101 protein-coding genes, 1 other RNA gene and 3 pseudogenes (2 of these 105 running past the window's edge) are annotated in these 115,343 nt (G+C 38.4%); 45 read left to right on the top strand and 60 right to left on the bottom strand.

The window, feature by feature from the left end; genetic code table 11:
• The 9 genes from rbsR to xseB form a co-directional block, all read right to left on the bottom strand.
• Positions 1-47, bottom strand: the 5' end (the start) of a protein-coding gene (gene rbsR, locus PMI_RS00420; protein WP_012367471.1) for a ribose operon transcriptional repressor RbsR. Its footprint begins 961 nt before the window's first position; only the first 47 of its 1,008 coding nucleotides appear in the window; its start codon is at positions 45-47; its stop codon lies beyond the left edge, outside the window.
• Positions 48-51: 4 nt separating this feature from the next.
• Positions 52-978, bottom strand: a complete 927-nt coding sequence (gene rbsK / locus PMI_RS00425) for a ribokinase (RefSeq protein ID WP_004245126.1) — start codon at positions 976-978, stop codon at positions 52-54.
• Positions 979-1,054: 76 nt separating this feature from the next.
• Positions 1,055-1,945, bottom strand: a complete 891-nt coding sequence (gene rbsB / locus PMI_RS00430; protein WP_004247214.1) for a ribose ABC transporter substrate-binding protein RbsB — start codon at positions 1,943-1,945, stop codon at positions 1,055-1,057.
• Between the two features lie 39 nt (positions 1,946-1,984).
• Positions 1,985-2,950: a ribose ABC transporter permease gene (gene rbsC / locus PMI_RS00435; RefSeq protein ID WP_004245124.1), complete on the bottom strand. Its 966-nt coding sequence runs from the start codon at positions 2,948-2,950 to the stop codon at positions 1,985-1,987.
• Between the two features lies 1 nt (position 2,951).
• The gene (rbsA, locus tag PMI_RS00440; protein ID WP_012367472.1) at positions 2,952-4,460 is read right to left on the bottom strand and encodes a ribose ABC transporter ATP-binding protein RbsA; all 1,509 of its coding nucleotides are present in this window, start codon (positions 4,458-4,460) and stop codon (positions 2,952-2,954) included.
• A gap of 7 nt (positions 4,461-4,467) precedes the next feature.
• On the bottom strand, positions 4,468-4,887 hold the full coding sequence (gene rbsD, locus PMI_RS00445; protein ID WP_004245122.1) for a D-ribose pyranase: 420 nt from the start codon (positions 4,885-4,887) through the stop codon (positions 4,468-4,470).
• Between the two features lie 340 nt (positions 4,888-5,227).
• A complete protein-coding gene (gene dxs / locus PMI_RS00450; protein ID WP_012367473.1) occupies positions 5,228-7,102 on the bottom strand; it encodes a 1-deoxy-D-xylulose-5-phosphate synthase in 1,875 nt (624 codons plus the stop codon).
• A gap of 66 nt (positions 7,103-7,168) precedes the next feature.
• Positions 7,169-8,092, bottom strand: a complete 924-nt coding sequence (gene ispA / locus PMI_RS00455; protein WP_004245120.1) for a (2E,6E)-farnesyl diphosphate synthase — start codon at positions 8,090-8,092, stop codon at positions 7,169-7,171.
• Positions 8,093-8,356, bottom strand: a complete 264-nt coding sequence (xseB, locus tag PMI_RS00460) for an exodeoxyribonuclease VII small subunit (RefSeq protein ID WP_004247215.1) — start codon at positions 8,354-8,356, stop codon at positions 8,093-8,095. It lies immediately after the preceding gene.
• A gap of 199 nt (positions 8,357-8,555) precedes the next feature.
• On the opposite strand from xseB, the gene thiI reads away from it, so the two are divergent.
• Positions 8,556-10,007, top strand: coding sequence for a tRNA uracil 4-sulfurtransferase ThiI (thiI, locus tag PMI_RS00465; protein WP_004245118.1), 1,452 nt, complete (start codon positions 8,556-8,558; stop codon positions 10,005-10,007).
• 107 nt (positions 10,008-10,114) lie between these two features.
• Here the strand turns inward: thiI and PMI_RS00470 are convergent.
• The 4 genes and pseudogenes from PMI_RS00470 to panE all read right to left on the bottom strand — a co-directional run bounded on the left by PMI_RS00470 (position 10,115) and on the right by panE (position 12,758).
• Positions 10,115-10,494: pseudogene (locus PMI_RS00470) on the bottom strand (type II toxin-antitoxin system YafO family toxin).
• 5 nt (positions 10,495-10,499) lie between these two features.
• Entirely contained in the window at positions 10,500-11,081 is a 582-nt protein-coding gene (locus tag PMI_RS00475) for a hypothetical protein (protein ID WP_004245114.1), read from the bottom strand.
• 170 nt (positions 11,082-11,251) lie between these two features.
• A complete protein-coding gene (yajL, locus tag PMI_RS00480) occupies positions 11,252-11,869 on the bottom strand; it encodes a protein deglycase YajL (protein WP_004252560.1) in 618 nt (205 codons plus the stop codon).
• Positions 11,838-12,758 carry a 2-dehydropantoate 2-reductase gene (gene panE / locus PMI_RS00485; RefSeq protein WP_004247218.1) on the bottom strand — a complete coding sequence of 307 codons (921 nt, stop codon included), beginning with the start codon at positions 12,756-12,758 and terminating at the stop codon, positions 11,838-11,840. Before panE ends, yajL begins: the two co-directional genes overlap by 32 nt.
• A gap of 256 nt (positions 12,759-13,014) precedes the next feature.
• Here panE and PMI_RS00490 point away from each other — a divergent pair, with 256 nt between their 5' ends.
• Positions 13,015-13,506: a YajQ family cyclic di-GMP-binding protein gene (locus PMI_RS00490; protein WP_004245110.1), complete on the top strand. Its 492-nt coding sequence runs from the start codon at positions 13,015-13,017 to the stop codon at positions 13,504-13,506.
• 62 nt (positions 13,507-13,568) lie between these two features.
• Here PMI_RS00490 and PMI_RS00495 read toward each other — a convergent pair whose 3' ends face one another.
• The 7 genes from PMI_RS00495 to PMI_RS00525 form a co-directional block, all read right to left on the bottom strand.
• Entirely contained in the window at positions 13,569-14,939 is a 1,371-nt protein-coding gene (locus PMI_RS00495; RefSeq protein WP_012367477.1) for an MFS transporter, read from the bottom strand.
• Positions 14,940-15,112: 173 nt separating this feature from the next.
• A complete protein-coding gene (gene cyoE, locus PMI_RS00500) occupies positions 15,113-15,997 on the bottom strand; it encodes a heme o synthase (RefSeq protein ID WP_004247221.1) in 885 nt (294 codons plus the stop codon).
• An 11-nt stretch (positions 15,998-16,008) separates the two neighbouring features.
• On the bottom strand, positions 16,009-16,341 hold the full coding sequence (locus PMI_RS00505) for a cytochrome o ubiquinol oxidase subunit IV (RefSeq protein WP_004245105.1): 333 nt from the start codon (positions 16,339-16,341) through the stop codon (positions 16,009-16,011).
• The gene (locus PMI_RS00510) at positions 16,341-16,952 is read right to left on the bottom strand and encodes a cytochrome o ubiquinol oxidase subunit III (protein ID WP_004245104.1); all 612 of its coding nucleotides are present in this window, start codon (positions 16,950-16,952) and stop codon (positions 16,341-16,343) included. The genes PMI_RS00505 and PMI_RS00510 overlap by 1 nt, the downstream gene beginning before the upstream one ends.
• Positions 16,952-18,934, bottom strand: a complete 1,983-nt coding sequence (gene cyoB, locus PMI_RS00515; RefSeq protein WP_012367478.1) for a cytochrome o ubiquinol oxidase subunit I — start codon at positions 18,932-18,934, stop codon at positions 16,952-16,954. The genes PMI_RS00510 and cyoB overlap by 1 nt, the downstream gene beginning before the upstream one ends.
• A gap of 4 nt (positions 18,935-18,938) precedes the next feature.
• Positions 18,939-19,889: a cytochrome o ubiquinol oxidase subunit II gene (gene cyoA / locus PMI_RS00520; RefSeq protein WP_004245101.1), complete on the bottom strand. Its 951-nt coding sequence runs from the start codon at positions 19,887-19,889 to the stop codon at positions 18,939-18,941.
• A gap of 496 nt (positions 19,890-20,385) precedes the next feature.
• Positions 20,386-21,147: a nucleoside-specific channel-forming Tsx family protein gene (locus PMI_RS00525; RefSeq protein WP_004247224.1), complete on the bottom strand. Its 762-nt coding sequence runs from the start codon at positions 21,145-21,147 to the stop codon at positions 20,386-20,388.
• Positions 21,148-21,502: 355 nt separating this feature from the next.
• Between PMI_RS00525 and dbpA the strand changes: the two genes are divergently transcribed.
• Positions 21,503-22,876: an ATP-dependent RNA helicase DbpA gene (dbpA, locus tag PMI_RS00530; RefSeq protein ID WP_012367479.1), complete on the top strand. Its 1,374-nt coding sequence runs from the start codon at positions 21,503-21,505 to the stop codon at positions 22,874-22,876.
• A gap of 99 nt (positions 22,877-22,975) precedes the next feature.
• On the opposite strand, the gene ampG is transcribed toward dbpA, so the two are convergent.
• The gene (gene ampG / locus PMI_RS00535; protein ID WP_004245096.1) at positions 22,976-24,496 is read right to left on the bottom strand and encodes a muropeptide MFS transporter AmpG; all 1,521 of its coding nucleotides are present in this window, start codon (positions 24,494-24,496) and stop codon (positions 22,976-22,978) included.
• A gap of 57 nt (positions 24,497-24,553) precedes the next feature.
• Entirely contained in the window at positions 24,554-25,132 is a 579-nt protein-coding gene (locus tag PMI_RS00540; protein ID WP_012367480.1) for a lipoprotein, read from the bottom strand.
• Positions 25,133-25,462: 330 nt separating this feature from the next.
• On the opposite strand from PMI_RS00540, the gene bolA reads away from it, so the two are divergent.
• From bolA to PMI_RS00585, 9 genes are all read left to right on the top strand, one after another.
• A complete protein-coding gene (gene bolA / locus PMI_RS00545) occupies positions 25,463-25,777 on the top strand; it encodes a transcriptional regulator BolA (protein WP_004245090.1) in 315 nt (104 codons plus the stop codon).
• A gap of 322 nt (positions 25,778-26,099) precedes the next feature.
• Positions 26,100-27,404, top strand: coding sequence for a trigger factor (gene tig / locus PMI_RS00550; RefSeq protein WP_004245089.1), 1,305 nt, complete (start codon positions 26,100-26,102; stop codon positions 27,402-27,404).
• Positions 27,405-27,660: 256 nt separating this feature from the next.
• The gene (gene clpP / locus PMI_RS00555) at positions 27,661-28,284 is read left to right on the top strand and encodes an ATP-dependent Clp endopeptidase proteolytic subunit ClpP (protein ID WP_004245088.1); all 624 of its coding nucleotides are present in this window, start codon (positions 27,661-27,663) and stop codon (positions 28,282-28,284) included.
• Between the two features lie 144 nt (positions 28,285-28,428).
• Positions 28,429-29,700 (top strand): ATP-dependent protease ATP-binding subunit ClpX, encoded by a 1,272-nt coding sequence (clpX, locus tag PMI_RS00560; protein ID WP_004245087.1) that lies wholly within the window; start codon positions 28,429-28,431, stop codon positions 29,698-29,700.
• A gap of 257 nt (positions 29,701-29,957) precedes the next feature.
• Positions 29,958-32,312 carry an endopeptidase La gene (gene lon, locus PMI_RS00565; RefSeq protein WP_004245086.1) on the top strand — a complete coding sequence of 785 codons (2,355 nt, stop codon included), beginning with the start codon at positions 29,958-29,960 and terminating at the stop codon, positions 32,310-32,312.
• 221 nt (positions 32,313-32,533) lie between these two features.
• Positions 32,534-32,809, top strand: coding sequence for a nucleoid-associated protein HU-beta (gene hupB, locus PMI_RS00570; RefSeq protein WP_004247229.1), 276 nt, complete (start codon positions 32,534-32,536; stop codon positions 32,807-32,809).
• Positions 32,810-33,276: 467 nt separating this feature from the next.
• Positions 33,277-35,154, top strand: a complete 1,878-nt coding sequence (ppiD, locus tag PMI_RS00575) for a peptidylprolyl isomerase (RefSeq protein WP_004247230.1) — start codon at positions 33,277-33,279, stop codon at positions 35,152-35,154.
• 254 nt (positions 35,155-35,408) lie between these two features.
• Positions 35,409-35,783 carry a ComEA family DNA-binding protein gene (locus PMI_RS00580; RefSeq protein ID WP_004245083.1) on the top strand — a complete coding sequence of 125 codons (375 nt, stop codon included), beginning with the start codon at positions 35,409-35,411 and terminating at the stop codon, positions 35,781-35,783.
• 212 nt (positions 35,784-35,995) lie between these two features.
• Positions 35,996-36,403 (top strand): acyl-CoA thioesterase, encoded by a 408-nt coding sequence (locus PMI_RS00585; protein WP_004245082.1) that lies wholly within the window; start codon positions 35,996-35,998, stop codon positions 36,401-36,403.
• Between the two features lie 390 nt (positions 36,404-36,793).
• Here the strand turns inward: PMI_RS00585 and queC are convergent, their stop codons facing one another.
• The gene (queC, locus tag PMI_RS00590) at positions 36,794-37,492 is read right to left on the bottom strand and encodes a 7-cyano-7-deazaguanine synthase QueC (protein WP_004245081.1); all 699 of its coding nucleotides are present in this window, start codon (positions 37,490-37,492) and stop codon (positions 36,794-36,796) included.
• Between the two features lie 157 nt (positions 37,493-37,649).
• On the opposite strand from queC, the gene PMI_RS00595 reads away from it, so the two are divergent.
• The 5 genes from PMI_RS00595 (at position 37,650) to amtB (ending at position 43,555) form a co-directional block, all read left to right on the top strand.
• Complete coding sequence (locus PMI_RS00595) at positions 37,650-38,111, top strand: Lrp/AsnC family transcriptional regulator (RefSeq protein ID WP_004245080.1); 462 nt, start codon at positions 37,650-37,652, stop codon at positions 38,109-38,111.
• Positions 38,112-38,167: 56 nt separating this feature from the next.
• Positions 38,168-39,913, top strand: a complete 1,746-nt coding sequence (locus tag PMI_RS00600) for a SmdA family multidrug ABC transporter permease/ATP-binding protein (protein ID WP_012367481.1) — start codon at positions 38,168-38,170, stop codon at positions 39,911-39,913.
• Positions 39,900-41,687, top strand: a complete 1,788-nt coding sequence (locus PMI_RS00605) for a SmdB family multidrug efflux ABC transporter permease/ATP-binding protein (RefSeq protein ID WP_012367482.1) — start codon at positions 39,900-39,902, stop codon at positions 41,685-41,687. Before PMI_RS00600 ends, PMI_RS00605 begins: the two co-directional genes overlap by 14 nt.
• Positions 41,688-41,905: 218 nt before the next feature.
• Complete coding sequence (locus PMI_RS00610; RefSeq protein ID WP_004247234.1) at positions 41,906-42,244, top strand: P-II family nitrogen regulator; 339 nt, start codon at positions 41,906-41,908, stop codon at positions 42,242-42,244.
• 12 nt (positions 42,245-42,256) lie between these two features.
• Positions 42,257-43,555 carry an ammonium transporter AmtB gene (amtB, locus tag PMI_RS00615; protein ID WP_004245076.1) on the top strand — a complete coding sequence of 433 codons (1,299 nt, stop codon included), beginning with the start codon at positions 42,257-42,259 and terminating at the stop codon, positions 43,553-43,555.
• Positions 43,556-43,598: 43 nt separating this feature from the next.
• On the opposite strand, the gene tesB is transcribed toward amtB, so the two are convergent.
• Positions 43,599-44,474 carry an acyl-CoA thioesterase II gene (gene tesB / locus PMI_RS00620; RefSeq protein WP_012367483.1) on the bottom strand — a complete coding sequence of 292 codons (876 nt, stop codon included), beginning with the start codon at positions 44,472-44,474 and terminating at the stop codon, positions 43,599-43,601.
• A gap of 295 nt (positions 44,475-44,769) precedes the next feature.
• Here tesB and ffs point away from each other — a divergent pair.
• Positions 44,770-44,866: signal recognition particle sRNA small type (gene ffs, locus PMI_RS18800), an RNA gene on the top strand.
• Between the two features lie 399 nt (positions 44,867-45,265).
• On the opposite strand, the gene PMI_RS00625 is transcribed toward ffs, so the two are convergent.
• The 4 genes from PMI_RS00625 to PMI_RS00640 all read right to left on the bottom strand — a co-directional run bounded on the left by PMI_RS00625 (position 45,266) and on the right by PMI_RS00640 (position 50,898).
• Entirely contained in the window at positions 45,266-45,469 is a 204-nt protein-coding gene (locus tag PMI_RS00625; RefSeq protein WP_004245074.1) for an HHA domain-containing protein, read from the bottom strand.
• A 45-nt stretch (positions 45,470-45,514) separates the two neighbouring features.
• The gene (gene tomB / locus PMI_RS00630) at positions 45,515-45,877 is read right to left on the bottom strand and encodes an Hha toxicity modulator TomB (RefSeq protein WP_004245073.1); all 363 of its coding nucleotides are present in this window, start codon (positions 45,875-45,877) and stop codon (positions 45,515-45,517) included.
• Between the two features lie 657 nt (positions 45,878-46,534).
• Complete coding sequence (locus PMI_RS00635; protein WP_004245072.1) at positions 46,535-49,693, bottom strand: efflux RND transporter permease subunit; 3,159 nt, start codon at positions 49,691-49,693, stop codon at positions 46,535-46,537.
• A 14-nt stretch (positions 49,694-49,707) separates the two neighbouring features.
• Positions 49,708-50,898 (bottom strand): efflux RND transporter periplasmic adaptor subunit, encoded by a 1,191-nt coding sequence (locus PMI_RS00640; RefSeq protein ID WP_004247237.1) that lies wholly within the window; start codon positions 50,896-50,898, stop codon positions 49,708-49,710.
• A gap of 125 nt (positions 50,899-51,023) precedes the next feature.
• On the opposite strand from PMI_RS00640, the gene acrR reads away from it, so the two are divergent.
• The 3 genes from acrR (at position 51,024) to mscK (ending at position 55,603) form a co-directional block, all read left to right on the top strand.
• Positions 51,024-51,668: a multidrug efflux transporter transcriptional repressor AcrR gene (gene acrR / locus PMI_RS00645; protein ID WP_004245070.1), complete on the top strand. Its 645-nt coding sequence runs from the start codon at positions 51,024-51,026 to the stop codon at positions 51,666-51,668.
• A 28-nt stretch (positions 51,669-51,696) separates the two neighbouring features.
• Positions 51,697-52,050: a DsrE/DsrF/TusD sulfur relay family protein gene (locus PMI_RS00650; RefSeq protein ID WP_004245069.1), complete on the top strand. Its 354-nt coding sequence runs from the start codon at positions 51,697-51,699 to the stop codon at positions 52,048-52,050.
• Positions 52,051-52,174: 124 nt separating this feature from the next.
• Positions 52,175-55,603: a mechanosensitive channel MscK gene (gene mscK, locus PMI_RS00655; RefSeq protein ID WP_012367484.1), complete on the top strand. Its 3,429-nt coding sequence runs from the start codon at positions 52,175-52,177 to the stop codon at positions 55,601-55,603.
• A 12-nt stretch (positions 55,604-55,615) separates the two neighbouring features.
• Here mscK and rsmS read toward each other — a convergent pair whose 3' ends face one another.
• Both rsmS and priC read right to left on the bottom strand, forming a co-directional pair.
• Complete coding sequence (gene rsmS, locus PMI_RS18805) at positions 55,616-55,771, bottom strand: pleiotropic regulatory protein RsmS (RefSeq protein ID WP_004245067.1); 156 nt, start codon at positions 55,769-55,771, stop codon at positions 55,616-55,618.
• An 11-nt stretch (positions 55,772-55,782) separates the two neighbouring features.
• On the bottom strand, positions 55,783-56,325 hold the full coding sequence (gene priC, locus PMI_RS00660; RefSeq protein ID WP_004247249.1) for a primosomal replication protein PriC: 543 nt from the start codon (positions 56,323-56,325) through the stop codon (positions 55,783-55,785).
• Between the two features lie 137 nt (positions 56,326-56,462).
• Here priC and apt point away from each other — a divergent pair, with 137 nt between their 5' ends.
• The 7 genes from apt (at position 56,463) to yjiA (ending at position 64,079) form a co-directional block, all read left to right on the top strand.
• On the top strand, positions 56,463-57,014 hold the full coding sequence (gene apt / locus PMI_RS00665) for an adenine phosphoribosyltransferase (RefSeq protein WP_012367485.1): 552 nt from the start codon (positions 56,463-56,465) through the stop codon (positions 57,012-57,014).
• A gap of 227 nt (positions 57,015-57,241) precedes the next feature.
• On the top strand, positions 57,242-59,218 hold the full coding sequence (gene dnaX, locus PMI_RS00670; RefSeq protein WP_004247250.1) for a DNA polymerase III subunit gamma/tau: 1,977 nt from the start codon (positions 57,242-57,244) through the stop codon (positions 59,216-59,218).
• Positions 59,219-59,272: 54 nt separating this feature from the next.
• A complete protein-coding gene (locus PMI_RS00675; RefSeq protein ID WP_004245060.1) occupies positions 59,273-59,602 on the top strand; it encodes a YbaB/EbfC family nucleoid-associated protein in 330 nt (109 codons plus the stop codon).
• Positions 59,602-60,207, top strand: coding sequence for a recombination mediator RecR (gene recR, locus PMI_RS00680; RefSeq protein ID WP_004245059.1), 606 nt, complete (start codon positions 59,602-59,604; stop codon positions 60,205-60,207). The genes PMI_RS00675 and recR overlap by 1 nt, the downstream gene beginning before the upstream one ends.
• A gap of 450 nt (positions 60,208-60,657) precedes the next feature.
• Positions 60,658-62,808, top strand: coding sequence for a carbon starvation CstA family protein (locus PMI_RS00685; RefSeq protein ID WP_004245058.1), 2,151 nt, complete (start codon positions 60,658-60,660; stop codon positions 62,806-62,808).
• A gap of 64 nt (positions 62,809-62,872) precedes the next feature.
• Positions 62,873-63,079: a YbdD/YjiX family protein gene (locus PMI_RS00690; RefSeq protein WP_004245057.1), complete on the top strand. Its 207-nt coding sequence runs from the start codon at positions 62,873-62,875 to the stop codon at positions 63,077-63,079.
• 22 nt (positions 63,080-63,101) lie between these two features.
• Positions 63,102-64,079, top strand: coding sequence for a GTPase (gene yjiA, locus PMI_RS00695; RefSeq protein WP_004252542.1), 978 nt, complete (start codon positions 63,102-63,104; stop codon positions 64,077-64,079).
• Between the two features lie 166 nt (positions 64,080-64,245).
• On the opposite strand, the gene PMI_RS00700 is transcribed toward yjiA, so the two are convergent.
• The 3 genes from PMI_RS00700 to pepT all read right to left on the bottom strand — a co-directional run bounded on the left by PMI_RS00700 (position 64,246) and on the right by pepT (position 68,804).
• Positions 64,246-65,568, bottom strand: coding sequence for an L-cysteine desulfidase family protein (locus PMI_RS00700; protein WP_012367486.1), 1,323 nt, complete (start codon positions 65,566-65,568; stop codon positions 64,246-64,248).
• 618 nt (positions 65,569-66,186) lie between these two features.
• Positions 66,187-67,554: a C4-dicarboxylate transporter DcuC gene (dcuC, locus tag PMI_RS00705; RefSeq protein WP_004245054.1), complete on the bottom strand. Its 1,368-nt coding sequence runs from the start codon at positions 67,552-67,554 to the stop codon at positions 66,187-66,189.
• Positions 67,551-68,804 carry a peptidase T gene (gene pepT / locus PMI_RS00710; protein WP_004245053.1) on the bottom strand — a complete coding sequence of 418 codons (1,254 nt, stop codon included), beginning with the start codon at positions 68,802-68,804 and terminating at the stop codon, positions 67,551-67,553. The genes dcuC and pepT overlap by 4 nt, the downstream gene beginning before the upstream one ends.
• Positions 68,805-69,206: 402 nt before the next feature.
• On the opposite strand from pepT, the gene PMI_RS00715 reads away from it, so the two are divergent.
• The gene (locus PMI_RS00715; protein WP_004245052.1) at positions 69,207-69,848 is read left to right on the top strand and encodes a hypothetical protein; all 642 of its coding nucleotides are present in this window, start codon (positions 69,207-69,209) and stop codon (positions 69,846-69,848) included.
• Between the two features lie 123 nt (positions 69,849-69,971).
• Here PMI_RS00715 and PMI_RS00720 read toward each other — a convergent pair whose 3' ends face one another.
• Positions 69,972-71,312 (bottom strand): MATE family efflux transporter, encoded by a 1,341-nt coding sequence (locus PMI_RS00720; protein WP_004245051.1) that lies wholly within the window; start codon positions 71,310-71,312, stop codon positions 69,972-69,974.
• A 198-nt stretch (positions 71,313-71,510) separates the two neighbouring features.
• Between PMI_RS00720 and PMI_RS00725 the strand changes: the two genes are divergently transcribed.
• The gene (locus PMI_RS00725; protein ID WP_012367487.1) at positions 71,511-72,410 is read left to right on the top strand and encodes a diaminopimelate dehydrogenase; all 900 of its coding nucleotides are present in this window, start codon (positions 71,511-71,513) and stop codon (positions 72,408-72,410) included.
• An 84-nt stretch (positions 72,411-72,494) separates the two neighbouring features.
• Here the strand turns inward: PMI_RS00725 and PMI_RS00730 are convergent, their stop codons facing one another.
• Positions 72,495-73,322, bottom strand: coding sequence for a phosphoenolpyruvate hydrolase family protein (locus PMI_RS00730; RefSeq protein WP_004247257.1), 828 nt, complete (start codon positions 73,320-73,322; stop codon positions 72,495-72,497).
• 16 nt (positions 73,323-73,338) lie between these two features.
• Positions 73,339-74,550 (bottom strand): Tm-1-like ATP-binding domain-containing protein, encoded by a 1,212-nt coding sequence (locus PMI_RS00735; RefSeq protein ID WP_004247258.1) that lies wholly within the window; start codon positions 74,548-74,550, stop codon positions 73,339-73,341.
• Positions 74,551-74,785: 235 nt separating this feature from the next.
• On the opposite strand from PMI_RS00735, the gene PMI_RS00740 reads away from it, so the two are divergent.
• The 3 genes from PMI_RS00740 to PMI_RS00750 all read left to right on the top strand — a co-directional run bounded on the left by PMI_RS00740 (position 74,786) and on the right by PMI_RS00750 (position 78,118).
• Positions 74,786-75,421: a TetR/AcrR family transcriptional regulator gene (locus tag PMI_RS00740; protein ID WP_004247259.1), complete on the top strand. Its 636-nt coding sequence runs from the start codon at positions 74,786-74,788 to the stop codon at positions 75,419-75,421.
• 63 nt (positions 75,422-75,484) lie between these two features.
• Positions 75,485-76,117, top strand: a complete 633-nt coding sequence (locus tag PMI_RS00745) for a helix-turn-helix transcriptional regulator (RefSeq protein ID WP_004245045.1) — start codon at positions 75,485-75,487, stop codon at positions 76,115-76,117.
• Positions 76,118-76,330: 213 nt separating this feature from the next.
• On the top strand, positions 76,331-78,118 hold the full coding sequence (locus PMI_RS00750) for a hypothetical protein (RefSeq protein WP_012367488.1): 1,788 nt from the start codon (positions 76,331-76,333) through the stop codon (positions 78,116-78,118).
• Positions 78,119-78,148: 30 nt separating this feature from the next.
• On the opposite strand, the gene PMI_RS00755 is transcribed toward PMI_RS00750, so the two are convergent.
• Positions 78,149-78,559 (bottom strand): GNAT family N-acetyltransferase, encoded by a 411-nt coding sequence (locus tag PMI_RS00755; RefSeq protein WP_004245043.1) that lies wholly within the window; start codon positions 78,557-78,559, stop codon positions 78,149-78,151.
• 113 nt (positions 78,560-78,672) lie between these two features.
• Between PMI_RS00755 and PMI_RS00760 the strand changes: the two genes are divergently transcribed.
• Positions 78,673-79,713, top strand: coding sequence for an AbrB family transcriptional regulator (locus PMI_RS00760; protein WP_012367489.1), 1,041 nt, complete (start codon positions 78,673-78,675; stop codon positions 79,711-79,713).
• A gap of 84 nt (positions 79,714-79,797) precedes the next feature.
• Here the strand turns inward: PMI_RS00760 and PMI_RS00765 are convergent, their stop codons facing one another.
• The gene (locus PMI_RS00765; RefSeq protein WP_004245041.1) at positions 79,798-80,148 is read right to left on the bottom strand and encodes a YacC family pilotin-like protein; all 351 of its coding nucleotides are present in this window, start codon (positions 80,146-80,148) and stop codon (positions 79,798-79,800) included.
• Between the two features lie 212 nt (positions 80,149-80,360).
• Between PMI_RS00765 and cueO the strand changes: the two genes are divergently transcribed.
• Together cueO and hpt are read left to right on the top strand one after the other, a co-directional pair.
• A complete protein-coding gene (gene cueO / locus PMI_RS00770) occupies positions 80,361-81,941 on the top strand; it encodes a multicopper oxidase CueO (protein ID WP_004245040.1) in 1,581 nt (526 codons plus the stop codon).
• A 158-nt stretch (positions 81,942-82,099) separates the two neighbouring features.
• Entirely contained in the window at positions 82,100-82,642 is a 543-nt protein-coding gene (gene hpt / locus PMI_RS00775) for a hypoxanthine phosphoribosyltransferase (protein ID WP_004245039.1), read from the top strand.
• 59 nt (positions 82,643-82,701) lie between these two features.
• Here hpt and can read toward each other — a convergent pair whose 3' ends face one another.
• Positions 82,702-83,355, bottom strand: a complete 654-nt coding sequence (gene can / locus PMI_RS00780) for a carbonate dehydratase (protein WP_004245038.1) — start codon at positions 83,353-83,355, stop codon at positions 82,702-82,704.
• Between the two features lie 848 nt (positions 83,356-84,203).
• On the opposite strand from can, the gene PMI_RS00785 reads away from it, so the two are divergent.
• The 4 genes from PMI_RS00785 (at position 84,204) to PMI_RS00800 (ending at position 87,602) form a co-directional block, all read left to right on the top strand.
• A complete protein-coding gene (locus PMI_RS00785; protein WP_004245037.1) occupies positions 84,204-85,145 on the top strand; it encodes an ABC transporter ATP-binding protein in 942 nt (313 codons plus the stop codon).
• The gene (locus tag PMI_RS00790; RefSeq protein WP_004245036.1) at positions 85,142-85,912 is read left to right on the top strand and encodes an ABC transporter permease; all 771 of its coding nucleotides are present in this window, start codon (positions 85,142-85,144) and stop codon (positions 85,910-85,912) included. The genes PMI_RS00785 and PMI_RS00790 overlap by 4 nt, the downstream gene beginning before the upstream one ends.
• Before the next feature lie 189 nt (positions 85,913-86,101).
• Positions 86,102-87,331, top strand: coding sequence for an MFS transporter (locus PMI_RS00795; RefSeq protein WP_012367491.1), 1,230 nt, complete (start codon positions 86,102-86,104; stop codon positions 87,329-87,331).
• Positions 87,332-87,419: 88 nt separating this feature from the next.
• Complete coding sequence (locus tag PMI_RS00800; protein ID WP_004245034.1) at positions 87,420-87,602, top strand: DUF2526 family protein; 183 nt, start codon at positions 87,420-87,422, stop codon at positions 87,600-87,602.
• A gap of 91 nt (positions 87,603-87,693) precedes the next feature.
• Here the strand turns inward: PMI_RS00800 and htpX are convergent, their stop codons facing one another.
• From htpX to PMI_RS00825, 5 genes are all read right to left on the bottom strand, one after another.
• On the bottom strand, positions 87,694-88,659 hold the full coding sequence (gene htpX, locus PMI_RS00805; protein WP_004247268.1) for a zinc metalloprotease HtpX: 966 nt from the start codon (positions 88,657-88,659) through the stop codon (positions 87,694-87,696).
• A gap of 59 nt (positions 88,660-88,718) precedes the next feature.
• Positions 88,719-89,279: a LemA family protein gene (locus tag PMI_RS00810; RefSeq protein ID WP_004245032.1), complete on the bottom strand. Its 561-nt coding sequence runs from the start codon at positions 89,277-89,279 to the stop codon at positions 88,719-88,721.
• A 223-nt stretch (positions 89,280-89,502) separates the two neighbouring features.
• A complete protein-coding gene (locus tag PMI_RS00815; RefSeq protein ID WP_004247269.1) occupies positions 89,503-90,315 on the bottom strand; it encodes a dimethyl sulfoxide reductase anchor subunit family protein in 813 nt (270 codons plus the stop codon).
• Between the two features lie 2 nt (positions 90,316-90,317).
• On the bottom strand, positions 90,318-90,869 hold the full coding sequence (locus PMI_RS00820) for a 4Fe-4S dicluster domain-containing protein (RefSeq protein WP_004245030.1): 552 nt from the start codon (positions 90,867-90,869) through the stop codon (positions 90,318-90,320).
• A 2-nt stretch (positions 90,870-90,871) separates the two neighbouring features.
• Positions 90,872-93,208 carry a molybdopterin-containing oxidoreductase family protein gene (locus PMI_RS00825; protein WP_012367492.1) on the bottom strand — a complete coding sequence of 779 codons (2,337 nt, stop codon included), beginning with the start codon at positions 93,206-93,208 and terminating at the stop codon, positions 90,872-90,874.
• A 230-nt stretch (positions 93,209-93,438) separates the two neighbouring features.
• On the opposite strand from PMI_RS00825, the gene PMI_RS00830 reads away from it, so the two are divergent.
• Positions 93,439-94,128 (top strand): helix-turn-helix domain-containing protein, encoded by a 690-nt coding sequence (locus tag PMI_RS00830; RefSeq protein ID WP_004245028.1) that lies wholly within the window; start codon positions 93,439-93,441, stop codon positions 94,126-94,128.
• Positions 94,129-94,192: 64 nt separating this feature from the next.
• Here the strand turns inward: PMI_RS00830 and efeB are convergent, their stop codons facing one another.
• The 6 genes and pseudogenes from efeB to PMI_RS19530 form a co-directional block, all read right to left on the bottom strand.
• Positions 94,193-95,461, bottom strand: a complete 1,269-nt coding sequence (gene efeB, locus PMI_RS00835; protein ID WP_004247270.1) for an iron uptake transporter deferrochelatase/peroxidase subunit — start codon at positions 95,459-95,461, stop codon at positions 94,193-94,195.
• Complete coding sequence (locus tag PMI_RS00840; RefSeq protein ID WP_004252518.1) at positions 95,448-96,371, bottom strand: EfeM/EfeO family lipoprotein; 924 nt, start codon at positions 96,369-96,371, stop codon at positions 95,448-95,450. Before PMI_RS00840 ends, efeB begins: the two co-directional genes overlap by 14 nt.
• The gene (locus tag PMI_RS00845) at positions 96,361-97,197 is read right to left on the bottom strand and encodes an FTR1 family iron permease (protein ID WP_004245025.1); all 837 of its coding nucleotides are present in this window, start codon (positions 97,195-97,197) and stop codon (positions 96,361-96,363) included. Before PMI_RS00845 ends, PMI_RS00840 begins: the two co-directional genes overlap by 11 nt.
• 2 nt (positions 97,198-97,199) lie before the next feature.
• The gene (locus PMI_RS00850; RefSeq protein ID WP_004245024.1) at positions 97,200-97,547 is read right to left on the bottom strand and encodes a cupredoxin domain-containing protein; all 348 of its coding nucleotides are present in this window, start codon (positions 97,545-97,547) and stop codon (positions 97,200-97,202) included.
• 65 nt (positions 97,548-97,612) lie between these two features.
• Positions 97,613-98,170 carry an iron transporter gene (locus PMI_RS00855; RefSeq protein ID WP_004245023.1) on the bottom strand — a complete coding sequence of 186 codons (558 nt, stop codon included), beginning with the start codon at positions 98,168-98,170 and terminating at the stop codon, positions 97,613-97,615.
• 326 nt (positions 98,171-98,496) lie between these two features.
• Positions 98,497-98,953, bottom strand: a pseudogene (locus tag PMI_RS19530) (transposase); the annotation flags it as partial.
• Positions 98,954-99,084: 131 nt separating this feature from the next.
• On the opposite strand from PMI_RS19530, the pseudogene PMI_RS18815 reads away from it, so the two are divergent.
• Positions 99,085-99,565, top strand: a pseudogene (locus tag PMI_RS18815) (Hcp family type VI secretion system effector).
• 194 nt (positions 99,566-99,759) lie between these two features.
• Here PMI_RS18815 and PMI_RS00870 read toward each other — a convergent pair.
• The 3 genes from PMI_RS00870 to PMI_RS00880 form a co-directional block, all read right to left on the bottom strand.
• Entirely contained in the window at positions 99,760-100,248 is a 489-nt protein-coding gene (locus PMI_RS00870) for a hypothetical protein (RefSeq protein WP_012367496.1), read from the bottom strand.
• A 54-nt stretch (positions 100,249-100,302) separates the two neighbouring features.
• Positions 100,303-100,503 (bottom strand): hypothetical protein, encoded by a 201-nt coding sequence (locus tag PMI_RS00875; RefSeq protein WP_012367497.1) that lies wholly within the window; start codon positions 100,501-100,503, stop codon positions 100,303-100,305.
• Between the two features lie 333 nt (positions 100,504-100,836).
• On the bottom strand, positions 100,837-101,133 hold the full coding sequence (locus PMI_RS00880; RefSeq protein ID WP_004245017.1) for a helix-turn-helix domain-containing protein: 297 nt from the start codon (positions 101,131-101,133) through the stop codon (positions 100,837-100,839).
• 590 nt (positions 101,134-101,723) lie between these two features.
• Here PMI_RS00880 and gss point away from each other — a divergent pair.
• Complete coding sequence (gss, locus tag PMI_RS00885; RefSeq protein ID WP_012367498.1) at positions 101,724-103,601, top strand: bifunctional glutathionylspermidine amidase/synthase; 1,878 nt, start codon at positions 101,724-101,726, stop codon at positions 103,599-103,601.
• A gap of 70 nt (positions 103,602-103,671) precedes the next feature.
• Here gss and dsdC read toward each other — a convergent pair whose 3' ends face one another.
• The gene (dsdC, locus tag PMI_RS00890) at positions 103,672-104,616 is read right to left on the bottom strand and encodes a DNA-binding transcriptional regulator DsdC (RefSeq protein WP_004245015.1); all 945 of its coding nucleotides are present in this window, start codon (positions 104,614-104,616) and stop codon (positions 103,672-103,674) included.
• A gap of 221 nt (positions 104,617-104,837) precedes the next feature.
• On the opposite strand from dsdC, the gene dsdX reads away from it, so the two are divergent.
• Positions 104,838-106,175 (top strand): D-serine transporter DsdX, encoded by a 1,338-nt coding sequence (dsdX, locus tag PMI_RS00895; protein ID WP_004245014.1) that lies wholly within the window; start codon positions 104,838-104,840, stop codon positions 106,173-106,175.
• Between the two features lie 12 nt (positions 106,176-106,187).
• Positions 106,188-107,516, top strand: a complete 1,329-nt coding sequence (dsdA, locus tag PMI_RS00900; RefSeq protein WP_041707080.1) for a D-serine ammonia-lyase — start codon at positions 106,188-106,190, stop codon at positions 107,514-107,516.
• A 180-nt stretch (positions 107,517-107,696) separates the two neighbouring features.
• On the opposite strand, the gene fbpC is transcribed toward dsdA, so the two are convergent.
• The 6 genes from fbpC to PMI_RS00930 all read right to left on the bottom strand — a co-directional run.
• The gene (fbpC, locus tag PMI_RS00905) at positions 107,697-108,737 is read right to left on the bottom strand and encodes a ferric ABC transporter ATP-binding protein (protein WP_004245012.1); all 1,041 of its coding nucleotides are present in this window, start codon (positions 108,735-108,737) and stop codon (positions 107,697-107,699) included.
• A gap of 15 nt (positions 108,738-108,752) precedes the next feature.
• The gene (locus tag PMI_RS00910) at positions 108,753-110,831 is read right to left on the bottom strand and encodes an ABC transporter permease (protein WP_004252510.1); all 2,079 of its coding nucleotides are present in this window, start codon (positions 110,829-110,831) and stop codon (positions 108,753-108,755) included.
• A 74-nt stretch (positions 110,832-110,905) separates the two neighbouring features.
• Complete coding sequence (locus tag PMI_RS00915) at positions 110,906-111,937, bottom strand: ABC transporter substrate-binding protein (protein ID WP_004245009.1); 1,032 nt, start codon at positions 111,935-111,937, stop codon at positions 110,906-110,908.
• Positions 111,938-111,939: 2 nt separating this feature from the next.
• Complete coding sequence (gene uhpC / locus PMI_RS00920) at positions 111,940-113,277, bottom strand: MFS transporter family glucose-6-phosphate receptor UhpC (RefSeq protein ID WP_012367500.1); 1,338 nt, start codon at positions 113,275-113,277, stop codon at positions 111,940-111,942.
• Positions 113,278-113,359: 82 nt separating this feature from the next.
• The gene (locus PMI_RS00925) at positions 113,360-114,907 is read right to left on the bottom strand and encodes an MASE1 domain-containing sensor histidine kinase (RefSeq protein ID WP_004245007.1); all 1,548 of its coding nucleotides are present in this window, start codon (positions 114,905-114,907) and stop codon (positions 113,360-113,362) included.
• A gap of 1 nt (position 114,908) precedes the next feature.
• Positions 114,909-115,343: the 3' portion of a response regulator transcription factor gene (locus PMI_RS00930; protein ID WP_004245006.1), read on the bottom strand. 198 nt of this gene lie beyond the right edge of the window; only the last 435 of its 633 coding nucleotides appear in the window; its start codon lies off the right edge, out of view — the gene reads right to left on this strand; it ends in the stop codon at positions 114,909-114,911.

Here is a 115,343-nt window from a genome sequence, read left to right on the forward strand (position 1 = left end):
GATGTTGAAACACCCGCTAAACGGGCGACATCTTTCATTGTTGCCAAAATATTATGCTCGCTCTGCTAAAAATGACTTAATTTCATCACGCCAAGGGACGGAGGATTGCGCGCCATGACGTGTCACTGCAATTGCCGCGGCTGCATGGGCGAAACGGATCGCATCATGAGCTGATTTACCTTCTAATATCGCTGTAACAAATGCACCGTTAAAGGTATCACCTGCGGCAATAGTATCAACTGCTTCAACACGAAAACCGGGAATGATCATACCGGTGCCTTGTTCACTAAACCATACGCCACGACTGCCTAAAGTGATTAAAACGTGTTTTATGCCTTTACTGTGCAAAATATTAGCCGCTTTAGCTGCACCCACTTCATCATGCACAGAAATACCGGTTAATATTTCGGCTTCTGTCTCATTTGGCGTAATAATATCAATAAAACTCAGAAATTCATCAGATAACGGCTGTGCAGGAGCGGGATTTAAAATCACTTTTGTTTGATGTGCTTTGGCTTGTTTTGCTGCCTCAAAGACAGTGTCTAGAGGGGATTCTAATTGCATTAATAAAGCATCTGCTTGTTCAATAATATGACGATACTGATGCAAATGGCTTGGAGTGAGAGCACTATTTGCTCCGGCAACAATGCTAATGACATTTTCGCCTTGTTCATTAACTAGGATCATTGCTACACCTGTAGGTGTCTTGGGAATAATACGAATTGCATCAGTATCAATATTATCTGTTTTTAATTGAGCGATGATTTCGCGACCAATAGCATCATCTCCCACACAGGCTATAAACGTGATATCGGCACCACTACGTCCACAAGCGACGGCTTGATTTGCCCCTTTACCACCAAATGCTATTTTATAGTCATGACCAATCACGGTTTCTCCGGGCTTGGGAAATTGTGCAATATTCATAATATGGTCAACGTTAATGCTACCTAAAACAGCAAGGCGGGGAGTTGTCATAGCCTTTATCCTTTGAAAACCTAGTTTATAACGAAACTAACCACGCAGTGAAAGTACTACGTGGTTAGATGGGTGATTATTTTTGAGTGACTAATTCAAGCTCAACAGGAATAGTGGGATCCACTTTTTCCCCTTTCAGAATTTTATCAGCGGTTTGAATACCAATAATACCAATTTGATCGGGGCGTTGTGCAATAGTCGCACCTAAAACACCTCGGTTAACCGCTTTAATGCCATCATTTGTGCCATCGAAGCCAACAACTAAGACATCGGTACGACCTGCAGTTTGTAATGCACGCAATGCCCCTAATGCCATTTCATCGTTTTGAGCAAATACCGCTTGCACTGAAGGATTAGCGGTTAATAGATTTTGCATAACATTAAGGCCTTTAGTACGGTCAAAGTCAGCAGGTTGGCTTGCTAATATATTAAGTTTGTGAGCATCAACAGCTTGTTTAAAGCCTTCTCCACGCTCACGAGAAGCGGAGGTTCCGGCGATCCCTTCTAGTTGGATCACTTTGGCATCATTACCCACTTTTTCCGCAATATAATCTCCCGCCATTTTTCCTCCTAGGCGGTTATCAGAAGCAACATGGCTAACAACCTCACCTTTATTGGCTACTCTATCTAGGGTTACTACAGGAATTTTAGCTTTATTTGCCATTAACACGGCATTACCTACAGCATCAGAATCCGTTGGATTAATGAGCATTAAACGGGTGCCTTTTACGGTTAAGTCCTGCACATTTGCCAATTCTTTGGCTGGATTATCCATTGAATCAAGTACGACTAAGTCATAACCTAATTTATCCGCCTCTTTTTGTGCACTGTCTTTCATGGTGACAAAGAAAGGATTATTGAGCGTTGAAATAACGAGGGCGATAGACTCTTTTGCTAATGCATTGGCACTTATGGTAGCGCTTAGAGCAACCACTGAGAGAAGCGTTGCTATTTTTTTTAGTTTCATAATATATTCCTGTCGGGGTTCGGATTAAGAGAAAGCGTATTATTTTTTGTTATCAACCAGCACGGCAAGTAAGATGACAACAGCTTTGACTATCATTTGATAATTGGATGATATGCCTAATAAATTGAGTGCATTATTGAGAAAGCCTAAAATTAACGCACCAATAAGTGTGCCCATTATGCGTCCTTTACCGCCAGCAAGACTGGTACCACCTAAGACGACAGCGGCGATAGCATCCAGTTCATAACCATTGCCAGCCATTGGTTGGGCGGAAGAAAGACGAGCAACTTCAATGACACTGGCAAGGGCCGCTAATAAACCGCAAAGCGCATAAACAATAATTTTGATTTTATCGACACTAATACCAGATAAACGGGTTGCTGCTTCGTTTCCTCCAAGGGCATAGATATAGCGACCCAAGCGTGTGTGATGCAATACATACCACGCGCTTAAAAAGACAATCATCATCAGCCAAATAGGGGTGGGGATCCCAAAGGGGCGTCCAATACCAAACCAGCTAAACAGGTCGGCATTATCGCTAAATCCTGTATTTATTGGACTGCCATCAGTATAAACACGCGTGACACCACGCAATAACAGCATCATCACTAATGTGGCAATAAATGCCTGCACTTTACCTTTAGCGATAATGACACCTGTAACGCCACCAATAGCTGCTCCTAATGCTAAAGCACCGACAACAGCCACTAACGCATTAACATCAGCCCCTACCATAGAAGCAGCAACAGCACCGGTTAAAGCGAGTAATGAACCTACCGATAAATCGATACCAGAGGTTAAAATGACTAATGTCATACCTACAGCCATAATTGCGTTAACAGAGGTTTGTTGTAGAATGTTAAAAATATTATTTAAGGTAAAAAAATTCGGGCTGAGTGTTGAAACCACGACAATAAGCAACAATAAGGCAATGAGTGATTTTTGTTCTAATAACCAAGCCTTAGAGAACCATCGTTTTGACGCTGGTATTGATTTTGTACTCATCTCAAACTCCTACTGTAGCACCATATTGTTTACCAACAGCCGCCGCCATTAGCATCTCTTGTGTGACATTATTGGCAGAAAACTCACCGCTGATACGACCTTCATGCATAACTAAAATGCGGTCACTCATTCCCATTACCTCTGGCATTTCTGAAGAGATCAAAATGATGCTTAATCCCTCTTGTTTAAACTTATTAATTAATTGGTAAATCTCTTTTTTCGCCCCCACATCGACACCGCGGGTAGGCTCATCAAGAATAAGCACTTTAGGACGAGTCATTAGTCCGCGAGCAATAGCGACTTTTTGCTGATTACCGCCTGATAAAAAACCAATGATCTGATTGATGGACGGGGTTTTTATGTTGAACAATTTAATAAAGTCACTGACAGTTAATTGCTCTTCTTTATGATTTAAGATCCCCATAGTGCGACTAAAATAAGGTAGCGCCGTCAGTGACATATTCTCTTTTACTGACATACCTAGCACTAAACCATCGCGTTTTCTGTCTTCAGAGATATAAACAATACCTTGGGCAAGTGCATCTGCAGGCTTTTTGATCTGACAAATTTTACCTTCTAACGCCACGCTACCTTGTGTTTTTGGCAATGCACCGTAAATCATTTTCATTAATTCAGTACGGCCTGCGCCCATTAACCCTGAAATACCTAAAATTTCATTTTCATATAGGGAGAAGCTGACATCATGTATATCTGCACCACTTAAGTGAGAGACATTAAGTTTAGTTTTTCCTGCAGGAATATGGATGCGAGGGTATTGATCTTCTAATTTACGGCCTACCATCATTTCAATAAGTGTCTCTTCTTGTAATGAAGAAACGGGCTTTTCGCCAATAAATTGACCATCGCGCAACACAGTTACATCATCACAAATATCAAAAATTTCTTTTAATCGATGTGAGATATAGACAATGCCACAACCTTGATTTCTTAATTCAGTTATCACACTAAACAGAGAGCGAGTTTCGGTGTCTGTCAATGCATCTGTCGGTTCATCCATAATAATCACTTTAGAGCCAAAACTGAGTACTTTGGCAATTTCAACCATTTGCTGATCACCAATGGATAATTCAGAAACTGAGCGATGACTGCGATAAGGAAGGTTTAAGCGAGCAAGTAATTTATCCGCTTCTGCATACATTTTTTTCCAATCAATGGCACCAAATGCACGGGTAAACTCGCGACCTAAAAAGATATTTTCTGCAATGGTTAATTCAGGGATAAGATTGAGTTCTTGATGGATAATACCTATTCCGGCTTCTTGAGAAGACTTAGGACCATTAAAAGAGCAACGTTCCCCTTGATAAATAATTTCACCTGCGTCTTTTTGGTAGATACCTGTTAGCACTTTCATTAGTGTGGATTTACCTGCGCCATTTTCACCAACAAGTGCCATCACTCGGCCAGGATAAATTCGTAACGTCGCACCAGATAATGCTTTTACGCCTGGAAATGATTTATCAATATTTTTTAATTCAAGTAATGCTTCCATATTGGCCTCAGAAAGTCACACCAGAAAACAGCACGATATTGGCATAAGGAGAGCATTCACCTGTTCTTATCACCGCTTTATTATCTGGAAGTTGTGTTTTAAATTCTTCATGAGTGACATAAATGATCTCGATAGGTTTTTTTTGTTGTTGTTCTAATAAATGCAAATAACGGGTTATCTCACTAAAAAGAAGTGGGTTTATATTTTTAATTTCTATGGCAAGCATAACGGCTTCGACTTGCATTTCATGGGTGATCGTTTGTAACACTGACATAAAGTCAGGGATCCCCTGAGTTAAAGCAAGATCGATACGCTCAACAGAGGAGGGTATGGGTAATCCAGCATCTGCAATCGTTATTTTGTCAGTATGCCCTAAACGTGCAATTACGCTAGAAATTGAACTATTAAGTAATACACCTTTTTTCATCTTTGCCTCCTCAGCGAAACGTTTCGCTGTTCTACATAGTAGGAAATGAAAATAGGAAAACAAGTTGGATTTATTTATATTGTGAAGGTGATCGAAACGTTTCGTTAAAGGAAAGAAAAAAGGAAAAATCTAACTGATTGAATCAATTAACGCTGAATGGATTCAATTTTAAAATTGATAAATTACAGTTAATTTCATTAAAAAGTGATCTTTAACAAGATTTGAAAATAATTAAAAAAGAAAAGAAATAAGGGCAGTTTTTACAAGAAAATAAAGTCAGAATTTATTAACCTTATCAATAGTCTCTCCGGCTTTACAAGCAAGAGAGACTTTTGAAATATTATCTCAAAGAATGAGCCTGATAAGCTTTAATCGATTTTTCAATGCCTGTTGCATCAAGTCCTAAATCGGCTCTGATCTCTTCTTGTCCACCTTGTGGCACAAAAAGATCAGGTAACCCTAAATTGAGTACGGGCACTAAACAACGCTCTTGCATTAATAACTCGTTAACGCCGCTACCTGCGCCACCCATAATGGCATTTTCTTCTAAGGTGACCAGTATGTCGTGTTGTTTGGCAAGGGAAAGGATCAGTTCTTTATCTAGTGGTTTGATAAAGCGCATATCTGCAACTGTTGCATCCAGTTTTTCTGCAACATCTAAGGCTTCGGGTAATAAGGTTCCGAAGTTTAAAATTGCAATACTTTTACCTTGGCGACGAATAATACCTTTTCCTATAGGAAGTTCGCTCAGCGGTTGTAATGGCGCACCAACCCCTGATCCTCTAGGATAACGTACAGCGACAGGCCCTTCTTGATAATGGTAACCTGTGTGCAACATTTGGCGACACTCATTTTCATCGCTAGGTGCCATAATAATCATATTAGGGATACAGCGTAAGAAAGAGAGATCAAAAGCTCCTTGGTGGGTCTGACCATCCGCACCAACAATGCCACCACGATCGATAGCAAAGAGTACCGGGAGTTTTTGGATAGCCACATCGTGGATCACTTGATCATAAGCGCGTTGTAAGAAGGTAGAGTAAATAGCCACGATCGGCTTATAACCACCAATAGCTAATCCAGCAGCGAAGGTGACGGCGTGTTGCTCCGCAATTGCGACATCAAAGTATTGTGCGGGGTACTCTTTAGAAAAGCGCACCATACCAGAGCCTTCACGCATAGCAGGGGTGATTGCCATTAACTTTTCATCAGTGGCAGCTTCTTCACATAACCAGTCCCCAAAAATTTTTGAAAACGTCGGGCGTGCATTCGGGCTTTTAGGTAAAGTACCTGTCTTTGGATCAAATTTAGGTACCGCATGCCAACTGATTGGATCTTGCTCTGCGGGAGCGTAACCCCGACCTTTTTTGGTCATAATATGTAAAAGTTGCGGCCCTTTTAGATCGCGCATATTCGTGAGCGTTTGTACTAAAGCAATAACATCGTGACCATCAACTGGACCAATATAGTTAAAACCTAACTCTTCAAACATGGTGCCGGGCACAACCATGCCTTTAATATGTTCTTCTGTCTTTTTCAGTAATTCTTTAATTGGGGGAATACCAGAAAAGACTTTTTTGCCACCTTCACGTAGCGTGGTATACAGTTTGCCAGATAGAAGTTGTGCAAGGTGGTTATTTAGTGCCCCGACATTTTCTGAAATCGACATTTCATTATCGTTAAGTACCACTAGCATATCTGGATTAATATCACCGGCATGATTCATGGCTTCAAATGCCATTCCTGCAGTAATTGCACCGTCACCAATCACACAAACAGTCTTTCTGCCTAGGTTTTCTTGCTCTGCAGCAACAGCCATACCCAGTCCAGCACTGATAGAGGTGGATGAATGACCAACACAGAGTTTGTCATATTCACTCTCATCACGCCAAGGGAAGGGATGTAAGCCGTTTTTTTGACGAATAGTATCAATGCGATCACGACGACCCGTTAATATTTTATGAGGATAAGCCTGATGGCCCACATCCCAAATCAGATTGTCAAAGGGAGTTTTATAAACGTAATGAAGCGCAACCGTTAACTCAATAGCACCTAAACCTGAGGCGAAGTGACCACTTGAGCGGCTGACACTGTTAAGAAGATATAGCCTTAGCTCATCACAGAGTTTAGGTAAACTCTCTTTTGGTAATAGGCGTAAATCTTCGGGTGTTTCAACCAACGCCAATGTGGGATATTTTTCGATATCAATGCTCATGTGATGCCTATTAATTAATGACTTGTAATAGGGAAAGAGCAGGTAAGCTGCTCTTTTTATTTTTTATTAGTTTTTCCGTTCTACGATAAAATTCGCTAATTGTTTTAGCGTAGAGGTATCGTACTCGTATTGTTCAAGAAACGCTAAGGCATCCAATGCTTCGTTATACAATTCCTGTGCTTTCTTTTGTGCTTGTGCTAAACCAAGTAGAGCCGGATAAGTACTTTTTCCAGCTTCTTGATCACTTCCCTGTCGCTTTCCAGTCTCTTCAGTGCTCCCAATAACATCTAAAATGTCATCCTGAACTTGGAAAGCCAAGCCTATAGAGTGGGCATATTTATCCAGTGCAGGTAACACATCGTGCCCTTTTTGCCCTGCGCTAAGTGCCCCTAGGCGAACCGCTGCACGAATTAATGCACCTGTTTTATGTAAATGAATTTTCTCAAGAGCGACAAGATCAATTGATTTATCTTCGGCATCAAGATCAAGTGCCTGTCCACCACACATACCCGCTAAACCACTGGCTGTGGCTAATTCAGCAATCATGGCTACGCGATCGGCAATGGCGACATCAGGCATCGCATTTTTGGCTAAAATTTCAAAGGCCAAGGTTTGTAATGCATCACCCGCTAAAATGGCATTGGCTTCGCCAAACTCAATATGACAAGTGGGTTTTCCTCGACGTAAATCATCATTGTCCATTGCCGGTAAGTCGTCATGGATCAGTGAATATGCATGAATGCACTCAATAGCGGCTGCTGGCACATCAAGATTAGCAACAGGTACGTTAAACATTTCTCCTACCGCATAAACGAGAAATGGGCGTAAACGTTTCCCCCCCAAGAGTGCTCCGTAGCGCATTGCTTGGCTGAGTGGCATATCAGAAAAAGGCAACGTTTGTAGCGCTTGGTTGAGTGCTTCATCAACACGCTGATGTGCAGAATGTAATTTTTGACGGAACGCATCCGTACATAAAGTTGCGTTACTCAATTATTCAGCCTCTTGGATAAAATCATCAGGTGTAGCGTCATCATCCTCTTTGAGTAAGATGCGAACACGTTGTTCAGCATCTTGTAATGTTTTTTGTCCCACACGAGCTAAACGAACACCATGTTCGAACTCATTAAGGGCCTCTTCTAAAGGTAATTCACCTGATTCTAAGCGGTTAACTATTTGCTCAAGTTCTTGCATCGAAGCTTCAAAACTTGGAGTTTGCGTGGTGTCTTGGTTAATTGATGTCGTTTTTTTAGCCATAATATTTTTGATGATAAAGCATGTTAGCTGAATAATAGTGATCATCTTACTACAATTGAGAAGAAAATTTCTTATTCAGTCAGCGATTTTTGCGGGTGAGGCCTAAATATTGGTGATATACTTTGTGACTTTTATAAACTCCAGTCAATTAATATCACTGTAGTTTATGTCTCTACTTAATAACCTATGACCATTGACTATGAAGTTTATTATTAAATTATTCCCCGAAATCACGATCAAAAGCCAATCTGTTCGTATACGTTTTATCAAAATTCTGACCAGTAATATTCGCAATGTATTAAGTACATTAGGTGATGATATCACGGTTGTTCGCCACTGGGACAACATTGTGGTTGTCAGTAAAGACGAAAGTAAAAGCGAAGCGGTGTGTGATGCGCTAACTCGTATCCCAGGTATTCATCACTTTTTACAAGTTGAAGAGCATAGCTATACCGATTTACATAATATTTTTGAACAGACCTTTGCTGCCTTTGGTCATTTAGTTGAAAACAAAACGTTTTGCGTAAGAGCTAAACGCCGTGGTAAACACAGTTTTACTTCTAATGAAGTAGAGCGTTATGTGGGTGGTGGTTTTAACCAACACGTTGAAAGTGCAAAAGTAAAATTAACTCGTCCGGATGTGACCATTAATCTAGAAATTGAAGATGATAAGCTGATCCTAGTTAATGCTCGCTATGAAGGTATTGGTGGTTTCCCTATTGGTACACAAGAAGATGTATTATCACTTATCTCTGGTGGTTATGATTCTGGTGTATCAAGTTATATGTTGATGCGCCGCGGTAGTCGTGTTCATTACTGCTTTTTTAATCTTGGTGGTTCAGCCCACGAAATTGGCGTTAAACAAGTTGCACATTATCTTTGGAACCGCTTTGGACGCTCTCATAAAGTACATTTTGTTGCCGTTGATTTTGAACCCGTTGTGGCAGAAATTTTAGAGAAAATTGATGATGGCCAGATGGGGGTTGTTCTGAAACGTATGATGGTGCGTGCGGCATCTCGTGTTGCTGAGCGTTATGGCGTACAAGCTATTGTAACAGGTGAAGCATTAGGGCAGGTTTCTAGCCAAACATTAACCAATCTACGTTTAATTGATAATGCGACGGATACCTTAATTCTGCGTCCTCTTATCACACACGATAAAGAAAATATCATTAATATCGCTCGCCAAATTGGTACGGAAGATTTTGCTCGTACTATGCCAGAGTTTTGTGGTGTTATCTCCAAGAATCCTACAGTAAAAGCGGTTAAAGCCAAAATCGAAGCTGAAGAAGAAAAATTTGATTTTTCTATTCTCGATAGTGTTGTTGAAAATGCTAAGAATATGGATATTCGCCGTATTGCTGAAGAGACGGTACAGCAAGTAACAGAAGTTGAAATGGTCTCTGAGTTTGCAACGAATGACGTTGTACTGGATATCCGCTCTCCAGAAGAACAAGAAAACTCACCTCTAAAATTAGAGGGTGTAGATGTTAAAGAATTACCATTTTATAAATTAAGTACACAATTTGGTGATTTAGATAACAGCAAAACTTATTTGCTCTATTGTGAGCGAGGTATGATGAGTCGTTTACAAGCACTATATTTACGTGAACAAGGCTTTAATAACGTAAAAGTGTATCGTAAGAAGTAATATAGTTATTTTTTATGAAAGTCGTATTAATAATATAATAGAGATACCCCCCCAATAATTAGGATGCTAATATGATTTTGGGGGGATATATTAAAATGCAGTGTTTATTAAAAATTATTTTGAAATTCTTCAGCCCTTTTTTCCAACTCTGCTAGGAATGATGTTTTTGCTAACTCGTGTGCATTAGGTGACATAATAGCAATAATTTGATATCTATTTGGGTAAAGCCAATGTTGACAATAAACTAAGTAATGATTTGATTTTCTTTGTATTTGAGGCATATTTTCATGCCACTTAGGTTCATTAGGTATTCTAATATGTATTTTAGAAATGAGAGATTGACATAATTTCGCACTATTTTCCCATTTACCATCAGCACCTAAATAACAAGATAATACTTTTTTTCTTTCCAAAGTTTTAATAATTTAGCGTATTCATTAGCAATAGTTTTATTTTCAATATCAGGATGTATTGAAATTTCGATCATATTTATTAATGGTTATTAAATTTAGGTTTACTTAGACCTAACTTTTTATGCTCTGTTTGTATTAATCTTTGCATATCAGCACTTATTATATTAGGTTTCTTATTAGTTGTTTTTGATGGTTGATGAGTTTGTTCTATAAATGAAATAAACTCTGTTAATACACTCCGATAATGAGCTAAAGAACGACCAAATAAGAGTACACTTTGTTTTTTTTGTGTATCACTCTTTGGTAATGAAAGAAGAATATTTTTGATATCAGTTAAAGAATTATCTAAACGTTTTATACTTTTGTTTATTTGATAATAATCATCTTCATTAATAAAATAATGAGGAGGATTTATCCATTTCTCTTTTAAATGAATTAAATGTTTATTAATTGATTCGGCTAAAATATTCATTTTTTCAGTAGCTTCATCAATAGGGATAGCAACGAATTGGTTAAATTGCGCTGAACTGAAAGAATATTGGATATCCGGTGTAAATGATAGTTGGTTATGTTTGAAGCTTTCTGCTGGCACTGAGGCTAATCCCATAGAAATTAAAGTAACAAGTTTGGGTAAGTTCTTGTGATATTGGAGAGTTTTCATTATGCCTTATCCTCCAGAAGTTATTTTACATTTTAACCTGTTAGTATGTTTTTTGAAATCAAAAACAAGAAACAAACATTGAAATAAGTCTTAAAAATAGATTTATAACTATTAAATAATATGTTTATTAATAAGATTAGGTGTTAAGTAAGAGATCCTATATATGGTATTTACCTATCCCCAAACCCAGTAAATTCATCTTGATAATTATAAATACCTGGTGGTAATACAAGTTGTTTAGCGACATCAGCTGCAACTGCTTTACCTTTTAGGCGCTCAATAATTTTAAGTGCGAAATCTATAGTGGTAGCAGGGGCTTGGCTAGTAATCAGATTGACTCTTTCGTCAAAGTAAACCCGATAATCAACCCATTTTTTAGGTTCGATTTTATCTTTTAAGCCGGGGAAACCTGTCATATTGCCTATTGGAAAGAGGTTATGAGACTCTAAGATGATCGCAGGAGCTGCGCAAATAGCGGCAACTAGTCTATTTTCACTGTGCATGCGGCGTACTTTTTCAACAACAAGAGGACTATCTCGTAAGGTTTCTGCACCTATTAATCCTCCGGGTAAAATAATGGCATCATAATGGTGATCAACAACACGAACTAATGGGACATCAGCAATTAATTTGATCCCTCGTGAGCAGGTGATCACTAAGTCATCAACATCATCTTCAGCACTAGCAAGTATGACCTTAATTCCAGCTCTAACGAGTAAATCAGCGGTGGTAACAACCTCTGTTTCTTCACTACCATTAGCTAGACAGATGAGTGCGGATATGGTCATAATTGCCTTCCTTCTGTTTTATAAATTGAAAAAGTCGCTTATTTTCGGGTAACACGAGTCCTTGCTCTGATGCCCTACGTAATAGATAGCCTGTGATATAATCGATTTCGGTATGGCGTTGATATTTCACATCTTGATACATAGATGAGTAATTATTAGCAGTTTGCTCTATGGTATCGATAATATAACCATGTAAATGTGATCTAGAGGTAGGTATAACACCTTCTCGCTCCATTACCTGATAAACTTCATCACAGACTTTCTGGATATGCTCAGGGTATTTTAATAAATCGCCATTGCGACATTGATAAAACACCGTTAAAGGGTTGATAACACAATTTACGGCTAATTTTAGCCAGCTAATAGTATGAATATCATTGTGCCAAGCTACATCCGGTAAAGCTTGATGTAAAATTTCAGCTAAATAACCGTATTGACGTGCTGTTGTATTTAGTGGGCCAATGTGGGTGATCCCTTCTGCTGTATGGAGCACTTTTTGATCTTGTTGATAAGCACCATGAGTGATTATACCTTGTAATATCGCTCTTTTAGTCGGTGTTTCAGGTAGGGTGAGCTCATCTAGTGTTCCCATACCATTATGGATCAGTAAAATCGGGCAATCAGCAGAGAGGTGAGGGATAAGTGCATTAACCGCGTCTGAAACTTGCCAAGACTTTAAGCAAACAAGCAGTAACTCACTGTGTTGTAGCCATGTTTTTTGGTTGGCTATAATGCGTTGTTGAAATGGGATACCATTAATGGAGTCAACGTTAACGTCAAAATCAGGTTGAGGTATTCTTAACCATCCTTGTACTTCATGGGCTTGTTGCGTTAATCCTGCAATCCAAAGTTTACCAATTGAACCACATCCTAATACGGTTATTTTCATCATTTTTCTCCTGCTAAATGGTAAACAGGCGCTCCATATTATTCATCTAACATTAACCTAATATTATTAACAGTTCGGTAATTTTATCAATGCAAATTGAGAGCTATATCAAATTATAACATCGTTTATCTTCACTTGCTGAAGCTATCTCTGCTTTGTTATATGGAAAGTCAAGAGTAATGACATGAGTATGGCTTTTTTGCTGAGTGAAAAACAGCTATTATTCAGGTTGTTTTTATTTATTGAGGAAGAACGAATGCCATCTTTTGATATCGTATCTGAAGTTGACTTGCATGAAGTGCGCAATGCGGTAGAGAACGCACAACGTGAACTGACTACTCGTTGGGATTTTCGTAATGTTGAAGCAAGTTTTGAATTAAACGAAAAAACTGAGTCAGTAAAAACAACTAGTGTATCTGAATTTCAGGTGCAGCAGTTATTAGATATTCTGCGTGAGAAAATGGCAAAAAGAGGGATTGATGGTGCTGTTTTAAATATCCCTGAAGAGATGACTCACAGCGGAAAAACATACAGTGTAGAAGCGACCTTAAAACAAGGTATTGATACTCCTTTAGCGAAAAAAATCGTTAAAATGATCAAAGACAGCAAATTAAAAGTACAAGCACAGATCCAAGGTGAGCAAGTACGAGTAACAGGTAAATCACGTGATGATTTGCAAGCTGTGATGAAATTAGTTAGAGAGGGTGAATTAGGTCAGCCTTTCCAATTTACCAATTTTCGTGATTAATGACGAAAGTATAAAAAATGCGCTGTTTGGTTTATTCAGCGCATTTACAGGGTATATGAGGTTTAAACGCCGAGCACTAACGATTCTAATGTCGCTCTTGGTGTCTGCTTGGTATCCACTTTGATATAAGCACTTTGTTCGTGTGCCATAATTACCACTTCATTAACACCAGGTTGTTGCTTAAATTTCTGCTCTAATTGTTGTTGTTGAGCATTTGATAAATGTGACGGCAATTCTATACGTAAGCTACTAACATAAGGTGGTTGACGTAATGTTAAGCTAATGGCAAACCAAACTAAGCCAATCAATAAACATCCAGCAAAGACTGCTTGAGCATCGTAATGTTGGTAGAGCCATCCACCTAAAATACCACCTAATGCTACACCTAGAAATTGGCTGGTGGAATAAATCCCCATTGCCGTGCCTTTATAACCTGCTGGTGCTTCTTTACTAATTAATGAAGGTAGCAGTGCCTCCATAATATTAAAACCAATAAAGAATATCTGAATACCTAAAATAATTAGCCACAAGCTGGTTCCTGAAATCATAAAAATAGCTTGAGCAATAATCAGCAGAAAGATACACAGTAAGAACACTTGTTTCATTTTACGTTTTTTTTCTGCATAGATAATAAAGGGTAATACTGAAATAAAGGCAATCAGCATAGTGACTAGATAGACAACCCAATGTTTCTCATTAACTAATCCGGCATTATGCATGATCAAAGGAAGTGCGACAAAAGCGGCCATCAATAAAGTGTGTAGTGAAAAAATCCCGACATTAAGCTTTAATAATTGCGCATCAAATAAAACTTTTTTGACACTTCCTCGTACAAAACTTGATTCTCGATTAAGTATATGATGTTCGCTATTCGGTACGGTAATGAGGGTGATCATAATCCCGCCGAAAGCGAGTAGGGCAATGCCCCAAAATAGACCTTGTAAGCCAAAAATATGTGTGAGTATTGGCCCTAAAACAAGGGCTAAGGCAAACGTAATACCAAAGCTAATGCCAATAAAGGCCATTGCTTTGGTTCTATTTTGTTCGCGGGTCAGATCAGATAATAGAGCCATCACTGCGGCAGATATAGCTCCAGCACCTTGTAATGCTCGCCCGATGATAATGCCATAAATGCTGTCACTTAAAGCAGCAGTAAGGCTACCAACAATAAAAATAATTAAGCCGAAAACAATCATTGATTTTCGGCCAAATTTGTCTGAGAAAAATCCAAAAGGAATTTGGAAGATTGCTTGAGTTAATCCATAAATACCAATAGCTAATCCAATTAGCGATTCTGTCGCATGTTGTAGTTGCAGTCCGTAGGTGGTTAAAACGGGAAGTACCATAAACATGCCAAGCATGCGAAGAGAGAAAACAGCTCCTAGTCCCCATGTCGCTTTGCGCTCTAATGGAGTCATTTTATTATCATTCATGGATTACCTCGTATTACTGATACCTCATTGTAATAGTATTTTGTCACGAGGTTAATCAATAAATGGGATACAAAAAAAGACAAAATTGTACTGATAAGGCTGAATGTGGCATTTAAACTAAAAATGCCAGTCATGATTGACTGGCATTAGCATTTTTTGCAATTGAAATTACATTATCTCAGATAAGCGAGAACCGTTTCTGTTGAACTGGTGGGATCAACAGACATCATTACACTTAATGATGTAATGGCAATGATAGAAAATATAAATAATTTTCTTGCCCACACTTTATCATTGGTTGCTTTATAACCAGATAATGCCATGCCCAACCACCAGATACTGACTGCAGAGGCAACAATCAGGTATTTATACCCTGCATATCCCACTAAAGTTAGCATCAGCGTTGCAACCATAAAGGCCAGAATATAGAGAATAATATGGCGCTTAGCGACTGAGATCCCTTTAATAACAGGTAATACGGGGATATTGGCTGCTTGGTAGTCTTTAAAACGGAAAATCGCAATGGCATAAGAGTGAGGCATTTGCCACAAACTAAAGATAAGTAATAAAATTGCTGCACCCGCATCAAATTCACCGCTAACAGCACAGTAGCCGATTACTGGTGGTGCAGAGCCTGATAAACTACCGATCAGTGTGCCATAAACAGATTTACGTTTCATATAGAGGCTATAAACCCCAACATAAATAATAAAGCCGAATACAGCGATAAACATTGCAAGTGGGTTGGCTGCTACATAGAGCAGCACAACACCTGCAATACCTAATACTGAGGCATAAATAAGGCTAATTTGCGGGTCGATTAATCCTTGAACTAATGGACGATTCTTCGTTCTTTCCATGATACGGTCAATATCACGGTCAATATAGTTGTTAAAAACACAACCAGAAGCAACGACCAGAGACACCCCAAGTAGAGTCGCGAAAAATAGGGGGTAGTCAATCTCGCCTTTTGAGGCGAGAAGGAAACCACCTATCACAGAAATTAAATTTCCGAAAATAATTCCTGGTTTGGTGACTTGTAGGTATTGCTTAATCATAGCGACAACTCTTAATCCATCATCATATTGATGTTCAGGTTGTACATAATCCACAGTGAGCCAATCACAACAATGCCGATAATCAACAAGGTGAATAGGAATGCGATAACGTTCCAGCGCTCTTCTGAGGACGTGTTCATATGTAAGAAACAGACTAAATGAACAACAATCTGTACGACGGCCATACCAACGACTGTCCATAAGATAGTTGAGGTTGTAGCTGTTCCTTCCATCACCATCCAAAATGGGATCACGGTGAGGATAACGGACAGAATAAAGCCAATCAGATAGGACTTCATGCTGCCGTGGCTTGCGCCTGAAGGAGAAGTATTTGGATGACTCATTACATCGCTCCCATCAGATAAACTACGGTGAACACACAGATCCAGACAACATCAAGGAAGTGCCAGAACAGGCTTAAGCAACTTAAACGAGTGCGATTAACATCAGTTAAACCACGGCGTGATACTTGGATCATCATAATAATAATCCAAACTAATCCCGCTGTTACGTGCAGACCGTGTGTTGATACTAAGGCAAAGAATGCCGATAAGAATGCACTGCGATCTGGGCCATAACCTTCAGCGATAAGTTCATGGAACTCATACACTTCCATTACCACGAAGCCTAAACCGAATAAGAAGGTAACGAATAGCCACAGATTGACTTGGCTAACACTACCTTTATTCATGCTAAGCATGGCGAAACCAAAAGTGATACTACTAAACAGTAGTAAGAAGGTTTCAACTAAAACAAAAGGCAGGCTAAAGATTTCTTTACCTGAAGGACCATCAGCAATCCCGTTAACAAGCACCGCATAAGTGGCGAATAAGCTGGCAAACAGGATAAGGTCGCTCATTAGATAGATCCAGAAGCCGAAAACTTTCGTCGCTCCTGCATCGTGGTGCCCATGATGCTCATGGGCGTTTGCGTTATTTAAAGTTTGAGTTGACATTATTTCACACCTGCTTTTTTCAGTTCTTCATAATGCTTATTCTCGATGGTTTCAATTTCAGGTACTTGGACATAGTAATCAACATCTGTATCGAAGCTTTTCGCGATCCAAGTGACTATCATTCCTGCGAAACCAACAATCGCTAACCACCAGATATGCCAGATCATGGCAAAGCCAAACACTAAGCTAAATGCAGAGATAATGACGCCTGCTGCGGTATTTTTTGGCATATGGATAGGTTCATATTTTGCAGGGCGCTGATAAGCAGTACCTTTTTCTTTCTGATCCCACCACTCATCACGAGCTTTCACTTGCGGTTCAACGGCAAAGTTATAGAAAGGTGCAGGAGAAGAAATTGACCATTCCAGAGTACGTCCACCCCATGGATCACCTGTTAAATCACGGTTTAAGTGGCGGTCGCGGATACTGACGTAAATTTGGATAACTTGGCAAACAATACCAAGAGCAATCAGAGCGGCACCACCAGCAGCAACCATCAGCATTGGGTGGAATTCTGGGTTGATATTTTGGCTTAAACGGCGAGTCATACCCATAAAGCCAAGGATATACAGTGGCATAAAGGCCATAAAGAAACCGATAAACCAGAACCAGAATGCGCGGATACCCCATTTTTCATTAAGCGTGAAGCCAAATGCTTTAGGGAACCAGTAAGTCATACCAGCAAAACAACCGAATACCACACCACCGATAATGACGTTGTGGAAGTGAGCGATTAAGAACAAGCTGTTATGTAATACAAAGTTTGCGCCAGGAACCGCTAATAGTACCCCAGTCATTCCCCCTACTGAGAAGGTGACTAAGAAACCGATTGTCCATAGCATAGGGCTTTTATACTCGATACGGCCCTGATACATGGTAAACAGCCAGTTAAAGATTTTAACCCCTGTGGGTATAGCGATGATCATGGTGGCTATACCGAAGAAGGCATTAACGTTGGCACCTGAGCCCATGGTAAAGAAGTGGTGTAACCAAACGATAAATGATAAGACGGTGATAACAACGGTCGCACCGACTAAAGAGGTATAACCGAATAGACGTTTTTTAGAGAACGTCGCGGTAACTTCAGAGAACACACCAAAGACTGGCAGAATAAGAATATAAACTTCTGGATGACCCCAAGCCCAAACAAGGTTGATGTACATCATCATGTTACCGCCCATATCATTGGTAAAGAAGTGTGTACCAAGATAGCGGTCTAACGTCAGTAGTGTGATAGTGACGGTTAAAATTGGGAATGCAGCGATAATCAGTACGTTAGTACATAATGCAGCCCATGAGAACACTGGCATTTTCATCATTGTCATGCCTGGTGCACGCATACGCAGGATAGTGGCGAAGAAGTTAACCCCCGTCAGAAGCGTACCAATACCGGATATCTGTAAACTCCATATCCAATAGTCGACCCCGACCCCAGGATTGTACTCCAAGCCCGAAAGTGGTGGGTAAGCTAACCAACCTGTTTGTGCGAATTCACCAATACCTAAAGAGATATTGATAAGCAGTACACCGACGACAAAGAACCAGAAACTCAGTGAGTTTAGGAATGGGAATGCCACATCACGCGCACCAATTTGTAAAGGTACAACAAGGTTCATCAGACCGACAACGAAAGGTGTTGCCATGAAGAAAATCATGATAACGCCGTGTGCGGTAAAAATCTGATCGTAGTGATGAGGTGGTAAGAAACCGGCTTCACCCGCTGAGGCGAGTGCCTGTTGGCTTCTCATCATAATGGCATCGGCAAAGCCACGGAACATCATGACCATTGCAACGATGATATACATAATACCAATTTTTTTATGGTCAACACTGGTTAACCATTCGCTCCATAGCCATTTCCACTTACGGAAATAGGTTAAAGCGCCAACAACAGCAAGACCGCCAAGAATGATGCCGATTAGGGTTACGACAACAATGGGTTCTTGTAGCGGGATTGCATCGAGAGTTAATTTTCCGAACATGCCTTTATTCCTCTGCTCCTGCATGTGCCGCGTGGCTCATGTTCATATTCATTGTTGCATCAGAGTGTTCAGTCTGATTGCTACCGGTGTGAGCGCCATGACCTGTATGACCAAATTTAGAGATGGTCTCTTGGAATAACATCGGCTTCACGCTTGAATAGTAGGTCACTGGATTTTTCTGGCTTGGTTTAGCAAGTTCATCAAATGCAGCGGTGGTATTTAACGTATCTGATGACTGTTTTACTTTTGCAACCCATGCATCAAAGCCTGCACGATCAGGTGTCGCAATGGCGGTAAACTTCATGTCAGAGAAACCGTGTCCGCTATAACTTGCTGACATACCTTGGTATTCACCTGGTTCATTAGCAATTAAGTGAAGTTTGGTTTGCATTCCAGCCATGGCATAGATTTGTCCACCTAAGCGCGGGATAAAGAATGAGTTCATGACAGAATCAGAGGTAATTTTGAAATTAACAGGAACATTGGTTGGGAAAGCCAGTTCGTTAACGGTTGCAATACCTTGTTCTGGATAGATAAATAACCATTTCCAGTCCATTGAAACCACTTCAATGGTAACCGGTTTCTCATCTGAAACTAGTGGTTTATAGGGATCAAGTTCATGGGTTGTTTTCCATGTGATGGTTGCCAATATCACGATAATGATAATCGGCACGGTCCACACGACAAGCTCAATTTTATTTGAGTGAGCCCAATTAGGGCGATAAGTTGCTTTAGTATTGGATTCACGGTAGCGATAAGCGAAAACAATCACCATCAGAATTACCGGTATCACAACAATCAACATTAAACCAAGCGCAATGAGGATTAATGTTTTTTGCTCAGCGCCGATAGCGCCTTTGGGATTCATTAACGCCATATCGCAACCACTTAAAAGAACAGCGGCTGCTAATAGCGAGAGTGTCCCAATACTTTTTATGTATTTCATAAGTCTCATCCAACGACCCAAATGATAAAGGTTCTATTGTTGTTTCATCAGTATCAGTAAGGACATTTTACGGTAAGGTTGCGACAGTGTAAACAATTGTAATGGTAAGTAAGTGATTGGTTAGTCTTTTGTGTTAATGTGATCACAAGTAATTAAACTATTAAATAAATGTTAATTTAATTATTGTGAATTAACTATAATTTCATAAAGTAGCATGTTTTTAAAATAAATACATATTTTTACAAAAAAAATTACAGCAAAAAGTGTAAGAAAACGTTTTTTGTCTAAAAAGTAAACACAGTACAGGTCTGAGGAGTATTAGAAAGCAAATTTCGTTTTATCTTGATGTTTCGTATCTTTATTTAATCGCTATATGATTTTTTATATCGCAGATTGATTGTTTGTTGAATATTTCTATTATAGAAGAAATTTTTTTATTAACTGCTAAAAATGACAAACAGCGAATAAAAAGTGATTCGCTGTCACAAAAATTAACAATTAGCCATCAGAAGTTATATTTTAAGCTATAGATCACACCATCTTGTAAAAAGTTTTCTCCTAACTTTTTATAAGCATAGCGGTATTGAATGCCTGTAGTAATGGAAGCCGTGGGGTGCCACCAAATAGCGACAGCTCCATTAAAGCCATTTTTTCCGCCATTGCCATACCGTTTATTACGATCAAACTCCATCTCATGCCAATTTGTGATGCTAAATTTTTGATTTACCAGGTTAAAATCGTAACCGGCAACCCAACCAACCACATAGCCATTATTTCCTGAATAATAAGTTTGATCGACATAATGTAAAGCTATAAAAGGTTTAAACCAGATATCTGCTAATTGTGTGTTATACCCAATACCATAAAGTGTATTAACCTCATGGAAATTACCGCCATATTCTTTTCCGGGCAGTGACCAAGTACCATATACATGGCCATAAAGGTTTAATCCACTGTCAGCTAAATAAATACGGCTAGTTCCTTTGACGGTATAGCGCTGATTATCGCCGGGCTGTGTTTGTCGATTATTAAAAGGATTTTCTAAGTCAAAAAAGCCATAAAACTCACCCCATGAAAAGTGGGCTCCCCCTTCAAGTTCTAAATAAGCAAAATCATCTTTATGGGAAGTTTGGCCTGTTTTATGGGTGGTATGTGTCGTCCAGTCAAGATAATTGATACTGATATTAGCAAATCCACCGAGATAATTAGCCTGTGCAGGTAAAGTGCATGTTGTTGTAATAAACAATAAAATTGATTTTCTTATCATAATGTATAATTAGTTTTTCTGTTGTATTGTTTGTGGTGTGAATTATTCTCACTGTTTGTTTTGATACTATAATTTATAAAGTGTTTTTTTATAGTGTTTTGTATCTAAAATATGATCACATTCTAGAATATTGATCTGGGTTTTCTTTATCGGAAGTTTAGTATTGATTAGTTTGTTTTTATTATTTTGGTATGTTAATGAAAAGAATATAGAGTGAGAGAAGAAGAATAATGATGGCAATAAGTTTTAATTAACAGAAATGACGAAGGTGAGGCGAAATATCTCACGACACCATAAAAAAGGGATAGTATCATGGCAGATAACTGTTTTTTTCTTATTAATTCGGAATTTTATTGTGACCTCATTTGCTGATCTTCATGCACTTCCTGCTGAGCAACTTACTAATCTTAATGAGCTTGGCTATTTAACGATGACTCCCGTCCAAGAAGCGTCTTTACCTGCTATTCTTGCCGGGAAAGATGTTCGAGCCCAAGCAAAAACCGGAAGTGGCAAAACAGCAGCTTTTGGCTTAGGTTTATTGCAACGTATTGATGCAAAACAATTTAATACTCAATCATTAGTATTATGTCCAACACGAGAATTAGCTGACCAAGTCGCTAATGAGTTACGTCGACTGGCTCGTTTTCTGCCTAACATTAAAATTCTGACTCTGTGTGGTGGTGTGCCTTTTAGCATTCAACGGGATTCATTAATTCATGCTGCTCATATTATTGTCGCGACTCCGGGGCGTTTGTTAGATCATTTAAACAAGCAGACTGTCACACTTGCTGATGTAAAAACATTGGTACTTGATGAAGCAGATAGAATGCTGGATATGGGATTTTTTGATGATATTAGCGACATCATTTCTCAAATGTCGACACAACGTCAAACTTTGCTCTTTTCTGCAACTTGGCCGGATGAAATCGCTAAAATTAGTCGAAAAATTCAACAAGATCCTGTCACTATTGAGATTAATTCACCGGATGAATTGCCAGCGGTTGAACAACAATTTTATGAGATCTCCCGTTATGGCAAATTGGGATTATTACAAAAGCTTTTGAGTCATCATCAACCTAATTCTTGTGTGGTATTTTGTAATACCAAAAGAGATTGCCAAGATGTGTATGAAGCTTTGACCGAAAGCAACCAAAGTGTCCTTGCGTTACATGGCGATATGGAGCAAAAAGAGCGCGACCAAACATTGATCCGTTTTGCTAATGGTAGCTGTCGAGTGTTAGTCGCCACAGATGTCGCTGCGCGAGGCTTAGATATCAAAGCGCTAGAAATGGTGATTAATTATGAATTATCACACGATCCGGAAGTTCATATACATCGAATTGGACGAACAGCCAGAGCGGGAGAAAGTGGTTTAGCGATTAGTTTTTGCGCACCAGAAGAGATCCCTCGCGCCAATGCTCTGGAAGAAATGTTGAATATAAAACTGGATTGGCAATCAGCCCCTTCAGGTTTATCAATCACACCATTGGTTGCGACAATGGCAACACTATGTATTGATGGCGGTAAAAAAGCAAAAATGCGTCCAGGGGACATCCTTGGTGCATTAACTGGAGATTTAGGGTTTAGTGGAGAAGATATTGGTAAGATAAATATCCATCCAACTCATGCCTATGTAGCGGTAAAACAGTCCATTGCTAAACAGGTATGGAAAAGCCTTCAACAAGGTAAAATTAAAGGTAAATCAGTAAAAGTCAGACTGTTTAGATAATTTGTTATATCACCTATTATTTTCTGTTTGAGCATAAAGAGATAACATAGAAAAAGGACAGCCTAGGCTGTCCTTGAATAGATGATTGATTGAGGCAACTTAATTAGCTGTTTTTTTCAGTGCCAAGTAATCTAAAATAGTCCCGATAATTAAGCTAACGGCGCCAATAATGACACCATATAAGAAGAGTGTAGAAGTAAGCTCGCTTAATAATTCACTATTAATAGATTGTATAAAATCAACTGACTGAAACATCTCTAAATTTGGTAACGAATTAATAATAAGTAATATTAAGCTACACAAAAATAGTAATACGGCAAAGAGTAAACCATAAATCGCTAAACGGTATTGTTTAATAAATAATGTTCGTTGTAAAAATTCGCCAGTTTTTTGCGTATAAGTGAGTGTATTTTTAGCGATCATCAGCAAAATAATACCGGGAACAGAGGCAACAATAGAGAAAAGATAGAACGCTTCCCAGCCATGGGATTCTACATACCAGCCTGCAACAGGACCAACATAGACACGGCCGATAGCCGCTAAGGCGGAAAGAAGGGCGAATTGTGTTGCTGAAAAAGATTGATGGCATAGTGTCATTAGTAGAGCAACGAAAGCCGCCGTTCCCATACCACCACAAATATTTTCGAAAGCGATTACCGCTCCCATGCTATAAATATTTTGCTCAGAGATAGCTAAATACCAATAGCCGATATTTGACCCCCCTTGCAAAATACCAAAGATCATCAGCGCTTTGAATAAAGTCCAACGGCGCATTAATAAACCGCCTAATAAGGCTCCGACAATGGTTGCTGCCAATCCAAGCGTTTTATTGACTAATCCCACTTCACCTGCATCAAATCCGGCGCCACGAATAAGGAATGTGGTACTTAAGCTTAACGCAAAGGCATCTCCCATTTTGTATAGCACAATAAGTAGTAAAATTAACCATGCATTATTACGAGAGAAAAACTCATATAAAGGCTCTATAACGGCTTCATAGAGTGTACGTGGAGGTTTGACGGCGGTTTCTGGCTCCTGAGCTAATAGCGTGGCGATAATACCAATGCCCATTAAGGCAGCCATTAGCCAGTACATGTTTTGCCAGCCAATATATTTATCTGCAAGCCATAGCGCCATGCCCCCAGAAACCAGCATCGCTATTCGATAGCCCAGCACAGAGACTGCTGCACCTGTGCCTCGTTCATCGGCTTTTAGGATATCGGTTTTATAGGCATCAAAGACGATGTCTTGTGAGGCAGAACAGAAAGCGACGATGACGGCTAACGAGGCTAACCACCATAAATGATGGCTAGGGTTTAAAAAGCCCATACCCGCAATACCTAACACAAGACCGATTTGTGTTAATAACATCCATCCCCGGCGGCGGCCTAAGAATGAAGGTGTATAGCGATCCATAAACGGCGACCAGAGGAATTTAAACACGTAAGCTTGGCCAACCAATGAGAAAAAACCAATCGTTTTTAAATCGATATTTTCTACTGTCATCCATGCTTGTAAGGTTCCTGCTGTTAATGCAAGGGGTAAGCCCGAAGTGAAACCAAGTAACAGTAAAATAAAAGATTTATACCAAGTGGTCTGTTTAAAGGCGGCTTGAAGCATGCAAAATTCCTTTTAACGGCTTGTTTCTTGCTATCTTTACAAGCCGTTTTTTATTAATTAACGAGCGTTAGATTTGATGTATTGGCTGACGGAAGGATCTTTTGCCATATCACTGACAAGCTCAGATAAAACATTATTAATCGCTGCCGCTATTTTATCATTGGATGCGCCAAATGGGCCTTGTACATTGTAGCTAGTACGATAGGTTTTAGTGTTTGTGCTACCATTAGGCATGCTGACAACAACGGAAATATCTGCTTTAGCACTAATATTATGGCGTAGACTTCCTTCACTAATATCTGCGTTCAGTTTATTTATCACCACAATTACGTCAGCTGCGGCTGGAGAGCCAAAAGTATAGCCACGTGCCATCATCTGTTTTTGAACGATTTCTTGCATTAGAAAAGCTAAATCACGTGTGGGGACTAAAACCTCTAACTTACCATTACGACTCATTTCCGCTAAGTTTTTCGAAGGTCGTTTATCTTGGCTGGTGATACTAAGTGTAATTGGGCGCATAGTTGGATCTGATGGTGGTACAGACATCACTGGCTCAATCGATAATTTATTGCTTGGTGTTGCACATCCTGCCAGCATTGTGAGCGCAAACACGGCACAAAGTAAATTTTTTATCATGATAGTGTCTCGATTAAGTAATTCTGCCGTTTTCTCAGCAGATAAGGGTGGCTATTTTGCCTATCATACCACTGCAAAAGCGTAGCTAATATCCCTTTAATGAACGAAATTATCTGATTTTTATCAATGCGTTTTATTGTGATAAGAACAGATTTATAACTTACTCCATTTCTCTTGTTAAGGTGAGCATTTTACTCAAGAGAAAAAATAAGCGATTATCATAGGTAATGTTTAAGACAAGAAAGCCATTTATCTGTATTACTAAAAGTTATTTATTCACTTAACTAACAGATAACTTCTTTTTTTGATTGTTATGTTATAAGGACTGAGATGATCCGTGATGATATTGAGAATAAGCTGATTTCACGCTTTTCTCCCCATTTTTTGCAAGTCATTAACGAAAGCCATCGTCATAATGTACCTGCAGGCTCGGAGAGCCATTTTAAAGTCGTTATTGTGAGTGACTTATTTAATGATAAACGCAGTGTGTCACGTCATCGTGATGTTTATCAAACGTTATCTCATGAATTAGATAATGGCGTTCATGCTTTAGCTCTGCACACTTTTACCTTGAGCGAGTGGGATGAACAACAAGATAAAGCATTACACTCTCCAGGATGTCGTGGTGGAAGCCAACAAGATTAATAAGAAGATTGTTAATCGTGAGTAAATGATGACTAAGATGCGTATTTTTTGTTCTTTATGGGGCTAAAAAGCAGTGTTAACCTTGTTTTTATGAAAAAATTGAGGAATAAAACGGCTCTTTCTCGACTCAACCCCTCTAGATCGTTATAATGTCGCGTCTAATTTTCAGTAAGGTTTCGGGATGCTTCTGATATCAGGGATCCTCGTTTTTTTAAATGTGGCGGCCCCGGTTCTGAAAGGAGTATTAAGTCTAATACTACTTGCCGTAGATTAGCTTCCTTTAAAGTAGACCGAGCACTAAAACTTATTTTGAGGTAACAAGATGCAAGTTTCTGTTGAAACGACTCAAGGCCTAGGGCGTCGTGTCACAATCACCGTACCAGCCGCTGATATCCAAAAAGCTGTAGACAGCGAACTGAAAAAAGCTGCTAAAACTGTTCGCATTGATGGTTTCCGTAAAGGACACGTACCAATGTCTATGGTTAAACAACGTTACGGTATGTCTGTTCTGAATGATGTTCTGGGTGATCTGATGCAGCGTAATTTCATCAACGCTATCATCGAAAACAAAGTTAACCCAGTAGGTGCACCTGATTACAAACCAGAGCAATACAAAGAAGGTGAAGACTTTGTATACTCTGTAGAATTCGAAGTTTTCCCAGAAATCGAACTGAAAGATCTGGAAAGCATTGAAGTGGTAAAACCTATCGTGACAGTTAAAGACGAAGACGTTGATAACATGTTAGAAACTCTGCGTAAACAACAAGCCGAGTGGAAAGATAAAGAAGGTGAAGTTGCGGCAGAAGATCGTGTAACTGTTGATTTTAATGGTTCTATTGACGGTGAAGAATTTGAAGGCGGAAAAGCTGAAGATTTCGTACTAGCAATGGGCCAAGGCCGTATGATCCCAGGTTTTGAAGAAGGTCTTATCGGTCATAAAGCAGGTGAAGAATTCACTATCGATGTGACTTTCCCAGAAGATTACCACGCTGAAAACCTAAAAGGTAAAAAAGCACAATTTGCTATCAACCTGAAAAAAGTGGAAGAGCGTGAACTGCCAGAATTAACTGAAGAGTTCATCAAACGCTTCGGTATTGCAGATGGTTCAGTTGATGGTTTACGTGCCGAAGTACGTAAAAACATGGAACGTGAGTTGAAAAATGCGATCCGTACACGTGTTAAATCACAAGTTATCGATGGCTTAGTGAAAGCTAACGAAGTTGACGTACCTGCAGCTGCGGTAGATAGCGAAATTGAAGTTCTGCAACGTCAAGCAGCACAACGTTTCGGTGGTGATGAAAAACAAGCTCTGCAATTACCACGTGAATTGTTCGAAGAACAAGCAAAACGTCGTGTTATCGTTGGATTACTGTTAGGTGAAGTGATCAATAGTAATGAACTGAAAGCAGAAGACGAGCGTGTGAAAGCGTTGATCGACGAAATGGCTTCAGCTTATGAAGATCCATCAGAAGTTGTTGAGTTCTACAATAAGAACGAACAACTGATGAATAACATCCGTAATTTAGCATTAGAAGAGCAAGCGGTAGAAAAAATCTTAGCAACTGCTAAAGTAACGGAAAAAGAAACTAACTTCACTGAACTAATGAACGAAGTTCAGATGGGTTAATTTTTAACCGCGATATCGGTTTTAAGCAAAAACCCGTGGTAAAAACCACGGGTTTTTTTCAGTTTGTGTATATTTATCAAATTTTGTCTTGAAATTTGAGCGATTATCTCCAGATAATTCTATAGTCATTTTATCACTCCTCGCGAGGCGCCTTGAATGTCTTGTGAGAGATTGGATCATTTGCAATGGTCATGATCAATTATCTCAAGTAAAATTGTTGTCATTGGCACCAATAAGAATGCAATAGGAGACAGATATGTCATTTAACGACACCCAGGAACAATTCGCACCTAATATGGCTTTGGTGCCGATGGTTATAGAGCAGACTTCACGAGGTGAGCGCTCTTACGATATTTATTCACGTTTATTAAAAGAACGTATCATTTTCCTGACTGGCCAAGTTGAAGATCATATGGCCAATCTCATTGTTGCTCAGATGTTGTTTTTAGAAGCTGAGAACCCAGAAAAAGATATTAACCTGTACATTAATTCACCGGGTGGTGTGATCACTGCAGGTATGTCGATTTATGACACAATGCAATATATCAAAGCGGATGTTAGCACTATTTGTATGGGACAAGCTTGTTCAATGGGTGCATTTTTATTATCTGCAGGTGCAAAAGGTAAACGTATTTGTCTACCTAACTCACGTGTCATGATCCACCAGCCTTTAGGTGGATACCAAGGCCAAGCGACAGATATTCAAATCCACGCTCAAGAAATTTTGAAAGTGAAATCGCGTATGAATGAGTTAATGGCTCAACATACGGGGAAATCTATTGAAGAAATAGAAAGAGATACTGAGCGTGATCGTTTCTTATCCGCTAACGAAGCGTTAGAATATGGTTTAGTTGATAAAGTTTATACACAACGCAGCTAGTCATATTCCGTTGTAATAGCTATGGAGTTAACAGGTTTTCTTTGTTATAGATTGATATAAAGAAAGCTGCTATTAATCTCTAGATAAAAAAGTCTTTCTTCCTCTTATTCGCTGATAAGAGGAATAACTAAGTGAGGTTAACTGATGACAGATAAGCGCAAAGATAGCTCTGGGAAGCTTCTGTATTGCTCTTTCTGCGGTAAAAGCCAGCATGAAGTAAAGAAATTAATCGCTGGCCCGTCGGTTTATATTTGTGATGAATGTGTCGACCTTTGTGTTGATATTATTCGTGAAGAAATAAAAGAATTAGCACCTCATCATGAACGCAGTGAATTGCCAACGCCACATGAAATCCGTAAACATCTTGATGATTATGTTATCGGTCAGGAGCTGGCGAAAAAAGTATTGGCAGTTGCCGTTTATAATCACTATAAACGTCTGCGTAATGGCGATAAAGCCGATGGTGTTGAGCTAGGGAAAAGTAATATCCTGCTGATTGGCCCGACAGGTAGTGGTAAAACATTATTAGCAGAAACGTTAGCACGTTATCTTGATGTACCTTTTACCATGGCCGATGCGACAACGCTAACAGAAGCGGGCTATGTAGGGGAAGATGTTGAAAACATCATTCAAAAACTACTACAAAAATGCGATTACGATGTGCAAAAAGCACAACGTGGTATTGTTTATATTGATGAAATTGACAAGATCACTCGTAAATCTGAAAACCCATCAATTACACGTGATGTTTCTGGCGAAGGTGTACAGCAAGCATTATTGAAATTAGTTGAAGGGACAGTAGCTTCCGTACCTCCTCAAGGCGGACGTAAACATCCACAGCAAGAATTCTTACAAGTAGATACTTCGAAGATCCTCTTTATTTGTGGTGGTGCTTTTGCCGGACTGGATAAAGTAGTTGCTCAACGTCTAAATACCCATTCAGGTATTGGTTTTGGTGCAGAAGTGAAAAGCCAAAATGAGAAAGCGAGTGAAGGGGAGTTATTAGCGCAAGTTGAACCAGAAGATCTGATTAAATTTGGTCTGATCCCTGAATTTATTGGTCGTTTGCCTGTTGTTGCAACATTAGGTGAGCTCAATGAAGATGCGTTAATTCAAATTCTGCAAGAGCCTAAAAATGCCCTGACTAAACAGTATCAAGCATTGTTTAAATTAGAAGGTGTAGATTTAGAGTTCCGTAAAGATGCGTTAACCGCGATTGCTAAAAAAGCGATGTCGCGTAAGACAGGGGCGCGTGGTTTACGTTCCATTGTAGAAGCTGCATTACTTGATACAATGTACGATCTTCCTTCATTTGAAAATGCAGAGAAAGTGGTCATTGATGAAAATGTAATCAATGGGAAATCTGAACCGCTGATTATATATAGTCAACCTGAAAATCAGGCATCGGGTGAATAATATAGCGAAAATCAGCAATACCTCTTGTCTGATATTATCTATTTTCTCCCTTTTAGGGCAAAAAAATAGGATAACGCGTGCCAACGCAATAAAAATGAGGGAATTTTCCCTCATTTTGTTTTTTTAATAGGGAATGCTATTGAATGTCGGAAAACTGCCCTTATATATTTTGACAATCCGTAGAATTAATTTTATTTGGTGAGATGCGAATAAAATTACCTGTAAAAGCGTTAAGCTAAAAACGAAGAGAGAGCTCTATGAATCCTGAGCGTCCAGAACGTATTGAAATACCTGTATTGCCATTACGTGATGTCGTTGTATATCCACATATGGTGATCCCGTTGTTTGTTGGTCGTGAAAAATCTATTCATTGCTTAGAAGCTGCGATGAACGACAACAAACAAATTATGCTGGTTGCGCAGAAAGATGCATCTACTGACGAACCAGGTGTTAATGATCTTTTTTCTGTGGGGACAGTGGCTTCTGTTTTACAGATGCTGAAACTGCCTGACGGAACCGTAAAAGTGCTTGTTGAAGGTATTCGCCGCGCAAAAATTACCACATTATCTGATAATGGTGAGTATTTCCAAGCTAAAGCGGAATATCTAGACACGCCCGTTGTTGATGAGCGTGAACAAGAGGTACTAAATCGCACGGCGATCAATCAGTTTGAAGGTTATATCAAGCTGAATAAAAAAATTCCGCCAGAGGTATTAGCCTCATTGCATGCGATTGAAGAATCTGCGAAGTTAGCTGATACCATTGCTTCGCATATGCCTTTGAAATTAAAAGATAAGCAAGCTGTGCTTGAAATGTCTGATGTAACAGAACGCCTAGAGTATTTAATGGCGATGATGGAATCAGAAATCGATCTGCTACAAGTTGAAAAACGCATTCGTAACCGCGTTAAAAAGCAGATGGAGAAAAGCCAGCGCGAGTACTACCTCAATGAGCAGATGAAAGCGATCCAAAAAGAATTAGGTGAGATGGATGATGCACCTGATGAAATGGAGTCGTTAAAACGCAAAATTGAAGCGGCGAAAATGCCCAAAGAGGCGAGAGAAAAGACAGAAGCTGAACTTCAGAAATTAAAAATGATGTCGCCAATGTCTGCTGAGGCAACAGTAGTCCGTAGCTATATTGATTGGATGGTACAAGTTCCTTGGAATAGCCGTAGCAAAGTGAAAAAAGACTTAGTGAAAGCGCAGGAAGTACTTGATACGGATCATTATGGCTTAGAACGTGTGAAAGAGCGTATTCTTGAATATCTCGCGGTTCAGTCTCGTGTCAGCAAAATTAAAGGGCCAATCCTGTGTTTAGTAGGGCCTCCTGGGGTAGGTAAAACATCACTAGGTCAATCTATCGCGAAAGCGACAGGGCGTAAATATGTGCGTATGGCATTAGGTGGGGTGCGTGATGAAGCTGAAATCCGTGGTCACCGTCGTACTTACATTGGATCGATGCCTGGTAAGTTAATCCAAAAAATGGCCAAAGTTGGTGTTAAAAACCCGCTATTTTTATTAGATGAAATCGACAAGATGTCATCAGATATGCGCGGTGATCCAGCTTCAGCACTGTTAGAGGTGTTAGATCCAGAACAAAATATTGCCTTTAATGACCACTATCTTGAAGTGGACTACGACTTATCCGATGTTATGTTTGTGGCGACATCTAACTCCATGAACATTCCGGCGCCATTACTCGATCGTATGGAAGTGATCCGCTTATCGGGTTATACCGAAGATGAAAAACTCAACATTGCAAAACAGCATCTGTTACCAAAACAGATTGAACGTAATGCACTGAAAGAGAATGAGCTAACAATCCACGATAGCGCGATTATGGGCATTATTCGCTATTATACGCGTGAAGCGGGTGTACGTAGCTTAGAGCGTGAAATTTCTAAATTATGTCGTAAAGCGGTTAAACAACTGCTGATGGATAGTACTATCAAGCATATTGAAATCGATGAAAATAATCTGAAAGATTATTTAGGTGTACGTAAAGTCGATTATGGTCGTGCTGATACAGAAAATCGTATTGGTATGGTAACAGGGCTTGCTTGGACAGAAGTTGGTGGTGACTTACTGACGATTGAAACGGCAAGTGTACCGGGTAAAGGTAAACTGACCTTCACTGGCTCGTTAGGTGAAGTTATGCAAGAGTCGATTCAAGCAGCGATGACTGTGGTTCGTGCTCGAGCTGACAAACTGGGCATTAATGGCGACTTCTATGAAAAACGTGATATTCATGTACACGTACCAGAAGGCGCGACGCCAAAAGATGGTCCAAGTGCGGGTATTGCAATGTGTACCGCGTTGGTTTCCAGTTTAACGGGTAATCCAGTTCGTTCAGATGTTGCAATGACGGGTGAAATTACCTTACGTGGTCAAGTATTGCCAATCGGTGGATTAAAAGAAAAGTTACTTGCGGCACATCGTGGCGGAATTAAGACAGTTCTTATCCCTGATGAAAATAAACGTGATTTAGAAGAAATTCCTGAAAACATTGTTGCTGATCTGGATATTCACCCAGTGAAAACAATTGAGGAAGTTTTAACGTTAGCCCTAGAGAAATCGCCATTTGGCATCGAAGTAGTGACTAACAAATAACACTAAATCGTGATGTGAATCATAATATTTCACTAAAAAAAAGGCTGGATAAGCAATAAAAGCTTGCCAGTCTTTTTTTGTGTCGTTAATTTAATGGGGTTTATTAATTAATAGTCCTGTTTTATCAGTCTTGCTATATATAAAAAGGCTTGATATAACGACGTTTGCAAAATTTGCCATTAATGGTAAAAAATAACGCATAAATTATGGGGATGAAAAGCGTGAATAAAACTCAACTGATCGACAAAATTGCTGCGAATGCAGATATCACTAAAGCGGCAGCGGGTCGTGTTGTAGATGCAATGGTAGCTTCAATCACTGAATCTTTACAAAAAGGTGATGACGTTGCATTAGTGGGCTTCGGTACATTTACCGTACGTGATCGCGCAGCACGTACTGGCCGTAATCCACAAACAGGTAAAGAGATTCAAATTGCTGCTGCCAAAGTGCCTGCATTCCGTGCGGGTAAAGGTCTAAAAGACGCAGTAAATCAATAATTGAGTAAATCGTTTTTCTGCCTAATGTGTTATTGGGTTGACGTTATGGATAAACAGAAAACGAATCGATTAAGAAATAAAGCGCATCTTTAAAGGATGCGCTTTTCTTTTTTACCACAGAAAAGGGGATTAAACCGAGTATTCTCTGGTGATAAGACGTGAAACTAAAGTAGTCATTTGATAGAATAGCGCGTTGTTCTATAACTGAAATAGACAACATGAGAGCATCTCATGGTTAGCTAAAGACTTAACTGACCAATGAGTCAATTAGAGCTGTTTATTTTGTATCTGTAAGATGTGTGTTAAGACTCAAATTTTATACGGGATTGGCTATTTCTAAGGATTGTCGCGTGTTGCGACATTTTGATATTAAGCCAGCGATGAGCATGTTAAATTAGCTGTGCTCAAAATAGTCGTGTAACACCAATAAAAAATAATTTTTTCACCAAACGGAGCCTAGTCTCGTTATGATGGACAACATTCGTTCAACTGCTAATAATCCTTTTATTAAGATACTATTAGCTGTGATCATCCTCTCTTTCGTCCTAACTGGTGTGGGCGGATATCTCTTTAGTTCTGGTGTTAATGATGCCGCTGAAGTTAACGGTTATAAAATAAGTCGTGCTCAGTTAGAGCAAGCTTATCAACAACGCCGAGCACAACTACAAAAAGATATGGGTGACAATTTTGCTTCCCTCGCATCATCAGATGAGGGACAAAAAATGATCCGCCAACAAGCATTGAATGTGCTGATTAACCAAGCTTTGCTGGATCAATTTGCTCAAGAGTTAGGTATTTCTGCTGGCGACCAGCAAATCAGAGACGCGATTTTTGCGCTACCTTATTTCCAAACTGATGGTAAATTTGATAACAAAAAATACGTTGAGTTATTAACGGCGAATAATATTGACGCGGATGCCTTTGCTGAAGGAATTCGTCAAAATCTGATTAATCAACAATTACGTTATTCTATTCAAGGCACTGACTTTGCTTTAGAGAGCGAAGTTAAAGACTTTGCCGGCTTAATGCTACAAAGCCGTAATGTGCGTCTCGCTTCATTAGATATTCAGCCATTCCTTGAAAAAGAGACGGTATCAGATGAAGAATTAAAAGCCTTTTATGACCAAAATACCTCTATGTTTATCGCTCCAGCACAAGTTAAAGTGAGCTATATTCAGTTAGAAGCCCAAAAAGATTTAAGCAACATCACTATTTCAGATGATGAAGTTAAAGCTTATTACGATAGTAATATCAGTGAATTTACTGTTCCCGGACAAAAAAAATACAGTCTACTTGTCTTAGCAGATGAAACCGCTGCGAAAGAAGCTGAAGATGCGTTGAAAAATGGCGCTGACTTCGTCACCTTAGTAAAAGAAAAATCCATTGATACTTTTTCTGCTAAACAAGATGGTTCATTAGGCTGGATCACTATTGGTCAAGAGCTACCAGAATTAGCAAATGCGAGTTTGACTGAGAAGGGGCAAATTTCACAGCCAGTTAAAATCAGCAACGGTTATGCTATTTTCCGTCTTGATGATATTAAACCTTCGGTGGTAAAACCTTTTGATGACATTAAAGCTGACTTATTAGTAAAAATGCGTGAAAACAAAGCCATTGATGATTTCTTCGCATTGCAGCAAAAAGTGAGTCAAGCCGCTTCAAATGATAACGACACGCTAGCGACAGCAGCAAAAGCAGGGAACGTCACTGTAATCAATACAGATTGGTTTGATGAAAACAATGTACCAGCAGCCTTGAATAACGAAAAGTTAACACAGCTTATCTTTGGTGGTTCACTGGTTGATGACAATGGCCCTACAGGCATGAACTCAGATATGGTTACCCTTGGTAATGATAGTGCTTATATTGTTCGTGTCGAAGGATATAAACCTGCATCAACCCAACCATTAGATAAAGTACGTGACAAGGTTATTACACTGGTCAAACAGCAAAAAGCTTCTCAAGCGATGAATGCGCAAGCTCAGAAACTCCTTGCAGCCTTAAAAGAAGGTAAAGGAGAGGCGGCATTGAAAGAAGCAAATATCTCGTTTGGTGAGGTAGAAAGCGTGGTTCATTCATCAGCCACAGATCCGATACAAAGTGCTATTTTTGCTATGCCAAAACCAGCAGAAGGTAAAAAAGAGTACGGTATGTCTAATGTACCGGGTTCAAAAGTGGTCTTAATCCAATTAGATAGTGTCACTGATGGTAAGCCAACGGCAGAACAGCTTGAATTTATGACTAATCTCTATCGCGCCCAAATGGGAGAAGAAGCTTTACAACTTATGCTCAGCGATTTAAGAGAAAAAGCAAAAATCGAGATTTTTGATAAAGATTATCAATAAACTATCTTAGATTGATTGAATAAAAACCCAGTTTCGACTGGGTTTTTTTATGGCTAAAATTATATTCAAGATTAGAAATTGCGAGCAGTCACGTCATTTTTTGTAACGCTATTTTTTTATTCAATTTATTTTTCTTACTCTCTCGTAATTCATATGGTTGCTAATTGCTGAATTATTTAAGGCTTGGCATTATTTGATGGCATTCAGTAATCGCTGTTTGCTGTTGAATATACAGTTATTTTTACAAAAAGGAGATGATTAAAATGGATAAAAAAACACTATCAGCATTTATGGCATCAATATGTTTAACATTAGGTTTAGGGTTATCACCACTCTCTTATGCCGATGATATATCGCCTTCAACATCAACCATGTTGATTGAAAAAGGGGATCAAAAAGAGAGTGCTGTCAGTGAGGTAAACGCTAGTGCACAAGGAAAGTTGGATATTAATAGTGCAACACTTGATGAATTAATGACGCTAAAAGGGATCGGAAAAGCAAAAGCGCAAGCCATTATCGATTATCGAGAAAAAGTGGGGCGTTTTGCTTCTTTTGATGATCTCGCCAAGGTCTTTGGTATTGGTATGAAGCTTATTGAACAAAATAAAGATCTAATTATTATCAACTAATTACTCGATAATACTGTACCCCTTTTTTGTGATCAAAAAGGGGTACAGAATTGCCTTTATATAATATTAATAATCAGATGGTATTTTAATTTGGGTAATAAATAATCGGATGAAATATACCCTATTTGATATTTTTGACTATATTTAAGATATTACATAGAAATTTCTCTTAGCTAAAGTTTGTTAGGGATATCAAGAGGTAATAAAGTCATATGAGTACATTAATTAAAGTTTATGGATTCCATTTAGATGTTTTTGAGCATGTGAATAATGCACGTTACCTTGAATTTTTAGAACAAGCGAGATGGGATTGGATTGAACAACACTTAGATCTCGCTTGGTTTAAACGGCATGGTCTAGCACTCGTTGTCGCGAATATTAATATCAACTATCGTTTGCCTGCTAATTTAGGCGATGAACTAATCATTAGTTGTGATATTGCAGAAGTCGGTATTAAAAGTGGCGTGTTGTCTCAAAAAATAGTGAGAAAACAAGATGGTGCATTGATTTCAGATGCATTAGTGACTTTTGTACTCGTTGATATCAATACTAAAAAAGCATTAACACTTACAGATCAGTTACGAGAAAAATTGGAGTATGTACGCCAGTCTGCTGATTAGCATTGATGTTATCCGGTCAACCGTCTAATTTTATCGGTACTCGTAACATATTAGCGGCAGGATATACCGTGCTTGCCTGTGGAAAGGGGGAGTAGTCAGCCCACTCGCTGAAGCAGGAAGCCACCGAGGTGAGTCAGACGGTGGTCTGAACGCTGTAGGGAGCCACGTCCTTTAGGGCATGGAGGAGGTCAATTGGTTTTGGTATAGAATAATTCCCCGCTCTGTTGTTTTCAGGGCGGAGAAAATCACAGGGGAAAACTGGGTAAAACAACTGGTTAATTAGTTATCACGGCTTCGACGACTTTATTAGCAACCTAACAGGCCGCGAATTAAAAATAACTGCTACGGGTGTAAACGCACAGAAAACAAAGCTAACACATTTTTGACAGATTATTTAAGGCCAACTTTATTTTTCATGGCGTCCATGACGGCATTTTTGTCTTGTAAATAGCCATGAAGTCCACGCTCTCTTAAATGGCAAGCGGCACATTGACCACAACCATCACCTTGAATACCGTTATAACAAGTTAAGGTGTTGTGGCGTACAAAATCTAACTTACCGTAATAGTCAGCGAGTGCCCAAGTTTGCGCTTTATCTAACCACATTAACGGAGTGATAAACTGAATATCACGAGCAATACCTAAATTTACCGCATGATTTAGAGCTTTAACAAACTCATCGCGACAATCTGGATAACCTGAGAAATCAGTTTCACATACGCCAGTAATAACGCTTTCAGCACCAATCTGATAAGCATAAATGGCGGCTAATGTAAGAAATAGAATATTTCTACCAGGTACAAAGGTACTAGGAATATCGCTTTGTTCACTCTGTTTAAAATCAGGCACAGGAATATTGTCACGTGTTAAGCTGCTGATAGCGAGTTCATTGAGTAAACTGACATCCAAAACTTTATGTGCGGTTGCACCTAATAATTGACTGACTCTTTGTGCTACCTCAATTTCTTCTTTATGACGTTGTCCATAATTAAATGTAATACAATGAACTTCATCATACTGCTCTAGTGCTTGGATTAGGCAGGTTGTCGAATCTTGTCCACCACTAAAGACAACGACCGTTTTTTTCATCAGAATACTCCTGAATATTGATATTTTTTAAGGATTAATACGCATAATATTGCAGATATTATGACAAGTTATCACCAAATTATCAGTAAGAGATTATTCTTATAGCAGGGGTAGATAATTACTATTTTTTGTAGGGGCATATGTTAAAGGAGTATTTATGTTAGATAAGATTGACCGAAAACTATTAACGCTATTACAGGAAGATTCAAGCCTCTCACTGAATACTTTGGCAGAGGCGGTTAACCTAACCTCAACACCTTGCTGGAAACGATTGAAAAGACTCGAGGATGAAGGGTATATTCGTAAACGTGTTGCATTACTCGACAGCGAAAAAATTGGGCTTGGCTTAACAGTTATTGTTATGATAAGAACACAGCAACATAATAGCGAGTGGTATGAACAATTTGTATCATTCGTTAAGCAAATGCCAGAAGTACTGACATTCTATCGAATGGCGGGTGAGTGTGATTATCTAATGCATGTTGAAGTTGTAGACATGAAAAGTTATGACCAATTTTACAAACGCATGGTTAACGGCGTTCCTGGGCTTATTGACGTAACTTCTAACTTTGCAATGGAAAAAATTAAATACACAACGGCAATGCCGATACCTGAATAAGATCCCTCTTTACCAACTGGCACTTTTATTTTTTGTACAACCTTAGGATTTAAGGCGTGGCTCTATTTTCACAGCTCAGTTGGTATTTTATCAGCGAATGGCGTCGTTATGTCGGTGCTATTTTCTTATTGATGGTTATCGCCGTTCTACAAGTGATCCCTCCGAAAATCGTCGGGATTATTGTTGATGGTGTTGATAGCCATAGCCTGTCTTTTCAGCAAATTATGGGGTGGATCGGGATCATGGTATTGATCGCCCTTGCTGTCTATTTATTACGTTATATTTGGCGTCTGTGGTTATTTGGTGCTTCTTACCAACTGGCGGTGAAATTACGTATGCAAATCTATCGCCAACTTAGTCTTCAATCATCGGCTTTTTATCAACGCTATCGCACGGGTGATTTAATCGCACGTACCACTAATGATGTTGATAAAGTCGTTTTTGCCGCAGGGGAAGGGGTGTTAACCCTTGTTGACTCTATGGTAATGGGACTTGCGGTGTTAGTGATGATGAGTATTCAGTTAAGTTGGCAATTGACACTTATCTCATTGTTACCTATGCCATTAATGGCGATATTAATTAAACGCTATGGCGATAAACTACATCACCGCTTTAAAAGTGCACAAGCACTATTTTCTTCATTGAATAATCAAGCGCAAGAAAGTTTAAGTAGCATTCGTATGATCAAATCTTTCGGTCTTGAACAGCAACATGCTTCACGTTTTGAAACGGTTGCAAAAGAGACGGGTCGACAAAATATGCGAGTGGCAAAAGTCGATGCATTGTTTGACCCCACGATTTTTATGGCAATTGGTTTTGCTAACTTACTTGCTGTGGCGGGAGGAAGTTATTTTGTTCTCAATGGCACGATGACATTGGGAGAATTAACCAGTTTTGTAATGTATTTAGGGCAAATGATTTGGCCTATGTTAGCGCTGGCATGGATGTTTAATATTGTTGAGCGTGGTAGTGCGGCTTATAGCAGGATCAATGCATTACTCAATGAGCAACCGGCTATGGTTGATGGTCAACTATCACTAATGCATCAAAAAGGAACTTTAGCGGTAGATATTAAAGCGTTTCATTACCCCAAACAGCAAGTTGATGTACTAAAAAACATTCATTTTACACTCTCTCCTGGTGAGATGTTGGGTATTTGCGGTATGACTGGGGCGGGGAAAAGCACTTTGTTAGCGCTGATCCAGCGCTTATATGATGTCAGTGAAGGGGATATTCGTTTTCAATCTGTCCCCCTTTACCAATTAAAATTGGATGAATGGCGGGGAAGACTTGCTGTTGTCAACCAAACACCGTTTCTTTTTTCGGATACGATTGCCGGAAATATAGCCTTAGGACGCCCTGATGCTACCAAAGAAGAGATAGAGGCAGTAGCCAAAATCGCCAATATTCACGATGATATTTTAAATTTACCCGAAGGATATCTGACTCAAGTTGGTGAAAAAGGGGTCATGCTCTCGGGGGGACAAAAGCAACGTATTTCCATTGCTAGAGCTTTACTGTTAGATGCGGAAATCTTGTTATTAGATGATGCGTTATCAGCCGTTGATGGACAAACTGAATACCAGATCTTACAAAATCTGGCTCAATGGCGTAAAGAGAAAACCATTATTATTAGTGCTCACCGTTTATCTGCACTGGTTGATGCAACAAATATATTGGTATTAAAACAAGGCGAAATCATAGAGCAAGGTACTCATCAAACACTTATTGCAGTGCCAGGTTGGTATCAAGATATGTACCATTATCAACAACTCGAGGCCGCATTAGATGACGATAAATAATAATAAATCCATTAAAACGTTATTGCCGGCCTTAAAAAGATTATTAGCTTATGGCAAAACCTATCGCAAACCGATGACATTAGGTGTGGTGATGTTATGGGTGGCAGCGATTGCAGAAGTGGGTGGACCTTTACTTATTAGTTATTTTATTGATGCTAAAGTAGCGACTCATCAAGTTGAATGGCGAGGCGCATTAGGTCTTGCTGCTGCTTTTATTCTATTACAAATTATTGCGGCACTATTGCACTATTACCAAACAATCGTCTTTAATTATGCCGCTGTTGGGGTGGTACAACAGTTACGAGCAGATGTGATGAGTGCTGCGCTAAAACAGCCATTAAGTGCATTTGATAATCAGCCTGTAGGACAGCTGATTTCTCGTGTTACCAATGATACAGAAACTATCAAAGATCTATTTGTTAACGTCTTTCCTGCTCTATTTCGTGCTATAGCATTGGTGGTTGTGATGTTAATCGCTATGTTTCTACTCGAATGGCAAATGGCATTAGTGGCGATGACGATTTTCCCTGCGGTTATTGGTGTGATGATGCTTTATCAACGGCTAAGTACACCGATTGTCCGCAATGTGCGTCATTATCTTGCCAATATTAATGATGGCTTTCATGAAGTGATTAATGGTATGTCGGTTATCCAGCAATTTCGTCAACAAGCTCGCTTCGGTAAGAAAATGTCAGATGATAGCTGGCAACATTATCAAGCACGAATGAAAGCACTAAAACTTGACGGGTTATTATTGCGCCCGTTACTCAGTATGCTCTCTGCATTGGTGCTATGTGGCTTATTGATACTGTTTGGATATCAAGGTAGTGCTGTGATTGGTGTTGGAGTAATTTATGCTTTTATCAGCTATTTAGGTCGTCTTAATGAACCTCTTATTACTCTGACGTCTCAACAATCTTTATTACAACAAGCGGTTGTTTCCGGTGAACGAGTCTTTGAGTTAATGGACGCCCCGATGCAGCAATATGGCAATGCAAGCTATACCATTAACCAAGGAGATATAGCCATTAACGGCTTGTGGTTTGCGTATCTAAAACAGCAGTGGGTATTAAAAGAGATTAATCTTGATATACCTGCTCGCCACTTTGTCGCTTTTGTGGGGCATACTGGCAGTGGAAAAAGTACCTTAGCCAGTTTGCTTATGGGAAATTATCCATGGCAGAAAGGACATATCTACTTAGATAACCATCCATTAGAGTGCTATTCCCATCAGGCATTAAGAAGCGGTATTGCGATGGTACAGCAAGATCCTGTTTTATTATCAGGTACTTTGCGTGACAATATTACTTTAGGGCGTCACTGCTCTGAAGCTCACTTATGGCAAGTATTAGCAACTGTACAATTAAATAGCTGGGTAAAAACATTACCTGATGGTTTAGAAACCCCCTTAGGTGAACAGGGTAGTCGCTTATCCGCGGGACAAAAACAGTTATTAGCATTAGCTCGAGTATTATTATTTCCACCCCGTATTCTTATCTTAGATGAGGCAACGGCAAATATCGACTCGGGTACAGAGCAAGCTGTTCAAAAAGCCCTTACGGAAATAAGAGAAAAAACCACATTAATTGTTATCGCTCATCGCCTTTCAACCATTATCGATGCTGACGAAATTGTAGTGCTTCATCGTGGTGAGATTGTTGAGCAAGGTAAACATGCACAACTATTGGCACAAAAAGGTCGCTATTACAATATGTACCAATTACAACAAGTTAAAGAGTCATTACAAGTTCAAGAGCCAGCCGTTGTTGAGTGATATTATCTAAATTCCATTCATCCTAACCCAGCCAATGCTGGGTTTTTTATTGCCTCACTTTTTGCCCCAATTTTTAGCATTGTGGACATGATAAGAGCATTTATTGCACTAAGTTAGTGAGTGATATTTATTTTTTATTTATTTATCAATGAAATAAGTATTGGCATATCTCTTGCTCTATCAGTATGGCGCTTTCTAAAACCGTATGGAGCAATTATATGAAATATATCATCGCGATTATTAAACCATTTAAATTAGAAGATGTAAGAGAGTCACTCTCTGAGCTTGGGATTAATGGAATGACAATCAGTGAAGTAAAAGGATATGGGCGACAAAAAGGACATGCCGAGCTTTATCGGGGAGCTGAGTATGAGGTTAACTTTCTTCCTAAAGTAAAAATAGAATTAGCGGTTTGTGATGGGCAATTAGAGCCTGTGCTACAAGCCATAAGCCAAGTTACTGATACTGGTAAAGTAGGAGATGGCAAAATTTTTGTTTTAGAGTTATTGCAGGCGATCCGTATTCGTACAGGAGAGTCTGGTGAAGAAGCCTTGTAGAGGAGCTAACAAATGAAACGATTTATTAGTTATTTTTTTACGTTAGCACTTACATACTTTTTATTACCTCAGTTAGCTATTGGAGCCACCACAATAGACATAGATAAAGCGGACAACAGTTTTATGCTGATCTGTAGTGCATTGGTGTTTTTTATGACTATTCCCGGTATCGCACTCTTTTATGGCGGGTTACTACGCAGTAAGAATGTATTATCACTAATGACGCAAGTGATGTTGATTTTCAGTGTAGTGATTATCCTTTGGATTATGTTTGGCTATAGTTTGGCGTTTACTGCTGGAAATAAGATTTGGGGTGGGTGGTCACTTACTTTTCTCAATAATATTTCAGTCGATTCTGTTGCTGGTGAAATTAATCAATATGTGCATGTTGTATTTCAAGGCTCTTTTGCGGTGATCACCGTGGCCCTGATTGTTGGCGCATTAGGTGAACGTATTCGTTTTTCAGCACTGCTTATCTTTACTGTTATTTGGTTTACTTTTTCATATATTCCCATTGCCCATATGGTATGGGGAGAAGGTGGTTGGCTTATCGATGATGGAGCATTAGATTTTGCGGGAGGGACGGTTGTCCATATTAATGCCGCTGTAGCAGCGCTTGTTGGTGCTTACTTACTAGGTAAACGAGGTGATTATCAACATACTGCGATTAAACCACATAATTTACCTATGGTCTTTACTGGTACAGCGGTACTTTATATTGGTTGGTTTGGTTTTAATGCAGGCTCTGCAGGGAGCGCTAATGGTATTGCTGCATTGGCGTTTTTAAATACAGTTGTAGCTACCGCAGGTGCAGTTCTTGCGTGGACATTTGCTGAATGGCTAGTGAGAAGGAAACCTTCTATGTTAGGTAGTTGTTCAGGATGTATTGCGGGATTAGTTGCTATTACCCCAGCCGCGGGAACCGTAGGCCCTATTGGTGCTTTGGTTATTGGTATTATTGCTGGCATCATCGGGCTTTGGGGGGTTGTGGTTCTTAAACGTTGGTTAAAAGCAGATGATGTCTGTGATGTTTTTGGTATTCATGGTACTTGTGGTATTGCGGGCTGTTTATTAACGGGCATATTTACGGCTTCATTTTTAGGGGGCATTGGTTATAGCGAGCATATGACGTTAGGTAAGCAAGTGCTAACTCAATTATTTAGTGTTGTGATTACGCTTATTTGGTCAAGTGTTGTGGCTTACATTGCCTTTAAAATCGCCGATAAGCTAGTGGGATTGCGTGTCTCACAAGAAGAAGAGCATGATGGATTAGATATAACCACTCATGGAGAAAGAGCGTACGAGCAGTAATGGTCTATTCCCCCTCAACTGAGGGGGGAATATTCTCACTGCGTTATTTGTTTGATTTTATTCGTTTTTGGCGGATAACACCTTCTTGAACAGAAGAGGCAACTAGTTGCCCACTCATATTAAACATTTTTCCTCTCACAAATCCGCGACCACCTGAGGCTGATGGACTTTCAATAGCATAAAGTAACCAGTCATCAACACGAAATGGGCGATGGAACCACATGGAATGATCGATGGTAGCCACTTGTAAACTCGGATCCATAAAACCTAAACCATAAGGTTGCAGTGAGGTGGGTAAAAAATCAAAATCAGAGATATAACCTAATAAGTATTGGTGTAGGAAAGGATCAGATGGCATTTCTCCGCGACTACGATACCAAACATAACGTTCCGCAGGTGCTTTCTCATAACCAAACGGGCTAAAATATTGCACGGGGCGTGCTTCAAAAGGTGTTTCTCTTAATGCGAGTGTTCTTAGAGGTTCGGGTAATTTTGGGGCAAGTTTTTTCAATATCTCATCTTGAGAGATCAAGTCATTTGGAAAAGGGACTTCAGGCATCATATCTTGATGTTCAAAGCCTTCTTCAAACTCTTGGAAAGAGACGGTCATATAAAAAATAGGCTTACCTTGTTGAATAGCACTGACGCGACGAGTACTAAATGAGCCACCATCACGGATAGATTCCACATCGTAAACAATAGGCTTATGGCTATCACCAGGTCGTAAAAAATAGCTGTGAAATGAATTAACATAGCGATTATCAGCAATTGTTTGTTTTGCCGCATAAAGAGCTTGGCCAACAACTTGTCCACCAAAGACTTGTGGTAAACCTAAATCTTCACTTTGACCTCTAAATAGGCCTTCTTCTATTTTTTCAAGCTCCATTAAGTTGATAAGTTTTTTTAATGCCTGGCTCATAGTTTACCTATATATCATCGGATAGATTATGTTTTATAGTTTTGATTATATACAATCCGCTATCGGATAAAAAAATAATCTGCTGTTTATATTTTGCTAAAAATGCCGTAACACCTTATTTGATAGGGGAGCAATCGCGATATTAGCTAAATAGAGGGCATAAATTGAAAGAATTTGGCAAAGCATAAGGCCTTATTGAGTAATTTATCAGCACTTGGTCTGGCTTTCCTTGCTATTTGGATAGCTTTAAAAGATAATGCATATCGTCTTAGCAATAAGACAATCTATGGGGGCTTGTTGGTTCTCCCGCAACACTAACTTGTTAACTCGGTCAGGTCCGGAAGGAAGCAGCCATGGCAGGTGTCGTGTGTGCCGGGATGTCGCTGGCAAGGCCCCACCCAATTTCTGCATTGCAATCCCGCTATTTTTTATCCAGTTACTTTCTTCATCGTAATCGTATCGTTGAACGTTTGCATCTAAACATATTTCTATTTACATATTGTTTAATTAATAGTTTTTTTAACTATATTTACTCTCAATATGGGTTTGGTGAATTAATAAGAAACAGAATACCTTTCACCTATTATCGCCTTCGCGTTATAGATGAATAATAAGAGAAGTTGTAAGAATTATGCCGTCATGCCGTTATAAGCACGGCATGATAGTGTGTAATCATTTTACTTATTAAAAAAGCATGAATAAAACGATACCTAAAAATAAGAACTATTAACCCAATTACTATAAAGAGATAGTAAAAATAAGAGGATACTAATGGTTACTTGCTAATACGATTATCTTACAAATTTCCAAACAGATGCTGGGATCTTGTCATAAAGTTTGTTCATGGTTAGCTCTGCTAAACGATGGTCTGCAGCTGAATAAAATAGCTCTAACTCATCATCGGTCAGTTCATATTTGTTCTTTTCAATCACTCTTTCAAGGGTTTCGATTGAGGTGCATTTTCTTAAACGCATTAGATAGTCTGTTTTAGTCATGTTGTCTTTTCTCTATAATTTAAATAAAACTAAAGGTAATTTAATTTACTTGATATAACTTTTAGGATTTTTATCGATAAGCGTTAACAGTGAATAGTTTAACTCTTTCCAATTATTCAATTCCGAGTAGGAAATGGAGTCACTACCGAATAACCGATAAGTCTCTTCTATGCACTCTTCCATTAAAGTGTTAATAGCGTGTTTATCAGGATATTTTATCTTAAACAGCCAACTAAAGCCCATAATGTGATCAATTAGGGCATTAAGGTCAACGCTTTTTGTGCTACTTAGATCATTGTTCCAAACTGCGGTACCTTTATCTAATGAGCTTAATGCTTGCTGTAATAGCTCTTCACATAAAAATGACAATTCAGCTAAATCTATTTTTTCTGGTGAATATTCGTCCATAGCTTATTGTGACTGAATTATGCTAAAGAAACACTAATAATTAATACTGATAAATTAGCTATTAATGAAGCTTGCGGCTTAATTCAGTAATGAATTAATTAAACAATCTTAAAATAAACAGCAACTTTATATTTTATTCATATACCAATAATGTTTAATAATTGTTTTTATTATTTCTACATAGTAATGGTGTAATTTGAAAAAGGTATTTAAATACGAAACTACATTCAATGCAAGTTGAAAAAGTGTACAAAATAAAAGTACTGTACGCTTAATATAGCACTATTATTGCATAAGTCACTATCTGAGCGATAGAAATTTGTCTATTTTCGTAAAAATTTAGTTGAGAAGCGTAAAAGTAAGGATAATTAACTTGATGATTATCCTAGTATTTGTTTGCTAAAAATGTCTTATATCGCTAAATAGTCTTGGTGATAAGCTGATATTAATAAAAAATAGTGCGTTAAATTTGACAAAAAGTCATATATAAGAAAAAAATTAAACTGATTTATTGATTAGGGATATGTTTTTCTTTAATTGATAACAATATAAAGGGGCGGGATTAACACGAAAAATTAAAATAAAACAAAAAGGCCGCTAAGCGACCTTTTTGATGGGTAGCCAACAAATTATGTTGGCTGTGGTATAGCATAATGATTACTTAGTTTGGTGCGGATAGTTTGGGTGCTCTAAGTCTTCGTTTTTCTTCGCAAACCTTCTGCGGATCACAACGAAGAAAATAGGAACAAAGTAAATAGCAAGGGATGTCGCGGCAATCATACCACCGAATACCCCTGTACCTACTGAGTTTTGCGCACCGGAGCCTGCACCGTTACTTAATACCAGAGGAATAACCCCAAGCATAAAGGCTAACGATGTCATTAGAATTGGACGTAGACGCATTCTAACGGAGTCTAACGTCGCTTCTACTAGCCCTTTACCCTCTTTTTCCATTAAGTCTTTGGCGAATTCGACAATCAATATGGCGTTCTTCGCCGATAACCCAATGGTGGTAAGTAGCCCAACCTTAAAGTAAACGTCGTTTTCAAGCCCTCTCAATGTAGTAAATGCTAATGCACCAATGACCCCTAAAGGTACGACTAACATAACTGAGAAAGGCACTGACCAACTCTCATAGAGTGCCGCCAAACAAAGGAATACTACAATTAATGAAATAGTATACAGTGCTGGCGCTTGGTTACCTGATAGACGTTCTTGGTATGACATACCCGTCCACTCGTAGCCAATACCACTTGGTAATTTGCTGGCGAGTTGTTCCATCATTAGCATTGCATCACCACTACTTTGTCCTGGTGTTGCACTACCTTGGATCTGGACAGCTGGTAAACCATTATAACGCTCTAAACGTGGTGAGCCATATAACCAAGGATCTTTACTAGTATCAATGAAGGATGAGAAAGGCACCATCTGACCCGCATTGTTACGAACATAAAGATTAGCAATATCTTGTGGCAACATGCGGAATTGTGATTCTGCTTGAACGTAAACTTTCTTCACACGACCACGGTCGATAAAGTCGTTAACGTAGCTACCACCAAACATCGTACCTAATGTTGAGTAGATATCACTGACCGCAACACCTTGAGCTTGTGCTTTTTCTAAGTCGATATAAAGACGATACTGAGAGGTATCTTCTTGACCGTTAGGACGCACACCCGTCAACATTTGTGGCTCTTGTGCTGCCATTCCAAGCAATTGGTTTCTTGCTTCCATGAGTTTTTCGTGTCCCAGGTTGGCATTATCGATTAACTCGAATTCAAAACCACCTGCAGAGCCTAACTCAACAATCGCTGGAATATTAAAGGAGTAAACAAAGGCTTCTTTAATTTGAGAAAGAGCTTGGTTAGCACGACCGACAATAGCAGGGACTTTGTCTTGGTCTGATTTACGCTCATCCCAATCATTTAATACGACGAAAGCAAGCCCCATGTTTTGACCTTGACCACCAAAACCAAAGCCGCTGACGGTAAAGACCGACTTAACCACATCTTTTTCTTTAGTATTAAAGTAGTCATTGACTTGTGCTAATACGTCTTGAGTTTGCTCTTGGGTTGATCCAGCGGGCAACTGAACCATTGTCAGTAATACCCCTTGGTCTTCTTCTGGTAAGAAAGACGCCGGTAAACGCACAAACATAATTGCCATAGCAGCAACAAGTAAGACGTAGATCAGTAAGTAACGACCTGTACCACGCAGTGTACGAGAAACACTGTCTGTATAGTGGTGACTACTTTTTTCAAAAACGCGGTTAAACCAACCAAAGAAACCTGTTTGTACACCATGGCTGCCTTTCGGGATTGGTTTTAACAATGTTGCACAAAGTGCAGGGGTTAAAATCAATGCCACGAAAACAGACAGCACCATCGCTGATACAATAGTAACTGAGAACTGTCGGTAAATCGCACCCGTTGAACCACCAAAGAATGCCATTGGAATAAATACCGCAGATAACACGAGGGCAATACCCACCAATGCACCTTGGATTTGTCCCATAGACTTACGTGTCGCTTCTTTAGGTGACAGTCCTTCCTCTTGCATCACACGTTCAACGTTTTCTACTACAACGATAGCATCATCAACCAGTAGACCGATGGCTAGTACCATCGCGAACATCGTCAAGGTGTTTATCGAATAGCCAAACGCGGACAATATGGCGAAAGTCCCTAATAATACGACGGGCACAGCAATGGTTGGGATTAATGTAGCACGGAAGTTCTGTAAGAACAGATACATGACTACAAACACCAGCATAATGGCTTCAACGAGCGTTTTAACCACTTCAAAAATAGAGATCTTAACAAATGGTGTTGTATCGTAAGGATAAACGACCTCTAATCCAGAAGGGAAGAATGGCTCCATATCAGCAAGTGCCGCACGTACTGCTGTTGCGGTATCAAGGGCGTTAGCACCTGTTGCCAGTTTAATACCAATACCTGCTGCAGGTAAGCCATTAAAGCGAGCAATCGTGCTGTAGTTTTCAGCCCCCATCTCAACAATACCCAGATCTTTTAGCTTAACCTGTGAACCGTCTTGATTGACTTTCATCAGAATATCAGCAAATTGCTCAGGTGTATTAAGTCGAGTTTGCGCAATGATAGATACATTTAAACGCTGACCAGGCACTGGTGGCGTACCACCTAATTGACCTGCCGCCACTTGGTTATTTTGCGATTTAATCGCATTAATAACATCAAGTGTGGTCATGTTATATTTCACCAGTTTATCTGGATCTAACCAAATACGCATCGCGTATTGTGTACCAAATAACTGAGTTTCACCCACCCCTGTGACACGGCTTAATGGATCTTTAATTGTTGCACCTACATAGTCGGCGATGTCATCTTGTGACATTGAGCCATCACCAGAGATAAAACCTGCAACCATTAAGAATGAACTAGAAGATTTATCGACACTAATCCCTTGTTGTTGTACTTCCTGAGGTAAAAGAGGCATTGCCAATTGCAATTTATTTTGCACTTGGACTTGCGCAATATCAGGGTCAGTACCAGCTTCAAAGGTCAGCGTGATATTCATCATACCTGCAGAATCACTGGTTGAAGACATATAAACCATGTTATCGATACCATTCATATTCTGTTCGATAACTTGGGTTACAGTATTCTGTACCGTGGTTGCATCAGCTCCTGGATAGACCGCAGAGATGGAAATCGCTGGCGGTGCAATCGTTGGATATTGTGCAACAGGCAGTTTGATGAGTGCCAAAAGACCAGCAAGCATGGTAATTATGGCAATTACCCACGCAAATATTGGTCTGTCTATAAAAAACTTAGGCATAGATCATCGACTCCTTATTGAGGATCCTTCGCTGGTTCAGATTTTTCAGTTGATGCTGTTGCATCTAAATTTTCTTCTTGTGGCGTAACCTTCATTTCAGGTTTTGCTTTTTGTAGCCCCGAAACGATAACGCGGTCACCAACCTGAACACCACTATTCACTAGCCACTTATTACCAACTGCTTGTGATACTTCAATAGTACGCACTTCAACCACGTTGTCTTTATTAACGACCATGGTTGTTGCTTCACCACGAGGAGTACGAATAACAGCTTGTTGTGGGATCAAAATAGCATTTTGACGAATACCATTTTCTAATTTTGTACGAACAAACATACCAGGCAGTAATTCACCATTTGGATTAGGTACGATTGCACGCATAGTGATAGAGCCTGTGGATTCATCAACGGTCACATCAGAAAATTCTAAATGACCTTTTTGAGCGTAGGATTGACCATTGGTTAAGGTTAAGTGAACAACAGGTTTACCTTGCTCTTGACGAACAATGCCACTTTCAATTTCATTTTTTAATTTCAGATAATCTTCACTCGATTGTGTCACATCGACATAAATCGGATCGATTTGCTGAACGGTTGTTAAAGCCACTTGCTGACCAGGTGCAACTAATGCGCCTTCTGTTACCGTTGATTTACCTGAACGGCCAGAAATTGGTGCGGTGACTTTGGTATATTCAAGATTAATTTTTGCATTAGTCACTGTAGCTTCAGCTGCTTTTACTGCAGCAACAGCTTGAGCGTACTGAGATGTTGCGGTATCAAAATCTTGTTTACTGACATAATTGGTGCCGAGTAGAGGTTTATAGCGCTCTACAGTTAGGCGAGCAATTTCAGCATTCGCTTTTGCTTTTGCTAAATCAGCTTGAGCACTGTTTAATGTAGCTTGAAAAATAGCAGGATCGATTTGGTACAAAGATGTTCCTGCTTCTACATAACTACCTTCGGTGTAATTGCGTTTTAAGATGATGCCGCCAACCTGAGGGCGAACCTCTGCGATACGATAAGCAGATGTACGACCAGGTAAGTCTGTTGTGATAGTCAGTGGTTTCGCATCTAATGTAACAACACCTACAGCAGGAGCAGGAGGTGGACCTCCAGCAGACTGATTTTTGTCGCCACATCCAGCAATAACCAAGCTGCCTGAAAGCACTAACAGAGCCAGAGGCAAAACCCCTCTGTTTTTTCGCATAAGAAAACCTCTATTCAAAAGTTGTTTCCCGGGATAAAAAATAATTAAGTTGATGAATGATTGCGATGTATAGTACAAACATACATGAATGTATGTAAATTAACTTCAGTCAAAATCGAGGAATAATGGCACGAAAAACTAAACGCCAAGCACAAGAGACAAGACAGCAGATTATTGATGCTGCACTTAGGCTATTTACTGTGCAAGGTGTTTCTGCCACATCACTTTCAGATATTGCAACCGAGGCCGGAGTAACTCGAGGTGCAATATATTGGCACTTTAAGAATAAAGTGGATTTATTTACTGAAGCGTGTGAACTCACCGACTTAAAAATAGAATCATTAGAATTAGAGTATCAATCAAAATATCCAGATGATCCACTATTTGTATTAAGAGAATTGCTTATTTACATATTGACATCAATTGTCGAAGATCCGAAACATAATGCACTTCTAGAAATATATTTCCATAAGTGCGAATTTGTTGGTGAAATGACACCAATTGTTGAAATCCGCCGAGAATTATGTGCAGCCGATTACTCTAGAATAGAGCAATCTTTATCTCGCTGTATCGAAAAAAAACAACTCCCAGCCAACCTTGATTTAAGAAGAGCTGCGATTATGTTAAGAGCTATGATGACAGGGCTTGCTGAAAATTGGTTATTTTCACCAGAAAGTTTTTCTATTAAAGAGGAAAGTCAATATTTGGTTGATAGTTTTATTGATATGATTAAGCATAGCGTAAATATGAGAATATCGGCGCTATCTTAATTTATTCTTAAACATAAGGAAGAAGTTCATGAGCAAAGTATTAGTGATTGCAAATGGTGCAGCATACGGTAATGAATCATTATTTAACGCACTGCGTTTATCTATTACTTTAAAAGAGCAACATCCAGAAACGCAATTAAATATCTTTTTAATGTCTGATGCGGTAACCGGTGCACTGGCTCATCAGCAACCCAAAGAAGGTTACAACCTCCAACAAATGTTAGAAATTTTAACGGCACAAAACGTCCCTGTTAAGTTATGCAAAACCTGTACAGATACTCGTGGTATCAGTGAATTACCTTTAGTGGATGGTGCTGAACTTGGGACATTGGTGGACTTAGCACAATGGACTCTCGACGCGGATAAGATTTTGACTTTCTGATCAATATTCTGTTTTCTCAGGGGAGAAACATCTAGGCGACTTGTTCTAATGACACTGCCAATTTCAAGTAATTGGATTATACTAAGAGGCAGTTTTTCAATATTCATTGAACAAGTTGCTCAATATGCGTGGATCTAACGTTTTTATTCGATTAAATCATTTTATTTCGACAATATTTATTGTCTCTATCCTCTTTGTTTTGTTAGGAAATATACTTTTTACCCCGGCTAAAGCAGAAACAGTCAGCAATAATTTACCCACCAAAGAAAGTATTCAAAACCAGCTTAATTTATTAAATAAACGTAGTGACTTAAGTGCCGAAGATAAACTCACTATTGGTGATCTAGAGCAGGCATTGCTACTTCTTGATAATATTCAACAACTAGAGAAAAAAGCAGACGACTATAATAAGACAGTAGAGCAATTACCAGAAAAGCTACGCAGTATTCAAAATCAATTAAGTCAATTAAAACAGAAAATAGCAAACAAAGAAGTTGATGACTACCGTCAATCTTTAGAGAGTCTACCGCTTGCAACTTTAGAGTCGCAATTAGAAGAGGTTTTACAATCCTTAGCGAAAGCACAGGAAGATTTAGCCAATTACAGTAATGAGCTTATTGTTTTACAAACGCAACCAGAAAGGGCGCAATCTGTTTTATTTAATAACTCAGAAAGATTGCAACAAATACGAATTGCATTAAATAAAAGCAGTGCAGATAAAGCTCAAATGCGATCTTCTTCTGTGCAACTTTTACAATTAGAACAATATTATTTGCAACAACAAAACAGTTTTCAAAAACGAACACTGCAATCTAATGTACAGCTACAAAGCTTATTACAATTACAGCGTGATTATAGTTCAGCCTATATTGACCTCTCTCAAGAGCATGCTCAACTACTGCAAGAGATCTTAAGTGATAAACGTTTAGACAGTTCAGAAGAGGTTGCCAAAGAGGCGCAGACGGCAGAGCTGAGTAATCAGGCGATTAAAAATAACGCTTTTTATTTAGCTCAAGCTGATATTAATAAAAAACTCAGCGATAAGCTGATTATTACTACACAAAATAATAATGAGTTAAATCGCCATAGTTTAATGGTCAAAAACCGCCTAGATAGAGCTATCCAATCAGAGCGCAATCTTAAAGAGCAAATTGATGTATTGAAAGGGAGTCTGTTGCTCTCTCGTATTCTATTTGAAGAGCAAATTGAGCTACCTGATGATATCTTTATCAATAAGTTACCGGATAAAATTGCTGACTTACGTTTAGAACAGTTTGAAATCAATAAACAAAGAGATCAGATTTTTCAGCCGAATCTCTATATCGACCAATTAATGCAAGAGTACCAAGCCGCACATCCGGAAATTACTGATAAAAATGAGCTAAAAGAGCTACATAATGCATTATTACAACTGATTGATGCGCGACGAGATCTACTGGATAAGCTCAATAATCAACTGGGTAGCCAAATTTCTGAATCTATTAATTTACAGATGGATCAGCAACAGCTACGTAGTGTGGTGAGTTCATTAGAAAACACCTTAGCGCAACAAATATTCTGGGTAAGCAGTAATAAACCGATTAACCTCAGTTGGTTCTCAACCTTTCCAGATCAGGCAGTGGCTGAATTTCAAAGTTTTAAACTCAACTGGTCAAATGAAAATCTGTTGACCGGGGCTAAAAAATCATATCCTGTGCTGATTGCGCTAGTTTTGTTCAGTAGCATACTGATTTGGCAACGTAAAAAATTTGATAAGCAGTTTGATAAATTAAGTGCTGATATTAATAAGCTTAATAAAGATACGCAGTTACATACTCCATTGGCTTTAGGGATTGTTTTCTTAAAAACATTACCCCTTTCTTGTATTGTGTTAGCGATAGGATATTGGCTAATTAATAGCTTTAATGTGCAACAAGAGTTTATCTGGTCTTTTACTTGGCAGTTTGCGGTATTTTGGCTGATGTTTGAGTGGTCTTATCGTTTAATGTCGGATAATGGAGTGGCCGTTAATCACTTTAAGATCCCCCTAGAGCGAGTACAACAAAATCGTAAACGTTTATTACGTTTATCGCTTCCCATGTTGCCCATTATTTTACTTTCCGCTTATGGTATTAATAACCCATTATTGTTAGTGGGTGATGTGATTGGTCAATTAGTGACAATTATTTCACTCTTTTTTATTAGTCTGTGTGCATTACCTTTTTGTCGTGAAATGTGGCAAGAAAAGGGTAATCATGTTGTGAGAACGGTGGTTATCACCTTATTAACTTTCTCGCCTTTACTTTTAATGGGGTTAGTTATTTTTGGTTATTATTACACTGCACTACGTTTAGCCAATCGTTGGATTGATAGTTTATATCTACTTATGTTGTGGTTTATTGCTTACCACGCGAGTTTACGCGGCCTTACTGTTGCTGCAAGACGACTGGCGTATCGTCGAGCGCTAGAGCGCCGACAAGCGATGCTTAAAGAGAAAAAAGAGGGGGACGATAACACTCTCGAGCCAATCCAAGAGCCACCGATGGATATGGAGCAGATAAACCAACAATCATTAAGATTAACCACAATGATCTTATTTATTATCTTTGCTTCCAGTTTTTATGGTATTTGGTCTGACTTTATTACAATTTTTACTTACTTAGATGGTATTACGCTTTGGCATTATAATTTGCCTACAGAGTTAGGTAATGTGGTTAAAGCAGTGACGGTTGCTGACTTACTCCTCTCTTTTGCCATTATGGCTATCTCTTGGTTTATGATAAGAAACCTACCGGGTTTACTCGAAGTTCTTATTCTTTCAAGAATTAAATTACAGCAAGGCGCTTCTTATGCCATTACGACTATTCTGACCTATATTATTATTGCGATAGGTACAATTGTTTCGCTGGGGATATTAGGCGTAGCATGGGAAAAACTACAATGGTTGGCGGCAGCCTTAACGGTTGGTTTAGGGTTTGGTTTACAAGAAATATTCGCTAACTTTGTTTCAGGGATAATTATCTTATTTGAAAGACCGGTCAGAATTGGTGATACGGTGACAATTGGCTCTTATTCTGGAACAGTGAGTCGTATTCGTATCCGAGCAACCACGGTAACGGACTTTGATCGCAAAGAGGTTATTATCCCGAATAAAGCCTTTGTGACTGAACGACTGATCAACTGGACATTATCTGATACTGTCACACGTATTATCATTCAAGTCGGTGTTGCTTATGGTTCTGATCTGGATAAAGTGAAAACCATTTTAATGAAAGCAGCAAAAGATAATCCCAAAGTGATGACTGAGCCAGAGCCTGTGGTGCTGTTTACCGAATTTGGGGCTAGCACGTTAAATCATGAATTACGTTTTTATGTTAGAACGCTTGGGGATAGAAATACTGCTATCGACGAAGTCAACCGCGCTATTGATAAACTTTGCAATGAAAATGATATCAATATCGCGTTTAACCAATTAGAAGTGTATCTGCATAATAAACAAGGAGAAGAAGTGCAAGAAATAAAAAAAGGCCCTCTTGATGGTTCAACACCTGAAGCGAATACGCCATTTAATTAAATAGTAAGATGTTTAGTTAGCGGTTTGATTATCTCGTTTTTTCTCATAATCAACTCGCACAATTTCCAGTGCCTCAAGTACGGTGTTGGGATCAATATGATTGGTTTCAAATAAGTAAATCAAATCAACCGCTAACTGAACTGATTTAGGGGCATCTTTTAATTCCATTATGGCTCCGATTAATATTTATCTTCTTGTCGTTCAATACTCTTTTCTATAGAAACTAGGGCACTTTTACAACGCGCTAGGCGATTTTCAAGAGCAGCAATCTCTTTTTGTAATTCTTGTTGGCGTACAAAGCCTTGTGCTTGAGTTAAAGCAAGCTCTCTATCTTGGATCATCGACTGTAATCGGCGCTCGTAATCCTGATGTTGGGCAAGTTTTTGGTATAAATCGACACTTTTTTTGCGTTGACTTAGCTGGTTTTCTTGCTTTCTTAGTGTTTGTGTCGATAATTCACGAGTTAATGCTTCAATTTGTTGTAGGATTTGTGTTGCCAGAAACTTAACTTGCTGGCTACGTTGTGCCTCAACACAAGTTATTAACTGAGTAAAATTATCGCGGATCTGTTGCATATAACCACCAAGAGAATCACTGCGGTGGTGAAATAGTGCTGTGTCGAAGCAAGGTGCTGCAATTTTTTTGTTTGCAATTGGCGCTAAGGTTTCGGCGAGATTGTCGATCTGTTTTTTAAACAAACTCAATGGATCTGTTTTTTTCATTTGGGCTTTGTACCTGTTTTGCTAAAAACATGAATTGACTTAAAGCAACAAAAAAGAGTTGTTCACTGGCTTTCTGTTGCATTTTAACGGCATATTGCATAGATTCTATCGTTTCGTTTTTTATTATGGCACTGATTATGACTGCTAACGCGCAACAACTGCAATTTATTAAAGACAGCATTGAAACCATTCCTGATTACCCTAAAGAAGGGATCTTATTCCGTGATATTACGACATTACTGGATAATCCCGCGGCATATCAGGCAACGATTGATTTATTAGTTGAGCACTATCAAGGTCAGGGTATCACTAAAGTTGTAGGTACCGAAGCCCGCGGGTTCTTATTTGGTGCCCCAGTTGCTTTACGTTTAGGTGTGGGTTTTGTGCCAGTGCGTAAAAAAGGTAAATTGCCTCGTGAGACGCTTAGTGAAACTTATGATCTAGAGTACGGTACAGATACATTAGAGATCCATAAAGACAGCATTACGGATAAAGATAAAGTATTAATGGTTGATGACTTATTAGCAACTGGTGGTACTATCGAAGCGACTGCTCGTCTTATTCGTCGTTTAGGTGGAACTGTAACAGAAGCTGCATTTATTATCTGTTTACCTGATTTAGGCGGTATTGAGCGTCTAGAAAAAGAAGGGATCCATAGCTTCACATTAGTTAATTTCCCAGGGCATTAATGCTTTTTTAGTGTCAATCAGATGCTTAATGCATTTGCTGGTAAATACCTATCATCGTGCGGGTGTATCAAAATGTATGACCCAATACATTGGGCCCGCACAATAGTCACCGCTTTAAAGTGTGCGGATAATTTCATCAATATCTCATTTGTTTCCTACAGATCTCGCTCAATAGGCTATCCCTGTGTTAGCATAGAGATAAATCTTGTTCATATTTAGCGGAATCAATGAGCTATCAGGTACTTGCCCGAAAGTGGCGCCCACAAACTTTTAACGATGTTGTCGGTCAACGTCATGTTTTGACCGCATTGGCTAATGGTCTTGATCACCAAAGGTTACATCATGCTTATCTTTTTTCTGGCACTCGCGGTGTTGGAAAAACGACGATCGCCCGTCTATTTGCTAAAGGGCTGAATTGCGAAACAGGCATAACCAGTAAACCTTGTGGTAAATGTGCTAATTGCCTTGAGATAGAGCAAGGGCGTTTTGTTGATTTAATAGAAATCGATGCGGCATCAAGAACGAAAGTTGAAGATACACGAGAGCTACTCGATAATGTTCAATATGCGCCGGCTCGTGGTCGTTTTAAAGTCTATCTTATTGACGAAGTGCATATGCTTTCTCGTCATAGTTTTAATGCGTTACTTAAAACGTTAGAAGAGCCACCTGAACACGTTAAATTCCTGTTGGCTACCACAGATCCTCAAAAACTACCTGTTACTATCTTATCTCGTTGTTTGCAATTTCACCTGCGGGCACTTGATGTTGACCAAATAGCGACACAGCTTGAGAAAGTACTATCCGCAGAACACATTGAAAATGATGTGCGAGCACGCCAATTAATTGCCCGTGCAGCAGATGGAAGTATGCGTGACGCATTAAGCCTAACCGACCAAGCAATTGCGAGTGGCGAAGGTATTGTAAGTACAGAAGTCGTTAGTCGTATGCTAGGCACGATTGATGATGCACAACCATTAGCACTGATTGAAGCTTTAGTAAAAGCAGATGGCCAACAAGTGATGTCGTTGGTTAATGAGGTTGCTTTAAGAGGAACGGATTGGGAAAACTTTTTAGTCGAAACGCTCTCATTATTACATCAAATTGCGATGTTACAACTTTTGCCGAGTGAAAATAATCCCCAAGAGCAATTTACACAAGAGCGTTTACGTTTATTAGCCAAATCAGTGTCGCCACAAGATTTACAACTTTATTATCAAACTTTATTAGTTGGGCGAAAAGAGCTGGCTTATGCGCCAGACAGACGTATGGGTGTAGAAATGACCCTTCTCAGGGCGCTTGCTTTTCATCCTAAAACTGTCATTGATGAAATCCCTACGGCTCCTTTAGCGCAAACATTGCCTTTAGCATCACAGCCGAATCAACAGCGAGTTGAAACATCGGCGCCTCAAGTGAGAAGCAATATGGCAACGGCGACACCCAAAGTATCACCGTCGCCAGAAAACAGTGCTGCATTAGGAAATAGCCCTGCGGCACAACTGTTAAGAGCACGGCAAGCCATAAGGGGAGCTGAGCAAGAAACGCCACCAAAAAAGCCTCAACCGGCGACGCCTAAACAGGCTAAGCCGGCTGCTAGTGCATTAGAGCGGCTAGCAGCCGTCAGTGAAAAACGCCAGCAAAGGGTTAATGAAAAACGGTCATCTGTTGCAGTCGAGAAAAAGAAAAAAGAAGCTTATCAATGGAAGCCACAAAATCCACAGGCACAAGTAACAGAGCCCGTGGTCTCTTCACCGAAAGAGATCAAAGAAGTTCTTGAGTATGAAAAAACGCCTGAATTAGCCGCTAAAATTGCGCAAGAGTCGCAACAGCGGGACGAGTGGGCGGCGGAAATAGCTAAAATGCCATTGCCGAAGTTAGTGCAGCAGTTAGCGTTAAATGCCTATAAAGAGACGGTCGGTGAAGAAACGATCATTTTGCATTTACGCAGTAAGCAGAAACATTTAAATTCAGCAAATGCACTACGAACACTGACAAATGCGCTAAGTGAATTGCATGGAAAAGCAATTTCACTCACAATTATAGAAGATGATAATCTAACGGTTAAAACGCCGTTAGAATGGCGACAAGCCATTTATGAAGAGAAGTTGGCGTTAGCGCGTCAATCGATTACTACGGATAAAACCATTCAGACATTACAGCACTATTTTGATGCTGAATTGGATGAAGAGAGTATCCGGCCTGTTTAATCGCAACATGTTGTATATTTCTATACAGCGTAGCTTTTACAAAGAGAGACAATTATGTTCGGAAAAGGTGGTTTGGGCAATCTGATGAAACAGGCCCAACAGATGCAAGAAAAAATGCAGCAAATGCAAGAAGAGATCGCTAACTTAGAAGTCACCGGTGAATCTGGTGCTGGCTTAGTGAAGATCACTATCAATGGTGCTCATAATTGCCGTCGTGTTGAAATAGATCCTAGTCTGCTAGAAGATGACAAAGAGATGTTAGAAGATCTGATTGCTGCCGCCTTTAATGATGCTGCACGTCGCATTGAAGAGACACAAAAAGAGAAGATGGCATCAGTCTCTAATGGTATGCAATTGCCACCAGGCTTTAAGATGCCATTCTAATGCAAACTAGCCCTCTTCTTGAATCATTAATGGAAGCGTTGCGTTGTTTACCCGGCGTCGGGCCAAAATCAGCGCAACGAATGGCTTTTCATCTGCTTCAACGTGATAGAAGCGGAGGAATGCGACTTGCACAAGCATTAACGCGTGCAATGTCTGAAATTGGTCACTGTTGTGATTGTCGAACATTTACTGAAGAAGAGCGTTGTACGATCTGTGCTAATGCTCGACGTCAGCAAAATGGTCAGATATGCGTAGTGGAAAGCCCGGCAGATATTCATGCTATCGAGCAGACAGGGCAGTTTGCAGGTCGATACTTTGTGTTAATGGGACATCTATCTCCGCTAGATGGCATTGGTCCCATGGATATTGGCTTAGATAGACTTGAAGAGCGTCTAAGCCAAGAGCCTATATCAGAAGTGATTTTAGCCACCAATCCTACGGTGGAAGGTGAAGCTACAGCAAACTATATTGCTGAGATATGCGCTCAATATGATATTGCTGCTAGCAGAATAGCACATGGCGTGCCTGTTGGTGGTGAATTAGAAATGGTGGATGGTACCACGTTGTCACACTCTATCGCGGGACGCCAGAAGATCCACTATTAATACACAAAAGATTTAATAAAAAAGCACCTTGTTATCAATATAATGAGGTGCTTTTTTTTTGATTTTACTGTCACCTTGACTGATATTGTTAATATTGCCTCAATTATATTAATAATGACTATTTGTTGCTTATTTGTGATCTAAATCTCCCTTTTTTGTATAATAAAAAAGATTTTTTATGTAATTAATAGTTTTCTAACTTATTGATAGTCATAAATTTGTTATCTCGATCACAAAAAAAATACCTTTTAACATCAGTAAAACCACTCAACTGAGAAAATAGACCGCTTAACTCACTATATAACCGTTTAGCGATTTAATAACACTATTCATCAGACATTCTTCATATGATGTCACTGCGGGTCATTATTTTCATATTCGCTCAAATTATTATCAATTGTCCCGTACTACTCTTTGGCTGTTCGGTCTTGCCTGAAAAAAAGGTGTCTCATGAACAAAAATACATTTCTTAAGCACATACCTTGGGTGATCCTCGGGATTATTGGTGCTTTTTGTCTGTCAGTGGTTGCACTACGCCGTGGTGAACACGTCAGTGCATTATGGATAGTTGTTGCTTCTGTTGCGGTCTACTTAGTCGCTTATCGTTATTACAGTCTTTATATTGCTCAAAAAGTAATGAAGCTCGATCCTACTCGAGCCACTCCTTCAGTAATTAATAATGATGGTTTGAACTATGTTCCAACTAATCGTTATGTCCTCTTTGGTCACCACTTTGCCGCTATTGCGGGTGCTGGACCACTTGTCGGGCCAGTATTGGCTGCCCAAATGGGTTATTTACCCGGTACACTGTGGTTATTAGCTGGGGTGGTACTTGCTGGAGCCGTACAAGACTTTATGGTGCTGTTTATTTCGACGCGCCGTAATGGTAACTCTCTCGGTGAGATGATAAAGAAAGAGATGGGGCCTGTACCGGGAACTATCGCGCTGTTCGGCTGTTTCCTTATCATGATCATCATTCTTGCGGTGCTAGCTCTGATTGTAGTGAAAGCATTAGCAGAAAGTCCTTGGGGAGTCTTCACCGTCTGTTCAACAGTACCTATTGCCCTATTTATGGGGATCTATATGCGCTATATTCGCCCAGGTCGTGTGGGTGAAGTTTCTGTTATTGGTATTGTTTTACTGATTGCCGCTATTTGGTTTGGTGGCGTTATCGCGAGTGATCCTTACTGGGGACCTGCATTAACCTTTAAAGACACCACTATTACTTTTGGGTTGATTGGTTATGCGTTTATCTCTGCTTTACTGCCAGTATGGCTGATTTTAGCCCCTCGTGATTATTTAGCGACTTTCCTAAAAATTGGTGTAATTGTTGGTTTAGCTATCGGGATTGTTATTCTAAATCCTGAGTTAAAAATGCCAGCGATGACCCAATATATTGATGGTACAGGACCATTATGGAAAGGGGCTCTATTCCCATTCTTATTTATTACTATTGCTTGTGGTGCAGTTTCTGGTTTCCACGCACTGATTGCATCAGGTACAACGCCTAAATTGATCGCCAATGAAATGGATGCGCGTTTTATCGGTTATGGCGCAATGTTAATGGAATCATTTGTTGCGATCATGGCATTAGTGGCTGCCTCTATTATTGAACCGGGTCTCTATTTTGCGATGAATACACCGCCTGCCGGATTAGGCATTACAATGCCAAATCTGCATGAGTTAGGGGGTGAAAACACCGCAATGATTATGGATCAATTAAAAGATGTCACCGTACACGCGGCTGCGACAGTTAGCTCATGGGGCTTTGTTATCTCACCTGATGAGATTTTACAAACTGCCAAAGATATAGGTGAGCCTTCTGTACTTAATCGTGCTGGTGGTGCACCTACATTAGCGGTGGGTATTGCTATGGTGTTCCATAAAATTTTACCTGCGGCAGATATGGGCTTCTGGTATCACTTTGGGATCTTATTTGAAGCACTCTTTATTTTAACAGCATTAGATGCAGGAACTCGTTCTGGTCGTTTTATGCTGCAAGACTTGTTAGGTAATTTTATCCCATACTTGAAGAAAACAGACTCTTTTATTGCTGGTGTTATCGGTACAGCAGGTTGTGTCGGTTTATGGGGTTATCTATTGTACCAAGGTGTTGTTGACCCACTGGGTGGTGTTAAGAGCTTATGGCCACTGTTTGGGATCTCCAATCAGATGTTAGCGGCTGTTGCACTTGTTTTAGGTACGGTCATCTTAATCAAGATGAAGAGAACGAAATACATCTGGGTAACCGTTATTCCTGCAGTATGGTTATTAATTTGTACAACATGGGCGCTAGGATTAAAACTGCTCAGTAATGATCCGCAAATGGAAGGTTTCTTCTATCTTGCTAATGAGTACAAAGCGAAAATCTTAGCCGGTGGGGCAGATCTTACTGCCGCAGAAATCACCAATATGAACCACATTGTGATTAATAACTACACCAATGCAGGTTTAAGTATTCTGTTCTTAGTGGTTGTTTACAGCATTATTTTCTACGGTATCCGTACCGCAATGAAAGCACGTAAAAATCCGAAAGAGTCAGCACAAGAAACACCATATGTACCTATGCCAAAAGATGTGAAGATATCTTCAGGTCATTAATCTTAGGCGAATAGGCTAAAAACCCCCGCACTCACTTAATGAGTGCGGGGCTTAGGAGAAACTTATGTTTGGTAATTTAGGGCAAGCTGGAAAATATCTAGGACAAGCCGCTCGTATGTTAATAGGTATTCCTGATTATGATAACTATGTGCAGCACATGAAGGACAACCATCCTGATAAACCAGTGATGACCTATAACGAGTTTTTCCGTGAACGTCAGGAAGCCCGTTATGGTGGCGGTGATGGTAAAGGTGGTTTCCGCTGTTGCTAATAATCTGTAAAGGAGACAAATAATGGAACCTATTGCAGTAACAATATTGACTGGCTTTTTAGGATCGGGAAAAACAACGCTTTTACGCCATATGCTCAATGAGGAGCATGGCTATAAAATTGCGGTGATTGAAAATGAATTTGGTGAAGTGCCTATCGATGATGAAATTATTGGTGATAGAGCAACACAAATAAAAACACTCACCAATGGCTGTATTTGTTGTAGTAAATCGAATGAGCTTGAAGATACTTTGCTCGATCTCTGCGATAGTCTTGATCGTGGTGACATTGTGTTTGATCGCCTAGTGATTGAGTGTACAGGGATGGCTGATCCGGGGCCTATCACACAAACATTTTTTTCTCATGAAGTGATCTGCCAACGCTATTTATTAGATGGCATTATTACACTGGTTGATACAATCCATGCTCAGCAACAGTTAGATCAATTTGCTATTGCACAATCTCAAATTGGTTATGCGGATCGCATTCTATTAACTAAAACAGATATTCAACCTGCGAGCCAACAATTACTTGCTCGTTTAAGACGTATTAATGCTAGAGCGCCTACCTATACGGTGATCAATGGGCAAATAGATTTAGCACTATTATTTAACGTAAAAGGCTTTATGTTGAATGATACTTTAGAGGTCAAGCAACCCCTGTTTCGTTTTCAGCCAGAAAAACAAGATGATATTCAGTCTATTGTACTAAATTTTGATTATCCCGTTGAGTTACAAGCAGTCTCTGATGTTATGGAGTCTTTGTTATTGAGCTTTGCCGATAACTTATTACGTTATAAAGGGATCTTAAATATTAAAGATAGTCCTAACCGGTTGTTATTCCAAGGAGTGCAACGATTATATAGCGCTGATTGGGATAGACCTTGGCAAGAGAATGAAACTCGTCAAAGCACCTTAGTCTTTATTGGTATTCATCTGCCAGAAGAAGAAATAAAAGCCAGTTTCGATGCGTTAATGCATAACACTAAAGAATATGAGTAATAGCGATTGTTTGAGAAAAGTGTTTGTTGGTAGTGATGTAATAGCAGTAAGCAGTAAATAGCAGTAACGAATATTAATCATGCTCCTGGACTTGAGGAGGATCCTGTTCCTAGGATCTTATGTTTCACCCCATAATAACCATTATGGGGTGTTTTTTTTATACTAATTAGCCGTTAGCAACAGCTTTATATTCCATAATTTCAATAATTTGTACATCAGTATGTTGCATTGCTCGACTAGCTAATGCACAAAGATTCTCGATTGTCATATCAACATCATGAGTGACAATGCCGTCATTACCCGTCACGCAGGTATCATCTAGCGCCATTAATACCGCTTTATAAGCGGCACTTGCTCCTGTCGACACTTTCATCGCACAACTGTTAGAGGCGCCATCACAAATCACGCCACTAATATCGCCAATCATACTACTAATTGCCATTGCCATGGGTTCATAGCGTTCTTCCATTAGCCACGCAATAGCACCAGCAGCTCCCATTGATGCGGTTGTTGCGGCACATAGTGCGGAAAGTGCCGGGAATTTATGGTGAATATAAATGGCTAATAAATGTGAAAGCATTAATGCTCTTGCCATTTTTTCTTCACTAACCTGTAAATATTCAGCAACCACCACAACAGGCATTGTAGCTGCAATACCTTGATTTCCTGAACCTGAGTTACTCATGGCGGGGAGTACGGCACCGCCCATACGTGCATCAGAAGCCGCTGAAGTGCGGATCATAATTTCAGAAAGCAGATCTTTAGCTAACAAGCCACGTTGTTGCTGGCGTTGTAAGGTTTGACCAATATGCAAACCGTAAGTATTGTTCAAGCCTTCTTTTGATAATGCGTCATTTAATTGCGCCGATTGCAAAATAAAAGAAATTTCTTCTACAGGAGCTTGAGTAATAAACTGATAGATTTCTCGTGTGTTAGTGTTGGTTAAGGCTTGCTTAATTTGGCAAGGTAAGGCCGTTTGTTCAGATTGTGATGATAATTTATCAAGCACCACCTGACCATTATGGATAATTTTAACAATATTAGTATGATCACCTGCAATAATGACGGTGGCACTGTTTTCACCATCTTCAACGGTAACCTCAGAGTAAAGCACCTCTTGGCAGGCTTTTTTTATTGATACGCAGACTATGCCTGAATTTAATAGATTTTTACTCAACTCAACTTGTTCTGGTGTGGCATTTTTTAATACTTCTAGACCTGCTTCACTATCTCCAGCAACAGCCCCTAAACTAGCCGCAATGGATAATCCCACCATACCCGTGCCCGGTACAGTCACTCCCATTCCGTTTTTCATTAAGTTAGGAGAAACCTCTGCGCTAATACGGGTGATATTATGTTGCAGATAACGAGCTGCAGTGGCAGCAGCTAATGCAAGTGAAATGGGTTCGGTACAACCTAAAGCTGGCTTCACTTGTTGCTTAACAGCTTCAATTAATATTTTCCAGTAGGAAGATAATTGTTCTTTCATTGCATTATGTCCAATAAATAGTTTAATAATTCAAGGCGTTATATTGTAATTTTGATGCTTTGATCATACTGAATCTATTGGAGAAAATGTTTTCTGAATTTCCTAAGCGGGTGTAAATTTTGAGAAAAAAATACTATTTACAGATATTAAATTAGTAATATTTTATCTTGGATCAGTGAGGGTTATTGAAGAATTTGATGTAGCAGTAATAGTATCAAATCGAACAAAATAATTTCTTTAGTGATAGTTGATGATTATAAATAAAAAACAATAGAATGAATGACTCATTCTATTGTTAGTATAATATCATACTTAATGTGGGCTAACTCAGAATAGTTAAATAAATGACCAGCCAGTGATGATGATAGCATCACTTACACTCATTATTTAACATAGTGAATATTATGACTTTTTGCAGCTTTGGTATAAGAATAATCTGAGGTTTTTTTATAAATATATTTATCTATTTGCATGATGTAGATAATAGTAAAATAATAATTAAAATATTCTTTACTATTTTTTATTTAAAATGATTAACAATAAAATAGTTACTATTAATTTTTAGATGGTGAATATTTATAAATTGCCTGAAGCAAATAAATGCTTCAGGCGAGTTACTTAATAATAAAATATAGCAATAATGGCGCAGTGGAAAACAAAACCAACCATAAGAGGAACAGCGGTTCTTTTTACCACATCAAAGGGTTGCAATTTAGCTCCACTGGAAACCGCAATGATCACGCCTGCCACAGGAGACATGCCGCGTCCCATATGTGATGCCTGCTGCATAGGTAAAATCATTGCAATTGGATTAACCCCCATGCTATGGGCAATTTGTGGAATAAGTTCAACGAATGCAAGGAAAGGTGCATTACCTGAGCCCATAATAATTGCGGCAGCCAATGTCACGATAGCGAACACTAATGCCATGGCAAATGGTGGTAGACCAACAGATTCCGCCATAACGATCAGGCTGTCTATTGCACCACTGACTTTAATACCATGAGCAAAAACACCCGCTGCGACTAATAGCCCAACAACATTACTAAATGCAGAACCCATACCCTTTAGAAAATGTTGGAAGCCTGCACACACTGATTTAAAATCACGTAAGCGTAATGTTTCAATCAGCATACAAATTGCCATTGAAATTAATACAATAGTGACGACATCAAGGTGAATACCTTCAACAAATAGGCTTGATGAACTTACTGCCATAATAATAGGTAACATTGGCAGTAGGGCATAAAAGCCGGGGATATTTTTATCACTTTTGGCTTCTTCTGCTATTTTTCCTAATTGGGGTACAAAACCCGCTTTGCGATCACAATGGCGTTGCCAGAAGATATGGGTAATACCAACAGCTAATACAGTTGCAATCGCCGCAGGCCCTTGGTAGTAAAGCACATACTCAACCACGCCTAAGTCAACCGCTTTTGCACCTCGAATAGCATCAATCGCTGTTGGCGTGTAAGCAACGCCTAATGAAGTTGCAATGACACCGGCAGCAGATGCTGGAGATAAACCTAGTCCTATCATAATGGGGAACATGGTACCCATTAGTAGAACGGCCAATCCTGTGGCTGACGGAATAGCAAGTTGCAAAATACTCGCGAGTAAAAAAGAGAAAAATAGCAACACATAAGGTGAGCGCATATTTTTCAATGGGCGAGTTGCAACACGTACAACAGCTTCATTAGCACCAATATGATCCATATAATGGGCGAATCCCATGAGTGCCATGATCATCAGACCTAAATCTGCAGCACGACTACTAAAGAGATCACGCATAACCTCAAAGGGATCTAGCCAGCTAATACCGGTTGTTTTGACATTTTTAGGCAGAATATCTCCCCAACCAAATATCATTGTTAGTGCCATTAAGATTAAACCAGCAACTAACAAAACCGGCTCGGCTTTATATCCTTTTAAGATCATTCTAGCGACAATAATAACGACAATTAAGACCGCAAGAATTTGGATCATGCTTTAGCTCCGGGTGCAAAACGCTCTGCGGTGATCTTAACGACAGATTTCAATACATCGCTGGCAGCATAAAGCGATTTAACGGGAAGATATTCATAAATAGAGTGGAAATTGTGCGCCCCGGTAAAGATATTAGGGCAAGGTAATCCTTTTTGCGATAATGCTGCTCCATCATAGCCACCCCGCATAGGGATTGGACGAGGGGTAATACCATTGGCTTTATAAGCATCAATAGCAATATCGATAGGATATCGATTTTCACCTTGTAGACTATTAAAGACATTTGCATAACGATCGGCTTGCTTACAAACAACAGTCCCTTCACCCCATAACGCTTCACATTGCTCTGAAAGTTGTTTTAAAAATGCCATACGATGGGCGTAGCCTGCTTCTGTGAAATCACGCACATCCATTTTTAATACAGTACGTGCGCTATTACCCGCCAGTTGTTTTACCCAATAATAACCTTCACGACCTTCAGTATATTCCGGTGCTTCACCGCCCGGTAACATCGCAATAAATTTATGAGCCATTAACAGTGAATTTTTTAATTTACCTTTTGCTGACATAGGGTGTGCTGAGGTTCCGATAAAGGTTATTTCAACATCACCGGCATTCCAATTTTCATATACAAGTTCACCAATACCACAACAATCTAAGGTATAAGCAAAGTCTGCGCCGAATTCTGTTACATCAAAGGCTTTTGCACCACGTAAACCTTGCTCTTCATCGGGTACAAAACCAATTTTAACTGTACCGTGTTTCACTTCTGGATGTTGTTTAAAATATTGCAACATATCCATAATAGAGGCGATAGCCGCTTTGTCGTCAGCGCCTAATAAGCTAGTACCATCTGTTACGATGATATCGTCACCAATATAGTTTTCTAATTCAGGGAATTCACTTTGACGTAAAAAAATCTCAAGTTCTTTGTTTAAGCAAAGGTCGCCACCTTTATAAGGTAAAATTTGTGCTTTAGTATCATTAGTTTGTTCTGCACTGGTATCTAAGTGACCAAAGAAAGCCACGGTAGGAACCTCATAATCAAGGTTAGAAGGTAGTGTCGCGGTAACAATGGCAGTATCGCGAATTTTGATATCTTCAACACCTAACGCCTTTAACTCTTCGACTAATTGTAAAGCGAGGACTCGCTGACCTTCCGATGAAGGCATAATCCCCGCTGCGCCATTTTCTCTATTTGTTGTAGTATTCACCTTGGTGTAAGAAATAAACCGATCAACAATGTTCATGATTAGACTCCGTTGTGTTTTTTGTATTTTATTTAATAAAATTCTGTTGTCTCATTATTGAGAATGAACAACAGTTACTTTTATCACAAAAAAAGCATTAAAGAATTATAAAAAAATAATTTTTTTTACAAGAAAATTTTAATGTTAATCAATGTTTAATTTTTGTTTTTTCATTATTAAAAAACTGTTTTTAATTATGAAGATATTTTAAAGTATAATTATTTTTAGAAAAAACAAAAATAAGTTTTTTCTGGTGTAATTTATTGATTTTTTTAGTGATTTTTGATGTTTAAAATTATTTGTGAAGATAGTGGTGAGTAATTAACTAAAAATTAATTACTTATTGATAGAATTTAGCGAAAGTATAATATTTAATTCTGCTAAATCTATTAGGGAGCAGATATGCAAATTAAAAGTTATTTTAAAAACACGCCATTATCGCTAAAAAGCATTAATAATGAGAGTTATAAATTTAATACAAAATTGAAATCAGCTATATTAAGTTGTTATAATACAATATCCTCTTTTATAAAACCATTTTTTCATAAAACTTCAAATAATTCAGAATTTAAAGTTCATATTTCTAATATTGAAAATATGAAAAAGAATGAAAATATACAATCAGATAATAAAGTAATAAACACGCCTCACTCAATGAAAGATGATAATGATAAATTTGGAGATTTATCTAAAGTACACAAAAAGTTTAAAGTTGATGAAATAATAAATTTAATCATTAATGATATTATCTCTGTTTTAGAAGAAAAACCTACATTAGAGAAAGGAAAAATTATACAATTTGAGGATGAGTTACATTCTCACTCTAAAAGTATTTTATCATCTACTAATGACTTGTCTTTAACTGAGATTAAAAATAAATTTTTAGCATCAATCATCGATAGCATATTAACTTCAGACGAAAAAATAAAATCTGAATTTGGGAATATTAATAATTATAAATATTTTTTATCAAATAGTATAAATGAGACGGTTAGTCGTTCACTGGCTAAAGATAAAAATCTTGTAAAAAATGGCGATAAATAAAATGATAAGCATGAATTATAAAGCTTAAATAAATTTAAAATCATTAATGAATAATGTAGCAAGTTAACTTATTTATAGCTAGTTTCTCAAGGCCTAATAATATTATTAGGCCTTGAAAGAGCATCAAATATCTAAGCGCTTAGCTTGCCATTTACGAGAGCGCCAACGCCATGCATTTGTTAAGCCTCGTAGCCACTCATCGCAAAGAAAACCTATCCAAATTCCAATTAAACCCATTTCCATTTTTATACCAAGGAAATAGCCAATAGGAATAGCAACTCCCCACATAAAACAAACGGCTGTAATGAGTGGGAATTTGGCATCTCCGGCTGCACGTAACGCATTAACCATAACAATATTAAATGTACGCCCAGGCTCCAAAAAGACCGATAAAATAAATAAAGGCAACAGTTGGTCGATAATGCGTTGATCTTCGGTGATAGAATACAAAATAGGATCACGCATAAACCAATAAATAATCACCACGCCAATAGTAAATAGCACACCTGCTTTTAGGCTTTTAAAACCCCGTGTAAATGCATCATCAAATCGTTTTGCACCAACTAAATGACCGACTAATATTTCATTACCAATGCTAATCGCAATGCCAAATAACATTAAGAATAATGATAGTTGGAAATAGAGTGTTTGTGCGGCGAGAGGAACTTCTCCCATTAAGCCTATAAAGGCAGAGGCGGTCATATAATGTAAAATCCACACTAGGTTTTCACCTGCAGCAGGTAAACCAATATGTAGAATTTTGGCTAACATATTTTTAGACCAAATCACTAATAGTCTTATATCGAATTTAATTCTTAATCCATAGAATAAAAGACCACATAATAAGACAACGGCAATAATACGACCGACAACTGTTGACCATGCAACACCCACTAAACCGTATTGTGGAAGCCCAAAGAAACCATATAGTACAATCATATTGCCGATAACAGTGACAATATTGGCAATTAACGTCACATACATCGCCGCTTTCGATTTACCATAAACCCGCAAACAGGCTGCTAAGATAATTGAAATTGCTTCAGGAATAAGACAAATCCCCAAAATATGGAGATAGTTATAGCCATCTTGTACTAAATGCTCTGGCGTATTCATTACATTTAGAATGTTGTAGCCAAAAAAGAGAATAATAATGGCACTACTAAAGCCCAGCAAAAAGTTAAAGGCGATAGAAATATGAATAGCTTGACTGGCTTTATCGCGCTTACCGGCGCCTAAATATTGAGCAATAACAACGCTACATCCCACGCTAATAAAGTTAAATATGGTGATAAAAAGATCAAAAACTTGGTTACCTACGCCCATTGCAGCTAAATAGGCAGTAGAGACATGACTTATCATGTAAGTGTTAATCAATAGCGTGGCAAGATGAAGAAAAATATCAATAAAAATAGGCCAGCTAAGGGAAAAAAGTGAGCGATCCGCTACATCAGATTGATGCATTGAAAACCTTCTTAAAAACGAGTGAAATAGTGTTGTAAATATAATCAGAGGAAAGTGGAGCGATTTTACATGCTTTATGAATAAGGGAATAGCTAAATTGATGAACCAGTAGCAAAAAAACTTTTTATATGGTTTATTCGTTGATTATTAAACATTATTATCATTCAATAATGATTAACAACGAGAACAGGGAAATAAATGAATACTAAAATAAAAGTCGCTATTGTGGGCTATGGCAATATTGGGCGCTTTGCACTAGATGCAGTACTTGCAGCACCTGATTTTGAGTTAGTGGGGGTGGTTCGCCGTGATAGTCAAAATATTCCAGAAGAACTGCGAAATATAACAGTAACAAATGATATTAAAAGCTTAGGTAAGGTGGATGTTGCTTTATTATGTTCACCAACGAGAGCCATTAAAGATTTGGCTAAATCGATATTGAGCTTAGGTATTAATACCGTTGATAGTTTTGATGTCCACAGTGATATCGTTGCATTAAAAACAGAACTGGATGAGGTGGCGAAAAAGCATAACCGTGTTGCAGTGATTTCAGCGGGTTGGGATCCGGGTTCAGACTCTATTATTCGTACCTTAATGTTAGCTATGGCACCTAAAGGTATTACCTACACTAATTTTGGTCCCGGTATGAGTATGGGGCATAGTGTTGCCGCTAAAGCTATTGATGGTGTAAGAGATGCACTATCAATGACTATTCCATTAGGTACTGGTGTTCATCGGCGTATGGTTTATGTTGAATTAGAAACGGGTGCTAACTTTGCACAGGTTGAGCAAGCCATTAAGGCCGACAGCTATTTCTCATCTGATGAAACACATATTAAACAAGTTGATAGTGTTGATAGCTTAAAAGATGTTGGTCACGGAGTACAAATGACCCATAAAGGGGTGTCAGGCAAAACACACAATCAATTATTTGAATATGCTATGCATATTAATAATCCAGCATTAACATCTCAATTTATGGTTTCTGCAGCCAGAGCAAGTATGAAACAACAAGCGGGTGCCTATACTGTGATTGAAATTCCCCCCGTTGATTTTTTAGCAGGGGATTTAACTACATTAATCGCAAAACTGGTGTAATCAGTTAGGCTTCTTGCAAATAAAATATTGCCCACATGATGTGGGCAATAGGATCAACGCTTAGGCAAACTTGATGATTTGAGATTAGCGTTTAATATTTTTAAACTCTTTTGTTGTTGCAGTTAAAGCGACTTCTGTTGGTAAACGTTCCATTGAACTTGCGCCATAAAAACCATGGCAATCAGGACAGTTATCAAGGATATATTGCGCATCTTTTGGTGTTGCTATAGGGCCACCATGACAAAGTACAATCACGTCAGAACGTACGGATTTTGCTGCTTTTGCCCAATCGTTAATAAGGGCGACACAATCATCTAAAGTAACGGCTGTTTCTGCACCAATATTGCCACCAGTGGTTAAACCCATATGAGGAACAATAATATCTGCACCGGCTTGTGTCATCGCAATGGCATCTTCACGACTAAAAACATAAGGTGTTGTGAGTAAGCCTTTTTCGTGTGCTTTACGGATCATCTCTACTTCAAGAGCATAACCCATACCTGTTTCTTCTAGGTTAGCGCGGAAGTTACCATCAATTAAACCAACGGTTGGGAAGTTTTGTACGCCAGCAAAACCGATGGCTTTAACGTCATCTAAAAACTTATCAAAATTGCAGAATGGATCTGTACCATTAACCCCGGCAAGCACAGGTGTCTGTTTTACAACAGGCAATACTTCTTTTGCCATATCCATAACAATTTCATTGGCATTGCCATAGGCTAATAATCCTGCCAGAGAGCCACGACCCGCCATACGATAACGACCTGAATTATAGATAACAATCAGATCGATACCGCCTGCTTCTTCGCATTTTGCGGAAAGGCCTGTTCCCGCACCGCCACCAATAATAGGTTCTTTACGTGCGATCATGTCATTAAATTTTTTGAGTAACACTTCACGTGAATAAGTCATACTTCTTTCTCCGTGGTTAACAAATAAGTTCCTGGTGTAAATCATAAACTTGCTGATTAAATTCAGCAGAATTTATGTGATATGGACTGATGACTAATTGACGAGTCTCGGTCTCTTTAAATGTTGTTATAAATGCATCAAAAAATGCTTGGTTTGCTTGAGGATCCCAGAATGGCCCCCCTTCAATATCTAAAGCAGAAAAACCGCCCTGTGGAAAAATAAACGTCAGTGGGCCTTCACACTGATTCAATTTTTCAGCGATCCAGATCCCCATTTGACGATTTTCCCTTGGTGTTGTACGCATTAAGGTGACTTGCGAATTATGGTGATAGAAATGACGATCTTTATATTTCTCAGGTACGGTAGCAGGGCGACCAAAGTTCACCATATCCAACGCGCCACAAGAGACGATACAAGGTGTTTTAGTGCGGGCGATGGCACCAAAACGATCTTCATCACAAGCAAGGACACCCTCAAATAAATAATCACATACTTCGGTTGTTGTTAGATCAAGAACACTATGAAGTAAGTGGCTGTCTATCAGTTTTTCCATGGCTTTACCGCCACTCCCTGTCGCATGGAAAACTAAACAGTCATAATTATTTTCAAGTTTTTTAGTCAGTTGTTGAATACAAGGCGTAGTTACACCAAACATTGTTAATGCAACAGCCGGTTTATCAACACTATTTTCTTCTTGGTAAAAATAAACAGCGCCGGCAATTTGGTTGGCCGCATTTCTCAATACCTTACGAGAGATACGGTTTAAGCCGGATACATCTGTTACGGAGTACATCATTGAAATATCGCTAGCGCCGATATATCCGGAGATATCACCGGAAGCCATAGTCGATACCATCAATTTAGGTACGCCAATGGGCAAAGATTGCATTGCTGGCGTAATCAATGCCGTTCCCCCTGAGCCGCCTAATCCTAAAATAGCGAGGACATCGTCACAGTGGGTTAAATAACGTTCAAAAGCGACGGACATTGCTGCGATAGCTTTCCCGCGGTCACCGCAAAACACGGCGTTTTTTCCATCTGGATGGTAACTAGCAACTTGTGCAGCTGTGACGTCAGCTTCTCTTTCTAATGCTGTAGGTTTGGTTGTCAAATCTACGGTTTTGACAGGAAGGCCTGCTTTTTTTATTAATTCACTGACATAAAAAATTTCAGCGCTTTTAGTATCAAGCGTAGTCGCAATATAAATGAAGCCAGCATACTGTTTCATAAGCCTTCCCTTACCTTTTATGATTATTGACGTGTAGATTATAATCACAATGAGACTTGAGTTTCATTTATAATAGCATTATTTTGAGACCCATGTCTCATTATTTTTATTTTTTCTCTTTTAAATGTCGCTTAGGTACACTCAATCGCCTAAAGTAAACTTTAATCGTATTAAGAATAGTTCTTAAAATCAGTATAGTAGCCACGAAAAGTGGAGTAATAGCGAAGGAATTTTTATGAGTTTTAGTCGTAATGAAATAGATACAATGTCAGGTACTCGAAAAAGAACCTACCAATTATTGGTGACAACGGCATTGCAACTTTTTGAACAAGGGATGTTACCTACCGTATCAGAGCTTGCAGCACATGCTGGTGTTTCAAGGGCAACGGCGTATCGCTATTTTCCCACTCAAAGTGATTTAATTAGTGCTACTGTTGATGCAAGTTTAGCACCGATCATTGCATGGCAGCCCACTCCAGAAGATAATACACAACAGCGTATTACTGCGTTGCTCAATCTTGCTTATCCACAAATGTTTAAACATGAAGGGGCGTTGCGTGGCGCATTGCAGGTTTCATTACAGCAGTGGGCTAAAGAGCGGCAATCAAGCGAATATACAGAAAAACGATTTATTCGTGGTCATCGTAAAGAGATCTTACTTAAAGTCATCGAACCATTAAAAGCGCATTATCCGCAAGAAATGTGGGATAAAGTGATAAAAGCTTTCTCACTTATTTATGGTTCTGAAGTTTTTTTAGTAATGAAAGATATCTGGAAAATGGATGATCAGCAGGTCATTGATATGACCCAATGGATGGCTAAAGCTATTTTAAATCAGGCAAAGTCAGATTTTCCGATAGATAACGATTAATTATTTGAATAAATCGGTTAAAATTGTATAAATCATTTACGTTTTAGCTATTGTAGGATCGTTATGTCACACAAAACTGCAGACCAAGAGTGGCTGGTAGAACAACTAAAATATATTGCACAGGGCATTGGTAAAACATTATCGCCTTTTTGTGAAGTTGTACTTCATGATCTGACCGATAGTGAAAATACCATTATGGTGATTGAAAATAATCTATCAGGTCGAAAAGTGGGGGATAGAGCGACTGAGCTAGGTATGGCAAGGATTGAATCGTCTGATTTTCCACAAATTGTTGCAAACTATCCTAATCAGTTTCCTGATGGTAGAACAGCTAAAAGTACATCGATAGGTATTAAAGATAAACAAGGCAATTATGTTGCTGCTTTATGTTTAAATATTGATATATCGATGATTAAAGGTTTACAAATGGTATTAAATCAATTTTCGACTCTCGAAGAGGGAAATCATATCATTGAAACTTTTAGCTCAGTAACAGAAGATTCGTTGAAAAAACGTATTGATGAATTTTCTGCAACTTATTCAGTGACACCAAGAGCATTGAAACCACATCAACGACGCGAATTGCTATTGTGTTTACAGGATGAAGGTTATCTTTCACTTCGCAAAGCAATGGAAATTACTGCGCAATACCTCGGTGTTTCAAGAGCAACAGTGTATAACGATTTAAAAGAATGATTAAACGATAAGTTATTTTTTAAATTCCAGCGGAATACAAATCATTAAACTAAAAAAAGATATCATTTTTGATATCTTTTTTTATTTCTATTTTAAATTTAATGTGATTTTTATTGTAAATGATTAATTAATTACTACTGTGTTATTTTTGTAAGTATAAATTGATAAAAAGAATAAAATAAACAGTTAATTTATTAATGTAAGGGCAATAAAATGAATAGAGTTAATGATGTAGGTGTATTTAATAAGGGAATAGAGTTATCTACTAAGAAAGATTATTTAGGATCATGTTATGTAACTATTGCAAAGAACATAAAGGATATTTCTAATACAACGGCTAAGCCCAGTTTTATAAAAAAAGTTATTCATATGATGGAACGATTTACAATGTTTTTTGCAATTAGCCAAACCGGTAGAATGGGAATAAGTAATAGAGATGGAAATTTAAATAGATATACTGAAACACTTACTGATTTAAAGATTAAGGTGAAAGATTTAAAGTGTAAGATAGATGAGTTTAATAATAAACTAATAAAAAAAGATACAGTAGATAAGGAAAAAGCTGAGATAGCTACAATTACAGCTGAATATCATAACCTAAACCATTTTCTCTCTTTAATAGAGAATGAAAATTCAAGTTTTAAAGATAGATATAGTTTTTTCAATTATTTAAATGAGTTGCAACGAGCGGAGGCCTTTTGCCGAAATTCATCAAATACAGATTATAATCATCTGGCGGATGAATTTAAAAATATTATTAAGGAAAGAGTTGAAAGAATAAAAAAAGAAGATGTTATAAAAATATTTAATGAAGTGTTGGTAAGGTATGATAATGAAACTCGATTTAAAAATAGCAATGAAAGAATACTAGCTAATTTTTCAAGTAATAAGGAGAAAGAAAAATTTCTGTCTAAAATAAACTTTCTAGTCTGTGTTTCAAAATATAATCTTCCTCTTATGGTAGAGGTAGAGCAGCTTAAAGAAGAATTTCCAGTACAGTTACGGGAAATAATGAATAAAATTCTTTATGAAGAAAGTATAATGGGTGAAATTCTTAATGAAGCGAATATTGATTGCGTATATAAGTATTCACTTAAAAAAGTGCAAAATATTTGGATTGAAGAATATATAAATAAGTTTTATGGTGGTGAAGAAATAATAATGGATAAAAGTACAGATGATAATGTCGCTTATTTTGTGGGGGATTTTGAGTGGGATAGTTTTGATGGAATTAATAATACTAATAATGACAATATGAATTCTAAACGTAATCTTTCTGAAGCAAGTGAAATTATTCATGGAAAATTAAATAAACATGTTAAAGGCGATGAAATATCTGATTTAACTTCTATTCTGGAACAAATAGAACTAGATAAATTAGGAGGAAAAGAAACATATACTTTAATTTCTATTCTGAAAGAGATGGGACTGGGTAATTTAGAATGGAAAGAAATATATAATTTAATTTCTATTCTGAAAGAGATGGAACTAGGTAAATTAGAATGGGACGAAATATATACTTTAATTTCTATTCTGAAAGAGATGGAACTAGATAAATTAGAATGGAAAGAAATATATAATTTAAGTTCTATTCTGAAAGGGATGGAACTAGGTAAATTAGAATCAAAAGAAATATATAATTTAAGTTCTATTCTGAAAAAGATAGAACTAGATAAATTAGAATGGGACGAAATATATACTTTAATTTCTATTCTGAAAGGGTTAGAACTAGGTAAATTAGAATGGGACGAAATATATACTTTAACTCCTCTTCTGAAAGAGATAGAACGAGGTAAATTAATAGGGAAAGGAATATATAATTTAACTTATATTCAGGAAGAAACAGAACTAGATGAAGATAATATAAATAAGGGTAATTTAAAAGAAGGTGATATAAAATATGCTAATATTGTTGAATTAGTCGAAGATCAAGTATTTACACAATTAAATGTAGATGGATTTAACATAATAGATAGCGACTATGCGTTCTCATCTGAATAAGGAAAATAAATATTTTATAGTATAAAATATTTATAATACTTTGTTTAAATAATATTTTTTGTCACTAATCGGATAATTTTCTAAGGTGCCAAAAACTTCAAATCCCTGCTTTTGATAAAAAGGCAGGGCTTGAAAGCTAAAAGTATCCACCTCAGCATATTTGGCACCTTTCTTTTTAGCTGTATTCTCCATTGCTTGCAGTAATTCTGTACCAATATTGTTACCACGATAGGCCTTATCAACCCATAGATAACGAATACGTAGCCAATTACCTAATATATCACCAGTGATCCCACCTATTTTTTTACCATTTTCCTCTTTAAAAACGGCTAAGGGCGTATATTGCTCCATCTGAATATACTGAAGGTTATGTGTTAATAAGCCTTCATAAATTTCGTTGATTTCATTCGTCGTCGGGGCGGTAGTAATTTTTAATGACATAATTAGCTCTTAATATTAATAAAAATAATATTTAAATTATCATTATTTGTTTATTAAATATTTATACCAGTGATAGGATTAGTACCATAATTAAAAAAACTGGATAACACAACATGTCATTTTTAAAAAAACTACCGGGAATTCTGTTTTGTGCACTAATTGGTGGGTTATTAACATTATCTGGTCTACCGATGGCGTTGATGTTTGGGCCAATCGTCGTGGTTATTATTGCTTATCGTTTTAAATGGCAGCTCTCTGTTCCTAAGCATACACTGACTTTTATCCAACTGACCTTAGGCACCTCTGTTGGATTGATGTTTAACCAAGTACATTTAGGGAGTGCGGATAATTTAGTGCTTCTTTTGATTATCCTCGTTATTTGTTTAGCCATTCAATTTGTTGTCAGTTTCTTATGGTTTCATCGTCATATTGGTTGGACAAAAGAAGAGGCTATGTTAGGTGCTGTACCTGGCGCGATGGCGGCTATTCTTGCTTTAACAGATCATACCAAAACGCCACCACAAAAAATTGTTATTTCTCATACTATTCGTTTAATCGTATTGATTATTATGGCTGGATTTATTGTTGGCTCAGATAAAGCAACTCTTACGGAGTTTACATTACCTGAAATGACACTGTTGTCATCGATGTGGTTATTATTAATTGTCGCGTTAGGGCTAGTATCTGGGCTTTTATTACAGAAAATTCATTTTCCAGCACCGTTTATGTTGACATCATTAGGCAGTGCAATATTGGTACAATATTTTGTCAGTGAGCCGATTGCTTTTCCAATGCTATTAAATGAACTCAGCATGGTGTTAATTGGGATGAATATTGGCGCACATTTTGTGGTTTTTCCTTTTGCTTCGTTAATTAAAAATGCTTTTTCCTCTGTGCAGGTGGTCATTATCAACGTTATTTTAACGGTGATCGTTGCATTGAGCGCAGCTTATTTAACAGGGGCTCCCTGGACAACGCTGGTATTAGCTTGGGCACCGGGAAGTATGGAAGCAATGACATTTGCCGCGATCACTATGAATGTCGATGCGGCTTTTGTGATGTCGAATCATATATTGCGCATGTTGATCATTCAAAGTATTCCTTCTATTGCCTTGTTTTACAGTGAACGAAAGCAGAAAAGAAAACGTGAGTAAAATAGCAATAACAGTAAGATATCGACAGATATAATAAATTGAAAAGCCACTGTATCAGTTTGATAGAGTGGCTTTTTTATACAATTAATAGTTTAGTAAGCTAAGTGATTTTTGGGCTAGTAGTTGACATTTTTTGTTATGAGCAATTTGTATATTTTTTAAATCCTGATAACTATCTTCATTAAGCTTGCTCATTGGGAGCATTGAATAATTAGAGACATCCCACTGCTGAGATTGTGAAAAAATAATCAGCGCTCGTTCTATTTTTTGTTTTGAGATCTGCTCATAACCACAATCATTATTTAAAAACAGGTATACCGCGGTTAAATCAGCTAAGTCTTCTGCTTGAGTATAAGTGAGTGCTTTTGCACTAGAAGAAAAAAGCGTGGCAAAAGAAAGAATAATAGTGCAGAACAAAGCGAACATTTTTTTCATTAGTGGTGACATTCCTATATGTGATGATTTCACAAGATTTGTTATTTGACTTAATTAAGTTAAAAGTTTTGCAAAGACCCGTTGCTTTGTGTGGTTTCTATTTGACCTTCCAGTAAGGGGAGACTTTAGCATTGCTCAATAGTTTATCGATAAATTTATTTACCTAATTATGACAAATATAGAGTAATTGATTTTATTCAAAGGAATACATTATGCAACGTCGTGAATTTTTAAAATTAGGGGCAACATTAAGCGCCGTCACACTATTACCAAGTTGGAGCCGTCTCGCATTCGCCCAAACTAACACGCCTTCACTCGCTATTCCACCTCAAATTAGCCCAGACAAACAACAAAAGATTGTTCTTAATATCCAACAAGGTGTTTCCCAGTTTACTGCTACAGCAAGTACAACTACTTGGGGGTATAACGGTAGCTTATTAGGCCCAGCATTAAAATTAAAACGTGGTGAGCCTGTTACTATTGAGATCAATAACACGTTACCAGAGACTACGACGGTGCATTGGCATGGTCTTGAGATAAGTGGTGAACAAGATGGAGGTCCTCAAGCTACTATCGCACCGGGTAAATCACGAACAGTAACTTTTACGCCAGATCAAGCGGAATCGACATGTTGGTTTCATCCCCATACTCATGGGATCACCGGAAAACAGGTGGCAATGGGGTTAGGGGGATTAGTGATCATCGAGGATGACGAAACGGCCAAGCGAAAGTTACCTCATCGCTGGGGAGTGGATGATTTACCGGTTATTTTACAAGACAAACGCTTAGACAGTAACGGTCAAATTGACTATCAACTTGATGTGATGAGTGCTGCAGTAGGTTGGTTTGGCGATATGATGCTCACTAATGGTGCAATTCAACCGCAACATATTGTACCAAAAGGTTGGATTAGATTACGTTTCCTCAATGGTTGTAATGCACGTAGTCTTAATTTAGCCACCAGTGATGGCCGACCAATGTATGTAATTGCTAGCGATGGTGGGTTATTAGCGGAACCAGTCAAAGTGACAGAACTCCCTATTTTAATGGGGGAGCGTTTTGAAGTACTGGTTGATACCTCAGATGGACGTGATTTCGATATTGTCACTTTACCTGTCCGACAAATGGGGATGGTATTAGCGCCATTTGATAATGTATTACCTGTATTACGTCTACTGCCTTCAGCAGAAAAAGCGGTGGGTATTTTACCTGATCAATTAGCCTTAATTCCTGCATTACCATCACTAAGTCATATTGCGACACGTTCATTACATTTACGTATGGATATGCGTTTAGATATGCAAGGTATGATGGCGCTAACGGAGCGTTACGGTGATAAAGCGTTAGCGGGAATTCACCACGGTATGAGTCATATGCGTCAGGGCAATGGAAATGGCATGATGGGGGGCGGCATGAATTGCGGTCATGGCTCTGCGGATGTCGATATTTATAATGCAAATAGCATCAATGGGATCCCATTCTCAATGACCGAACCTGCATTTGATGTTAAACAAGGGGTTTATGAACGCTGGCTGGTTTCTGGTCGTGGCGACATGATGTTACATCCATTCCATGTTCACGGAACACAGTTTCGTATTTTATCGGAAAATGGGCGTAAACCTGAAAAACATCGCCAAGGTTGGAAAGATATTGTCAGAGTGGAAGGGCAAATTAGCGAGATCCTTGTAAAATTTGACCATTTAGCGACAAAGGAACACCCATTTATGGCTCACTGTCACTTATTAGAACATGAAGATACAGGAATGATGGCGGGCTTTACGGTGAGTCGATAATTTTTACTGTAATAAGTAACAAAATTAGCGATAAAAGTTTGCAAAGGGAGTAAAGCTAATATTTTATTCCCTTATTTTCCTTCATTGACAACGTCGCATGATGATAGAAATTCTGGTACAATCGGTTGCTTTCCCCGTTAACCCAATCGAAATAAATCATGAAACATATTGTTGATGTCATGATCTCTGAAGAAGAGATCAAACAGCGTATTGCTGAATTAGGTCGTGAAATCACAGAACATTATCGTTCTCGTCAAGAAAAACACGATTTGGTCTTAATTGGCTTATTAAAAGGCTCTTTTATTTTTATGGCGGATTTATGTCGTGAAATTGAAGTGCCACATGAAGTCGATTTTATGACAGTATCAAGTTACGGTAATGGAATGACGTCAACAAGAGACGTTAAAATCATTAAAGATCTTGATGAAGACATTCGTGGTAAAGATGTTCTGATTGTTGAAGATATTATTGACTCAGGTAATACTTTAAACCGTGTTAAAGAGATTTTAAGTTTACGTGAGCCTGCCTCTATTGCTATCTGTACGCTACTTGATAAGCCATCACGTCGTGAAGTGGATGTGCCAGTAGAGTGGATTGGCTACTCTATTGAAGATAAGTTTGTTATAGGTTACGGCATTGATTATGCACAACGTTATCGTCACCTACCTTATATTGGTCATGTAACGCTACTAGATGAATAATCTTGTTGATTTATATCGTATATTAAAAAACCCGCTTTGGCGGGTTTAATATTAGAAAATCAACGTGGATGGCTTAATTTTGCAATAGCTTGGCGATAAGAGAGTTCTAGTTTTTCACGACTGTCTGAGGTGATATCTAAATCGTGTAATTCACCATTGTTTAAACCGTAAACCCAACCGTGGATCATCACTTTTTGTCCACGTTTCCATGCGGCTTGCATAATAGTTGAGTGACCAAGGTTATAAACTTGTTCTATCACGTTAAGTTCACAGAGTAAATTTAATCTATCTTGTGGTGCGAGTTCACCTAACATGGAGCTATGTTTATACCAGATATCACGGATATGCAGTAACCAGTTATTAATTAAGCCCAGTTCAGTCCCTTCAATAGCAGCTTCAATACCACCACAGCCATAATGACCACAAACAATAATATGCTCAACTTGTAGGACATCAACGGCATATTGAATAACAGAAAGACAGTTTAAGTCGGTGTGGATCACAAGGTTTGCCACATTGCGGTGTACAAATAAATCACCAGGGGCGGCATTAATTAATTTTTCAGCGGGGACGCGGCTGTCTGAACAACCAATCCATAAGAAATGAGGTTTTTGGCCTTTACTCAGCTCTTTAAAAAATTGCGGGTTTTCTTCTGTAACAGAACTTGACCATTGTTTATTGTTGGCTAACAGTTCTTCAATTTTTCTCATCATGATGTGACTGCCTGTAAATTCAGTTTCCCACCATTTGCGCTGACAGTAGGCCAACACGAAATAGCTTTAGTGTTATTGTTGGATGTTTAAGCTCAATAAAGAAAGGGTATTTTTATACCATTACTTTTAAATGAATCAGAAGGCTTTTTTTGAGCCAAGTGACAGTTAATTGCTTGTCTATTTTTGCTTTCAAATAAGATAGAACTTTTTACAGTATTTGTTTAATGAATTTATCAACACATTATTTGATGTAAATCAAATGTATAAAAAGATAACTGATTGTTAACTCGATTATTCTTATTTTGAATAATCGAGGGTAATTATTTTTTCATAAAAAATATTAATGTTTATTTGGGCTGGCGAATGATGAGGATAAAACCTGTTAACGGTATCTGTCCGTTTTTTATTGATAAATTATTGGAGGTAATAAAGCGCATGATAATATCTATCAGTTAGATTGAGTAATAAGGCCAATAAATTTATTGCTATAAAACAGGCTAAATAATAACATTTAGTTATTATTGGCTTTTTATTGAGATTAATACTGGAAAATAGCTACAATTAATCGTCATTTTTATTGATCAGTAATTGCAGTGTTCGCTCTGTTGACTATTAAAATAGTTAAATAAAATTTATTTATCTGTTTGAGGCATTATCTGTAAAACGGTTTATTTACGTCTTATTTTTCTCTAGAATATCTTATTCCATTTTGATCCTATTGAACTAAGCCCATTTTCTATACCTATCCTGATTTGCACTCAGGGGAGTAAGGCTTAGTTGAATAGCTATTTCTGATTTCAGCTCAGTCAATGCTGAATAATGCAGTTGATAAAAGGTAATTTCCACTTATGACTTATGCATTGGAGTTAACCGAGTTAACGAAAACTTACCATAATGGTGTCAAAGCGCTTAAAGGAATTAATTTAACCGTAGAAGCGGGGGATTTTTATGCGCTATTAGGCCCTAATGGTGCAGGAAAATCGACCACCATAGGGATTATCAGCTCTTTGGTGAATAAGAGTAGTGGTAAAGTCAAAGTATTTGGCTATGACACTGATACCGATATGGTTAATGCTAAAAGACAACTCGGATTAGTGCCACAAGAATTCAATTTCAACCCTTTTGAAACCGTATTACAAATTGTCCTTAATCAGGCTGGCTACTATGGTGTACCACGAAAAGTGGCATTAGAGCGTGCAAAAACGTATTTAACCCAATTAGATTTATGGGAGAAAAAAGATGATAGAGCACGTTTTTTATCTGGGGGAATGAAACGGCGTTTAATGATTGCGCGTGCATTAATGCATGAGCCTAAATTGCTGATCCTCGATGAGCCAACGGCGGGAGTAGATATTGAATTACGTCGTTCAATGTGGACGTTTTTACAACATTTAAATGCACAGGGTACCACTATTATATTAACCACACATTATCTTGAAGAAGCAGAAATGCTGTGTCGGAATATTGGCATTATTCAGCGTGGTGAACTGGTTGAAAACACCAGTATGAAAGGTTTATTAAGTAAATTAGAGTCTGAAACCTTTATTTTAGACTTAGCAGCAAAAAGTCCGTTACCTGAATTACAAAATTACCAATATCGTTTAGTCGATACATCAACACTAGAAGTTGATGTGAAAAGAGAGCAAGGATTGAATGGGGTTTTTGCTCAGCTCAATGCACAAGGTATTCAGGTTTTAAGTATGCGTAATAAAGCTAACCGCCTTGAAGAGTTATTTGTGCATTTAGTTAATGAAGATCATACAGAAACAGAAAAAGGAGAGAGGGAATGATTCAGTTGTATTGGGTAGCCCTCAAGACGATTTGGATTAAAGAAGTGACCCGTTTTGGCCGTATCTGGGTACAAACTTTAATTCCTCCTGTTATCACGATGTCGCTCTATTTTGTTATTTTCGGTAACTTAATTGGTAAGCGTATTGGTGATATGGGCGGTGTTGATTATATGCAGTTTATTGTTCCCGGCTTGATTATGATGGCGGTGATCACAAACTCATATGCTAATGTCTCCTCTTCATTTTTTGGCGCTAAATTCCAACGTAGTATTGAAGAATTATTAGTATCGCCAGTACCGACCCATGTTGTTATTGCCGGATTTGTGGGGGGTGGTGTCGCCCGTGGTATTTGTGTTGGGATATTGGTCACTCTGGTTTCACTATTTTTTGTACCACTAGAGATACACTCTTGGACAATGGTTGTGGTGACATTATTAATGACCTCGATTGTTTTTTCTCTCGCAGGATTGTTGAATGCCATTTTTGCGAAAACCTTTGATGATATTAGTATTATCCCCACCTTTGTTTTAACGCCATTAACTTATTTAGGTGGTGTGTTTTATTCACTCTCCCTATTACCTGCATTTTGGCAAGGTGTTTCTAAATTAAACCCGATTGTTTATATGATAAGCGGTTTCCGTTATGGTTTTTTAGGGATCACTGATGTGTCATTAACGGTGACAATCACGGTACTATGCCTGTTTATTGCCGTGTTTTATATCGTAGCCTGGTACTTAATTGAAAAAGGTCGCGGTTTAAGAAGCTAATCTACAAATTAGTGTTTAAGGTAATAAAAATTAAAATCGGTGTCTGCAACAACAGATGCCGATTTTTTTTAGCTAAATTTCATTCAGTTATGTTAAATTTTATTTAAATTTGTCTTTTGCTATTAACAAGTTTAATTTCTTTGTTTAGTATACTAAACAAATAACTTTGGGATGGTAAAGGATAGAAGCATGGCAGTGGCAAGCGAAACAGCAAAAGAACCAACGGTACTTTCTCGTCGTAAATTGTTATGTATTGCCGGAATGGGGTGGACTTTCGATGCAATGGATGTGGGGCTTCTCGCCTTTTTATTAACGGCGTTAAAAGAAGATTGGGGATTAACAGCAGCGCAATTAGGTTGGATTGGCAGTATTAATTCTATCGGTATGGCAGTAGGCGCTTTTGTCTTTGGCATTATGGCCGATAGAAAAGGTCGTAAACCGGTATTTATCTTAACGTTGCTGCTATTTAGCCTTGGTTGCGGTTTAACTGCATTAGCAAGCTCCTTAATGGTGGTATTAATTTTACGCTTTTTTATTGGTATGGGATTAGGTGGAGAATTACCTGTTGCTTCCACATTGGTGAGTGAAAGTGTTAAAGCCCATGAGCGTGGTCGTATTGTTGTTTTATTAGAGAGTTTTTGGGCGGTAGGGTGGTTAATTGCCGCGTTAATAGCGTATTTTATTATTCCTGATTATGGCTGGCGTATGGCTATGTTATTGAGCGCACTACCCGCAGTTTATGCACTCTATTTGCGTTCAAAGTTACCAGAACCCAGTTCCACACAGTCATTATTACAAAATCGTTTATCTCTTCGCCAATCAATGGCATTGATTTGGTCACCTCAATATCGCCGTTCAACACTGATGTTGTGGGTATTATGGTTTTGTGTGGTGTTCTCTTATTATGGCATTTTTTTATGGCTACCGAGTGTCGCAATGTTAAAAGGCTTTAGTTTAATTAAAAGCTTTCAATATGTGTTGATCATGACACTCGCTCAGTTACCGGGCTATTTTACCGCAGCATGGTTTATTGAACGTTATGGTCGTAAATTTGTGTTAATCACTTATTTAGCAGGCACCGCGATTAGCGCTTACTATTTTAGCGTAGCCGATTCCACAACCACACTATTAGTGTTCGGTATGTTGTTATCATTTTTTAATTTAGGTGCGTGGGGGGCATTATATGCCTATACCCCAGAACAATATCCTGATGGTATACGAGCTACAGGCGCTGGAACGGCGACGGCAATAGGCCGTATTGGCGGAATATTAGGGCCACTGATGGTAGGCTATTTAGTGCAATATCAATTTGACATAAGCACTATTTTTCTTATTTTTAGCCTTTCCATTGTGATAGCGGTACTAGCGGTTATGTTATTAGGTAAAGAAACCAAAAATAGACCACTTAATTCCATTTAATCACTTTTTTTATGACTAAAAATACAGAACGTCTCCTTTCTTGTTATATGATAGTTAATAAGTATTTTATAGGAAAAGAGGAATAATTATGTCTCATTATGAGGAAGTGATTAAGCAGGTTGATGAGGCCATTGCCAGTGCTAGCATACAAACGATGAACGAATTGCTGGTGGAATTAGGTAAAGATAACACAATAGCTTTTGCTCAGCGTTATGAACAGCAAGAGCGTCTACGCACGGCTATTTTTCATCATGGTGAAAAACAGCGTTAAGCAATCCTATGATGATAGAATAATCAAAAAGCGTTTATTTCATGTATTTATTCCATAATAATGGATAAACGCTTTGTTTTAATCTGTTGGTTTAAAAAGTCTTTTTCCCTTCGAGTACTGCTATTCTATTTTCAATCGAAGGATGGGTTGAAAAAAGAGAGTCTCCCTTATTAAAAATAAAGGCTGCTTTGCGATATGCTCGTCCTGTAGAGCCATCTTCAAAATTTTCAGTTTCGTGTTGTGCTGCAATTTTCTTTAGTGCATTGATCATTGATTGATTATCTTGGGTGAGATCAACCGCTGCCGCATCTGCCATATATTCACGTGTCCGCGATAAATAGAAATAGAGCACTTGAGTAATAATGGGTAAAACAACGTTGAGTACAATTAAAATCAATCGTGCTTTACTGGCGGCATCATTACTTTTACCACCACGGTTACCAGAGGCTATATATAAGCGGCTACCAAAGATATTTGTTACCGTTAAAATAACATTTGCTAAAATACCCACATACAGCGTTAAACGGGTATCACCATGAATAATATGACCTGTTTCATGGGCTAATACGGCTTGTATTTCTTGGCGATTAAGTTGATTTAACAACCCACGAGTGACACCAATAAAGGCATTTTTTTCAGACCAGCCGGCAGCAAAGGCATTGGCTTCTGGTGTATCTAAAATATAAAGCTTAGGGATATAGCCCAAAGTCGCACTTAAACTAAGCTCTTCCACAATATTTAATAATTGTCGCTCTTGGGCATTTAATGGCTCTTCAGGATTAATTAGTCGCGCTTTCATGCCCGTCAACATGATTTTATGCCCTTTAAAGTGAACAATAATCAGCAACACAATTGAAATGGCAACAATAATCAATGAAGCAATAGGCAGTGATTGGAATGTCAGAAATGCCAGCATATTATCAATTAAACTTAAATGAGGATTGGCACCTATCGCGCTATCAACTAATAAGCCGATCATTAGCATTAATAGTAAATAGGTGACTATCACAAACCGAGTGCGAATGGCATTTTTTCGCAGTACATTTCTGAAATCCATTTATTATTCTCCAATAATATCTACCGTATTATTTTATGTATAAGCTATGGTGCGTGGTGTTAATCAAAGTTAATACGGCGCGCTTCTTCTGATTTAATCGCTGTTTCATCAAGACGCCAGTATTCTTTATTAATCACGAGACTTGGAAAAATCTTCACAATAAATACCGCAGGGATAGAGGCGATAAACGCACGATATTGCTCTAAGGTACGGTTATAGCCACGTTTAGCAAAAGAGAGTTTATTTTCTGTTGAGACAATCTCTTCTTGTAAATTAGCCATGATAGTATCTGATTTGAGTTCAGGATAGTTTTCAACAGCGACATTAATCGCACCACTTGAAACAATTTTTGATAGCTCATCTTCTGCCGCTTTTGCTTCTTGGTTATTGCTACTTTGTGTTTTAGCTCTTAATTCGGTGATTTTAGTAAAAACATCGGCTTCATGACTAAGATATTTTTTTACTGTAGCTAATAAGCTATCAAACACTTTACCACGACGGTCGAGTTGTACCGATATTTCTGTTTCACTTGAGATAACCGCTTCACGCATAGAGATAATACGGTTGTAATAATAAAAAATAAGACCCAATAACGCGATGGTAATAATTAATCCAGTCATGTGAAGCGCTCTCTTTTCTAATAATAAACAGGGAATTTAGCTAACTCATTGATGTTAATTTTGCCTATTATTATTCAAGATAGCTAGATGATTATTTCATCAAAGAGAAAAAGAATATTGATATGTCACTTAATATCTTAAAAAGAATGTTGTTTGAAGTATAAAAAAGCCCCAAATAAATTTGGGGCAAAATAAATAGGACTCATGTTAGGGAAAATAAAAATTAAAACCAAGGTGATTGGGACATCACATTGCCATAAAATAGCATTCTGCCGGCGATTTCACCGCTAAAAAGGATAAAAATAGTAATAATTGATATTAAAGCCTTTGTAAACAAAGAGCTACGAGATAGTGTGATAATAACACATCCTATTATTAAACTGGCGATGACTTGCCACCATAACAATAAGCTCGCTACGTTAGCACCTGAAATTTGGACTCGTATTACTAATCCCATCAATACTAACAGTAAGCCGATAAAAGCACCGAAATGCAATGTATGAATGGTTTTTTTACCTTGCAACTGTAACCAAGGAATAACAGAGCCAAAACCCAATAATAGGGCCGTACCAATAAAACTTATTTGTGTTGCGGGGGTATGCCATAACGCATGTGTTTGCATTTGATAATAAATTTGTGCTGTTATTAAAATAACGGGTAAGCCAATAAGGCCACAGAACAGACCTAGTAGGCTATTACGGCGTATTTTATTTGGTTGTAGCCAACTTGCTAATGCCCAGAGGGAAATTAAACCGTTTAACATAACAAAGGCAATAGCTTCACGACTTAACCATGAGTGAGCAACACCAAGTACTGAGCGATAAGCGCCGAGAGGATCGCCTAGGTGTCCCATTGACATAGAAGAACCAATTACTTCAATTAACCAAATAAGGGCAATCGTTGTACGTAACGCTTTGGGGCTTAACATGGCGGAGTTTTGTGTTTGCCATTGATAAAGAGATAAGGCAAGTACGGCACCGATCCCCCATTGACTCATTACGGTGAATAGAACCAAAGGCATTTGATAATCATGCATGGTTAATCCTCCATACCAATAATGACAATATTAGGATGACTGATGGTATGATCAGGAACCCCATAACGTTTTTCTAATAATGCCCAATTTGTGATATGTTTTTGGCGCAAATCTTCAATTTCGCCAAACTCAATGGCACCAGTTGGACAAGATTCAACACAGCGAGGTTTTAAGCCTTCGTCTATTCTATCGGCACACATATTACATTTACTGGTCTTCCCTTCTACAGGATCGTAAACCGGCGCATTATAAGGGCATGCCATAATGCACATTTGGCAACCAATACATTTGTCATGATCCTGTATCACAATCCCATCAGCTCGCTTAGTATAAGTATCGGCAGGGCAGACTTTTAAGCATTGTGGATCGTCACAATGATTACAGGACATAGTGATAAAAGCTTGCGCATTGGGCAGATCTTCATTGAATTCGCGTACTCTACGCCACAAGACTCCTGGAGGGGTAACATTTTCTGATTTACAAGCCATCGAACAAGTGCGACAGCCATAACAATCTTTACTATTAATCAGAAAACCATACTGTTTTTTAGCCATGATTATGCCTCCCGTCTCACATTAATTAGGGTACTGTTACAACAATGACCATTACCTAAAGGTTCAACATGGTCATTTGTTACATGGCTACTACTCCCCCCTTGTTGTTCCCACCAACCATTATCAAGAGAAACAACACCTTGTTTTATGTGTGTGGTGACAACGGCTATTGCTCTATGTTCACCTCTATCATTAAAAGCAAACACCCAATCACCATTGTTTATTCCACGAGATAACGCATCATTAGGATGTATTAAAATATTGGGTTGATTACGCTGTACTTCTAAAATCCATTCATTCATCCCATGGCTTGAATGAACACTACGTGCTAGCTTACGTTGCACAGCCATTAACGGATATTTTTTTGCTAATTCAGGGGAGCCTGTTGTCGATTCCTTTACTGGATAATAAGTGACTATAGGGGAGTAGTTTTTATCTTGCCATTCTTCAATAAAGAAATGTGCTTTTTGGGTTGATGTACGAAATATTCCGTCTTTAAATGGGATCCAATCGCCTTCTACTGGTCGTACAGGCCCTTTTTCTAGCATTTCCCGCGTAATCCCCGATCCCGCGAGGCAAGTATCAATATAGTGCTCAATAGGTTGATTAAATACGTCACCGAAACCAAAGCGTTCAGCAAGGCGGGCAAAAATCCAATAATCAGGCTTTGCTTCTCCTGGTGGTTCAACGGCTTTTTCCATTAATTGAACATATTGGCTACGCACACCAGCCATTAAACTTGTATCTTCAAAAATGGTTGTCACTGGAAGTACTAAGTCGGCATAAAGCGCTGTTGATGACATTAAATTATCGGCTACGACAACAAAAGGAACTTTTTTTAGCGCCTTACGTACCATATTGGTATTGGGTAATTGTGTCATCACCCCCATTGTCATGATCCACCAGAAATTAATTGGGTGGGGTCTTTCGTTGACTATCCATTCACCCACTTTTGCAACAGGAATAGGATTAATGGGTTTAACATTTGGTGCAGGGGGAATAATAGGATTAAATTTTGCCATCTGACGCACGCCACCGGCATCACAAATACCCGCGCCTTTCTTACCAATATTGCCGGTTAATAGAGCAAGATAAAACTGGCTTGCTGCAACATAGGCACCAAATTCAGTGCGTTGTGCGCCAGACATATTTTGTACAATCATTGCAGGCTTTGTTGTCGCGTAGTCTCGAGCTAAACGAATAATAGTCTCTTGTGGAATATCTGTTTCTTTACTGGTTTTTTCGATAGTCCAGGGTTTAGCTTGCCAATAGATTTGTTCAAAAACGGTGGTGTAATTTATTTTATTTGGCAGTTCATCATGAGTTAACGCCGGTACAATATTGGGGGTATCATGGCGAACAATTTGCTGAGTTAGGGTATCAAAGACTAAATAGCTATCTTTATCATTAGCTGAATCACGTAGTAGTTTTTGTTGTTCATCGACTAAATACACCGCTCCGGTATGGGCACGCAAAAAAGGTTTATCTGTAAGATTTTCTTCAATGATTAATTTGATCATTCCTAATGCAAGGGCGGTATCGGTACCCGGAATAATGGGGATCCACTCATCAGCTTTGGCTGCGGTTTCATTAAAACGCGGATCAATGACTACCATTCTGGCACCATTACGGCGAGCCTGATTATAATTTTTAAAGTAGGCGTGCATAGTTACTGCTGGGTTATTGCCCCAACATAGAATATAACGGCTATCTTTTACCGTATCACGCGTATCTGCATAGCGTAGGCCAACCATAGGGATCATAGCTGCAGTAACCGCAGAGCAACATAAAGAGCCGGCTTGTTTTGTAGAACCGCCTAAATAGTCGAAAAAGGCTTTACCCATATCGTTTTTGATGGAATCCATATTTCCAGCGTGAGTAGAAATAAAAAGCCCTTCGTTGCCATATTTATCGATAGTTTCTCGAATATTTTTTTCGATAAGATCTAAAGCGTCATTCCAGCTAATAGGTTTAAACTCAGCCTTACCTTTTTCGCCAACACGTAGCAAAGGTGTAGTGAGTCTATCCTTATGATATACCCATTTAGTTCGGCTAATTCCTCGTAAACAACATTTGACATTAAAGCCTTCTGTAGCTTCAATTTTGATTAGTTTTCCCTGATGAGTAAAAGCGGTTAGGTTACAATGGAGACATTCCATTGCACAGGTGGATTGAAAAGTTTGATATTCAGATAATTTTATCCGAGTTTTCTGGTTAAATATGGGTTTATTTTCATTAGCTAGGCTAAACGCATTAGGGGAAAGAGCTGCCAAACCAATAGCTCCCATTCCTTTTAATAGCGTTCTTCTATCTAATTCCCACTGTTTATTTTTATACATAGGACATTCTCACACATAATAATGTTAACTATATATAAACTCAGTTCATTAATAATAAACTTGAGTTAGATCATTCAAGGATAAATAAAGAAGATAATCAACAGAAAATGATTTATATTCTTATTTTTCATAAAATTTTTAGTGTGAATAACTATAAAAATGAATAAAAAAAGAACAAACAAATATCGTCATAAATAAAGATAAATAACGTCTTAGGCGTGGAGAAATAAATGCAGAATTCTCAAGGGGTTAACTCTGTTGATATCGCAGTGACTATTTTAGAGTTTTTAGCATCTCAAGGAGGTGCTGCACGCTCTTCTGAGATAGCTAAGGCATGCTCACTATCAAAAAGTCGTCTACATAAATATTTAGTGTCTCTTTGCCGTAGTGACATGCTCTATCAAGAGAGTGAAGGAGGGCAGTATTGTTTAGGTAGCAAAATTATAATGCTGGCTGAGGCAACACACACAAACCTCTCTTTAGTTGATGAAATTAATCAAAGACTTTGTGAATTTAGAGATGAGCATAATATGTCAACAGGACTTGTTATTGCTCAAGGTAAGAAGCTCTATTTAGTGAGATATAATCGTAGTTTTAAACATGTCGATATTGATTTTCTGCCAAATACACCCGTTCCACATAAATTGAGTGCGGCAGGCGCGACTTATGCAGTCTTTAGTCATTTAGAAATTGATGCTGATTTATCAATACAGCAAAAAAACAGTATACATCAACAAGGTTTTGCTATTCGCCAACAACCCGCTGAAGGTATTCCTGGGGCTCAATCTATTGCATGTCCTGTATTTAATAGGAAAGGTGAAATGGTCGCAGCCGCATTGACCATGGGATTTATTAAACCTGAAAACCAAATAGAATTAGGTAATGCATTAAAAGCAAAAATTCGCCATGTATTATCTTAATATTGCGAATATTTTTATCAAATACGTTTACTGGAAAAGTAAACGTATTTGAAAATAGCAAAAATTAAGTAAATAGTCCTTTAGCTAATATATCGCTTGCTTGTGTGACACCGGGTAATACGAAGTAATAACCCCCACCAAAAGGTTTTATATAGCGCTCTAACGGCTCGCCATTTAAACGCTTTTGCGTATCAATAAAGCCTTTTTTAAGGTTATTCTGAAATGAGACAAAGACAAGCCCCATATCTAATTGCCCTGACGGCGTTAGCCCTAATGAGTAGCTATAACTGCGACGACGCAGTTTGGCACTATAACGTTCGGGGGTTCTGGGCTCAGCTCGTCTCATATGTGAATCAAAGAGTATCCTGTCGCCATGAGGATCTTGCGCAAATTCAGGTGAGTCCATTTCTTGCTTCATACCTATCGGCGCGCCTGTTGCACGATGACGGCCAAAGTTATTCTCCTGATCTTCAAGAGGTGTTCTATCCCAAAATTCCAAGGCAAAACGAATAAGTCTCACCGCTTGATAGCTACCTCCTAAGCACCATTGCGGTTCATTTTGTTTATCGGTGATCCACACTAAATCATCCATTAAATGAGTGTCAGTGGCAGGGGCATTACCTGTGCCATCTTTAAAACCAAATAAATTAATTGGCGTTTGTTGATTATCAATATCACGAGCAGGTAGAAAACCATCTATTTTCCATCGTGCATGCACTTGCCCAGAAAGATATTTTAAAATATCTCTTAATGCATAAATGATACTTTCTTGACTATTGGCACAAAGCTGAAGTAACAGATCACCGCCACACCATTTAGGATCTAAGCGATCGTTGGGGAAGGGTTTCATTGCTTCAAGGCGTTTGGGTTTATGAGCTTGAAAACCAAACCGATTATCAAAAAAACTATCCCCTAACGCCACTGTGATGGTTAATTCATCAGGATATAATTGGCTACCTAAAATACCGGATCCTGCGGGGGGAAGGTGAGGATTATGACTTTCTTTAAGTTCACGAGATTGTGTTAAAAAAGCAATCCGCTGTGTTAACGTTCGGAAAATTTTTTCTACTTCCTCAGGGGTTGTTACTGTTAAATCAAGTGCAATAAATGAAGCATGCTTTTGTTCTGGCGTGATAACCCCAGCTTGATGTTTTCCTAAGTAGTTAATAGCACGTTGATAACGAAGTGTTGGTGAACACTTGCTTTTTTCGATGGCATTTGCGCCCATACTGGCAAGCAGTAAACTACCGCCTAACCATTTTAACGTTGTACGTTTATGGTGGTTAACGGGGATTGTGAGGAGTGATTTAAACAGAGTTTTATTTTTCACCATATGCTTCTTTATAGTAATAATAGACATCAATATTGAGCACGTTACGTAATTGTGCAACTTGCTCCGCTAATTGTGTTATTTGTGCAAAGAGCACGGCTTTCTCACTATCAGAAAGCGTATCTAAAGGCTGAAATAATTCTTCATCTCGCTGATATTTTAAAAATAGTTTGCTAATAGTGTCATACTGTTTGCGTAGTGATTGATATTCCTGAAGTGGAATATGGTTAGATAGAGACTCAATGATTAGGCGTGAACCGTATAAATTGGCATACCCATCCCCCAGATCACTTTTTGCATATTGATTTTCAATGCCGGCTAATTTGTCGGTTAAAATCAGCTCTAAACTATCACCTGCAGATTGCACTAATTTAGCTATGGGAATATCTTCAATCGCTAAGCGTTTTTTTAGATCACTAATGCCTCTTAACAGTGCTTTGGCTGACTCGGCTGACGATTGCATATCCTCTAATTTAAAGAGTTGATATTCAACCAAATGAAATCCACTAAAACGGGGCGAGTTTTCTCTTTCAAGAAAGAAATCAGCCCGATTATTTAATAGGCGTTCAGTAGCGCCAAACAATGCAATAATCGGGCGGATCACCTCATAGTGATAATGCGCTTGTTGATAGGCGAGTTGGGCATCAGTCAGTTGATTTTTTTCACTGTTAACAATGACATTTTTTAATGCAGTTTCAACTAAGGTCAACTGATCAACAGCTTTCTGCCGATAGTTAAGAATATTGGTTGTAAATTTTTCAGGAGTGGGAATATCCCCTTTAGCAACAACAATATTTTCACTATCTTGAGTAATGCCTTGAATGATTTTTTTTGCAGAAACAGAAAAAGAGCATAGCGATATCAATAGCAAGATGACAATATGATCACCTTTCAATAGGGCGCTATTTGGCATGACGATCCCCTTGTTTAAATAACAGTGCGACCACCAACCAAAACACAATAAAAGTAACAACACTTAAACCGATGGGTTGTGAGCGATAAGCAAAGAATGAAACTAAGAAATTACCAAAAATGCTTGAATCATCCAAAATATGGCTAAGATCCCATAGTGGATAAATCAAAAAGTCAGGTAATTCAATATCCATTTCAATAAGTAGATTAGCTATCTCTTCTACTGCTTTTAATAGCAAGGAAACGGCGAGGAAAAGCAGTAAAAATCCGGTAATAACAAAGAATTTACGCCAAGAAATCATTTTTGATGTTAGCAAAAATAACCATAGAGTTAGTCCCGCTATCAATAGGCCAATGAATACTTCAATCAAGAAAGACAACGCGGTTTGTGCTGTGAGAGCCATAATATGGCTTGATAGGAAAACAACCACTTCGCTGCCTTCTCTCGCAATGGCAATGGCGATGATCAGTAAAATCCCCCAGACACTTTGTTGTTGCGTTTTTTGTGTCAATTCGTTTTCGATATTGGCTTTTAGTGATTTACCTTGTTTGTTCATCCAATAGACCATCTGAACAATTAATAGGCAGGCAATGATTTCCATCATAACCATAAACAGAGATTGCCAGATATCTTCTAAGGAGCTAAATACCCCATAAATGCTAAGAGCTAAAAGAATAGAGAGTAGTATTCCTACTATTACTCCTCCCCAGAGATATTTCATACCTTGTTTAGGGGTAGGAGAGCGTTTTATCCATGCATAAATGATCCCTACCACCAGCAGAGCTTCAAAACTTTCTCGCCAAACAACAAATAGAACTTGTCCCATATTTATTCAGCCTTTTCAGTCGCAACGATTTCACCTTGAGGGTGAGACAGATGAAAATCATCAAAGAAGGTGTAACGTCCAGGTTTTAGAGGCGCAATCACAACGACAGAACTCGCCCCAGGCGCTAATACTTTTTCTTTACGTAATTGAGTGCTTTCAAATTCAACGGGGCTACTACCGGTATTGCGAATTTTGATCCGTATAGGAGTTTTAGCAGGAACATTTAAAACTCGAGGGATCAGTTCCCCCTCTTTCATTTCTAATTCAACGGTGTATTTTTCTGCGGCTAAAGTAGAGCTTGCTATCATTAATAGCAGTAATAGCGTGTATTGATAGAGATGTTTAATCATTGAAATTTCACTTAACAAAACAGAGGAGATAGCCCTATACACAGGGCTATCAATAATTAAGCTAATTAGTAACTGCCTTTACGACCAGTACCGCTATAGTTAAAATCCCATGACACTTCAAAAGGCTCGAACCAAGCGGCTACCCCCGTCTCTTTGTCGATATGACGACCAAAAACGACATCTTTATTGTAAGAAGGCGGGTAAATTTTATAGGTAACGTTATATTGGCCGTTGCCATCTAATTTTAGGTTTTCACCATAATGAGGACCATCACTGGCGACCATGGCCATAAAAGTTCCCTGCTGTTTTTTCTCCGGTGCATCTAATTTAGTCACGGTATATTCAACAGTGAGATAAGGGATCCAATCACCTTCAGCAAAACCATTCGGATTATCTTCAACAGCATGAATATCTGCTTCTAAATGGATATCAGCTTTATCAGCAGGTAGGTGCTTCATTGCATGATGGCCTTCCTCTGTGTCCATCGTGATAGGTTGTAGATAGACACCTTGAATTTCCATGCCATTTTTAATGATTGGTTGACCTACGGGATACTCAAGAGCGAAGACAGAAGTGGGAATTAATGATAACAACGTGAGAGCACGCACATAACGAGAGTTCATGTTTAATCCTTATATATTGAATGATAATTGTTATTATTCTTATTAAGATTAACATGATTTATAGCAAAAATAGCAGAAACTTATGTAAGAAAAATATCGTTTAATTTGAAGTGGGAAAGGATAAAAATAAGATTAACTAACTCTTTTTTAAAAGAAAAAATTTTGTTATTAAGAAATGATAGATAAATATACTCAATAGGTTTGCTTTTTAATACTAAGTAAAATCATAGTGTTAAAGAGAATAGATGGAAATCTTATTAACTATCTGACAAAGATAAGCAATCACTGATTTCCATATTAGATCATTAAATTTGACTCTGTGCGCTCCAAAATCTTGATTGTGGCGATTTAGCTAAAACTGATTGAATTGCATCGCTCACCACACTGCCTTTTTTAAGACAATTGATAGGTTGGCGGTAGAATGCTGAGCGAGATAGCAATGTCAACTGACAAGCTTTACTGACTGATAAGCCTGCATTATTTAATGATTGAGCGCAGAACTTCTTCTTAGCTACTACCAACCCTTTTTTACAAAAAGATCCTTCATTGCATAATGTTCAAGGCTAACTGCTACAAACATCTTTTTAAGTTTGGCATTTTCCTCATCAAGATCTTTTAATCATTTAACATCATTGGCTTCCATACCACCATACTTTGATTTCCAATTATAGTAACAGGCATTACTGATCCCGTTTTCGCGACAAATATCTTCTTCTTTCATACCAAAATCAGCGAGTTTTAAAAATTAACGATTCGAGTTTCAGTGAAAAAGATTTTTTTCATCATGACTTATACAATAACCTAATTATAGCTGTCTCATTTTAGGGGAAGTGGATAATCTGTGATAGATATTTTAATGTAATTTTAAAATTATTCTGTTAATATCATTATAGACTGAATTAAATAGAGTGGTTATGTCTGACGTAAAATACTTAACCTTAAAAGGTAAAAAAACAAGGATTAATATCAGCTAATTGTTCTACAGTTGATTCAATTGGTAATAGATATCAAACAGTCCATAAAGATCAAATACAGGTTTTAAGTTTAAATTACACAATAAGCAGGATGCAAAATTCAGTCCACCATCCAGTTTTATTCATTAAACCAATTGATAAGTCATCCCCGTTATTAGGCGTTGCCATATCTAATAATGAATTATTAGATGCTAATTTTGACTTTTTCAGGATAAACCAATTTGGTATTTTAGAAAAATATTTTGAAATTAAATTGAGTAATGCAACTATTGTGGATTTTACACAATCTTCACCAGAATCATCTAACGGATACTCTATCGTCTCCCATGAAAAAATATTACTACGATATGAGTCTATTTCATGGAACCATATTTGTGCTGGTACAAGTGGATATTCCATAAACGAGCAAAATATTATTTGAAGATTTTATAAGTTGCTTTACGTAGGTAATAGTATATTTTTTTTAGATATAGGAGTAGTAAAAGTGAAAACAATAGCCCTGCGACAAATGATGATTCAGGTAATCTAAACATAGCCAGTAAAAAAAATGCAATTACGCTATATCTGATACTATCAAGAATCGATACGAAAAAATTTTTCATCACTTAATTACCATTAATTATAAATTAATCCATTTATTGCTCGATAAACTTCATCAACACTTTTCTTTTCAGATCCTATCATATATAACCATTTTGATATATTTGGTTCTACTATAAAATACCCCATTTCTAAATTCATTAAAACAAGGTCATAATACAGAGTAGGATTGCTATAGCGTAATCTTTCCTTTGCTTGAGAAGCCATCTCTATGATGCCATACCCTCCCACAAAAGCCATTGCTATATTTCCACCACCTCTAATTAACTTGTGGGCAATGGCATTTCTTAGTACCGTATTATATATAAGTTCAGATGCGGCTGTGGCTATGTAAACACGAACTCCTCCTGTTGTTACTAGTGCCCCAGATGTAAGGAATACACCTCTTAATAGGGTTTTAAGATTATTCATTTCATCATCGTTCAGATTAGTAAAAAGGTGTTCTAAGTATCTTATGATAATTGCTCTTATTGGGTTATTACCTTTAAAAGTTTCCTTGACCATTAAAAAAAATCTATCATCTTCATATTTTATATTTTATATTTTATATTTTATATTTTATATTTTATATTTTATATTTTCATAGACATCTTCATAGCCATCAAAAAAATACGATAGATTCCTAACAGATCTATCAAACCCCAATCCCATTGTTTCTACATAACCAGCTGCTAGTTCTCTTGTTGATTCAAGCCCTTTATCTAACACTAAAGCGACTCGATATAGAGCATTATTGAGTTCGTCGTTGTTGTTGTTCATATTTTTACCACTTTTTAATGTTATGGTTATTAAGTGAGTTCAGATGTTATTAGATAACTATTTTTATTTTAGCAAAAAAATAACCTAATGACTCAATGAGGCATTAATTAAATTGGAGCAAAACGACATTATCTGTTTTGTTTTTTCTGTTGAATAAAGGCGATTCGCTTTTTTAAATAAGCACCCTTCAATTTGGATTAAAAGAGCCCAATTTTTTGGGTGCTGTTCAACAAGGTGGGGGAGTTACTAACTTGTATTTATATTGAAAAATGCAAAATAATACCTTTTGCGAAAAAATTCACTATAGATCCTAATTAACGGTTATTTAGGTCATTAAATTTGACTCTGTGCGCTCCAAAATAGCTTAGATTGGGTGACAGCGCTTGAAGAAGCGATAGGATCTTCATTAAGCGGTGAAGGAAGAAAAGCGGTTGGTGTAACATTTAATTCTTTAGCAATAAGGAAGAGCATATCAACATCAATTTTACATAGCCCATTCTCATAGCGTGAAAATTGCTGTTGGCTAACGCCGACTCTTTCAGCCACTGCTTTAGCGGATAAACGTAAGTGTTGGCGCTGTTGGCGAATTTTATGTCCAATAATTTGAGAAATAGGATAAACTTTTGACATTGGTGACCTCTTTCCTCCTATCAACTACTGATAATATTTCATTAAATATCAATGTTTTTTAAGCTGAATTTTAACGAGCTCAAGCTCTCCTACTTGAATGAGTCAAATTCATACTTTTTGTTATCGGTTAGTTGAGTAAATTATTTATAGTCACAAAATTATTATTGATAATTAATTTTTTATCCTATGTTAAAAAAAATTACTTTGGCAGAATGAAAAACGGCATTTTTTTGATAGAGAGTGCTATATATTGTATAAACGCAATTTTTCTACTTATATAGACTCGCATTTATGATTGAGAAGGAGTAAATAAGAAAGGAGAATAACAAATGATAAACACCTCTTTGACTGATTACACTCAAAAATAGGCGTTATATATTATTTATAACAGACTATTTTTGAGTTTTTTTGTCAGGTCAAATCCGCAATCAGCTTTATGTCATCGAATCAACTCGATTATTTTTACTTTATCTAAATTGATAAATTTACATTCACATCAGATAGACGATAGCGTTAAGATGGTTACTTATAATACATGGTGATTATAAGTATTACAGAGTCATTATCTAATTATCGTCAAGGTCGAGATTATGAATGTAAAAGAGATCATTCGTCATGAACCATTTGGAACATTACTCGGTTATGCACCTGGTGGTGTTGCGATTTACTCTTCAGATTACAGCAGTATAGATAAAGAAGATTATGCCGCCAATGATTCATTCCGTAGTTATATTGGTAATGAGTATATGGGGCATAAGTGGCAATGTGTTGAATTTGCACGCCGTTTTCTCTATTTACATTACGGGGTTGTTTTTACTGATGTGGGAATGGCCTATGAGATCTTCTCGTTACGTTTCTTACGAAGAACGATTGATGACGATATTTTACCCTTGCAAGCTTTTGCAAATGGCAGCAAACAGCCACCGACGGTAGGAGCGTTGCTTATTTGGCAAGAAGGGGGAGAGTTTAAAGTCACCGGTCATGTGGCGGTTATTACCGAAGTATTAGAAGATAAAATCCGTATTGCAGAACAAAATGTGATCCACACTAGGTTACCGCGAGGTCAACAATGGACACGAGAGTTACCACTTAAAGTGAGTGATAATGGCTATTTTATCGAAGATACCTTTGATAATACCACCTTGCTAGGTTGGATGATCCAAACAGAACCTAATGCCTACAGTTTACCTCAACCTAAAGTTGCCCCTGAATTGTTAGCTATTCATGAGGCCAAATTAGCCAACAAGGGGCAATTTGCTGGAAAATGGCTAGATGAAAGCGATCCGTTAGAAAAAGCCTATGTGCTAGCACAGCACGGTCATACGATTAATCAAGACAGCTATGAATATTTCACCATTTCAGAAAGTGCTGAGCATGAACTTATACGTGCTAGCAATGAAATGCATTTGATGTATCTGCATGCAACGGAAAAAGTGCTGAAAGACGATAATTTACTGCGTTTATTTGCGATCCCTGAAGTGTTATGGCCCCGTATCCGCCTATCATGGCAAAATAGACGTCATCAAATGATCACTGGACGGTTAGATTTTTGTATGGATGAGCGCGGTATCAAGGTGTATGAATATAACGCTGATTCTGCATCTTGCCATACTGAAGCCGGATTAATTATTGAAAAATGGGCTAAACAGGGTGGCATTAAAGCAGGTTATAACCCGGGTGAACGTCTATTAGATGCGTTATCAGATGCTTGGAAACACAGTGATGCGAAGCCATTTGTACATATTCTTCAAGATGATGATAATGAAGAAGATTATCATGCTCGCTTTATGCAACAAGCACTGACTAAAGCCGGTTATAGCAGCAAAATTCTGCGTGGACTAAAAGAGCTGCATTGGAATAGTCGTGGTCAGTTAATTGATGGTGATAAACGTATTGTTGAATGTGTATGGAAAACATGGGCTTGGGAAACCGCGTTAGATCAACTAAGAGAAGAGAGTGAACAACAGTCACTTATTCCTATTCGTATTGGTGATCCGGCGGGAGAAGTTCGTTTAGTTGATGTTCTTTTACGCCCTGAAATCACGGTTTTTGAACCTCTTTGGACACTTATTCCAAGTAATAAAGCGATATTACCTATTTTGTGGCAACTTTTCCCAGATAATCCTTATCTACTTGATACTGAGTTCACTTTAACCCCACGTTTGTCGCAGAGTGGTTATGCAGTTAAGCCTATTGCTGGGCGCTGTGGTAGTAATATTGGTTTAGTTGATCACCAAGAAAATGTATTAGGTGAAACCAGTGGTCAATTTGAACATCAAGAAAATATTTATCAAGAGTTATGGTGTTTACCAAAAGTGTCTAACCGATATATTCAGGTTTGTACCTTTACGGTAGATGGACATTATGGTGGTTGTTGCTTACGCTCTGATCCGACATTAGTGATAAAAAAAGACAGTGATATTGAGCCATTAATTGTCCTTGAAGATAAACACTTTTTAGCGGATTAATTTCATCACCATCATCCAATGAGTAAGAGATCGGCTTAGATTAAACCGATCTCTTTTTTATTTTGTCAGATCACATCCCTTGTAAGATCTGTTTTTTCAGCCATTGAATAAAAAGCTGTACTTTAGCGTTACTCTTTTCATCGCGGGTAACCAGATAATAGCGTTGTGCACAAAAAAACTCACAATTATCAAAAGGGACTATTAATTCATTATTTGCGAGTTGTTTTTGAATTAAGCGTTTACGCCCCATTGCGACACCGGAATGATTAACGGCAGCAATAACAGCTAAATCAGAGCGATCAAAACAAATATTACTTTTATTTGGAAATAATCCTAATCCCATATATTCACTCCAAGCGCGCCATTCATCAAAATCAGAGTTATTACTCCAAGCTTGTCTATCATGTAACAAAGTACAATTAGCAAGGTGATGGATATTACCTACTAATTCATGGCGAGCAGCATATTCAGGGCTACAAACAGGAATAATTGATTCTGAGATTAAATCTTCACAATAGAGATTTTTCAGGTGTTTATCATCGAAATAGATAGCGAGATCGATACCATAACCACGAAAATTAATATCGTCATTGCCAGTAAGTAAGTTTAATTCAATAGAAGGATAGCGTTGAGTAAAATCAGAAATACGAGGTACAAGCCAACATTGCGCAATAGAAGGGCGAGAATACACCGTTAATACGCCAGATATTTCTTGATTATAGATATCTAAAATCTCTTGATTAATATCTTCAAGTGTTTTTTTCAATGCCCAATAAATACGTTCACCTTCTTCGGTTAATTCAATACGCCGATGAAAGCGATTAAATAGCTTTATCCCTAATTCTTTCTCTAGTGTATTAATACGATGGCTAATCGCGCTAGGCGTCAAGGACAATTCCTCTGCGGCTAAAGCGAATGATAAATGCCGTCCTGTTGCTTCAAAAGTGTGAAGTCGTGCTAATTGATAACTGGATAAGCGCTTATTTCTCAAAATCACGTTAGAAGATCCAAACATTTTTTATTCTCATTTAATTATTATTAGTAACGTAAGGTAATAATCAAGTTAATGTTAAGGTGAAAGATAGCCAAGATGAAATCTAAATGATAAATATTTGTGCATCTGATCACCTATTTGGCTTAATTGAATTCATCTTAGTATCTATTTTCATCATTTGTAAGTGTCGAATGATTAATATTCAATATGTTTAACAATAAATAAAAATTAGGGATTGATCTATGGAACCGACACTATGGGTACTAGGTACTCTGATTATAAGTATCTTGCTCATTGTTTTTACTATAATAAAACTTAAGTTTCATCCATTTTTAGCACTACTACTTGCCAGTTTTTTTGTCGGTATGGCAATGAAAATGAACCCATTAGAAATGGTCAGTGCAATTGAAAATGGGATTGGGGGAACGCTGGGATTTTTAGCCGCCATTATTGGTTTGGGTACTATTCTCGGTAAAATGATGGAAATATCGGGGGCGGCAGAGCGCATCGGTATCACCTTACAAAAATGCCGTTGGTTATCACCGGATGTTATTATGGTATTGGTGGGACTGATTTGTGGTATTACCCTGTTTGTTGAAGTAGGGGTAGTGCTACTTATTCCATTAGCATTCTCTATTGCTAAAAAAACAAACACCTCATTATTAAAACTCGCCATCCCTTTATGTACTGCATTAATGGCCGTGCATTGTATTGTTCCTCCACACCCTGCAGCGCTTTTTGTCACTAATGAGTTAGGGGCCGATATGGGAACGGTGATCGTTGCCGGTCTTGCTGTTGGATTATTAGCCTCATTAGTAGGCGGGCCTCTTTTCTTAAAAGTATTGGGTGAGCGCTTACCTTTTAAAACCGTACCAGAAGCATTTTCTGATATGGAAATTCGTCAAGAAAAAGATTTACCTTCACTTGGGGCGACATTATTTACGGTTTTATTACCTATTGTTCTGATGCTGATTAAGACCGCCGCAGAGCTTAATATGGAAAAAGGCACTTCGGTTTATATTGCATTACAATTTATTGGTAACCCGATTACTGCAATGTTTATTGCTGCTTTTGTTGCTTACTATATTTTAGGTATTCGCCGTAATATGGGCATGAGTACCCTATTGAAAAAAACAGAAGATAGTTTTAGCTCTATTGCCAATATTTTGTTAATTATTGGTGCTGGGGGCGCATTTAACGGCATTTTAAAAGGGAGTGGTTTAAGCGATTCATTGGCGGTGATCCTCTCTAATTTGGATATGCATCCTATTTTATTAGCTTGGCTAGTAGCGATTATTCTGCATGCAGCAGTAGGATCAGCAACGGTTGCTATGATGGGTGCGACCGCTATCGTTGCACCATTAATGCCAATGTATCCAGATATTAGCCCTGAAATTATTACATTGGCAATTGGCTCTGGGGCTATTGGCTGTACGATTGTCACTGACTCCCTATTTTGGTTAGTAAAACAGTATTGTAATGCCACATTAAGCGAAACTTTCCGTTTTTATAGTATCGCGACCTTTATTGCTTCATTTGTGGCATTAGGGGGCACTTTTATGCTTTCTTTTGTCATATAAAAGAGAATGACGATGACCACGATAGATATAAATAAATTAAAAAATGATTATCCACTGGTACGTGATTTAGTGGATTTAAAAGAGGTGGTTTGGTTTAACCCAAATGTTACCTCAACTGACCAGGGACTTCCTTATGTAGGTTTAACGCAAAATGATGTGATGGATGCACAGGCAAGATTACAACGTTTTGCACCTTATTTAATGAAAGCCTTTCCAGAAACCGCATCAACTGAGGGGATCATCGAATCAGCCGTTGTGGATATCCCTCAAATGAAAGAGGCACTAGAAAAGCGCTATAACACCCTTATTGAGGGACAATTGCGTTTGAAAAAGGACAGCCACTTACCTATTTCTGGTTCAATTAAAGCGCGCGGGGGGATTTATGAAGTGCTCACTCATGCTGAAAAATTAGCCATAGAGGCCGGGCTTCTGACCACAGAGGATAATTATGAAAAATTATTTTCTGATGAATTCCGCAAATTTTTTAGCCAATACAGTATTGCCGTCGGCTCCACGGGTAACTTAGGAATGTCGATTGGCATTATAAGTGCAAAACTGGGCTTTAGCGTTAGTGTTCATATGTCTGCGGATGCTCGTCAATGGAAAAAAGACAAGCTACGCGCTCATGGTGTTAATGTTGTGGAATATGAGCAAGATTACAGTATTGCGGTTGAACAAGGACGTAAAGAGGCAGAAAAAAATCCTCGTTGTTTCTTTATTGATGATGAAAATTCAAAAACATTATTCTTGGGTTATGCCGTCGCTGGATTACGTTTAAAACATCAATTTGAAACGCTTAATATTCCGGTCGATAGTGAACATCCTCTGTTTGTCTATCTGCCATGTGGTGTAGGCGGAGGGCCTGGTGGTGTTGCTTTTGGGTTAAAACTGGCATTTGGTGATGCAGTACATTGTCTATTTGCTGAGCCAACCCATTCTCCTTGTATGTTACTTGGGGTCTATACCCAGTTACATGATGGTATTTCTGTTCAAGAAGTGGGTATCGACAATATTACTGCAGCTGACGGTTTGGCGGTAGGTAGAGCCTCTGGCTTTGTTGGACGGGCAATGGAGCGTTTGATTGATGGCTATTACACCATTGATGATCAAGAGTTATATAACTTATTGAGCTTGTTAAACAAAGAAGAAGGGATCCAGTTAGAGCCTTCCGCTTTAGCAGGAATGACAGGGGCTATTCATGTTTCTCAAGCTAAAGATTATCTACAAGGTTTATCACTTGATAGTCAAAAAATGCACAATGCGACGCATTTAGTATGGGCGACGGGGGGCGGTATGGTGCCAACTGATGAAATGCAAAAATATCTTGCGCAAGGGGAATAGCAACCATATAACAATAAAACAAATAATAACATTATAAAACAAAAGGATAAGATTATAAGCTTATCTGTAATATCACTTCTGTATTTACACCAGGATGTCACATCAGGGGAAGATGCTGTAGTTTATAACGATAAAAAAAGAGGCACCCATTGGGTGCCTCACTCACTAAAATAAAAGCCATTATTCTAAGATAAACATCCCATAAGGATGGATTTGTAGATAATAGCTATCACCTTCATTAGGTTGAAGTTGGGTTGCATTCACTTGTAATAACAATGTTTGATTTTGCCATGCAACAGTCACCTCATATTGTGGTCCCATATAGGCGACATGGATTATTGTACATTGCTGACAAGCTTCACCTTGTTGAGATAAGGTAATAGCTTCAGGTCTGACACCCACTCTAATTTCGGTTTTGTTGCTGTTAAAGTTCTCGGGGCGAGGTAAGCGATAATTAAAAATATCAACATAATCAGCCCCTAGAGTAGCAGGGAAGAGATTGGCATCTCCCATAAAACTTGCCATAAACTCAGAGGCCGGTTGGCGATATAAAGTTTGTGGTGAACCTAATTGCATTATTTTGCCTTTATTCATCACTAACACCATATCGGAAACGGCAAAAGCTTCACTTTGGTCATGGGTAACATACAGGGAGGTGATATTAAACTGTTGTTGTAATTCACGAATTTTCTCCCTCATGCTACGGCGCAAGTTAGCATCCAGATTACTTAATGGCTCATCAAATAACAGCACTTTGGGTTTTAAGATCAAAGCACGAGCTAATGCCACTCGTTGTTGCTGACCGCCTGAAATCTGATCGACAAAACGATCTTCAAATCCTGCTAAATCTACCAAGGCTAGAGCCTCTGCCACTCGCTGTTTGATCTCTGCCTTTGGGCGACCTAACATTTTTAAGCCATAACCAATGTTGTCACCTAAAGACATATGAGGGAACAGGGCGTAAGACTGAAACACCATACAAATATCACGTTGTTGGATTGAGCGATCAGTAACATCTTCACCATCAATAAAAATTTTACCTTCTGTTGGTTTTTCTAATCCAGCTACTAAGCGTAGTACTGTCGTTTTACCGCAACCTGATGGCCCCAATAACGAAACCATTTTTCCTTGAGGAATAGATAAACTGAGAGTGTCAATTACCGTGTTTGTACCAAAACGCTTAACAATATTTTTCAGTTCAACGAAATGTGATTGTGTCATGATTTATACTCCGTATTACTGTGCATTTTTGGCTTTAGAGCGTGAAACACGGGCTTCGCCAATCAAATAGTCAAATAAGAAAATAATAGCCAACATCACGATGATTAAAATCGAGCCATAGGCAATTGCGACGCCGTATTCACCATCCTCAACACGATTTAAAATATAAGCGGTAGCAACGCGAGTTTCAGGGGTGACTAAGAATACAATCGCACTGACGGTGGTTATCGCGCGGACAAAACTATAAATTAAAGCGGATAAAATCGCGGGGCGTAATAAAGGCAATAGCACATACAAAATAGTTCGCATTGAATTTGCTCTTAAACTTAATGACGCCTCATCCAACGATTTATCGATTTGCCCTAATCCTGCAATACCCGCTCGTATTCCCACGGGCACGTTACGCATGGTCATTGAGATAATCACAATGGCTGCCGTTCCTGTTAAATAAAACGGTGAATCATTAAATGCCAAGATATAAGAGACCCCCGCAACAGTACCGGGAACGGCAAAACAGAGCATAGTCGTAAATTCGATACTCTTTTTACCTTTAAAATCTTGGCGCACGACAATATAGGCGATCAAAAGCCCTAAAATAGCGGTAATAGGTGCTGCGATACCCGCATAAAGTAAGGTATCAAGTAATGATGGCCATGCGCCATCGCTCATCCCTTGACCAAATAATTTAATAAAGTTATCAAAGGTTAAGGTGTAATCCACACCCCAGTTAACCGTAAAACTGCCGTAGAAAATGCTGCCATAGAGTAAGATATTAAAGATAACCCAAATACCCAACACGCTAGTGACAAAGGTTACTAAGGAGGTGGGTAATGGTTGAACATCACCACGATAGGATTTACCTGACACCGTGACATATGAGCGTTTGCCAATCCACATATATTGAATGCAGAACACTAATAATGAGAATACCAACAGTGAAGCACCTAACGTACTTGCTGCTTGGTAATCAAGTTGAGAGCCGGTGATATAGAAATAAATTTGAGTGGCAATCACGTCAAAGTTGCCACCTAGCACCAATGGGTTACTAAAATCAGCCAATGATTGCACTATAACGATCAAAAAGGCATTGGCTAATGCTGGTTTTAGTAACGGCATAAAAACATGAAAGAATGTTTGGTAGCGATTAGCTCTAAGGGTATAAGAAGCCTCTTCTAATGACGGATGGATAGTTTTAATTGCACCATCTAAGATCATAAAAGACATAGGGGTAAAGGCAAGTACTTGTGCAAGCCAAATTCCCGTAAAGCCATATAACCAGTTGGTATTTTCTAAACCTGCATAAGTTGCCAAAAATTCAGTGATATAACCTGAACGTCCCATCATCAAGGTCACACCTAAACCCACAACAAAAGGGGGAGTGACAATAGGTAAAATAGAAAATACTCGACCAATAATCGCTGATCTTACTGCAATACGTGATGTATAAATGGCGAGGATCAAACCAAAAAAAGTACAGCCAATACCAACTGCGATAGACAGTAAGATTGAATTGATCATCACCTGAACAATATGGGCTTGGCTGAGAATGGCAATAAATTCAAAGGGGGCAAAATTGCCAGCACTATCTTGAAACATCGGAATAAAGATAGCGACACTTGGAAAGATAATAAAAACACCGATTAAGGCGACAACTGTGATTAATGAGCCAATCACAAAGCTATCACCCCCTAACCACTCTAAGCGTGTTAAAGCATGCTTGGCTATCATTCCTAATGAAATAAATAGCACGATAACCGAATAACCCAGACCACGACCTTCCATCGTTGCGGTAACAATAGTGATAAAGGCGCAGAAAAAGGCAAAACTTGCATCAAAATAGTGGCGAATACGATTTTCTCGCCCTACAGGATGTAAAGGACGAATTAATAGTATGCTGGGAAGTAAAAACCAGAGCAGACTGATATTTAAGTTACTCCAGCCATAAGAGGTAAGTAATTCATCTGCGGTAGAATCAAATAGACCATAATCAAGGCTCCATGAAGGCATTAATATAAATGCCATCCATGCAATCAGGATCCATAAAAATATGGGATCCCACCTCTTTTTTTCAGACAAAGCGAGTGTGTGAGACATAAATCCCCCGACAGTAAAGCTCATTATTATTATGTAAAAAAAAGAGCGAGAGCATCTCTCGCCCTATTGATAGGCTATTTACCCATTTTTACTTCGGTAACCCATTTATTTATCAGCTCTTTACGAACATCACTATCGCCATATTTATCCATGTCGTAGTTAATCAGTTTTAAGTCTGATAATTTCAAAGCCATCGGGGAAGACTCTGCCGTGGTATTGGTGAGAATTTGGTAAGATTTACCCTCTTTCCAACTAATTTCTTGTGCTTCTTTAGAGAGTGTCCAGTCTACAAATAACTTAGCGTTATCCATATTACGGGCATTTTTGATGATACTGACACCGCCAATTTCGTAACCTGTGCCCTCACAAGGTGAGATAAGCTCTAGTGGTGCCCCGTTTTCAACTTCGAGTGAATAGTCGTGTAAGAAGCCGATACCAATCGCGGCCTCACCACGGGCGGCGTTACGCGCTGGTGCAATACCTGATTTAGTATATTGAGAGATATTGGTATTTAGTTTTTTCAGATAATCAAAGGCTTGCTCTGTTCCCCATAATTGATCGAAAGTTGCTAATGCAGTGTATGCAGTGCCTGAACTTTGTGGATCAGCGATTTGAATTTCACCTTTGTATTCAGGTTTGACTAAATCTTTCCAACAGGTCGGAATAGGTAGACCTTTCTCTTTTAAACGATCTTTATTGACACCAAAACCTAGAATACCGACATAAACCGCAGAAGAGTAGTTTCCTTTGCGTTTAGCCGGATCACGAAATTGTGGCATGATCTGATCAAGATTGGCGGATACATAAGGCTCTAGCAGATCCATTTCACCCGCTTGTGAGTGAGGATCCATTGTTCCGCCATACCAAACATCAGCTTGTGGATTGCGTTTTTCTGCTTCTATTTTCGCTAATGTACTGCCGGAGCCATTACGAACAAAAGTGGTTTTAACATCATACTTTTCAGCAAAAGCTTTAGTTTCAGCTTCACACATCGCATTTGTGGCACTGCAATAAACCACTAAGCGACCCGCAGCACTGGTGGATAAACTTACCGTAGAAAGAGCTAAGCCGGCGGCAACAAGTGTAGAGAGAGTTTTCAGTTTCATGTTCAGAACCTTTTAAATGTGTCGTCATCGGAAAATGAAAGTGGGCCAACTAAATGCTCACGTTTACTGACATCAGCGATCAGCAATGGCATTAGTAGTAGTCCCATTAAGGCCGCAGCACTGGTTAATAATACAAACATCCCAGTCCAACCATAATGCGCCATGACCTGACTTAATGGCCAACCTGCTATTGCAGCCCCTAAATAGGCATACAATCCCAAGTAGCCTGTTACCGTACCTGCTGCGTTTTTATGACAATATTCTGTGGCAGCAAGTCCGATTAACATCTGTGGTCCAAACACAAAAAAACCGATACTGAAAAAACAGGCTGCAAGCAATGCATAATGATGAATTGGCATTAGCCAAAGTGCTGTTACTGCGATAAAAAGCCCGAGTGAAAACAGCAATATCATTGGTGCTCGTTGGCCACGGAATAATAAATCCGAGCCCCAGCCTGAACATAACGCGCCTAACAATCCACCCATCTCAAAAAGAGAAAGAATGGCATTAGCACTTAACAAGTTAGCGCCATGGGTTTCTGATAACCAAATATTTCCCCAATCATTTATCGCCATACGAATGAGATAAATTAAAATATAAGAAAAACCTAGTAACCAGATCATTCGGTTAAATAAGATGCTTTCTTTCAAAATGGTTAACATAGGGGTCGAAGGCGATACTTGCTCTTGACGTAATTCAAAAATATCGCGCCGCCATACACCTACTGTGGGTAACCCTTCTTCTGCTGGTGTTCCTTTTAGTTGCATACAAAGCCATAACCCCATAACAATACCTATTAGGCCGGGAATAACTAAGGCTATTTGCCAACTAAAATGGGTTGCCAACCAAGCGGTTAAAAGGGGAATACTCATCCCGCCAAGATTGATGGAGATATTCCATAATCCCCACCAGAAACCGCGTTCATTACGTGAATACCAATGGGTGAGTAACCTTGCACAAGGGGGCCAACCCCATCCTTGAAAGAAACCATTAAGTGCCCAGACTAAAAGCAAGGCAGGAAAGGATAAACAGTAGGCAAAAATAATATTCATCACCCCTGTCATTACCAGACCTGCGCCCATAAACCAACGGTAGCCGTATTGGTCATGGAAAATACCAGAGAGAAATTTTGATAGACCATAAGTGAGATAAAACAGGCTGGCTATCCAGCCAATATCACCTTTATCTAGATGCAGTTCCGTTTGCATAACGGGCATCACAAAATTGACGCTTTTACGAGTCAGGTAAAACGTGGCATAGCCAATGATCATCGACAACATTAAATTTTTACGCCAAAAATCATAGGTCTTATTTATTGATGCCGAATTTTTACCTAACATAACATCCTCTCTGATATTGCCAATGTAAGAAAAATGCAGTTAAAAAGAATGAGAGAAGGTTGTAGATGACTAAGACTAATTCCTAGTTTTCACGCTTTTCTATTGAATTTGTGGGTAAGTTAACAATTATTTTAGTACCAAGCTGACTAATTACTTCCCATTCTCCCCCCAATGCGCAGATCCGCTCTTCAATACCTCGTAGCCCAAAACCGTTATTAGGTTGTGTAGGCAAAATGCCAATACCATTATCATGAACAACCAGTCGTAATTGTGCTTGATGTTGAGTAAGCGAAATGTGGATCTCACTGGCGTTAGCGTGTTTGCTGATATTATTGAGTAGTTCTTGCACTAGTCGGTAGAGTGTAAAAATAATGGTGTCGCTTTCAGGCTCTGTTTCAAGAGCATAATGAAAGTGACAGTGAATACCATTTTCATGAAATGAGAACTCATCAATTAAATGGTGTAGTGCCTTCTCTAATGACATCTCTTCTAAAATAGGCGGCCTTAGTTGGCGTAGCAGTTGTCGGGTAGATTGATGTATTTGTTGGGCTAATCGCTCAATTTGCTCGCCTGACTGACGTGTTTTATCGTTATCTGCACTTCTTTTTACTAACATTGACTGAATTTGAATAGCTGTAATATTTTGTCCAATTTCATCATGTAATTCACGAGCAATGGCTTTTTTAACATCTTCTTCGGTATGTACTAGTTGTTCCATCAACGCTCGGCGTGCTTGTAACTCTTGCTCTAAACGTAGCTGATAATGACGTAAATTATTGGCAAGTTGTTGCTGGCGACTAATAGCTATACCTAAACCAATACCAATTAAGGCTTGGGTTGTTAAAAACATCTCTAATTCATGCAAATCGGCAAAAGCACCATTTACTTGTCTAGCAAAGGTAATCATTAAACTACCTAACAACGCGGATAATACGCCCCCTTGCCAACCATAACGATAAGCCATAAAAACATTAGGAATAAAAACCAGAATAACTAATAAGCGTTCAATTTCTGGGGTAAGAAAGAATTGTGCACTTAATCCAATAAGACAAAAGAGAAATACCCACATTAATAAGGAGGTACGCAATGGTGGCTCAGGGGTGATTTCGGCGATTAATACTCGACTTTGTAATTCGCGTAAATATTCATAAAGTAGAAAAACAAAGGGAGCCAATAAAATACCACCTGTTATTGAGGTTAAAAATATTGCGCTGGTGGACGTCGTGAGAAAAAAACTGAGTAGGAAGGCTTGTAATAGGCTATTAAATCCGACCGCTGCGATAAGTAAGGTTAACCGTTGCCAATAAAGTGGGTAACGCCACCAGATCCGTTGTACCTCTAGTGCGACTAATAAGCTGATTAAAGGTGAGAGATAAAGAGTTACATGGGTAATTAATTGCTGTTGAGTTAGCCAGTAATAAAGCCCCCATTCGGCCAATAACATCGGCAACCAAAAACGTCGCCAAAGTAAAATAAATAATGCCAGCCGTAAGCCTTGAGGTAAAAAAAGTGCGGCTTGTTGACCATTATGACTAAGATAAAAACTGATCACCCAAAGTGACAACCAGAGTAAAGAGTAGGTCAACAATAAAAAGAGAGATTGAAGAAAAAAACGTGCGCCTCTTTGCATGTTAGAGTGTTCCGGTGATTAACTGATTGTTTAATGCAAAATGGACTAAATCAATGGTTGTTTCACAGTTCAATTTACCCAGTATATTGGCTCGATGAACATGCACCGTTTTATGACTGAGATTCAGTTGTACGGCGATAGCTTTAACATTAATACCTTGTACTAGCAGATTAAAAATCTCTCTTTCGCGAGGGGTTAAACTATGTAAAGCATCTTCTTTTTCTGGTGTCTGTCGAAGTGCTTTCATGGCATCAGCACAGAGATAACAGCCCCCTTGATACACAGCACGTACTGCTTGAACGAGCTCTTGTGGACCACAGCGCTTAGTTAAATAGCCATGGGCACCGGAATCTAAAGCGCTTTGTACAAATGCGGGGGTATCATAAATACTTAAAATAATTGTCCGAAAATCAGGGCGTTTTTGTTTTAATCGACT

The organism is Proteus mirabilis HI4320, from assembly GCF_000069965.1.
Lineage (GTDB): Bacteria > Pseudomonadota > Gammaproteobacteria > Enterobacterales > Enterobacteriaceae > Proteus > Proteus mirabilis.

Coding starts and splice junctions, on each gene's coding strand:
- rbsK (WP_004245126.1), bottom strand. CDS start 978: ATGACAACTCCCCGCCTTGCTGTTTTAGGTAGCATTAACGTTGACCAT.
- rbsB (WP_004247214.1), bottom strand. CDS start 1,945: ATGAAACTAAAAAAAATAGCAACGCTTCTCTCAGTGGTTGCTCTAAGC.
- rbsC (WP_004245124.1), bottom strand. CDS start 2,950: ATGAGTACAAAATCAATACCAGCGTCAAAACGATGGTTCTCTAAGGCT.
- rbsA (WP_012367472.1), bottom strand. CDS start 4,460: ATGGAAGCATTACTTGAATTAAAAAATATTGATAAATCATTTCCAGGC.
- rbsD (WP_004245122.1), bottom strand. CDS start 4,887: ATGAAAAAAGGTGTATTACTTAATAGTTCAATTTCTAGCGTAATTGCA.
- dxs (WP_012367473.1), bottom strand. CDS start 7,102: ATGAGCATTGATATCGAAAAATATCCCACATTGGCGTTGGTTGAAACA.
- xseB (WP_004247215.1), bottom strand. CDS start 8,356: ATGGCTAAAAAAACGACATCAATTAACCAAGACACCACGCAAACTCCA.
- thiI (WP_004245118.1), top strand. CDS start 8,556: ATGAAGTTTATTATTAAATTATTCCCCGAAATCACGATCAAAAGCCAA.
- PMI_RS00475 (WP_004245114.1), bottom strand. CDS start 11,081: ATGAAAACTCTCCAATATCACAAGAACTTACCCAAACTTGTTACTTTA.
- yajL (WP_004252560.1), bottom strand. CDS start 11,869: ATGACCATATCCGCACTCATCTGTCTAGCTAATGGTAGTGAAGAAACA.
- panE (WP_004247218.1), bottom strand. CDS start 12,758: ATGAAAATAACCGTATTAGGATGTGGTTCAATTGGTAAACTTTGGATT.
- PMI_RS00490 (WP_004245110.1), top strand. CDS start 13,015: ATGCCATCTTTTGATATCGTATCTGAAGTTGACTTGCATGAAGTGCGC.
- PMI_RS00495 (WP_012367477.1), bottom strand. CDS start 14,939: ATGAATGATAATAAAATGACTCCATTAGAGCGCAAAGCGACATGGGGA.
- cyoE (WP_004247221.1), bottom strand. CDS start 15,997: ATGATTAAGCAATACCTACAAGTCACCAAACCAGGAATTATTTTCGGA.
- PMI_RS00505 (WP_004245105.1), bottom strand. CDS start 16,341: ATGAGTCATCCAAATACTTCTCCTTCAGGCGCAAGCCACGGCAGCATG.
- PMI_RS00510 (WP_004245104.1), bottom strand. CDS start 16,952: ATGTCAACTCAAACTTTAAATAACGCAAACGCCCATGAGCATCATGGG.
- cyoB (WP_012367478.1), bottom strand. CDS start 18,934: ATGTTCGGAAAATTAACTCTCGATGCAATCCCGCTACAAGAACCCATT.
- cyoA (WP_004245101.1), bottom strand. CDS start 19,889: ATGAGACTTATGAAATACATAAAAAGTATTGGGACACTCTCGCTATTA.
- PMI_RS00525 (WP_004247224.1), bottom strand. CDS start 21,147: ATGATAAGAAAATCAATTTTATTGTTTATTACAACAACATGCACTTTA.
- ampG (WP_004245096.1), bottom strand. CDS start 24,496: ATGCTTCAAGCCGCCTTTAAACAGACCACTTGGTATAAATCTTTTATT.
- PMI_RS00540 (WP_012367480.1), bottom strand. CDS start 25,132: ATGATAAAAAATTTACTTTGTGCCGTGTTTGCGCTCACAATGCTGGCA.
- bolA (WP_004245090.1), top strand. CDS start 25,463: ATGATCCGTGATGATATTGAGAATAAGCTGATTTCACGCTTTTCTCCC.
- tig (WP_004245089.1), top strand. CDS start 26,100: ATGCAAGTTTCTGTTGAAACGACTCAAGGCCTAGGGCGTCGTGTCACA.
- clpP (WP_004245088.1), top strand. CDS start 27,661: ATGTCATTTAACGACACCCAGGAACAATTCGCACCTAATATGGCTTTG.
- clpX (WP_004245087.1), top strand. CDS start 28,429: ATGACAGATAAGCGCAAAGATAGCTCTGGGAAGCTTCTGTATTGCTCT.
- lon (WP_004245086.1), top strand. CDS start 29,958: ATGAATCCTGAGCGTCCAGAACGTATTGAAATACCTGTATTGCCATTA.
- ppiD (WP_004247230.1), top strand. CDS start 33,277: ATGATGGACAACATTCGTTCAACTGCTAATAATCCTTTTATTAAGATA.
- PMI_RS00580 (WP_004245083.1), top strand. CDS start 35,409: ATGATTAAAATGGATAAAAAAACACTATCAGCATTTATGGCATCAATA.
- PMI_RS00585 (WP_004245082.1), top strand. CDS start 35,996: ATGAGTACATTAATTAAAGTTTATGGATTCCATTTAGATGTTTTTGAG.
- queC (WP_004245081.1), bottom strand. CDS start 37,492: ATGAAAAAAACGGTCGTTGTCTTTAGTGGTGGACAAGATTCGACAACC.
- PMI_RS00595 (WP_004245080.1), top strand. CDS start 37,650: ATGTTAGATAAGATTGACCGAAAACTATTAACGCTATTACAGGAAGAT.
- PMI_RS00605 (WP_012367482.1), top strand. CDS start 39,900: ATGACGATAAATAATAATAAATCCATTAAAACGTTATTGCCGGCCTTA.
- PMI_RS00610 (WP_004247234.1), top strand. CDS start 41,906: ATGAAATATATCATCGCGATTATTAAACCATTTAAATTAGAAGATGTA.
- amtB (WP_004245076.1), top strand. CDS start 42,257: ATGAAACGATTTATTAGTTATTTTTTTACGTTAGCACTTACATACTTT.
- tesB (WP_012367483.1), bottom strand. CDS start 44,474: ATGAGCCAGGCATTAAAAAAACTTATCAACTTAATGGAGCTTGAAAAA.
- PMI_RS00625 (WP_004245074.1), bottom strand. CDS start 45,469: ATGACTAAAACAGACTATCTAATGCGTTTAAGAAAATGCACCTCAATC.
- tomB (WP_004245073.1), bottom strand. CDS start 45,877: ATGGACGAATATTCACCAGAAAAAATAGATTTAGCTGAATTGTCATTT.
- PMI_RS00635 (WP_004245072.1), bottom strand. CDS start 49,693: ATGCCTAAGTTTTTTATAGACAGACCAATATTTGCGTGGGTAATTGCC.
- PMI_RS00640 (WP_004247237.1), bottom strand. CDS start 50,898: ATGCGAAAAAACAGAGGGGTTTTGCCTCTGGCTCTGTTAGTGCTTTCA.
- acrR (WP_004245070.1), top strand. CDS start 51,024: ATGGCACGAAAAACTAAACGCCAAGCACAAGAGACAAGACAGCAGATT.
- PMI_RS00650 (WP_004245069.1), top strand. CDS start 51,697: ATGAGCAAAGTATTAGTGATTGCAAATGGTGCAGCATACGGTAATGAA.
- mscK (WP_012367484.1), top strand. CDS start 52,175: ATGCGTGGATCTAACGTTTTTATTCGATTAAATCATTTTATTTCGACA.
- rsmS (WP_004245067.1), bottom strand. CDS start 55,771: ATGGAATTAAAAGATGCCCCTAAATCAGTTCAGTTAGCGGTTGATTTG.
- priC (WP_004247249.1), bottom strand. CDS start 56,325: ATGAAAAAAACAGATCCATTGAGTTTGTTTAAAAAACAGATCGACAAT.
- apt (WP_012367485.1), top strand. CDS start 56,463: ATGACTGCTAACGCGCAACAACTGCAATTTATTAAAGACAGCATTGAA.
- dnaX (WP_004247250.1), top strand. CDS start 57,242: ATGAGCTATCAGGTACTTGCCCGAAAGTGGCGCCCACAAACTTTTAAC.
- PMI_RS00675 (WP_004245060.1), top strand. CDS start 59,273: ATGTTCGGAAAAGGTGGTTTGGGCAATCTGATGAAACAGGCCCAACAG.
- recR (WP_004245059.1), top strand. CDS start 59,602: ATGCAAACTAGCCCTCTTCTTGAATCATTAATGGAAGCGTTGCGTTGT.
- PMI_RS00685 (WP_004245058.1), top strand. CDS start 60,658: ATGAACAAAAATACATTTCTTAAGCACATACCTTGGGTGATCCTCGGG.
- PMI_RS00690 (WP_004245057.1), top strand. CDS start 62,873: ATGTTTGGTAATTTAGGGCAAGCTGGAAAATATCTAGGACAAGCCGCT.
- yjiA (WP_004252542.1), top strand. CDS start 63,102: ATGGAACCTATTGCAGTAACAATATTGACTGGCTTTTTAGGATCGGGA.
- PMI_RS00700 (WP_012367486.1), bottom strand. CDS start 65,568: ATGAAAGAACAATTATCTTCCTACTGGAAAATATTAATTGAAGCTGTT.
- dcuC (WP_004245054.1), bottom strand. CDS start 67,554: ATGATCCAAATTCTTGCGGTCTTAATTGTCGTTATTATTGTCGCTAGA.
- pepT (WP_004245053.1), bottom strand. CDS start 68,804: ATGAACATTGTTGATCGGTTTATTTCTTACACCAAGGTGAATACTACA.
- PMI_RS00715 (WP_004245052.1), top strand. CDS start 69,207: ATGCAAATTAAAAGTTATTTTAAAAACACGCCATTATCGCTAAAAAGC.
- PMI_RS00720 (WP_004245051.1), bottom strand. CDS start 71,312: ATGCATCAATCTGATGTAGCGGATCGCTCACTTTTTTCCCTTAGCTGG.
- PMI_RS00725 (WP_012367487.1), top strand. CDS start 71,511: ATGAATACTAAAATAAAAGTCGCTATTGTGGGCTATGGCAATATTGGG.
- PMI_RS00730 (WP_004247257.1), bottom strand. CDS start 73,322: ATGACTTATTCACGTGAAGTGTTACTCAAAAAATTTAATGACATGATC.
- PMI_RS00735 (WP_004247258.1), bottom strand. CDS start 74,550: ATGAAACAGTATGCTGGCTTCATTTATATTGCGACTACGCTTGATACT.
- PMI_RS00740 (WP_004247259.1), top strand. CDS start 74,786: ATGAGTTTTAGTCGTAATGAAATAGATACAATGTCAGGTACTCGAAAA.
- PMI_RS00745 (WP_004245045.1), top strand. CDS start 75,485: ATGTCACACAAAACTGCAGACCAAGAGTGGCTGGTAGAACAACTAAAA.
- PMI_RS00750 (WP_012367488.1), top strand. CDS start 76,331: ATGAATAGAGTTAATGATGTAGGTGTATTTAATAAGGGAATAGAGTTA.
- PMI_RS00755 (WP_004245043.1), bottom strand. CDS start 78,559: ATGTCATTAAAAATTACTACCGCCCCGACGACGAATGAAATCAACGAA.
- PMI_RS00760 (WP_012367489.1), top strand. CDS start 78,673: ATGTCATTTTTAAAAAAACTACCGGGAATTCTGTTTTGTGCACTAATT.
- PMI_RS00765 (WP_004245041.1), bottom strand. CDS start 80,148: ATGAAAAAAATGTTCGCTTTGTTCTGCACTATTATTCTTTCTTTTGCC.
- cueO (WP_004245040.1), top strand. CDS start 80,361: ATGCAACGTCGTGAATTTTTAAAATTAGGGGCAACATTAAGCGCCGTC.
- hpt (WP_004245039.1), top strand. CDS start 82,100: ATGAAACATATTGTTGATGTCATGATCTCTGAAGAAGAGATCAAACAG.
- can (WP_004245038.1), bottom strand. CDS start 83,355: ATGATGAGAAAAATTGAAGAACTGTTAGCCAACAATAAACAATGGTCA.
- PMI_RS00785 (WP_004245037.1), top strand. CDS start 84,204: ATGACTTATGCATTGGAGTTAACCGAGTTAACGAAAACTTACCATAAT.
- PMI_RS00790 (WP_004245036.1), top strand. CDS start 85,142: ATGATTCAGTTGTATTGGGTAGCCCTCAAGACGATTTGGATTAAAGAA.
- PMI_RS00795 (WP_012367491.1), top strand. CDS start 86,102: ATGGCAGTGGCAAGCGAAACAGCAAAAGAACCAACGGTACTTTCTCGT.
- PMI_RS00800 (WP_004245034.1), top strand. CDS start 87,420: ATGTCTCATTATGAGGAAGTGATTAAGCAGGTTGATGAGGCCATTGCC.
- htpX (WP_004247268.1), bottom strand. CDS start 88,659: ATGGATTTCAGAAATGTACTGCGAAAAAATGCCATTCGCACTCGGTTT.
- PMI_RS00810 (WP_004245032.1), bottom strand. CDS start 89,279: ATGACTGGATTAATTATTACCATCGCGTTATTGGGTCTTATTTTTTAT.
- PMI_RS00815 (WP_004247269.1), bottom strand. CDS start 90,315: ATGCATGATTATCAAATGCCTTTGGTTCTATTCACCGTAATGAGTCAA.
- PMI_RS00820 (WP_004245030.1), bottom strand. CDS start 90,869: ATGGCTAAAAAACAGTATGGTTTTCTGATTAATAGTAAAGATTGTTAT.
- PMI_RS00825 (WP_012367492.1), bottom strand. CDS start 93,208: ATGTATAAAAATAAACAGTGGGAATTAGATAGAAGAACGCTATTAAAA.
- PMI_RS00830 (WP_004245028.1), top strand. CDS start 93,439: ATGCAGAATTCTCAAGGGGTTAACTCTGTTGATATCGCAGTGACTATT.
- efeB (WP_004247270.1), bottom strand. CDS start 95,461: ATGGTGAAAAATAAAACTCTGTTTAAATCACTCCTCACAATCCCCGTT.
- PMI_RS00840 (WP_004252518.1), bottom strand. CDS start 96,371: ATGCCAAATAGCGCCCTATTGAAAGGTGATCATATTGTCATCTTGCTA.
- PMI_RS00845 (WP_004245025.1), bottom strand. CDS start 97,197: ATGGGACAAGTTCTATTTGTTGTTTGGCGAGAAAGTTTTGAAGCTCTG.
- PMI_RS00850 (WP_004245024.1), bottom strand. CDS start 97,547: ATGATTAAACATCTCTATCAATACACGCTATTACTGCTATTAATGATA.
- PMI_RS00855 (WP_004245023.1), bottom strand. CDS start 98,170: ATGAACTCTCGTTATGTGCGTGCTCTCACGTTGTTATCATTAATTCCC.
- PMI_RS00870 (WP_012367496.1), bottom strand. CDS start 100,248: ATGGTCAAGGAAACTTTTAAAGGTAATAACCCAATAAGAGCAATTATC.
- PMI_RS00875 (WP_012367497.1), bottom strand. CDS start 100,503: ATGAACAACAACAACGACGAACTCAATAATGCTCTATATCGAGTCGCT.
- PMI_RS00880 (WP_004245017.1), bottom strand. CDS start 101,133: ATGTCAAAAGTTTATCCTATTTCTCAAATTATTGGACATAAAATTCGC.
- gss (WP_012367498.1), top strand. CDS start 101,724: ATGAATGTAAAAGAGATCATTCGTCATGAACCATTTGGAACATTACTC.
- dsdC (WP_004245015.1), bottom strand. CDS start 104,616: ATGTTTGGATCTTCTAACGTGATTTTGAGAAATAAGCGCTTATCCAGT.
- dsdX (WP_004245014.1), top strand. CDS start 104,838: ATGGAACCGACACTATGGGTACTAGGTACTCTGATTATAAGTATCTTG.
- dsdA (WP_041707080.1), top strand. CDS start 106,188: ATGACCACGATAGATATAAATAAATTAAAAAATGATTATCCACTGGTA.
- fbpC (WP_004245012.1), bottom strand. CDS start 108,737: ATGACACAATCACATTTCGTTGAACTGAAAAATATTGTTAAGCGTTTT.
- PMI_RS00910 (WP_004252510.1), bottom strand. CDS start 110,831: ATGTCTCACACACTCGCTTTGTCTGAAAAAAAGAGGTGGGATCCCATA.
- PMI_RS00915 (WP_004245009.1), bottom strand. CDS start 111,937: ATGAAACTGAAAACTCTCTCTACACTTGTTGCCGCCGGCTTAGCTCTT.
- uhpC (WP_012367500.1), bottom strand. CDS start 113,277: ATGTTAGGTAAAAATTCGGCATCAATAAATAAGACCTATGATTTTTGG.
- PMI_RS00925 (WP_004245007.1), bottom strand. CDS start 114,907: ATGCAAAGAGGCGCACGTTTTTTTCTTCAATCTCTCTTTTTATTGTTG.